At 68.8% G+C, this 113,603-nt stretch carries 103 protein-coding genes and 1 pseudogene (1 of these 104 only partly in view); 25 read left to right on the top strand and 79 right to left on the bottom strand.

Annotated elements, in window-relative coordinates; translation table 11 throughout:
- Positions 1-545 precede the first annotated feature (545 nt).
- From ABL312_RS04280 to ABL312_RS04260, 5 genes and pseudogenes are all read right to left on the bottom strand, one after another.
- Positions 546-2,105, bottom strand: a complete 1,560-nt coding sequence (locus ABL312_RS04280; protein ID WP_349360136.1) for a PAS domain-containing protein — start codon at positions 2,103-2,105, stop codon at positions 546-548.
- A 271-nt stretch (positions 2,106-2,376) separates the two neighbouring features.
- A pseudogene (locus ABL312_RS04275) lies at positions 2,377-3,131 on the bottom strand (IS5 family transposase).
- Between the two features lie 189 nt (positions 3,132-3,320).
- Complete coding sequence (gene ilvD, locus ABL312_RS04270; RefSeq protein WP_349360135.1) at positions 3,321-5,165, bottom strand: dihydroxy-acid dehydratase; 1,845 nt, start codon at positions 5,163-5,165, stop codon at positions 3,321-3,323.
- A gap of 142 nt (positions 5,166-5,307) precedes the next feature.
- Positions 5,308-6,114 (bottom strand): hypothetical protein, encoded by an 807-nt coding sequence (locus ABL312_RS04265; protein WP_349360134.1) that lies wholly within the window; start codon positions 6,112-6,114, stop codon positions 5,308-5,310.
- Between the two features lie 364 nt (positions 6,115-6,478).
- Complete coding sequence (locus tag ABL312_RS04260; protein WP_349360133.1) at positions 6,479-7,453, bottom strand: hypothetical protein; 975 nt, start codon at positions 7,451-7,453, stop codon at positions 6,479-6,481.
- On the opposite strand from ABL312_RS04260, the gene ABL312_RS04255 reads away from it, so the two are divergent.
- Positions 7,446-7,931 carry a hypothetical protein gene (locus ABL312_RS04255; RefSeq protein WP_349360132.1) on the top strand — a complete coding sequence of 162 codons (486 nt, stop codon included), beginning with the start codon at positions 7,446-7,448 and terminating at the stop codon, positions 7,929-7,931. The genes ABL312_RS04260 and ABL312_RS04255 overlap by 8 nt on opposite strands.
- Before the next feature lie 81 nt (positions 7,932-8,012).
- Here the strand turns inward: ABL312_RS04255 and ABL312_RS04250 are convergent, their stop codons facing one another.
- The 7 genes from ABL312_RS04250 to ABL312_RS04220 form a co-directional block, all read right to left on the bottom strand.
- A complete protein-coding gene (locus tag ABL312_RS04250; RefSeq protein WP_349360131.1) occupies positions 8,013-9,719 on the bottom strand; it encodes an ABC transporter substrate-binding protein in 1,707 nt (568 codons plus the stop codon).
- Positions 9,720-10,007: 288 nt separating this feature from the next.
- Positions 10,008-11,000: an SGNH/GDSL hydrolase family protein gene (locus ABL312_RS04245; RefSeq protein WP_349360130.1), complete on the bottom strand. Its 993-nt coding sequence runs from the start codon at positions 10,998-11,000 to the stop codon at positions 10,008-10,010.
- Between the two features lie 79 nt (positions 11,001-11,079).
- Positions 11,080-11,790 (bottom strand): ABC transporter ATP-binding protein, encoded by a 711-nt coding sequence (locus tag ABL312_RS04240; RefSeq protein WP_349360129.1) that lies wholly within the window; start codon positions 11,788-11,790, stop codon positions 11,080-11,082.
- Positions 11,787-12,542: an ABC transporter ATP-binding protein gene (locus tag ABL312_RS04235; protein WP_349360128.1), complete on the bottom strand. Its 756-nt coding sequence runs from the start codon at positions 12,540-12,542 to the stop codon at positions 11,787-11,789. Before ABL312_RS04235 ends, ABL312_RS04240 begins: the two co-directional genes overlap by 4 nt.
- Positions 12,539-13,519 carry a branched-chain amino acid ABC transporter permease gene (locus ABL312_RS04230; protein WP_349360127.1) on the bottom strand — a complete coding sequence of 327 codons (981 nt, stop codon included), beginning with the start codon at positions 13,517-13,519 and terminating at the stop codon, positions 12,539-12,541. Before ABL312_RS04230 ends, ABL312_RS04235 begins: the two co-directional genes overlap by 4 nt.
- Positions 13,520-13,524: 5 nt before the next feature.
- Positions 13,525-14,448: a branched-chain amino acid ABC transporter permease gene (locus tag ABL312_RS04225; protein WP_349360126.1), complete on the bottom strand. Its 924-nt coding sequence runs from the start codon at positions 14,446-14,448 to the stop codon at positions 13,525-13,527.
- 93 nt (positions 14,449-14,541) lie between these two features.
- Positions 14,542-15,708 carry an ABC transporter substrate-binding protein gene (locus tag ABL312_RS04220; RefSeq protein WP_349360125.1) on the bottom strand — a complete coding sequence of 389 codons (1,167 nt, stop codon included), beginning with the start codon at positions 15,706-15,708 and terminating at the stop codon, positions 14,542-14,544.
- Between the two features lie 460 nt (positions 15,709-16,168).
- Between ABL312_RS04220 and ABL312_RS04215 the strand changes: the two genes are divergently transcribed.
- Positions 16,169-16,642, top strand: coding sequence for a hypothetical protein (locus ABL312_RS04215; protein ID WP_349360124.1), 474 nt, complete (start codon positions 16,169-16,171; stop codon positions 16,640-16,642).
- Here the strand turns inward: ABL312_RS04215 and ABL312_RS04210 are convergent.
- From ABL312_RS04210 to ABL312_RS04180, 7 genes are all read right to left on the bottom strand, one after another.
- The gene (locus ABL312_RS04210) at positions 16,619-17,335 is read right to left on the bottom strand and encodes a DUF1194 domain-containing protein (RefSeq protein ID WP_349360123.1); all 717 of its coding nucleotides are present in this window, start codon (positions 17,333-17,335) and stop codon (positions 16,619-16,621) included. The genes ABL312_RS04215 and ABL312_RS04210 overlap by 24 nt on opposite strands.
- Before the next feature lie 144 nt (positions 17,336-17,479).
- Positions 17,480-18,772: a DUF418 domain-containing protein gene (locus tag ABL312_RS04205; protein ID WP_349360122.1), complete on the bottom strand. Its 1,293-nt coding sequence runs from the start codon at positions 18,770-18,772 to the stop codon at positions 17,480-17,482.
- 223 nt (positions 18,773-18,995) lie between these two features.
- The gene (locus tag ABL312_RS04200) at positions 18,996-19,763 is read right to left on the bottom strand and encodes a 3-hydroxyacyl-CoA dehydrogenase (RefSeq protein WP_349360121.1); all 768 of its coding nucleotides are present in this window, start codon (positions 19,761-19,763) and stop codon (positions 18,996-18,998) included.
- A gap of 96 nt (positions 19,764-19,859) precedes the next feature.
- A complete protein-coding gene (locus ABL312_RS04195; protein ID WP_349360120.1) occupies positions 19,860-21,344 on the bottom strand; it encodes an adenylate/guanylate cyclase domain-containing protein in 1,485 nt (494 codons plus the stop codon).
- 111 nt (positions 21,345-21,455) lie between these two features.
- The gene (locus ABL312_RS04190) at positions 21,456-22,286 is read right to left on the bottom strand and encodes an MBL fold metallo-hydrolase (protein WP_349360119.1); all 831 of its coding nucleotides are present in this window, start codon (positions 22,284-22,286) and stop codon (positions 21,456-21,458) included.
- Positions 22,287-22,300: 14 nt separating this feature from the next.
- Positions 22,301-22,759 carry a cyclic nucleotide-binding domain-containing protein gene (locus ABL312_RS04185; RefSeq protein ID WP_349360118.1) on the bottom strand — a complete coding sequence of 153 codons (459 nt, stop codon included), beginning with the start codon at positions 22,757-22,759 and terminating at the stop codon, positions 22,301-22,303.
- 132 nt (positions 22,760-22,891) lie between these two features.
- The gene (locus ABL312_RS04180; RefSeq protein WP_349360117.1) at positions 22,892-25,501 is read right to left on the bottom strand and encodes an ATP-binding cassette domain-containing protein; all 2,610 of its coding nucleotides are present in this window, start codon (positions 25,499-25,501) and stop codon (positions 22,892-22,894) included.
- 197 nt (positions 25,502-25,698) lie between these two features.
- Here ABL312_RS04180 and ABL312_RS04175 point away from each other — a divergent pair, with 197 nt between their 5' ends.
- Genes ABL312_RS04175 through ABL312_RS04155 form a run of 5 tightly spaced genes read left to right on the top strand, consistent with a single transcriptional unit; the run spans position 25,699 to position 31,274 of the window.
- Positions 25,699-26,922 (top strand): glycosyltransferase, encoded by a 1,224-nt coding sequence (locus tag ABL312_RS04175; protein ID WP_349360116.1) that lies wholly within the window; start codon positions 25,699-25,701, stop codon positions 26,920-26,922.
- Between the two features lie 49 nt (positions 26,923-26,971).
- Positions 26,972-28,195, top strand: a complete 1,224-nt coding sequence (locus tag ABL312_RS04170) for a glycosyltransferase family 4 protein (RefSeq protein WP_349360115.1) — start codon at positions 26,972-26,974, stop codon at positions 28,193-28,195.
- A 24-nt stretch (positions 28,196-28,219) separates the two neighbouring features.
- A complete protein-coding gene (locus ABL312_RS04165; protein ID WP_349360114.1) occupies positions 28,220-29,344 on the top strand; it encodes a glycosyltransferase family 4 protein in 1,125 nt (374 codons plus the stop codon).
- Positions 29,341-30,498, top strand: coding sequence for a glycosyltransferase (locus ABL312_RS04160; protein WP_349360113.1), 1,158 nt, complete (start codon positions 29,341-29,343; stop codon positions 30,496-30,498). Before ABL312_RS04165 ends, ABL312_RS04160 begins: the two co-directional genes overlap by 4 nt.
- The gene (locus ABL312_RS04155) at positions 30,495-31,274 is read left to right on the top strand and encodes a polysaccharide deacetylase family protein (RefSeq protein WP_349360112.1); all 780 of its coding nucleotides are present in this window, start codon (positions 30,495-30,497) and stop codon (positions 31,272-31,274) included. The genes ABL312_RS04160 and ABL312_RS04155 overlap by 4 nt, the downstream gene beginning before the upstream one ends.
- A 10-nt stretch (positions 31,275-31,284) precedes the next feature.
- On the opposite strand, the gene ABL312_RS04150 is transcribed toward ABL312_RS04155, so the two are convergent.
- The 6 genes from ABL312_RS04150 to ABL312_RS04125 form a co-directional block, all read right to left on the bottom strand.
- Positions 31,285-31,893, bottom strand: a complete 609-nt coding sequence (locus tag ABL312_RS04150) for a class I SAM-dependent methyltransferase (RefSeq protein ID WP_349360111.1) — start codon at positions 31,891-31,893, stop codon at positions 31,285-31,287.
- A 72-nt stretch (positions 31,894-31,965) separates the two neighbouring features.
- Entirely contained in the window at positions 31,966-33,141 is a 1,176-nt protein-coding gene (locus tag ABL312_RS04145) for an ABC transporter permease (protein ID WP_349360110.1), read from the bottom strand.
- Complete coding sequence (locus ABL312_RS04140; RefSeq protein WP_349360109.1) at positions 33,138-34,163, bottom strand: ABC transporter permease; 1,026 nt, start codon at positions 34,161-34,163, stop codon at positions 33,138-33,140. The genes ABL312_RS04145 and ABL312_RS04140 overlap by 4 nt, the downstream gene beginning before the upstream one ends.
- Before the next feature lie 49 nt (positions 34,164-34,212).
- Positions 34,213-36,120: an ABC transporter substrate-binding protein gene (locus ABL312_RS04135; protein WP_349360108.1), complete on the bottom strand. Its 1,908-nt coding sequence runs from the start codon at positions 36,118-36,120 to the stop codon at positions 34,213-34,215.
- Positions 36,117-38,012, bottom strand: a complete 1,896-nt coding sequence (locus tag ABL312_RS04130) for an ABC transporter ATP-binding protein (RefSeq protein WP_349360107.1) — start codon at positions 38,010-38,012, stop codon at positions 36,117-36,119. Before ABL312_RS04130 ends, ABL312_RS04135 begins: the two co-directional genes overlap by 4 nt.
- A gap of 347 nt (positions 38,013-38,359) precedes the next feature.
- Entirely contained in the window at positions 38,360-40,279 is a 1,920-nt protein-coding gene (locus ABL312_RS04125) for an adenylate/guanylate cyclase domain-containing protein (RefSeq protein WP_349360106.1), read from the bottom strand.
- A 114-nt stretch (positions 40,280-40,393) separates the two neighbouring features.
- Here ABL312_RS04125 and ABL312_RS04120 point away from each other — a divergent pair, with 114 nt between their 5' ends.
- From ABL312_RS04120 to ABL312_RS04110, 3 genes are all read left to right on the top strand, one after another.
- Positions 40,394-41,221 (top strand): alpha/beta hydrolase, encoded by an 828-nt coding sequence (locus ABL312_RS04120; RefSeq protein ID WP_349360105.1) that lies wholly within the window; start codon positions 40,394-40,396, stop codon positions 41,219-41,221.
- A gap of 48 nt (positions 41,222-41,269) precedes the next feature.
- Positions 41,270-43,915 carry an aminopeptidase N gene (gene pepN, locus ABL312_RS04115; protein WP_349360104.1) on the top strand — a complete coding sequence of 882 codons (2,646 nt, stop codon included), beginning with the start codon at positions 41,270-41,272 and terminating at the stop codon, positions 43,913-43,915.
- 240 nt (positions 43,916-44,155) lie between these two features.
- Entirely contained in the window at positions 44,156-46,510 is a 2,355-nt protein-coding gene (locus ABL312_RS04110; protein WP_349360103.1) for an ATP-binding protein, read from the top strand.
- A 73-nt stretch (positions 46,511-46,583) separates the two neighbouring features.
- Here ABL312_RS04110 and ABL312_RS04105 read toward each other — a convergent pair whose 3' ends face one another.
- The 21 genes from ABL312_RS04105 to ABL312_RS04005 all read right to left on the bottom strand — a co-directional run bounded on the left by ABL312_RS04105 (position 46,584) and on the right by ABL312_RS04005 (position 71,584).
- Positions 46,584-49,538: a bifunctional [glutamine synthetase] adenylyltransferase/[glutamine synthetase]-adenylyl-L-tyrosine phosphorylase gene (locus ABL312_RS04105; protein WP_349360102.1), complete on the bottom strand. Its 2,955-nt coding sequence runs from the start codon at positions 49,536-49,538 to the stop codon at positions 46,584-46,586.
- On the bottom strand, positions 49,519-50,967 hold the full coding sequence (locus tag ABL312_RS04100) for a HAMP domain-containing sensor histidine kinase (protein WP_349360101.1): 1,449 nt from the start codon (positions 50,965-50,967) through the stop codon (positions 49,519-49,521). The genes ABL312_RS04105 and ABL312_RS04100 overlap by 20 nt, the downstream gene beginning before the upstream one ends.
- Entirely contained in the window at positions 50,951-51,631 is a 681-nt protein-coding gene (locus ABL312_RS04095) for a response regulator transcription factor (RefSeq protein WP_349360100.1), read from the bottom strand. Before ABL312_RS04095 ends, ABL312_RS04100 begins: the two co-directional genes overlap by 17 nt.
- A 188-nt stretch (positions 51,632-51,819) precedes the next feature.
- Positions 51,820-53,334 (bottom strand): Do family serine endopeptidase, encoded by a 1,515-nt coding sequence (locus ABL312_RS04090; RefSeq protein WP_349360099.1) that lies wholly within the window; start codon positions 53,332-53,334, stop codon positions 51,820-51,822.
- 171 nt (positions 53,335-53,505) lie between these two features.
- Positions 53,506-54,744 (bottom strand): bifunctional alpha/beta hydrolase/OsmC family protein, encoded by a 1,239-nt coding sequence (locus tag ABL312_RS04085; protein WP_349360098.1) that lies wholly within the window; start codon positions 54,742-54,744, stop codon positions 53,506-53,508.
- A 106-nt stretch (positions 54,745-54,850) separates the two neighbouring features.
- A complete protein-coding gene (locus tag ABL312_RS04080) occupies positions 54,851-55,336 on the bottom strand; it encodes a cytochrome c-type biogenesis protein (protein ID WP_349360097.1) in 486 nt (161 codons plus the stop codon).
- A gap of 12 nt (positions 55,337-55,348) precedes the next feature.
- Positions 55,349-57,343 (bottom strand): heme lyase CcmF/NrfE family subunit, encoded by a 1,995-nt coding sequence (locus ABL312_RS04075; protein WP_349360096.1) that lies wholly within the window; start codon positions 57,341-57,343, stop codon positions 55,349-55,351.
- Positions 57,344-57,474: 131 nt separating this feature from the next.
- Complete coding sequence (ccmE, locus tag ABL312_RS04070; RefSeq protein WP_349360095.1) at positions 57,475-57,912, bottom strand: cytochrome c maturation protein CcmE; 438 nt, start codon at positions 57,910-57,912, stop codon at positions 57,475-57,477.
- A gap of 86 nt (positions 57,913-57,998) precedes the next feature.
- Positions 57,999-59,141, bottom strand: coding sequence for a c-type cytochrome biogenesis protein CcmI (ccmI, locus tag ABL312_RS04065; protein WP_349360094.1), 1,143 nt, complete (start codon positions 59,139-59,141; stop codon positions 57,999-58,001).
- Positions 59,142-59,277: 136 nt separating this feature from the next.
- The gene (locus ABL312_RS04060; protein ID WP_349360093.1) at positions 59,278-60,711 is read right to left on the bottom strand and encodes a hypothetical protein; all 1,434 of its coding nucleotides are present in this window, start codon (positions 60,709-60,711) and stop codon (positions 59,278-59,280) included.
- A 128-nt stretch (positions 60,712-60,839) separates the two neighbouring features.
- A complete protein-coding gene (locus ABL312_RS04055; RefSeq protein WP_349360092.1) occupies positions 60,840-61,292 on the bottom strand; it encodes an RT0821/Lpp0805 family surface protein in 453 nt (150 codons plus the stop codon).
- Positions 61,293-61,500: 208 nt separating this feature from the next.
- Complete coding sequence (locus tag ABL312_RS04050) at positions 61,501-62,955, bottom strand: ATP-binding protein (protein WP_349360091.1); 1,455 nt, start codon at positions 62,953-62,955, stop codon at positions 61,501-61,503.
- The gene (locus ABL312_RS04045) at positions 62,952-63,626 is read right to left on the bottom strand and encodes a response regulator transcription factor (RefSeq protein ID WP_349360090.1); all 675 of its coding nucleotides are present in this window, start codon (positions 63,624-63,626) and stop codon (positions 62,952-62,954) included. Before ABL312_RS04045 ends, ABL312_RS04050 begins: the two co-directional genes overlap by 4 nt.
- 54 nt (positions 63,627-63,680) lie before the next feature.
- Complete coding sequence (locus ABL312_RS04040) at positions 63,681-63,998, bottom strand: hypothetical protein (RefSeq protein WP_349360089.1); 318 nt, start codon at positions 63,996-63,998, stop codon at positions 63,681-63,683.
- 83 nt (positions 63,999-64,081) lie between these two features.
- Positions 64,082-64,480 (bottom strand): hypothetical protein, encoded by a 399-nt coding sequence (locus ABL312_RS04035; RefSeq protein WP_349360088.1) that lies wholly within the window; start codon positions 64,478-64,480, stop codon positions 64,082-64,084.
- A gap of 8 nt (positions 64,481-64,488) precedes the next feature.
- On the bottom strand, positions 64,489-64,698 hold the full coding sequence (locus ABL312_RS04030) for a hypothetical protein (protein WP_349360087.1): 210 nt from the start codon (positions 64,696-64,698) through the stop codon (positions 64,489-64,491).
- 54 nt (positions 64,699-64,752) lie between these two features.
- Entirely contained in the window at positions 64,753-65,580 is an 828-nt protein-coding gene (locus ABL312_RS04025) for a lysozyme (protein ID WP_349360086.1), read from the bottom strand.
- Between the two features lie 47 nt (positions 65,581-65,627).
- Positions 65,628-69,539 (bottom strand): glycoside hydrolase/phage tail family protein, encoded by a 3,912-nt coding sequence (locus tag ABL312_RS04020; RefSeq protein ID WP_349360085.1) that lies wholly within the window; start codon positions 69,537-69,539, stop codon positions 65,628-65,630.
- Positions 69,527-69,970, bottom strand: coding sequence for an NlpC/P60 family protein (locus ABL312_RS04015; protein WP_349360084.1), 444 nt, complete (start codon positions 69,968-69,970; stop codon positions 69,527-69,529). Before ABL312_RS04015 ends, ABL312_RS04020 begins: the two co-directional genes overlap by 13 nt.
- Positions 69,971-70,025: 55 nt before the next feature.
- On the bottom strand, positions 70,026-70,919 hold the full coding sequence (locus ABL312_RS04010; protein ID WP_349360083.1) for a DUF2163 domain-containing protein: 894 nt from the start codon (positions 70,917-70,919) through the stop codon (positions 70,026-70,028).
- A 5-nt stretch (positions 70,920-70,924) separates the two neighbouring features.
- On the bottom strand, positions 70,925-71,584 hold the full coding sequence (locus ABL312_RS04005; RefSeq protein WP_349360082.1) for a DUF2460 domain-containing protein: 660 nt from the start codon (positions 71,582-71,584) through the stop codon (positions 70,925-70,927).
- A gap of 121 nt (positions 71,585-71,705) precedes the next feature.
- Here ABL312_RS04005 and ABL312_RS04000 point away from each other — a divergent pair, with 121 nt between their 5' ends.
- Complete coding sequence (locus ABL312_RS04000) at positions 71,706-71,945, top strand: YdcH family protein (protein ID WP_349360081.1); 240 nt, start codon at positions 71,706-71,708, stop codon at positions 71,943-71,945.
- Positions 71,946-71,983: 38 nt separating this feature from the next.
- Here ABL312_RS04000 and ABL312_RS03995 read toward each other — a convergent pair whose 3' ends face one another.
- From ABL312_RS03995 to ABL312_RS03930, 14 genes are all read right to left on the bottom strand, one after another.
- Positions 71,984-72,520 (bottom strand): phage tail tape measure protein, encoded by a 537-nt coding sequence (locus tag ABL312_RS03995; RefSeq protein ID WP_349360080.1) that lies wholly within the window; start codon positions 72,518-72,520, stop codon positions 71,984-71,986.
- An 86-nt stretch (positions 72,521-72,606) separates the two neighbouring features.
- A complete protein-coding gene (locus ABL312_RS03990) occupies positions 72,607-72,777 on the bottom strand; it encodes a phage tail assembly chaperone (protein WP_349360079.1) in 171 nt (56 codons plus the stop codon).
- 47 nt (positions 72,778-72,824) lie between these two features.
- Positions 72,825-73,220 (bottom strand): gene transfer agent family protein, encoded by a 396-nt coding sequence (locus ABL312_RS03985; protein ID WP_349361341.1) that lies wholly within the window; start codon positions 73,218-73,220, stop codon positions 72,825-72,827.
- Positions 73,217-73,630, bottom strand: a complete 414-nt coding sequence (locus tag ABL312_RS03980) for a phage major tail protein, TP901-1 family (protein WP_349360078.1) — start codon at positions 73,628-73,630, stop codon at positions 73,217-73,219. The genes ABL312_RS03985 and ABL312_RS03980 overlap by 4 nt, the downstream gene beginning before the upstream one ends.
- Before the next feature lie 30 nt (positions 73,631-73,660).
- Positions 73,661-74,068 carry a DUF3168 domain-containing protein gene (locus tag ABL312_RS03975; RefSeq protein ID WP_349360077.1) on the bottom strand — a complete coding sequence of 136 codons (408 nt, stop codon included), beginning with the start codon at positions 74,066-74,068 and terminating at the stop codon, positions 73,661-73,663.
- Positions 74,065-74,388 carry a head-tail adaptor protein gene (locus tag ABL312_RS03970; RefSeq protein WP_349360076.1) on the bottom strand — a complete coding sequence of 108 codons (324 nt, stop codon included), beginning with the start codon at positions 74,386-74,388 and terminating at the stop codon, positions 74,065-74,067. Before ABL312_RS03970 ends, ABL312_RS03975 begins: the two co-directional genes overlap by 4 nt.
- Positions 74,385-74,954, bottom strand: a complete 570-nt coding sequence (locus tag ABL312_RS03965) for a head-tail connector protein (protein ID WP_349360075.1) — start codon at positions 74,952-74,954, stop codon at positions 74,385-74,387. Before ABL312_RS03965 ends, ABL312_RS03970 begins: the two co-directional genes overlap by 4 nt.
- Positions 74,955-75,063: 109 nt before the next feature.
- The gene (locus ABL312_RS03960; RefSeq protein WP_374730175.1) at positions 75,064-76,350 is read right to left on the bottom strand and encodes a phage major capsid protein; all 1,287 of its coding nucleotides are present in this window, start codon (positions 76,348-76,350) and stop codon (positions 75,064-75,066) included.
- 37 nt (positions 76,351-76,387) lie between these two features.
- Positions 76,388-76,882: an HK97 family phage prohead protease gene (locus tag ABL312_RS03955; RefSeq protein ID WP_349360074.1), complete on the bottom strand. Its 495-nt coding sequence runs from the start codon at positions 76,880-76,882 to the stop codon at positions 76,388-76,390.
- Positions 76,879-77,007, bottom strand: coding sequence for a hypothetical protein (locus ABL312_RS03950; RefSeq protein WP_349360073.1), 129 nt, complete (start codon positions 77,005-77,007; stop codon positions 76,879-76,881). The genes ABL312_RS03955 and ABL312_RS03950 overlap by 4 nt, the downstream gene beginning before the upstream one ends.
- A 41-nt stretch (positions 77,008-77,048) precedes the next feature.
- Positions 77,049-77,237 carry a hypothetical protein gene (locus ABL312_RS03945; RefSeq protein WP_349360072.1) on the bottom strand — a complete coding sequence of 63 codons (189 nt, stop codon included), beginning with the start codon at positions 77,235-77,237 and terminating at the stop codon, positions 77,049-77,051.
- A complete protein-coding gene (locus ABL312_RS03940) occupies positions 77,237-78,472 on the bottom strand; it encodes a phage portal protein (RefSeq protein WP_374730197.1) in 1,236 nt (411 codons plus the stop codon). Before ABL312_RS03940 ends, ABL312_RS03945 begins: the two co-directional genes overlap by 1 nt.
- 66 nt (positions 78,473-78,538) lie before the next feature.
- A complete protein-coding gene (locus ABL312_RS03935; protein WP_349360070.1) occupies positions 78,539-79,870 on the bottom strand; it encodes a terminase large subunit domain-containing protein in 1,332 nt (443 codons plus the stop codon).
- Positions 79,758-80,327, bottom strand: coding sequence for a hypothetical protein (locus tag ABL312_RS03930; RefSeq protein ID WP_349360069.1), 570 nt, complete (start codon positions 80,325-80,327; stop codon positions 79,758-79,760). Before ABL312_RS03930 ends, ABL312_RS03935 begins: the two co-directional genes overlap by 113 nt.
- Before the next feature lie 156 nt (positions 80,328-80,483).
- On the opposite strand from ABL312_RS03930, the gene ABL312_RS03925 reads away from it, so the two are divergent.
- The 4 genes from ABL312_RS03925 (at position 80,484) to pssA (ending at position 84,619) form a co-directional block, all read left to right on the top strand.
- Positions 80,484-80,846, top strand: a complete 363-nt coding sequence (locus tag ABL312_RS03925; RefSeq protein ID WP_349360068.1) for a metalloregulator ArsR/SmtB family transcription factor — start codon at positions 80,484-80,486, stop codon at positions 80,844-80,846.
- A 34-nt stretch (positions 80,847-80,880) separates the two neighbouring features.
- The gene (locus ABL312_RS03920) at positions 80,881-82,830 is read left to right on the top strand and encodes an ABC transporter ATP-binding protein/permease (RefSeq protein ID WP_349360067.1); all 1,950 of its coding nucleotides are present in this window, start codon (positions 80,881-80,883) and stop codon (positions 82,828-82,830) included.
- 129 nt (positions 82,831-82,959) lie between these two features.
- A complete protein-coding gene (locus ABL312_RS03915; protein ID WP_349360066.1) occupies positions 82,960-83,661 on the top strand; it encodes a phosphatidylserine decarboxylase in 702 nt (233 codons plus the stop codon).
- A 10-nt stretch (positions 83,662-83,671) separates the two neighbouring features.
- Positions 83,672-84,619, top strand: a complete 948-nt coding sequence (gene pssA / locus ABL312_RS03910; RefSeq protein ID WP_349360065.1) for a CDP-diacylglycerol--serine O-phosphatidyltransferase — start codon at positions 83,672-83,674, stop codon at positions 84,617-84,619.
- Between the two features lie 124 nt (positions 84,620-84,743).
- On the opposite strand, the gene ABL312_RS03905 is transcribed toward pssA, so the two are convergent.
- A complete protein-coding gene (locus ABL312_RS03905) occupies positions 84,744-85,289 on the bottom strand; it encodes a YcgN family cysteine cluster protein (RefSeq protein WP_349360064.1) in 546 nt (181 codons plus the stop codon).
- Between the two features lie 164 nt (positions 85,290-85,453).
- Here ABL312_RS03905 and ABL312_RS03900 point away from each other — a divergent pair, with 164 nt between their 5' ends.
- From ABL312_RS03900 to ABL312_RS03885, 4 genes are read left to right on the top strand one after another with little or no spacing between them, the layout of a single operon-like run.
- The gene (locus ABL312_RS03900; protein WP_374730174.1) at positions 85,454-87,652 is read left to right on the top strand and encodes a transglycosylase domain-containing protein; all 2,199 of its coding nucleotides are present in this window, start codon (positions 85,454-85,456) and stop codon (positions 87,650-87,652) included.
- The gene (locus ABL312_RS03895; protein ID WP_349360063.1) at positions 87,649-88,308 is read left to right on the top strand and encodes a DUF1214 domain-containing protein; all 660 of its coding nucleotides are present in this window, start codon (positions 87,649-87,651) and stop codon (positions 88,306-88,308) included. The genes ABL312_RS03900 and ABL312_RS03895 overlap by 4 nt, the downstream gene beginning before the upstream one ends.
- Entirely contained in the window at positions 88,305-88,907 is a 603-nt protein-coding gene (locus tag ABL312_RS03890; RefSeq protein WP_349360062.1) for a DUF1254 domain-containing protein, read from the top strand. The genes ABL312_RS03895 and ABL312_RS03890 overlap by 4 nt, the downstream gene beginning before the upstream one ends.
- 24 nt (positions 88,908-88,931) lie before the next feature.
- Positions 88,932-90,254: a cyclopropane-fatty-acyl-phospholipid synthase family protein gene (locus ABL312_RS03885; protein ID WP_349360061.1), complete on the top strand. Its 1,323-nt coding sequence runs from the start codon at positions 88,932-88,934 to the stop codon at positions 90,252-90,254.
- 27 nt (positions 90,255-90,281) lie between these two features.
- On the opposite strand, the gene ABL312_RS03880 is transcribed toward ABL312_RS03885, so the two are convergent.
- Together ABL312_RS03880 and ABL312_RS03875 are read right to left on the bottom strand one after the other, a co-directional pair.
- Positions 90,282-91,112, bottom strand: a complete 831-nt coding sequence (locus tag ABL312_RS03880; RefSeq protein ID WP_349360060.1) for a hypothetical protein — start codon at positions 91,110-91,112, stop codon at positions 90,282-90,284.
- An 84-nt stretch (positions 91,113-91,196) separates the two neighbouring features.
- Positions 91,197-91,409: a hypothetical protein gene (locus ABL312_RS03875; RefSeq protein ID WP_349360059.1), complete on the bottom strand. Its 213-nt coding sequence runs from the start codon at positions 91,407-91,409 to the stop codon at positions 91,197-91,199.
- A 431-nt stretch (positions 91,410-91,840) separates the two neighbouring features.
- Between ABL312_RS03875 and ABL312_RS03870 the strand changes: the two genes are divergently transcribed.
- The 3 genes from ABL312_RS03870 to ABL312_RS03860 all read left to right on the top strand — a co-directional run bounded on the left by ABL312_RS03870 (position 91,841) and on the right by ABL312_RS03860 (position 95,814).
- The gene (locus tag ABL312_RS03870) at positions 91,841-93,001 is read left to right on the top strand and encodes a DUF2336 domain-containing protein (protein ID WP_349360058.1); all 1,161 of its coding nucleotides are present in this window, start codon (positions 91,841-91,843) and stop codon (positions 92,999-93,001) included.
- A 119-nt stretch (positions 93,002-93,120) separates the two neighbouring features.
- Positions 93,121-94,098, top strand: coding sequence for an ABC transporter substrate-binding protein (locus tag ABL312_RS03865; RefSeq protein WP_349361338.1), 978 nt, complete (start codon positions 93,121-93,123; stop codon positions 94,096-94,098).
- A gap of 3 nt (positions 94,099-94,101) precedes the next feature.
- Positions 94,102-95,814 carry an iron ABC transporter permease gene (locus tag ABL312_RS03860; RefSeq protein WP_349360057.1) on the top strand — a complete coding sequence of 571 codons (1,713 nt, stop codon included), beginning with the start codon at positions 94,102-94,104 and terminating at the stop codon, positions 95,812-95,814.
- 50 nt (positions 95,815-95,864) lie between these two features.
- Here the strand turns inward: ABL312_RS03860 and ABL312_RS03855 are convergent, their stop codons facing one another.
- The 4 genes from ABL312_RS03855 to ABL312_RS03840 all read right to left on the bottom strand — a co-directional run bounded on the left by ABL312_RS03855 (position 95,865) and on the right by ABL312_RS03840 (position 100,076).
- Entirely contained in the window at positions 95,865-96,914 is a 1,050-nt protein-coding gene (locus ABL312_RS03855; RefSeq protein WP_349360056.1) for an ABC transporter ATP-binding protein, read from the bottom strand.
- 145 nt (positions 96,915-97,059) lie between these two features.
- Positions 97,060-97,401: a DUF1491 family protein gene (locus tag ABL312_RS03850; protein WP_349360055.1), complete on the bottom strand. Its 342-nt coding sequence runs from the start codon at positions 97,399-97,401 to the stop codon at positions 97,060-97,062.
- A gap of 15 nt (positions 97,402-97,416) precedes the next feature.
- Entirely contained in the window at positions 97,417-98,208 is a 792-nt protein-coding gene (locus ABL312_RS03845) for a peptidoglycan-binding domain-containing protein (RefSeq protein ID WP_349360054.1), read from the bottom strand.
- 11 nt (positions 98,209-98,219) lie between these two features.
- Positions 98,220-100,076 carry a PAS domain-containing sensor histidine kinase gene (locus ABL312_RS03840; RefSeq protein WP_349360053.1) on the bottom strand — a complete coding sequence of 619 codons (1,857 nt, stop codon included), beginning with the start codon at positions 100,074-100,076 and terminating at the stop codon, positions 98,220-98,222.
- Between the two features lie 364 nt (positions 100,077-100,440).
- Between ABL312_RS03840 and ABL312_RS03835 the strand changes: the two genes are divergently transcribed.
- Complete coding sequence (locus ABL312_RS03835) at positions 100,441-100,923, top strand: DUF5330 domain-containing protein (RefSeq protein ID WP_349360052.1); 483 nt, start codon at positions 100,441-100,443, stop codon at positions 100,921-100,923.
- Positions 100,924-101,142: 219 nt separating this feature from the next.
- Positions 101,143-101,574, top strand: coding sequence for a SufE family protein (locus ABL312_RS03830; RefSeq protein ID WP_349360051.1), 432 nt, complete (start codon positions 101,143-101,145; stop codon positions 101,572-101,574).
- A gap of 24 nt (positions 101,575-101,598) precedes the next feature.
- Here ABL312_RS03830 and ABL312_RS03825 read toward each other — a convergent pair whose 3' ends face one another.
- The 10 genes from ABL312_RS03825 to ABL312_RS03780 all read right to left on the bottom strand — a co-directional run bounded on the left by ABL312_RS03825 (position 101,599) and on the right by ABL312_RS03780 (position 110,638).
- Entirely contained in the window at positions 101,599-102,411 is an 813-nt protein-coding gene (locus ABL312_RS03825) for a DUF6456 domain-containing protein (RefSeq protein WP_349361337.1), read from the bottom strand.
- Between the two features lie 2 nt (positions 102,412-102,413).
- Entirely contained in the window at positions 102,414-102,845 is a 432-nt protein-coding gene (locus ABL312_RS03820) for a helix-turn-helix domain-containing protein (RefSeq protein WP_349360050.1), read from the bottom strand.
- 1,105 nt (positions 102,846-103,950) lie between these two features.
- A complete protein-coding gene (locus tag ABL312_RS03815) occupies positions 103,951-104,367 on the bottom strand; it encodes a MucR family transcriptional regulator (RefSeq protein WP_349360049.1) in 417 nt (138 codons plus the stop codon).
- 326 nt (positions 104,368-104,693) lie between these two features.
- Positions 104,694-105,029 carry a monovalent cation/H(+) antiporter subunit G gene (gene mnhG / locus ABL312_RS03810; RefSeq protein ID WP_349360048.1) on the bottom strand — a complete coding sequence of 112 codons (336 nt, stop codon included), beginning with the start codon at positions 105,027-105,029 and terminating at the stop codon, positions 104,694-104,696.
- Positions 105,026-105,382, bottom strand: coding sequence for a cation:proton antiporter (locus ABL312_RS03805; RefSeq protein WP_349360047.1), 357 nt, complete (start codon positions 105,380-105,382; stop codon positions 105,026-105,028). The genes mnhG and ABL312_RS03805 overlap by 4 nt, the downstream gene beginning before the upstream one ends.
- Positions 105,379-105,855: a Na+/H+ antiporter subunit E gene (locus ABL312_RS03800; RefSeq protein ID WP_349360046.1), complete on the bottom strand. Its 477-nt coding sequence runs from the start codon at positions 105,853-105,855 to the stop codon at positions 105,379-105,381. The genes ABL312_RS03805 and ABL312_RS03800 overlap by 4 nt, the downstream gene beginning before the upstream one ends.
- Positions 105,852-107,441, bottom strand: a complete 1,590-nt coding sequence (locus ABL312_RS03795; RefSeq protein ID WP_349360045.1) for a Na+/H+ antiporter subunit D — start codon at positions 107,439-107,441, stop codon at positions 105,852-105,854. The genes ABL312_RS03800 and ABL312_RS03795 overlap by 4 nt, the downstream gene beginning before the upstream one ends.
- A gap of 4 nt (positions 107,442-107,445) precedes the next feature.
- A complete protein-coding gene (locus ABL312_RS03790) occupies positions 107,446-107,823 on the bottom strand; it encodes a Na+/H+ antiporter subunit C (protein ID WP_349360044.1) in 378 nt (125 codons plus the stop codon).
- Positions 107,823-108,242, bottom strand: a complete 420-nt coding sequence (locus ABL312_RS03785; protein WP_349360043.1) for a Na+/H+ antiporter subunit B — start codon at positions 108,240-108,242, stop codon at positions 107,823-107,825. The genes ABL312_RS03790 and ABL312_RS03785 overlap by 1 nt, the downstream gene beginning before the upstream one ends.
- Complete coding sequence (locus ABL312_RS03780; protein WP_349360042.1) at positions 108,239-110,638, bottom strand: putative monovalent cation/H+ antiporter subunit A; 2,400 nt, start codon at positions 110,636-110,638, stop codon at positions 108,239-108,241. Before ABL312_RS03780 ends, ABL312_RS03785 begins: the two co-directional genes overlap by 4 nt.
- A 235-nt stretch (positions 110,639-110,873) precedes the next feature.
- Between ABL312_RS03780 and msrB the strand changes: the two genes are divergently transcribed.
- Positions 110,874-111,287, top strand: coding sequence for a peptide-methionine (R)-S-oxide reductase MsrB (gene msrB / locus ABL312_RS03775; protein ID WP_349360041.1), 414 nt, complete (start codon positions 110,874-110,876; stop codon positions 111,285-111,287).
- A gap of 601 nt (positions 111,288-111,888) precedes the next feature.
- Here msrB and ABL312_RS03770 read toward each other — a convergent pair.
- Both ABL312_RS03770 and ABL312_RS03765 read right to left on the bottom strand, forming a co-directional pair.
- Entirely contained in the window at positions 111,889-112,836 is a 948-nt protein-coding gene (locus ABL312_RS03770) for a transposase (RefSeq protein ID WP_349357457.1), read from the bottom strand.
- 277 nt (positions 112,837-113,113) lie between these two features.
- Positions 113,114-113,603 carry the 3' portion of a hypothetical protein gene (locus ABL312_RS03765; RefSeq protein WP_349360040.1) on the bottom strand. The gene runs 1,715 nt beyond the window's last position, so only the last 490 of its 2,205 coding nucleotides appear in the window; its start codon lies beyond the right edge, outside the window — the gene reads right to left on this strand; it ends in the stop codon at positions 113,114-113,116.

Raw genomic sequence — 113,603 nt, 5'->3', positions numbered from 1 at the left:
AACCTCGAATTTCTGCGCTCGGAAGTTGGCAAGCGTCGTGTCGCCGTCACCCTTCCTTTTCGCCAGCTTGACGTGACAGGCGGATGTCCGGCGCCGGAAAACAGGAATCGGACACGGCGGTCCCCAGGCAGCGCCGTCGCCCCCTACTGCGTCTCGACGGAAATGCCCTCGTCGCCGACCTGGATGAATGATGCCGGAGGTCTGTTGCCGGTGCTGATAGACCTTGCAACCGAGAACGCCGCCGCAACGGCGAGGACAATGATGATCAAATACAATCAGTCCCGTTTCACCGGACATTCCTTTCAATTGGCATCACGGGTTCGCTCACGCCATGCCCTGACCCGATACGCCATGGTCAGTCAACACTCTGATCCCGATGCAGCTGGCGGTGGGCAGACGGTAGTCTTCTTACCGGCCAAAGGCAAAACGGCGTCCCGCAAAGCGGGTTCGGCAGTGTCCGCTCGCAGATGCCCAATACTCATGCAAACGGAAACGGGCGGCCAAGAGCCGCCCGTTTGCTTTCGAGACAGGAGATGTCAACGCCCTCAGGCCGCGCCTGCCCTGGCGAGGCTTTCCAGGCTCTTCTGAATCTCACCGGTCGTGTGACTGATCGTGCCCTTGATCTGCGCGGTCTGCTCCGACAGGGTCTTGATGCTCTGCGCGATATCCCGCGTGGCACTGTCCTGCTGTGACACGGATTGAGTGATCTCGGCCGCAATGTTCTGCGCACTCGTCGTCACGGAAGTGATGCTCTGGATCGCCTCCACGGCACTGCGCGCCTGGGCTTGCACATTGTCGATCTGCTGCGCGATTTCCTTGGTCGCGTTGCTCGACTGGCTCGCAAGCTGCTTGACCTCATTCGCCACGACCGCGAACCCCTTGCCGGCTTCGCCGGCCCGGGCCGCCTCGATGGTGGCGTTCAGCGCCAGCAGATTGGTCTGCGCGGCTATGCCGTCGATGAGCTTGAGTACGTCCACAATGCCGCTGATATCCGAGACCAGCGCATCGACCTTGTTTGCCGTGACATCCGCATGTTCCGACGCCTTGGACGCGGCATCGGCCGACAAGCCCACCTGCCGGTTAATCTCGCCGATCGAGTAGGAAAGCTCTTCCGTGGCACTGGCGATGCCCTGAACGTCATCCGCGGTTCTGCCGATCGCACTTTCCATGTCCCTGCTGAGACCTTCGGTCAGTTCGGACATCCTGTCCTGAAGCTGCAGCTTACGGCCAGCCTCGAGCTCCGCCTCCTTCATGACGTGGATGTCGATCAGCGACCCGCAAGCGCGCAACGGCACACCCGACGAATCCCGGGACACCCCCCCGACGGCGCGGAACCAGCGGTATTCACCGGATTTCAGCTTGAGCCGATAGGTGACGTCATAGCCGGTGCGGCCGGATCGGTCCGACATGCAGGCGTTGAACGCATCGAAGGTCGGGCCGGCATCCTCGGGATGCAGGCGGTCTGCCCAGGATCCGACCACATCCGGGAAGCCGATCGTGTCGTCGGGATCGAAACCGCAAAGACGCCTGAATTCCGGCGACCAGCTCCACCGGCTCCGGGGGCCCACCGCGTCACCATCGACGATGATCGCATCCCAAAGCCCAACGCCCGCATACCGGTCGAGAAGGTTGGATCGTTCCGCCGACGACGTCTGTTCGTGAACGTCGATGAGCGCGCCACAGGCGCGTTCGGCGATACCATCCCGGTTGCGCTTGACACCTCCGATCGCCCGGAACCAGCGGTACTCGCCGCTCTTGAGCCTGAGCCGATACAAGACATCATACCCGGTCTTGCCGGAGCGGTCGGCAAGGCAGGCGCCAAAAGCATCGAACGTCGGCTCGACATCCTCGGGATGCAAGCGGTCTGCCCAGGATCCGACCACATCCGGGAACCCGGCCGTGTCCTCCGGATCAAACCCGCAGAGACGGCGAAATTCATGCGACCAGCTCCACCGGCTTTGACGATGCATCGGGTCGCCGTCGACCAGATGCGCATCCCACAGACCGACACCACTGTGTCGGCTGAGCAGGTTCCAGAGTTCCTCAACCCCCGCGTCCGCACCCGAACGACCACCTAAAACCTGGTCCATGAACCCAGTTTTCATCGCACCTATCCCACTCTGGAAGCACACAACACGACGCCGCAAAAACCGGCTTGTCCGGTTATGTCATTCGTATGATTGGAATGTAAAAAATCGTTTAAGCAGATAGAATTACAATTTCTCATTGATCTTTTATGCGATACAATCAACGTGTTTTCTTAATTTACTACAGCATCTTCAATAAAACCACCCAGAAATACATATACCCACCGGGAGCCGGTGCCCGGAGCGCGAATCATCGCGTATTTGGATTTGCTGACGCTCGGCAGCGGACTCACGACGTTTCAATCCAGATGCGGAGTGCGGCACGTTTGATAGCTGCGAGGTGGTTGGCAGGACGGCGGTCATGGCGGGTCGCGATACCGCGCATCTGCTTGAGTTGCTGGAAGAAGCGCTCGACCGGCTTGCTTGACGATAAACCCGGCGACTGAAGCCGAAGATGCCTTTGCGAGTGATCCGTAGCGGAATGTTTGCCCAGCCACAACGCGCGGCCACGAAGGCCCGGATGCCGTCGGTATCGCAGGCCCTTTCCGCCAGCACAGTTGCACCCCTCGACACCGTTTCCAGCACCTTGGTGGCCGCGGGCGCGGCGCCGGCCTGTCCGGCGGTGAGTTCGATCCGCGCCGGGCGGCCTGCGGCATGAACGAGCAGGTGGATCTTGATCGCCAGCCCGCCGCGGGACTGTCCCATGCACGGATCAGCAGAGCCCCTTTTTGCGCCGGCACCATGCCGGTGGACGCGGACGCAGGAGCTGTCGATCATCACGATGTCGCCGTTGCAAGCCTCAGACACCGCGTCCAGAAGCCCGTCCCGGACGCCTGGTGCCCGCCATCGGCAAAACCGATTATAGAGCGTCGCGCGCGGGCGGTAGCACTCCGGTACGTCGCGCCGGGATGAGCCGGTGGGAAATCACCAGAGGATCCCGTTGACCACCCGACGATCATCGACACGCTTCACGCCCCGGCCCCAGCGCGGCAAAAGCCGTTCGATGATCGACCATTCCTTATTGCTCAACTCGTGACGGCGCATGGCAACCTCCTCCTCAAGGAGGCCGAATCAAATCTCACGCCTCAACGGAACCCGTTTCCGGGAACACGCCCTAGAGGGCGGTCCCGGCATCGGAGCCCGCATGCCCGCTGCCGACGAGCAGGACGGAAAAAGGCGGGCTCACCGAACCCGCCAGCCGTCTCGTCTCTGGATCGAACCGCCTGCCCGGTCTCAATCGACCTTGCGCACCGCGCCTTCCGCGGCGGAGGTCGTGAGCATCGCATAGGCCTTGAGCGCGGCGGTCACCTTGCGCTTGCGCGTTTCCGCGGGCTTCCAGGCATCCGCGCCCTTCGCCTCCATCTCCGCCCGGCGGCGCGTCATCTCCTCGTCGGAAATCGCGAGATGGATGGTGCGGGCGGGAATGTCGATCTCCAGCCGGTCGCCTTCCTGCGCGAGGCCGATGGCGCCGCCTTCCGCCGCTTCCGGCGAGACATGGCCGATGGACAGGCCCGAGGTGCCGCCGGAAAACCGCCCGTCGGTGACCAGCGCACAGGCCGCGCCGAGCCCCTTCGACTTCAGGTAGCTGGTGGGATAGAGCATTTCCTGCATGCCGGGGCCGCCGCGCGGGCCCTCGTAGCGGATCAGCACCACGTCGCCGGCGACGATCTTGTTGGTCAGGATCGCGCTCACGGCGCTGTCCTGGCTCTCGAAGATGCGCACGCGGCCGGTGAACTTCAGAATGGACTCGTCGACGCCCGCCGTCTTCACGATGCAGCCGTCCTCGGCGATGTTGCCGTAGAGCACGGCGAGCCCGCCATCCTGCGAGAAGGCATGCTCGCGGGCACGGATGACACCGGCCTCGCGGTCGTCATCGACGCTGTCGTAGCGGCAATCCTGCGAAAACGCGGTCTGCGAGGGCACGCCGGCGGGGCCTGCGCGGAAGAAGTCGCGCGCCGTCTGGCTGTCGGTGCGCTTGATGTCCCAGCGCTCGAGCGCATGGGCGACGGAGGGCGCATGCACCATCGGCAGCGAGGTGTCGATCAGCCCGGCGCGGTCGAGCTCGCCGAGAATGCCCATGATGCCCCCGGCGCGGTGAACGTCCTCCATGTGCACATCCGGCACGGAGGGCGCGACCTTGCACAGGACCGGCACCTTGCGCGACAGCTTGTCGATGTCGGACATGTCGAAGTCGATGCCGCCTTCGCGCGCGGCGGCGAGCAGATGCAGCACCGTGTTGGTCGACCCGCCCATGGCGATGTCGAGCGCCATGGCGTTGTGGAACGCCTGACGGCTGGCGATCTCGCGCGGCAGCACGGACATGTCGTCCTGCTCATAGTGGCGGCGGGTGATGTCGACGATCAGGTGCCCGGCCTCGACGAAGAGGCGGCGGCGGTCGGCATGGGTCGCCAGCGTCGAGCCGTTGCCGGGCAGCGACAGGCCGAGCGCCTCGGTCAGGCAGTTCATGGAGTTGGCCGTGAACATGCCCGAGCAGGACCCGCAGGTCGGACAGGCGGAGCGCTCGATGGCGGTGACGTCCTCGTCGGACATGCGGTCGTCGGCGGCCGCGACCATGGCATCCACCAGATCGAGCGCGCGCTCGGTGCCGTCGGCGAGCTTCACCTTGCCCGCCTCCATCGGTCCGCCGGAGACGAAGACGGCCGGGATGTTCAGCCGCATGGCCGCCATCAGCATGCCCGGCGTGATCTTGTCGCAATTGGAGATGCAGACCATGGCGTCCGCGCAATGGGCGTTGACCATGTACTCCACGCTGTCGGCGATGATCTCGCGCGAGGGCAGCGAATAGAGCATGCCGTCGTGGCCCATGGCGATGCCGTCGTCCACCGCGATGGTGTTGAATTCCTTGGCGACGCCGCCGGCCGCCTCGATCTCGCGGGCGACAAGCTGGCCCAGGTCCTTCAGGTGCACATGCCCCGGCACGAACTGGGTGAAGGAATTGACCACCGCGATGATCGGCTTGCCGAAGTCGGAATCGGTCATGCCGGTGGCCCGCCACAGGCCGCGCGCGCCGGCCATGTTGCGGCCGTGAGTGGTGGTTCTGGAGCGATAAGCCGGCATGAGCGCCTCGACGGTTTGGTGAAAGTCGGTGTCAGACGGTGACTAAATCGTCGACCATCGAAAGGCAAGGCCGCGCGGCGTGCCCACCCGGCGCGGCCGCACGGTACCCGCCCCCTTCACCTGCGCAGGAACAGCGTCCGCCTCACCGGCCGTCGATCTCATCGCTCCCCGGCAGGCGATCGGACGGCGGCACGAGACGCGCTCGCACCGGACGGTAAAGCTCTTCCAGCACGACCGGCAAGAGCCGGCAGGCGTCGGACCGATAGGGCAACACCCGGACCGCCTCGGCGACGGGCATGTCGGCGAACGTCCGGTCGATGCGTGCGATCCGCGCACGGTCCCGCGCGTCCCGCACCTCCGGCAGCGGCTCGAACCCCGCCGGGTCGCCCACGCCCAGGGCTTCGGCCAGCCGGACGAGATAGATCCCCCGGTCGCCGGCGGCCTTCAGATCGCCGAGATGCGGCTCGAGACGCAGCAGATCGGCCAGCGCGCCCGGGTCGTGATGGCAGGTGGCCAGTACTTCCAGCGTCGACACGGCTGAAGACAGAACCCGAGTGTCCAGTTCCACGGGTCGGATCGCGTCGTGGCGGCCGGTCTCGATGAAGAACTGAACCTCACGGGCGGTGACCGCAAATCCCACATCGTCGCTCATGCGGCGCGCCTCGCCGACCAGCGGCCCGATCAGCGCGAGCGCCCGGCAGCGCGGGTAAGCCTGCGAGAGGAACGGGTAGATCTCACCTTGGAAGAGCTCGGCCACGTCCGCTTCCGCGAAGGCGACGCGCAGGTCCGCATGGGCGCGCGCGACGGCGGCCGTTTCCATGGCGCGGACCTCGTCGCAGCGCCCCTGGCGGATTGCCTCTTCCACTGCGCGCGCCTGCCCGTCGCGCATCAAGGCCGAGAGCGGGCGGTCCAGATACGGGGACCAGGGGCTGGCCGGCGACATCCACATTCGGGCGCGACTGCTCGCCGGCGCGTAGTAGATGCGAAGATGAACCGCATATGTTCGAACGGCCTGAAGGAAATCCCCGGACTGAAATGGGTCCGCCTTCGCCGCATGACCGAGCATAAGACAAAGACCCAATACGGCGAGAAATCTGCAGGAACTAGCCATTCGACGGGATCTCCATCCGCATCGGTTCGACACCCCATTGTCTTTTCACCCGAAGCGCGAAACCGAAGCGCCCCCGTCGCGCCTCAAGATCCGGTTTCCGATGACCCATGGCGACGCAGACTGGAACCGGGCGACATCGGCAAGGCCTGCTGGATCGACGGCGCGACCACCAAAGATCGCTGCATCTCGTCTCCGCCCCGGATCACCGTGCCGCCTTGCCGGCCGGCGGCACGAGGCGCGTGCGTTCCGGCCGGTAGAGCTCCTCCAGCACGACCGGCAGCAGCCGGCAGGCCTCGGCTTGATAGGGTAACACCCGGACCGCCTCGGCGACGGGCATGTCGGCAAACGTCCGGTCGATGCGCGCGATCCGCGCGCGGTCCTGCGCGTCCCACACCTCTGGCAGCGGCTCGAAGGCGGCCGGGTCGCCCACGCCCAGGGCTTCGGCCAGCCGGACGAGATAGATCCCCCGGTCGCCGGCGGCCTTCAGATCGCCGAGATGCGGCTCGAGACGCAGCAGGTCGGCCAGAGCGCCCGGGTCGTGATGGCAGGTGGCCAGCATTTCCAGCGTCGACACGGCTGAAGACAACACCTGATTGTCCAGTTCAACGGGCCCGGTCGCGTCGTGGCGGCCGCTCCTGATGAAGTATTGCACCGAATGGGCGTCGTATATGTCGCCCTTTTCCTCACTGAACCGGCGCGCCTCGGCAACAAGCGGTTCGATAATCGCGAGCGCCCGACAGCGGGCATAGGCATGGGAAAACGACGGATAGATCGTCTTTCGAAACAAGGGGCCAATATCCGGCTCTGCTAGGGCCGGTTCCAACTCCGGGTACCGCCGCACGAAGGCCGCCAGTTCCGTGGCGGCGACCGCGTCGCAGGCCCCCTTCGCCGCATCGCGCATCAGGCGCCGACGCGCATCCAGGCTCAGGGTTTCGGTCATCTGTTCGCTCAGAAACGGACGCCAGGGACTTCCTGGCATGAGCCAGTCGATCCCGGCTTCGTCGGCGATCACACCCGCGCTTGTCATCAGAAGACGGTACTCGCGCACATCGCGCAAGAATCCATCGCCATCGAACGGCTGGGCCCTGATGGATGGAGACAGGGACACAATGCAGGCGACCAGCACGACAATCTGCACCCACCCCCGTTGCGGCACCCGGAACCCCTTCATGATCAAATGTTCTTCCGCATCGGCAAGAGAGTTACCCGCGACCGTGAAGGCCGAGCGTATTCTTGATCGGCACATACATGTTAGCGACGAAATCAGGGGCAACTCAATGACTGATTGCAAAAGGGCGTCGACAGTCAATCACGCGACGAAGGCGCATGTCGCCGCGCCGGAGCAATGCATGTCGCTCACGCCGTATGACGTCGTTTTGCGCGAGAAGTGCCGCACGCTCGAGAGCCAAATGGGACGGCTGCGAACCGAGATCGCGCAGCTTGACGCCGAACGCGAGCGGACCGACCAAGAGTGGCACGAGGTCACGAGGCAGCGCCATGATGGCAAGAATGATGACCGGATCGACTTCCTCAAGTCGGAGCAATTTCGCCTGAAAGGGCTTGTTGATCAACTCAAGGCGCGCATCCGTCGCGCCAACGAGCATCTTGAGGAACTTGAGAACGACTGGAAAATCAGCCGCTGCGACCTTCTGTGAGCCGCGCCGCCCGGAAGGCGGCCTGGCGGCTCCGGACCGGGATCGGCGACCCCGGTCCGGCGCGTTGGAAGCGCGCCCGTGTCAGCTTTCGACCCAGGTCGCATTGAGCACGTGGAACTTGGAGGGATGCGCCGGGAAGCCGTGCACCTTGTCCGAGGTCATCGTGTAGATCGGCCGCCACAGCGGCTGCACGATGACGCCGCTGTCCTGCAGCAACCGCTCGACCGTCTCCATCTTCTCCCGCCGTTCATCGGGGTCGAAGACCGCCTCTGCCGCGTCGAGCGCGGCGTCGAACTCCGGATTGGAAAACCGGCTTTCGTTCCACGGCACGCCCGCGCGATAGGCCTGCGACAGCACCATGGTGCCGAGCGGGCGATGCGCCCAGGAGGTCGCGCCGAAGGGCGTTTCGGTCCAGATCTCCCAGTATTTGGTCGCCGGCATGAGGTTCACCGTCAGCCGGATGCCGGCATCCGCCATCTGGTCGCGCATCGCCTCGCAGACCGTCTGCTGCCAAACCCCGTCGGTGTTGCCGACGTCGATGGTCAGCTCGATGCCGTCGGGATAGCCGGCTTGCGCGAGCAGCGCCTTTGCCTGCTCCACGTCGCGCGCGATGGGCGGCAGCTCGAAATACTCCGGATGCACCGGCGAAACGTGGTGGTTCTCGCCGGCTTGCGCGTCTCCCGCGAAGGCGAAAGCCGCGACCGCCGCATTGTCCACCGACAATTGCACCGCCTTGCGCACCCGGACATCGTCGAAGGGCGCGGTGTCCATCCGCATCCGGCAGACGAGGCAATAGGCGGTCTCCACGGGCAGGATCTTGCCCGAAATGCTCTCCGCCAGCGGCTTCTGCTCCGGGCCGAACTCGAAGATGGCATCCACGTCGCCGCCGGCCAGCGCCAGCAGCTGGTTGTCGACGCTGAAGTCGTAATAGTGGATCTCGTCGAGCATCACCTCGCCGCCCCAGTAGACGAAGGACTCGCCGTCGGTGCGGGTCGTCATCCGCTCCAGGATGCAGCGCTCACCGACCACCAGCTCCTTGAGCCGGTAGGCGCCGGTGCCGATGGGGTTGTCCGACCACGGCGCAGTGAACGACGGATGCACGATGGGGCAGGAGAAATTGCTGAAATCCTCCGGCACCGACAGCACGGGCTTGGCAAGCTTCAGGCGCAGGGTCAGCGGATCGACCACCTCGATGGCGCCCTCGATCGGCCGGCGCACCGGCGTGCCGTCGGCTTCCGTCTCGCCGCTTTCCTCCACCAGCGCGCTGAAGGTCGACAGGCCGATGTTGGCGGAGCCGAGCGTGCCGTCGAGCCAGCGCCGCACGTTCCAGGCGACATGCTCGGCGGTGAAGGCGTCGCCATTGTGCCAGGTGATCCCCTCGCGGAAGGTAATGACCCACGTCTTGAGATCGTCCGACGGCGTCCACCCGGAGGCGAGCATCGGCCGGGTGATATTGTCCGCGCCCGTCAGCGCGACATAGTCGAGGATGTGGCGGGCCTGATTGGCCATCTCTCCCCAGGAAAACAGCGCCGGGTCGTCCATCTTCTGGACGCCCATGCCGATGCGCAGGGTGCCGCCGCGCGTCGCGTCGGCGTCCAGCGGGGGAAAGGGCGAATCGGTAAGGTCGCTCGCGCGCGCCGGCGCCGGCAATCCGGCCAGCGCATAGGCGCTCGTGGCACCGAGGCCGAACAGCGTGGCCAGCCGCAGGAACTGGCGGCGGTCGAGCCGACCGTCCTCCATCTGGCGCCGTGCGCGACGCACGAGCGTGTGATTTGGCCGAGAAGTCATGGCATGTCGCCCTTTGCGGCTGAATGCGGATCATCGTCGGGCGCCCCGAGGGGATGACGCCCGTGCCGTGTTCGCTTGCGATGATCGATAAGTGGTGACGCCCCCGTTTCCGCCCCAATCGAAACGAGAGGATGTGACCATTCCGTGACTTTTTCCGTCGCGGGAAGGAAAGGATGCCTCGGGTTTTCAATACCATGCCCGTCCGTCACACGCGCAGGCTGCAAAGCCGGATCGCAGGGCGCGGTCGATGCGACGTGGGAGGCCCCTCAGGTGCCGGTCAGATGCCGATCAGGCGCCGGCGCGCGCCGCGGCAATCGCCTCCAGCCTGGTCCGGAATTTCGCGGCCACGACCTCATATCCCTTTCTGGTCAGGTGAACCTCGTCCTGCCACCAGTCCGGGCCGGTGCCGATGTCCCGTCTGAGATCAAGAAAATGAAACCTGCCACCGAATTTCGGCTGGGCCGCGAGCGCCGCGATCCGCTCATTGAAGCGGTCGAGCATCTGACGGACCACGCTTTTCCAGATCGTCCGATCATGAATGTTGCGTTCGCGACTCAACGGACCGCCGATCAGGAAGCCGCCCTCGTCGGCCGGGCGCCCTTCCGCATAGCCATAGCCGTGGGTGATCACGTCGCAGCCCAGATCGACGAGGCGGGTTGCCCAGCGCTCCGTGTAATAGACGATCTTGTTGAGTTCGTACTGAAATTCTTCGTTCACATAGGCGTCGGTCGGCCGGTCCGGGGACCAGGGATGAACGAAGGTTTCGATCTGGCCGAGAACGTTGTTGCCGCCGACGCTCAGAAGAACGACGTCCGGGTTTTCCTCCGCGACCGTGGTGAACAACTCGTCCTGTCGCAGCACGCTCTCCCAGGCATCGCCGGCCTTGGCCAATGACAGGATCGCATAGTCGTCCCACAGTTCCCGCAGGATATCGGTTGCGTAGCCGATGGGCGGCAGTTCGAACCAGGAATCCCCTTCCGCGACGCATTTCAGGCCGGAATAGCCCTGCGCAAGGTGCCGCCGGTACCTGTCGCGCTTTCGCCGGCGATAGAAATCGAGGAGGGAAAACAGGCGGAGAATGTCCGCATCGTCCGCCCGGCGCCCGGTGAAGGCCGTCGGCTCGATCACGAAGCCGCCGCGGCCGTCGCGGGCGAAGCGCAATCCCTTGAAGTCGAACGTGTCGCCGGAGGGATCTCCGCCGTTCCGGCTGCGCCTTGCGCCTGCCAGTTTCGCGGCGTCGATCTCGTCGATGAGACGTTCGAAGTCCGTCGTCAGATCCATCGCGGTCCCCCCGCGTTACACACGCACGCAGGGGAGAATGGCGGAGGCGCTCCACCATTTCAACTGGCATCGCCTGAGATCAAACGCTCAGGTAGCGATCGCGGATCGTCGGGTCGCCGGCAAGCTCCGCCGATGAGCCGGTCCAGGCCACCTGCCCTTTCTCCACGATGACATGGGCATCGGCGAGTTTTTCCAGCGCGTCGACGTTCTTGTCGACGACGAGGATCGACTGCCCCTCTCCCTTCAGGCGCTCCAGACAGGCCCAGATTTCCGCGCGCACCAGAGGGGCGAGCCCCTCGGTCGCTTCGTCGAGGATCAGGAGCTTCGGGTTGGTCATCAGCGCCCGGCCGATGGCCAGCATCTGCTGCTCGCCGCCGGACAGCTCGTTGCCCATGTTGGTGCGCCGTTCGCGCAGGCGCGGAAAGAAGTCGTAGACGCGCGCCAGCGACCAGCCCGGATCGGCGGCGAAGCGGTTGGCGCTGGTGGCGATCAGGTTCTCCTCGACACTCAGGGTGGGGAACACCTGCCGTCCCTCCGGAACCAGACCGATGCCGGCCTGCGCGATGCGATAGGAGGGCGCGCCGGTCATCTCGACGCCGTCGAAGACCACGCGGCCCGCGCCCGGCGCGATCATGCCGAGCACGGTGCGAATGGTGGTCGTCTTGCCCATGCCGTTGCGGCCCATGAGCGTCACGACCCGGCCGGTCTCGACTTCAAAGCTCATGCCGAACAGCACCTGCGCCGCGCCGTAGGAGGCTTCCAGCCCCTCGACCTGGAGAAGCATGCTCATGCCACGGCCTCCTCGCCGAGATAGGCCTCGCGCACGCGCGGGTCGTCGCGGATGGCGTCCGGAGCGCCGGTGGCGACGATCTCGCCGTAGACCAGCACGGAAATCCGGTCGGCGAGCGCGAAGACCGCGCTCATGTCGTGTTCCACCAGCAGCATCGCGTAGCGGCCCTTGAGCGCCCGCAGCACCTCGACCAGCCGGTCGGTCTCCTCGCGCCCCGTGCCGGCCATCGGCTCGTCGAGCAACAGGAGCTTCGGCTCGCAGGCGAGCGCGATGGCCAGTTCCAGCGCGCGCTTTTCCCCGTGCGACAGCGTGCCTGCGGGCACGTCGGCGCGCTCGGCAAGGCCCAGTTCGGCAAGACAGGCGTCCGCGCGGGCGTTGAGATCGCCGTCGCGCGCCACCGGCCTCACGAAGCGGAAGGAATGGCCATCGCGCGCCTGCAGGGCGAGCGCCACGTTTTCCCGCGCGGTGAAGGCGGGCAGGATCTCGGTGATCTGGAAGGAGCGGGCCAGCCCGGCCCGGGCGCGCGCATGCATCGGCAGGGCCGTCACGTCGCGCCCGTCGAAGCGCACCGTGCCGCTGTCGGGGCGCAGAGATCCGGAGATCTGGCCGATCAGCGTCGTCTTGCCGGCCCCGTTCGGGCCGATCACCGCGTGGATTTCGCCCGGACGCACGTCGAGCGTCACGTGATTGGTGACCTTGAGCGCGCCATAGGCCTTGCACAGGTCGTCGAGGGCGAGGATCGGCTCGCTCATTGCTTGCGCCCTCCCGGGATCAGCGCGATCAGACCGCCGCGCCCGAACAGCACCACCAGCACCAGGAACGGCCCGAAGAGCAGCCGCCAGTGCTGGGTGATGTGCGACAGCACCTCCTCCAGGATCAGGAAGCTCGCCGCCCCGACGATGGCGCCGGCCAGCGACCCGAGCCCGCCGAGCACCACCATGACGATGAGCTCGCCCGAGCGGTGCCAGGACATATAGGCGGGGGAGACGAATTCCGCGGCGTTGGCGAGCAGCGCACCGGAAAGCCCCGCCATCATGCCGGCGATGACATAGGCGACGAGGCGGTAGGGATAGGGATCGAGGCCGACGGCGCGCAAGCGCATCTCGCTCTGCTTGGCGCCCTGCAGCACGCGGCCGAAGCGCGAGGCGACGATCATCCGCGCAAGCGCGTAGCAAAGCAGCAGGCAGCCGAGCACCACATAGTAGAAGGTCGTGCGGTCGGTGAGCGCCGTGGAGCCCAGGATCTCGGTCCGGCCCCACATGGTGAGCCCGTCGTCGCCGCCATAGGCGGAAAGCGAGGTCGCCGTGTAATAGGCCATCTGTCCGAAGGCGAGCGTGATCATGATGAAATAGACGCCGCGCGTCTTCAGGCTGATCGCCCCGGTGACGAGGGCGAACAGCCCGGTCACGGCGAGCGTCACCGGCAGGGAGACGGTCACGTCCCACACGCCGTGCTCGGCGAGGATCGCGACCGAATAGGCGCCGAGCCCGATGTAGGCGGCGTGGCCGAAGCTCACCATCGCGCCATAGCCGAGGATCAGCGACAGGCTGACGGCGGCGATGGCGAAGACCATCACGCGGATGGTGAAGAAGACGATGAAGGTGTCGTCCATCGCCGCCGCGACGACCGGCAGCGCGGCGAAGAGCGCGAAGAGCACGCTCGCGAGCAGCGCCTCGCGCGACCATCGGCGGGCACGGGGGCGGGTCCGGGGGAAGGATGCGTCGGTCATGGCCCTCACCCGCCGCGTGCCGGAAACAGCCCCGTGGGGCGGAAGAAGAGCACGGCGGCCATCAGCACGTAGATCAGCATGGAGGCGATCGCCGGGCCGACATCATTGGCCGCCGACGGCGAGAGCGCGAGCTTGGCGATGTCGGTGGCGAAGCCGCGTCCGAGCGTGTCGACCAGCCCGACGATCAGCGCCGCCAGGAAGGCACCGCGAATGGACCCAATGCCGCCGATGACGATGACCACGAAGGCGAGGATCAGCAGGTTGTCGCCCATGCCCGGCTCGACCACGAGGATCGGCGCGGCGAGGATGCCGGCGAAGCCCGCGAGCATCGCCCCGAAGCCGAAGACCAGCATGAACAGGCGGCGGATGTTGACGCCGAGGGCCGCCACCATCGGCGCGTTGGTCGCCCCGGCGCGCACCAGCATGCCGGCCCGCGTCTTGGCGACCAGAATATAGAGCAATCCGGCGACCGCGAGCCCGGCCACGATCAGGGCGATGCGGTAGACGGGATAGAGCAGCCCGTCCATCAGCACGATGGAGCCCGACAGCAGCTCCGGCATCGGCAGGGTGAGCGGGGCCGCGCCCCAGATCACCTTCACCGCCTCGTTCAGGAACAGGATGATGCCGAAGGTCGCCAGCACCTGATCGAGATGATCGCGGTCGTAGAGGTGACGGAAGATCAGCATCTCCAGCGCCAGACCGACGAGGAGCGCGCCGACGAGCGCGATCACCAGCGCGCCCCAGAAGGTGCCGGTCACCGCATAGGCCGCGACCGCGAGATAGGCGCCGAGCATGTACTGCACGCCATGCGCCAAATTGATGAAATCCATCACGCCGAAGACCAGCGTCAGGCCGGCGGCGATCAGAAACAGGAGGATGCCGAGTTGCAACCCGTTGAGGGTCTGCACGGCAAACAGGGTGACGCTCAACGGGCCGGCCTCGTCGGTTGCGTGAAGATGCGGGTTGGAAGGACGTGGGAACGCACGCCGGCCCGGACGCGAGGCCCGGGCCGGACAGGCGGATCAGTTCATCCGGCACTCGTCGACATAGGCGTCGATCTTGTCCTCGAACACCTTCGCGACCGTGTTGGTGACAAAGGTGCCGTCCTCGCGCTTCACCGCTTCCACGACATAGACGTCCTGGATGGGGAAGTTGTTGGTGTTGAAGGAGAAGTCGCCGCGCACGCTGTCGAAGGGCGCTTCCTTGAAGGCCGCGAGCAGCGCGTCCTTGTCGTCCTTGCCACCGGCTTTCTTCAGGGCCGCGTCGATCAGGCGGGCCGCGTCATACCCCTGTGCCGCATAGACCGCCGGCGCATAGCCGTATTCGGCCTCGAAGGCCTCGACGAAGGCCTTGTTGGCGGCGTTGTCGAGATCGGGCGCCCACTGCGCGCCCGACACGAGGCCAAGGGCCGCGTCCTGGGTCGCGGGCAGCGTCGTCTCATCCACGGTGAAGGCGGAGAGGAAGGGCGTGCTGTCGGCGAGGCCCGCCTGACGGTACTGCTTCACCAGGTTCACGCCCATGCCGCCCGGCATGAAGGCGAAGACCGCATCGGGCTTTTCCGCCGCGATCCGCGTCAGTTCGGAGGAAAAGTCGAGCTGGCCGAGCTTGGTGTAGACCTCGTCGACGATCTCGCCCTTGAAGTGCCGCTTGAAGCCGGCGAGCGAATCCTTACCGGCCTGATAGTTCGGGGCCATGATGAAGACGCGCTGATAGCCCTGGTCCTGGGCGTATTTGCCCATCGCCTCGTGGTTCTGGTCGTTCTGATAGGAGGTGGTGAAGAAATAGGGCGAACAGGCCCGGCCCGCGATCGGCGACGGCCCGGCGTTGCCGCCGATGAAGATCGTCTCGCTCTCGATCACCGGCTTGTAGACCGCCATCATGACGTTGGAGAAGACGACGCCGGCCATCATGTCGACCTGATCGCGCTCCAGCAGGCCGCGCACCTTGGTCAGCGCCGCATCGGGCTTGAGTTCGTCGTCGACCACGATCACCTCGGTGTCGAGGCCGCCGAGCTTGCCGCCCGCCTGCTTGACGCCGAGCAGGAAGCCGTCGCGCATGTGCTGACCCAACACGGCCGGCGGTCCGGACAGGGTCGCGAGGAAGCCGATCTTGAGGCTTTCGGCCTGCGCGGCCGCGCCCGACAAGCCAAGGGCGGCCGCGGCGACGGCCGCGGTAAGGATGCGTTTCATTGCTCTCTCCCCTCTCAAGAGCCCGCGTGCCGCCCACCGGCCCGGCGCGCCCCTTCGGATGGTCTGGTGTCATTGGTCGTCGCGACGCTGACGACGCCCCGCTCTTTGGCGGCTGGAATTATTTTAAGACTAAAATAATTCCCCTGTGAAGCCCCGCCATGCGTGGACAGCCGAGTTAAGCACGCGCAAAGGGAATTCCGAATAGTCTCTCCGGAGTTTTCAAGAGGCCGAGCGCGCGTCCGGAGAATGCGCGCGAAGCTGATCCCGCGCGGGCGATGCGCTAGACTGGATGCGCCAGACTGGCGGACACGCGACCACAGGGACATCGGCCAGCATGGCCGGAATGGCCACCGGCAACGAGGAGCGGGCGATGCAGCAGGGCATCTCAGGCGACACCCCCGGACCCGGCGAGCCCCGACCTGCGACGCGAGGGCGGGGCCGGACGGGAGGGCGCGGGCCCGTGCGGCTTGCGCTCGGCCTCGCCGTCGCACTCACGGTCGCATTCACAATCTCCAGCCTTTCAACCGACGCGCGGGCGGACTCCGGCCCCGACCCGGAGCTTTGCGCCCTTCAGGCGGCGGCCCATGCGGATCGCTCGGTCTCCGGCCATCCGACGGGCGAGGACGTGGCGGGCGCGGCGGTCGAGGGGGCCATTGTCGGCGCGCTGGCGGGACCGGGCTCGTCTCCCGGCGGCTGGAGCGTGCGCGGCGCGCGGCGCGGAGCCCGGCTCGGCGGCGGGCTCGCCGCCCTCGACCAGCTGGATCGCCCGGATCTGTCGGCCTGGCAACGCGCCTTCGACGCCGCTTATGCCGCGTGCCTCGCCGGCCAGCCGCTCCCCCTGTCCGACCAGGAACGCTGCCGCTCGAGCGGAACCGTCACCGGATCGGGGCACGGCGGTCTCTACGGCGCCTCATCGCGCCGCGATTGCCGCTGAGGCGCGCGGCGCCTCCCCGCCCTCGTCTCTTCCGGCGAAGGCGTTGCCGCGAATCTCCCGCAGCAGCTTGCGCTTCATGGCGTTCGCGTAGTCGTCGAAGCCGCTTGCCACCTCGAGAAAGGCGTCGGGACCCCGGATCACGTCCTCGCGGTAATAGGCGACCGGGTCCGGATCGGCGCCGGCGATCACCAGCCCGTTGACCGTGATGCGCGTGAAATCGAAGGCCCGATAGGCGCTGGCCGGCGGAAAGCCCTCGTTGTTCACGCCGTCGCCGGACACGTCGACCACCTGACGCGCGCAGGGGCGCGGCAGGCGGGAGAAGCGCGTGGCCGCATGGCCCAGCGCATAGCCGAGCGCGGTGGGAAATCGCGAATGGCTGCGCGGGGCCCCCGACAGGCGGTCGGCAAAGGCCAGGATCGCCGCGTCCGTCTCGAGCCAGGTCCAGCCGGCCACGGCGACCTGCTTGTCGCGCCCGCTCCACTCGAAGGCGGTGGCCATCATGCCGCCGTTGACCTGGATCGCCTCGATGACCTCGGGATCGCGAAAGGCGGTGCCGAGGCCGCGCATCTGGAAGCGGTACTCGCGCGCATCGACGCTGGAGGACACATCGAGCGCCAGGACGAGCGCAAGCTGGCAGGCCTGCGCGGGCGCAGCCCCCAACGCAACACCGGCGGCCAGAAGACCCGCCCCCATGGCGCGCGCGGCGGCGCACAGCCGATCACGTGTCCCGCCGCCTGTCCGATTGTCCCGTGGGTCGCGCCTTATCATTCCTTCCAGAGTAGAGCGCTGACGCCACGGCGCAAGCGTCCCCGTGCCGAGACCCGGCCCCGGCGGCGGTCACGCGGCCGGGCGCGTGTCGCCCGCGACACGGCGGATCAGGGCTTCCAGCGGGCCCTGACGCCCCGACCGCACCCAGGCCCAGGCGAGCAGGAGCTGCAGGGCGTTCAGCCCGAAGGCGATCTGCAACACCGTCACATGCTCGAACTCGCCGAAGAGACCGAGCCCCGGACCGTAGAACAGCAGCGCGCAGAGCACCGACTGGCTGACGTAGATCGTCAGCGCGACGCGTCCGGCCGCCTGCAGCGGCGCGAGCAGCCAGCGGGCCGCGCGTATCCGCGCCAGAAGGTGAAAGGCGCCCACCAGCCCCAGACACAGGCTCACCCGGCGCGGATTGTAGAAGTAGCCGATCGCCTCCCCCGGATCGTAGGGCGACCAGGCGACGAGCACGCTGGGGGCGTTGACGATCATCCCGAGCGTCCCGCCGACGCTCAGCCCGACGACCGCCATCGCCGCGTAAACGCGCCACGACCAGCGCCCGGACAGCCCGCCGAGGCGATAGAGCGCCATGCCGAGCACCATCATCGCGCCGACGTCGAGCAGATGATCGGCCACCAGCCGCCGCGTCTGTTCCTCGAAGGTCAGCGGCGCGATGGTCGCCAGCAGACCCGAATAGGACTGAAGCCGCTCGTCGATCTCCGCCATGGCCTGCAACTCCACGTCGGCGTAGAAGGCCTCCTCCTCGGAAACGGCGCCGTCTGCCGGTGCACCGCCGCCGCTCGCCTGTTCCGCGACCGCACCCTGCGCCGCTTCTTCTTCCCCAAGATCGAACGCCGGATCGGGGACGTCGCCCCCGGCGATCCCGACCGCGTCGAAAGGATCGCCCTCCAGCCCCCAGCCCAGTCCGTCCTTGAGCGTGGAGACCGACAAGAGAACGAGGGCCAGCACCAGAAGTCCGCGTGCCGAAACGGACCGCAGCAGAAAGAGGAACATCCCCACGACGCCATAGACGAAGAGAATGTCGTTGGGCCACAGCAGCAGATAGCCGTGTATGACGCCCAGCGCGATCAGACCGGCGAGGCGCCGGAAGTAGAGATCGGCGGCGGCGAGCCCGTCGGGTCTCAGCGCATATTTGTCGAGCAGCAGCAGGGCGCTTGCGCCGAACAGCAGGGAGAACAGGCCGCGCATGGTGCCGTCGACGAAACCGGCGACGAACAACCAGGTCGCCACATTGGCGCCGACCGCCGTGCCCCATTCCACCGGCAGCGAAAAGGCGACCGACGGCATGCCGAAGACGAAGATGTTGCGCCACAGGATCCCGAGCGCGGCGAAGCCGCGCAGCGCGTCGAGCACGGGCAAACGATCGGACGCACGCAGCGGCGCCCCCGCTCCGGCCGGGGCCGGACGACAACTTTGTTCCACGCGCGTCTTTTCCGAAATGTCCAAGAGGATGTGCTGTCGTTTCCCGTAAGCCCGCGCCGCGCGTCGCACAAGCAAAAAGAATGGCCCGGCGCACAGGACGCCGGGCCACATTTTCACAATTGCATCGAAGGCCCGGAGAGCCCCGGCTGCCGCCTCAGCGCGGCGCCATGCGGATCGCGCCGTCGAGACGGATGGTCTCGCCGTTCAGCATCGGGTTTTCGCAGATCGCGGCGACGAGATCGGCGTATTCGTCCGGCTTGCCGAGGCGGGAGGGGAACGGCACCTGCTGGCCGAGCGAGTCCTGCACCTCCTGCGGCAGGCCGAGCAGCATCGGCGTCTCGAAGAGGCCCGGCGCGATGGTCATCACGCGAATGCCGCTCTTCGACAGATCGCGGGCGATCGGCAGCGTCGCGGAGGCGACCCCGCCCTTGGACGCGGCATAGGCGACCTGGCCGACCTGCCCGTCGAAGGCGGCGATCGAGGCGGTCGAGACGATCACGCCGCGCTCGCCGTCGCCGGTGAGCGGCTCGAGCGCCGACATGGCGGTGGAGGAATGCGCGATGCAGCGGAAGGTGCCGACGAGATTGACGGCGATCACCTTCTCGAACAGGTCCATCGGATGCGGTTCGCCGCGCGACGTCGTCTTGGCGGCCGGGGCGATGCCGGCGCAATTGACCAGGATGCGCTCCACGCCGAAGCGCTCGCGCGCCGCGGCAAAGCCCTTCGCGACACTGTCGTCGCTGGTGACGTCGACGGCGACGAACGCCCCGCCGATCTCCTTCGCGACGGCCTCGCCGGCCTCCACGTTCATGTCGAACAGCGTGACCTTGACGCCCGCCTTCGCCAGCCGGCGGGCGGTCGCCGCACCGAGCCCCGACGCGCCGCCAGTCACGACCGCCGATACACCTTCCCCGAGCTTCATTGGAACTCCCCAAGTAGTTGTCCTTGCAACCGTTACCGACGCACGGTCGCGGCGCGACACACAGGTGGCAGGAAGCATGCCGGGGGTCAAGGCCGCTCAGGCGAGCACCACCAGGTCGACCGGCTGGCCCAGCCCCGAAACGGCGCAGGCATCGCGTATCTCGCGCGGCGCGCCGGCGAAGCCTTGCGCGCGGGCCGCCTCGAGGCTCGCGCGGTCGGTCAGCACCTGCGAGCCCTGCTGCTTGTTGGCCTCCTCCAGCTTGGCCGCGCGGTTGACCGCATCGCCGATCACCGTGAACTCCAGCCGGCTGGCGGCGCCGATCACCCCGACCGTCACCGGGCCGAAGGCGACCGCCGCGCCGATGCGCAACGCACGCGGCCAGCCGCAGGCCGCCACCGGCGCGGCGAGATCGGCGGCCGCCCGCGGCAACGCCTGCGCCGCGCGCAGCGCGTCGGCGGCCGCCGTGGCGCTCGCCTCCACCGCGCCGAAGGTGGCGAGAATGCCATCGCCCAGGAACTTGTCGACCCGCCCGCCGTGGCGCGCGATCACCGCCATCATGCCCTCCTGATAGCAAGCCAGCACCCGCATCACCGTTTCCGGCGGCAGGCCGGCCGCCGTGCCCGTGAAGCCGCGAATATCGATGAACAGGATCGCCGCCTCGCGGATCTCCCCGCGCCCGGCGGTGACCGCCTCGTCCGCTCCGGTGATCGAGGTCGCCACCTCGGGCGCGAAGAAGCGCTTGAGATCCTCGGCGGCCGCGTGGTCGCGCACCGCATGCACGAGCACGTCGCGGGCCCGGTAGAGCGCGGCCGACAACACCAGCGTGACGCCCAGGATGACGATGGTCTTGTCGAGTTCGGCGCCAATCAGGATCGCGTTTGACGTCAGATACTCGACGTAGTTTCGGGTGATGCGCATCTCGCCCATGTCGGCGGTCACGGCATAGCCGACCAGCGCCGCCCAGCCGAGCGCGCCGAGCAGGCCGGTGATCAGCACGAAGCGGGGATCGAAGCGCAGCGCGCGCAAGGCGATGAAGATGAACAGATACATCAGCGTCGGCGCCTTCAGATAGAAGGTCGGCGGCTGCGCGTATTGGATATGGAAGGAAAAGATCAGTCCGCACAGCAGCGCCACGTCGACGACGATCGAGACGATCAGATACCATTCGGGCAGTTCGACCCGATAGGCGAGCGCGACGCGCAGCAGCGTGAACAGCAGATAGGCAGCGAGCGCCAGCGGCACGAAGTTGAAGCCGTCGCCGCCCTCGGCCCTGGGCGCCAGCGAATAGAGACCCGCGAAAAAGCTGACCATGGCGAACTGCGCCCAGCCGATCAGCCGTTCGGCGCGCGCCTCGCGCTGGCGGATCTCGGCCCGCACGCGCGCCGGAATGCCGGTCTCGTCCGGTCCGCCGCGCAGGATATCGCGAAAGACCCGACGCAGCCCGCCGCCGCGCGCCGTATATGGACCCGCCGCCGGCGCGAGCGCCGACGCGCCCTGCACCGCTTCAGGCACGGTTTCGCGCACGGTTTCGCTTCCGTGTCCGGGGCCTGTGTCGTCCTGATTGCCGGCGTCCGGGATCATGCGGCGCTCCTTGCGCGGCGCGCGCCGCGCCGCTTCCGTCCCGGTCCGGATCTTGCCGGTTTCCGGCGTTCACCGGCAAGTCACCGTTGCGTCGGTCTCCGGTGATCGGGGCTACGGGGTCAGCACCATGCCTTCGCGCGCCACCAGAACGCCCGGATGACGCGCCGCCGCCGCCTCGCCGATGGCGTCGAGCTCGTCATCGCTGCGCCTGGGGTCGTGGTGGAACAGCACCGGCTGGCGCACCCCGGCCTCGAGCGCCAGTTCCACGCCCTTCTCCCAGGTCGAATGCCCCCAGCCGACGAAGCGCGGATACTCCGCGTCGGTGTACATCGCGTCGTAGATCATCACGTCGGCGTCCTGAACGAAGCGCCGGACCGCGCGGTCCACCTCCGGGTCGCCGTGTTCGTGGTCGGTGATGATGCAGATCGACTTTCCGCCGTGCTCCAGCCGGTAGCCGGTGGCGCCGCCGGGATGGTTCAGCGCCACGCTGCGCAGCGTAATCGGCCCGTCGCGCGCCACGGTGTCGCCGGCGCGGAAATTGCGGAACGACACGGCGCGCAGCTTGTTGGCGGCGACCGGAAAGATCGGCGGCGACATGATGCGGCAGATGATGTCGACGAGACCGGCGCGGTCGGGAAAATGGCCGGCCCAGGCCGTGATCTCGAAACGGTCGTCATAGGCGGGGGAAAAGAACGGCAGCCCGCAGATGTGATCCAGATGAGTGTGGGTGAAGAACAGGTCCAGCGCGCGCGGCGGCGCGGCATGCAGCGCGACGCCGAGATTGCGCGCGCCCGAGCCGCAATCGATCAGGATCGCGTCGTCGCCGGCGCGCACCTCGAAACAGGTGGTCTCGCCGCCATAGCGCAGCGTCGTCTGCCCCGGGGTGGGCGTCGAGCCGCGCACACCCCATAGCTTCATCGACAGGGAAGGAGAACTGCTCACACCGATACTTCGCCTCACGCCGCCGTGCCGGATGCCTTTTGCGCGGCCAGATCCTGGGTCGTGCGCTCCAGACGTTGCGCGAGCGTGCGCATGACTTCAAGCGACATATCGGGAAATTCCTTCAAGAGACGCAGGAAATCGTCCTTCGACACCGTCAGCACGTCCATTTCCGTGGCGGCGACCACCGTGGCGGTGCGCGGCACGTCGCACAGGATGGCGATCTCGCCGACGATCGCATATTGCTCGAGCCGTGCCACGGTCTTCTCGCCGTCGGACGTGCGCACGCGCACGTCGGCCTCGCCGTCCAGGATGATGAAGGCGGAATCCCCGTCCTCCCCCTGGCGGCACAATTCCTCTCCGGCGGCGAAATGCGTGCGGTCGGAGATGAAGGCCAGCAGCCTCAGTTTGGTGGCGTCGATCCCGCGAAACAGAGGTACCTTCCGCAGCGCATCGACTTCCGCTTCAAGGGTCACATGTCCTCCTTCGGCCCGCCGATGCCGCGCATGGCCGGCCTTGCTTTCCCTACATCCGCCTCGACCCCTCGTCGGGGCCCGTGCCGGGCGGTCCGCGGACCGCGCCGATGTCCATGGTTGTCCGCGTCGCGGTCACTTCGCGCCGCGTCCCTCCGTGTCGTGCCGGTCCGAGACGATCCGCCCCTGGTCCATCACGATACTATGGTCGAACTCCTCGGCCACGATCAAATTCGACGCGCCGAACAGCAGCATCCGCCCGGCCAGTTCCTCGCGGATCGCCTTGCGCAGGGCCTTCTCGTCCGCGCTGTTGCCGGCCGCGGTCTCGTCGAGGACGGTGATCGGCGCGTTCTTGACCAGGGCCCGCACCAGCGCGACGCGCCGGCGCTGCCCGGCCGACAGGCGCGATCCGGCGACGCCGACATGGAAGTCGAGGCCGGCGCGAATGACCGGTTGGCGCAGGTCGAGCTCCTCGATCAGCGAGCGGATCACCTTGTCGATCTTCTCGCGCGCGTCGCGCCGGTCGACGCGCGGGCGGCCGAACAGCAGATTGTCCTCGATCGTCAAGGGCGCCAGATAGGCGTCGCGGTCGAAGACGACGAAGCGCTCGTCGGCCTGCGCCAACCGCTCGTGGAAGGCGGCGCGCGCGGCGACGATCTCGCCGCGCATCTCGTCGTCGAGCACGCCGAGACGATGGCGGGCGGGCACGAGCTTGAAGGCAAGGCCGATGAGGCGCCGCTCGTCCGCCGTCTTGAGCTTCGACTTGCGCCCGTCCGCCCGGGCGATCCGGGTGATGCGCTCGAACTCCGGCAGTTCGTCCCGGGTGATGAAGGAATAGTCGCCGAGCAGGCCGGAATCGTCGCTGACGTTGGCGAACAGCTCGACCATGGTTTCGGCGATCTGGCGGCCGATCTCCACGAGCCTGTCGTAGAGTTTCGCGTCCTTCAGAACGTCCAGAACGTCGGCGTCGCCGGCCAGCGCCTCGACCTCGACCGAGGCATCGGCGGGGGCGGCGAACAACAGGTTTTCCGCCACGCTCGCGCTGTTGTTGAAGCGCTCGATGTCCCAAAGCTCGACCATGGCCGAGATCTTCTCGTCGTTCGACACCCGCTCGGCAAGCGCCCGGCGGGCGGCGAGAATCCGGTCGGCGATGCCCGGCAGCCGCGCCGGATCGATGGCCGCCTGAAGGCCCATGCGGAACAGGTCGGCCGACAGCCCCGTCGCCTCCACCAGCCGCAGGCCACGCGCGACGAGTTCCTCCTCGTCGGCGCAGCCGACCGCCTCCAGATCCTCCCAGGACGCCTCTATGTCGTATTGCGGGTTGCTCGTGGCGCGCGCCTCGGCGAGACGGCGCGCGTAGTCCGCCTTGGCCTCGCCGTCGCGTTCCGGCGGGCGCATCGGGCGATGGCGCAGCCCATAGAAGATGTTGTCGCGCACCGTCCCGGTCCACACGTGCACCGCCGGGCCGACATAGGCGATCTGCCGGCCGAGCACGGATTCGCTCAGCGGCTCGAGATTGCGCCCGCCAACGCACACCCGCCCGCTCGTCGGGCCGAGCAGACCGGCGGCCAACTGCAACACCTCCGAGCGCCCCGATCCGTCGGGACCGACCACGGCGACATGGGCGTCCGCCGGCACCGTGAGATCGATGTTGAACGCTTCCTGGCCCGCCGCGCCGCCGGTGACGGAGGCGTTCTGGATTTCCAGGTCGCCCGACAGCGGGACCTCGTCGTCCTCGGTCAGACGGCCGACGGGATAGATGTCGGCGGGATCGAAGTTCTCGACGACCGTCTGATACTTCACCTCGACGTCGGCCGTCATCTGGTAGTAGGCCAGCAGCTCCTTCCAGGGGCCGGCCAGATCCTTGTAGGCCGCGATCACCGCCAGCAGCGCACCGATCGACAACTCGCCCTCGATCACCAGCCAACCGCCGATCAGATAGAACAGGAACGGCGTCAACTGATTCATGAAGTTATTGAGAAACTTGATAAAATACTTCCAGTTGAAGATCTTGAAGCGGATCTTGTAATTGGCGTACAGCCGATCCGACAGGTCCGCCGAATGCCAGGCCGAGGCGTCATTGGCGTGGATTTCCGCCACGCCGGTAATGCTCTCGCCGATCTTGTCGGCGATCACCCGCACGTTGCGCACGCGCTGGCGCGACAGCATCACCACCTTCCGCTGCAGCTTGGGGATGATGTAGGCCTGCATCGGATAGGAGGAGATCGCCGCGAGCCCGAGCAGCGGATCCTGCATGAAGATGAAGCCGATCTGCACCACCAGCATGCCGCCCTGATAGGCCGGCAGCGCCACCGCCTCGCCGATGAAGCCGCCCACATCCTCCACCTCGGAGGTGATCATCGGGATGATCTCGCCGGAGCTCACCTTCTTGAAGTGCGGCAGCCGGAAGCGCAGCACGCGCTGGAACAGCTCGAATCGCAGCCGCCGCAGCATGCGCTCGCCGAGCCGGCCCTTGTAAATGTTGAGCACCAGCTTGATGCCGTTCGACAGGACGACGAGCCCCAGGAACGTGAAGCACAGCAGAACCAGATAGGAGACCTGATCGAATTCGACGCCGAAGATCTCGCGCGGGAACAGCTCGCCCTGGATCGCGTCGTTGACGATCAGCTTGGGCAGTTCGAGCAGCGCATAGGTGACCGGATAGGCGCAGATCGTGATCAGCAGGATCGCCAGCTGCTGACGCGCGCTGTAGCGCCAGATGAACTTGAAAAGGCTTTTTTCCATGGGGCTCTGTGCCGACTCGGTCGTGCGCGCGTCGTGTGTGCGGCCATCATAACGCGGGGATTTCAAAGTGCCAGTTCGCCCCGGCACGCCCCTGTGGGCCGCTCCAGCCTTGCATCGCGGAGATCACGGGGCTAGAGCAATAGGGTCCGGGGAGTAGCGATGGGCGTCGGACGGTTGCAGGCACCACATGGGGCTCCATGACGAACACATCCCCGAAAGTTCTCATCTACAGTCATGATTCCTTCGGCCTCGGGCACCTGCGGCGGTGCCGGGCGATCGCGCATGCGCTGGCGCGCCGGTTTCCCGACCTCTCCGTCCTGATCCTGTCCGGCTCGCCGATCATCGGCAGCTTCGAGTTCCGGTCGCGGGTCGACTTCGTGCGCATCCCCGGCGTCATCAAGCTGCGCAACGGCGAGTACACGCCGCTGTCGCTGTCGCTCAACATCGAGCACATTCTCGCGATCCGCTCCTCGATCATCGAGCACACGGCGCAGGTCTTCGATCCCGACATCCTGATCGTCGACAAGGAACCGCTGGGACTGCGCGGCGAGATCCTCGGCACGCTGGAAATGCTCAAGGCGCGCGGCAAGGCGCGTCTCGTGCTGGGCCTGCGCGACGTGATGGACGATCCCGCCTTCCTGCGCGAGGAATGGACACGCAAGAATGTCGATCCGGCGCTCGAGGAGCTTTACGACGAGATCTGGATCTACGGCCCGCCCGACCTGCACGACCCGCTCGCCGGCATGAACCTGCCTGCCACCGTGCACGCCAAGGCGCTCAACACCGGTTATCTGCGCCGCAACGTTCCGGCGGACGCGCGCATCACCGAGCCGCTGCCCTTCGACGACGAGCCCTTCATCCTGGTGACGCCCGGCGGCGGCGGCGACGGCGTGGAGATGGTCGACTGGGTGATGCGGGCCTATGAGGCGCGCACGCGCCCGCTCTTCCCGGCGCTCATCGTGCTCGGCCCCTTCATGCCGGCCTCGGCGACGGCGGATTTCATGGCCCGCGCGGAGCAGCTGCGCGACGTGCATATCCTGCGCTTCCTGCCGACCATCGAACCCTACATGGCGGCGGCCAAGGCGATCGTCGGCATGGGCGGCTACAACACCTTCTGCGAGATCCTGTCCTTCGACAAGCCGACCCTGCTGGTGCCCCGCGTCGTCCCGCGCCGCGAGCAGTCGATCCGCGCGACCCGCGCCGAGGTCATCGGGCTCCTGAAGGTCCTTCCGATCGACGACTATCCGGACGTCGACAAGATGATCGAGGCGCTCGCCGAACTGCCGCAGACCCCGCCGCCCTCGGCGGCCGGCATCGACAATCTGCTCGGCGGCCTCGAGGTGATCGGCGACCGGGTGGAAAGCATTCTCACGGGCGACAGCGCGTCGGTCGCACCGCGCGCGGCCGCCGGCGGCGACTGATCCGCCGGTCCCGCGCCCGCTCCCTTGCTCCTCACAGGCTTGTTGTTCCATGTCCCGCCTCGCCGTCGTCGTCAAAGGCTATCCGCGCCTGTCCGAAACCTTCATCGCGCAGGAAATTCTGGGCATGCAGAAGCGCGGGATCGCGCAGCTCATCGTGGCGCTGCGCAAGCCCTACGATCCCTTCATCCACGAGGTGCACCGCAAGATCACGGCCGACGTGCTCTATCTGCCGGAATACCTGAAGGACGATCCGGCGCGCGTGCGCGCGGCGCGCCGCTGGGCCGAACGGCAGCCGACCTACAAGGCCGCGCGCGCCCTCTTCGAGGCCGATTTCGCGCGCGAGCCCAACGCCAACCGGCAGCGGCGCTGGGGCCAGGCCTGCGTTTTCGCCCATGAACTGCCCGAAGACGTCAGCTGGATCCACACCCATTACCTGCACACCCCCTGCTCGGTCGCGCGCTACGCGGCGCATCTTTCGGGGCGCGAATGGTCGTTTTCCGCCCATGCCAAGGACATCTGGACGAGCCCGGAGTGGGATCTGCGGGTGAAACTCGGCGACGCGGCCTGGGGCGTGAGCTGTACGCGGCTCAATGTGGCGCATCTGAAGGGATTGACCGACGATCCGGACAAGATCGAGCTGGTCTACCACGGGCTCGACTTCTCGCCCTTCCCCCGCCCGGACCGCGGCGCGATGCGCGGCGACGGCGGCGCCGGCGGTCCCGTCCGCCTGCTGTCGGTCGGGCGCGCGGTGGAGAAAAAGGGCTACGACGATCTGCTCGCCGCGCTTGCCCGCCTGCCGCGCGATCTCGACTGGACCTTCGAGCACATCGGCGGCGGCGAACAGTCGGAGAAGCTTAAAGCGCTGGCCGCCGGGGCGGGCCTGTCGGAGCGTGTCGTCTGGCACGGTGCGCGCCCGCGCGAGGACGTCATCGCCGCAGCCACGCGGTCCGACCTCTTCGTGCTCGCCTCCAAGGTCGCCAAATCGGGCGACCGCGACGGCCTGCCGAACGTGCTGATGGAGGCGCAGGCGATGGGGCTTGCCTGTGTCGCGAGCGAGGTGTCGGCCATTCCCGAACTGATCCGGCACGACGAGACCGGCGTGCTGGTGCCACCGGCCGATCCGGCCGCCCTGGCGCGGGCGCTGGACCGCCTGATCCGCGATCCCGATGCCCGTTTGCGGATGGGACAGGCGGCGGCCGAGGACGTGCGCGCCCGCTTTTCCGCCGAGCCGGGCCTCGACAGGCTGGCCGCGCGTTTCCGCGACGTGCTGTAAGCCGCATGCTGTAGGCTTAATGCGATGCAGATCGCCTTCACCGCCCCCATGAAGCCGCTCGACGATCCCGTGCCCTCCGGCGACCGGACCATGGGACGGCTCATCGTGCGCGCCCTGCAAGAGCGCGGGCACAGGGTGGAGACCGCGAGCCGCTTTCGCGCGTGGCGGCGCGACGGCGGCCTCGCGCAGCAACAGGATCTGGAACGCGCGGCGCGCGCCGACGCCGAGCGCATCGCGCAGGACTGGCGCCGCCGGGGCCAAGTGCCGGACCTCTTTCTGACCTATCACCTCTATCACAAGGCCCCGGACTGGATCGGCCCGGCGCTCGCCGACGCCTTCGACCTGCCGTATGTCGTCGTGGAAGCGAGCCGCGCCCCCAAGCGACGGACGGGGCCATGGGCCCATGGCTTCGCCGCCGCCGATGCAGCGCTGGCCCGCGCCGACATGGTCGTCGCGCTCCATCGCGCCGATCTGCAGTGTCTCACGCCCGCTGTCGCGCCGGAGCGGCTGGCCGTGTGCCCGCCGTTTCTCGACGCGACACCGTTCTTCGAGGCGGCCCGGGTGCCGCGCGCTAAGGGAGAGCCCGTCCGCCTGCTGGCCGTCGGCATGATGCGCGACGGCGACAAGGCCGCCTCCTATCGCCTGCTCGCCGAGGCCCTGGACAGGCTCGGCGACCGCGACTGGACGCTGACCATCGTCGGCGACGGCCCGGCCCGCGCCGGGATCGAACCGCTCTTTCCGCCCGCGCGCACCACCTTCGCCGGCGCCCTGCCGGGCGAGGCCATGCCCGCGCTCTACGCCCGCCACGACGTGCTGGTCTGGCCGGCGATCCGCGAGGCCTTCGGCTTCGCCTTTCTGGAGGCCCAGGCAAGCGGGCTGGCGGTCGTCGGCGGCGATGCCTTCGGCGTGCCGGATGTGGTCGCGGACGGCGAGACCGGACTGCTGTCGCGCGAGGGCGATGCGGCCGGCTTTACCGCCAACCTGCGCCGTCTGATCACCGACGCCGCCCTCCTGGACCGCTTGAGCTCGGCCGCGCGGCCCTATATCGCCCGCCGGCATGCGCTCAATGCCGGGGCGGAACGGCTCGACACACTGCTCGACGCAGCCTTGCGGAACCACGGCGGGCAGGCTACCGATCCGCCGTCATGACGTTCTCCGCCTTCATCCACGTGCAGCATCTTCTCGGCACCGGCCACCTGATGCGCGCCGCCGCCATCGGCCGCGCGCTCGCCCGGCGCGGCGTTGCGGTGACGCTTGCGACCGGCAACACGCCGCCGCCGCTCGCCGATCTCGACGGACTCGACGTCGTTACTTTGCCGCCGGTGCGCGCGCGCGATGCCCGCTTCAAGTCCTTTGTGACGCCGGAGGGGACGGAGATCGACGCGACCTGGAAGGCGCATCGGCGCGATGCGACGCTGGCCGCCTTCGCCGCGCGCGACGTCGATCTGCTGCTCACCGAGACCTGGCCCTTCGGCCGGCGGCCCTTCGCCTTCGAGATGGAGCCGCTCGTCGCCGCCGCGCGGGCACGGGTCCGCCGCCCCCTGATCGCCAGTTCCGTGCGCGACATTCTCGTGCGCAAGCAGGAGCTCTGGAAGGAAGAGGAAATGGCGGCACGCGCCGAGGCCGCCTTCGACCGGGTGCTCGTCCACTCCGACCCGGCCTTCATCCGCCTGGCGGACAGTTTCCCCTTCACCGACCGGATCGCCGACCGCCTGCGTTACACCGGATTCGTCGAGACGGGTGGCGCGCGCCCGCCGGCGCCCGCCGGCGACGGGGAGGACGAGGTGGTGGTCTCCTGCGGCGGCGGCGCGGTCGGCGCGCATCTGCTGGAGGCGGTGTTCGACGCGCGCGCCCTGTCGCGCCGCGCCGGAGACTGCCGCTGGCGGCTGCTCGCCGGACACGACATCGACGCGGAGACCTTCGCCCGGCTGCAGGCGCGCGCCGGCGAGGGCCTGATCGCGGAACGCGCGCGGCCTGACTTCCCCGCGCTGCTCGCCCGCGCGCGGCTCTCCGTCAGCCAGGCCGGCTACAACACCGTGCTCGACGTGCTGCGCGCGGGCGTGCCGGCCGTTTTCGTGCCCTTCGCGCAGATCAAGGAAACCGAGCAGCAGCAGCGCGCCGAGGCACTGGCCCGCCACGGCCGCGCCGTCGTCACGGCGGAAGCGACCCTCACGCCGGAAGCCCTTGCCGCTTCGGTCGACGACGCGCTCGCCCTGCCCCGGCGCCATGTCTCGGTCGAGGTCGGCGGCGCGGACCGGGCGGCCGACATCCTGCTCGCCGATCTGGAGGCGCGCGCGCGATGAGCGGCTTCCATGAGTTCCGCGCGTTTCGCGACACGCTCGTCCGGCATCTCGACTGGTTCGCCGCCCGCGATCTCAGCGTGCCCGTGTGGTGGCGCGACGACGACGCCATCGAACCGACGCCGGCGCTCGACCGGCTGATCGCCATCGCCAACCGCCACGGGATCGAGGTGGCGCTGGCCGCGATCCCGGCGGGGGCGACGGCAGAGCTTGCCGCGCGGATCGCCGGCGAAGGCTTCGTCAGCATCCTCCAGCATGGCGTGGAGCATCGCAACCATCAGGACAAGGGACGCGGCGAGAAGGCGGCGGAGTTCGGGGCGCGGCGCGATCCCGATGCGGCGATTGCGGGGATCGCCCGGAGCCGAGCGCGGCTGGCGGAGCTCTTCGGCGACCGTTTCGTGCCCGTCTTCGTGCCGCCGTGGAACCGCATCGCGCCGCGCATCGCTGCGCGCCTGCCGGAGGCCGGCCTTGTCGCGACCTCCGCCTTCACGCAGTTTCACCCGCGCGCGCTGCCCTTCGTGCAGACGCATGTCGACATGATCAAATGGAAGAAGGGCGCGGGCTTCATCGGCTGGCACGCGGCCGAACTGCGCATCGACTATCACCTCGCCCGCCGGCGCACCAATGCCGACGACCCGCTCGGTCTCCTGTCGCATCATCTGGCGCAGGACGATGCGTCCTTCGACTTTCTGGACCGCACCTTCGAGATCCTGAAGAGCCATCCCGGCGCGCGCTTCACGCGGATCGCGGATCTTGTCCGTGGATCGGGACAAACGTAGGCGCGCCGGATCAGGCGTCCTGCGTGACGGCGCCGGCCGGCCGGATCAGCCGCAGCCGCCAGGTGACGCTCTTCTTGTCCGACGTCAGCCGATAGTCGTCGAGCACCTCCCAGTCGGGACCGTCGGTCGCCTCCCACAGCCGGGCGATCAGGCGGTTCGCGCCCGATTCCAGACGCTTGGGCGAATACATCGAGACCGCGATCACGCCGCCGGGCGCCAGGAACGGCAGGTAGCGCGTGACGGCGGCGGCCGGATCGTCGGAGAAATGCAGCACCTCGTTGAAGACGATGGCGGAGAACGTCTCGCCCTTGTCCGGCGTGAAGGTGTGCAGATCGCCGGCCCTGAGCGCGGCGATCTCGGGGTCGACATCGGCGATGCCGAGTGCGGCCGGCGCCAGATCGACGCCGACGTAATGCCCGATCCCCATCGGCTGAAGCCGCTCGTAGAGCAGCCCCTCGCCGCATCCGATGTCGAGCACCTTGTCGAGCGCGCCGTTCAAGGACAGCCACATGCCGATGATGCCGTATCGCCCGCTTTCGGAGAGGTCACGCAGGAAGGACCAGCGCCCGCGCCGGTATTCCTCGTCCCAGCCGTTGGCGGTCGATGCGTTCTTGGCCATATTCGTCTCCGGTCTCGCACCCTCTGGCGGCCAGCACCCCGTCATCAGGCACGCGAGCGTCCAGCACCCGCCTCACTTATACGGGTCGGCGGCGTCGCGCAAACCGTCGCCCAGGAAATTGAAGGCGAGCACCACGATGACGATCGGCACGACAGGGGCCATCAGCCACGGATAGACCACCACAACGGAGATGTCCTGCGCCTCGTTGAGCAACACGCCCCAGGACACGGCCGGCCGGCGCAGGCCCAGATTGAGGTAGGAGAGCGCCGTCTCGCCGAGGATCATCGCCGGGATCGACAGGGACGCGGAGGCGATGATGTGGCTGGTGAAGCCCGGCAGCAGGTGCTTGCGGATCACGCGGCCGGGCCTGGCGCCCATCAGTGTCGCCGCGCGCGCGTATTCCTCCTCGCGCAGCGCCAGCAGCTTGGAGCGCACGGCCCGCGCGAGCCCGGGCCAGTCGAGAAGCCCGAGAATCACGGTGATGCCGAGATAGATCCAGCCCGGCGACCAGGTGACGGGCAGAGCGGCGGAAAGCGCCATCCACAGGGGCAGTTCGGGCAGCGAGCGCAGGATCTCGATCATGCGCTGCACCGCGCTGTCGATATAGCCGCCGAAGAAGCCGGCGAGCCCGCCGAAGAACAGGCCGAGCACGATGGAGATGGTCACGCCGACGAGACCGACGGTCAGCGACAGGCGCGCCCCGTAGACGAGACCGGAGAAGAGATCGCGCCCCAGCCGGTCCGTTCCAAGCAGAAAGAGCGTGCCGCCCTCCGCCGCGCAGACCAGACGGAACCGGGCCTCGAACAGCCCCCAGAACATGTAGGGCGAGCCGGAACAGAAGAAGCGAAGGGGCTGCACGTCGTCGCGGTTCTCGGTGAAGACCCAGCGCACCGTCTCCAGGTCGACGCTCGCCTCCAGCCCGTAGACGAAGGGCCCGACGAACTCGCCGTCGTGAAAGAGGTGCAATGTCTGCGGCGGGGCGTAAAGATGATCGTTGGAGCGATCGTTCGCGGTATAGGGCGCGACGATCTCGGCGAAGGGCACCAGCAGATAGAACAGGATCAGGATCGCGCCGGACCAGACGGCGAGCTTGTGGCGGCGAAACTTCCACCACATGATCGTCCACTGCGACGCCTGATAGAAGCGCTCCTGCTCCGGCGTCAGCTCTTCCGCCACCGTCGGATTGAAGGGCTCGGGATTAACGTAGTGATCGGTTCCGGACACGCGGTCGTCCTCGCGCACGCTCATGACGCCGCCTTTCCGCCCAGGCGAATGCGCGGATCCAGCACCGCCAGCAACAGGTCGGAGACGAGCATGCCGATCAGCGTCAGGATCGCCACGAACAGCAGGATGAAGCCGGACAGGAACTGGTCCTGGGACTGAAGCGCGTTGAGCAGCACCGGCCCGACGGTCGGCAGGTTCAGCACCACCGACACGATGACCGAGCCGGACACCAGCGACGGGATCAGATTGCCGATGTCGGCGATGAAGGGATTGAGCGCCATGCGCAAGGGATACTTGAGCAGAAGCCGCGCCTCGCTCATGCCCTTGGCGCGTGCCGTCGTCACATATTGCTTGTGCAACTCGTCGAGCAGATTGGCGCGCAGCCGGCGGATCATCGCCGCCGTGCCGGCCGTTCCGATCACGATGGTGGGCACGATCAGATGCGCCAGGATCGACAGCGCCTTGTCGACGCTCCACGGTTCGCCGACGTATTCCGGCGCCATCAGGCCGCCGACCGACAGGCCGAACCAGCGATTGCCTAGATACAGCAGAATGAGGCCCAAGAGGAAGTTGGGCGTCGCAAGGCCGATGTAGCCGACGAAGGTGAAGCCATAGTCGCCCCAGGAGTACTGGCGCGTCGCGCTGTAGATGCCGATCGGGAAGGAGACGACATAGACGAAGAGGATCGTCGCGAAGTTCAGCACGATGGTCAGCGGCAGGGTCGGCCCGACCACCTCCGCCACCGACCGGTCATATTCGAACGACCAGCCCCAATTGCCCTGCAACAGGCCGTCGAAGCCGTGCGGGCCCGGCCACAGCCCCACCCAGATCAGATACCGCTCCCAGAACGGGCGATCGAGCGCGAACTCGGCGCGCATGAACTCCAGCTTGGCGATCGAGGCGCTTTCGCCGGCCGTCTTCAACGCCGCGATCTGGTTGGAGATGTAGTCGCCCGCCGGGAGCTCGATGATCACGAAGGTCAGCAGGCTGATCACCAGCAGCGTCGGGATCATCGTCAGCACCCGGCGCAGGATGTAAAAGGCCATCAAGCGGTCCCCCAGACCGGGAGGGGCGCGGCCCGGGGCCGCGCGCGCCTCATTTCACGAAGAATTCGTCCATGCGGTGAATACCGAAATGGGCGCCGGGATCCCAGCCGTAGATCCCTTCCTTCGGAACATTGCCGAGCCCGCGCACCACGACCGGCTGACGCACCCCGGACACGAGACCGATGTGGATCGTCTCCTCGGCGTGGATCTCGAGCATCTCGTGCCAGATCCGCGTGCGTTCTTCCCTGGAGCTCGACACCAGCCAGGCGTCATAAAGCTCGATGAGCCGCGCCGCCGGGCCCCAGTCCGGCGCCTCGCCGGTCTGCCCGTCCGTCTCGTAGTAGTCGCCCCACAACGCCCAGGAGAGAAAGTCGCCGCGCACCGGCGCGAAATCGATGGGCGGCATTTCCGAGGTAGGGATACCGTTCTCGAAGCCGGTCCAGACCGACATCTGCAGCAGGCCGGAGAGGGCCCGCTCGCGGATGATGTCGCGCTGGCTCGGCTTGGGGAAGAGCCTCACGCCGATCTGGCGCCAGGTCTCGCCGACCAGTTCCAGCGCGTCGAGCTGCTCCTGCGCCTCGCCGGTCGCCTCGACGATGATTTCCAGCGGGCGGCCGTCCGGCAGCAGGCGGGTGCCGTCGCCGCGCCGCTCGGTCAGGCCCATCTCGTCAAGCAGCGCGTTCGCCGCATCGAGATCGAACTCGGCGTGCAGGTCGCGGTAGCGCTCCTTGAACAGCGGGCTTTGCGCCAGCACCGTATCGTTGCCGGGCGTGCCGAAGCCGAGATAGAGCACCTTGTTGATCAGGTTGCGGTCGATGGCGAGCGACAGCGCGCGGCGGAAGCGGGTGTCGCGCATCACCTCGCGCCAGACCGGGTCCTTGACGGTGAGATTGGGCTTGAGCGTGATCTGCGAGCCCTTGGAGATCGGCCAGAGATAGGTCTCGTAGCCGCCGCTCTTCTCGCCCTGCTTGAGGATGGTGATGTCGGAAAAGCCGATGTTGCGGGCCTGCAGATCGGATTCGCCCGCCTGCGTCTTGGCGGCGATGATCTTGCTGTCGGCGACCGTCATGACAACCCGGTCGATATAGGGAAGCTGGTTCCCGGCCGTGTCGACGCGGTGATAATAGGGGTTGCGGTGCAGCACGAAGCGCCGCTCGCCGTCGTCGGCAAGCCGGATCCAGGGCTGCAGGCTCGGCAGATCCGGATTTCCGGCATTGTACATGTCGTCCATCTTGTTGAACAACGAGGCCCAGTTGCGCAGCTTGCGCTCCGACGCCATGCGGGCGATCTCGTCCATGTCGCCGTATTTTGCGTGAAACTGCTTCAGGTAATGCGCCGGGCGATAGATGAAGGGCGGACGCGACTTGGCGAGTTCGGGCGCGAACAGCGGATTGGGCGCCTCCCAGGTGAAGCGCACGGTCGTCTCGTCGATCACCTCGAACACCGGCGGCTTGTCGCCCGCCAGCATGAAGGACGGCAGGCCGGAGGGACGCAATTCGGGATTGCTCGCGACGTCCTCGAACCAGAAGCGGATGTCCTCGGCGGTGAACGGCGCGCCGTCCGACCACTTGTGCCCCTCGCGCAGATGCAGGGTGAAGCGCTTGTCGTCCTCCGACACGAGGTCCTTCAGCAGATCCGGCACGAGGTCCAGATCCTCGGTGTAGCCGACAAGCCGGGCATAGCCCCACACGTTGATCAGCCGCACATCCTTCGAGCGGCCGATGATCGTCTGGATCTCGCCGCCGGAGCGGCCGATTTGCCGGCCCTTTGCCGCCAGATCGACAACCAGCGGCTCCCGCGGAACCCGCTCGGCCACCGGCGGCAGATCCTTGCCGACCCGGTCGGCCAGAGCCGGCGGTTCCTTGAGATCGAGCGCGAGCGCGGCGCCCGCCCCTAGCGCCCAGATGGCGGCCATGCTCCCCAGTGCGGTGACGATATGTCTTGGGCACAGCTTCATGATACGGCCTCCCTGACCGGTGATGCGGATGCGCGGCCGGCGTCGCCCGGCGCGCACACGAAATGGCCCGGCGCGGCTTCCACCAGCACCGGCGTCGCGCCCTCGACGAGCCGATAGGGCTCGGGCCAGGCATCCGGTTCGGATGCGCGGCCGGCGTCGAGGGCCTCGAAATCGAGCGGCGCGTCGAGGTCCGGCTCGGGCACGGAGTCGAGCAGCGCGCGCGTGTAGGGGTGGATCGGCTGCTCGATGAGCTGCCGCGTCGGGGCGAGTTCGACGACCCGGCCCCGGCACATCACGGCGATCCGGTCGGCGATATAGTCGACCACCGCGAGATTGTGGCTGACGAAGAGATAGGTCAGGCCGAGTTCGGTCTTCAGATCCTTGAGAAGATTGAGGATCTGCGCCTGCACCGAAACGTCGAGCGCGGAGGTCGGCTCGTCGCACAGCAGAAACTCGGGATTGAGCGCAAGCGCCCGGGCGATGCCGATGCGCTGGCGCTGGCCGCCGGAAAAGGAATGCGGATAGCGGCGCAGGTAGCGCGGATCGAGCCCGACCAGGCGCATCAGCTCGCGCACCCGCTCCGCCCGCTCCTCCGCCGTGCCGACCTTGTGGATGATCAAGGGCTCCAGAAGGATGTCGTTCACCGTCATGCGCGGATTGAGCGAGGAAAACGGATCCTGGAAGATGAGCTGCACCCGGCGCCTGTAGTCGAGCAGATCGGCGCCGGCGAGATGCGCCACGTCGCGCGGCCCGTTGCCCGCGTCGTAGTGGATCTCTCCTTCGTCGATCTCCAGCGCGCGCAGGATCGCCTTGGCCGTCGTCGTCTTGCCCGACCCGGATTCGCCCACGAGCCCGAGGCACTCGCCGCGATTGACGGTCAGATTGACGTTGTCCAGCGCCAGCAGCGTGTTCGCCCGGGAGCCGAAGAAACTGCCCTTGCGGATCGTGAAGCGCTTGGTGACCCCGGTCAGCGTGACGAGCGGCGCGCCGGTGGCGACATGCTGCGCCCGGCCGCTTTTCAGAAAGCCCTCGGCATGCGGCTCGATCGGGCGGATCGGCACGAGACGCTCGCCCGCCTCCATGCCGAAGCGCGGCACGGCGTGAAGCAACGCCTTGAGATAGTCGTGACGCGGATTGGAGAACAGCGCCTCGGCGCTGCCCTTTTCCATGATCTGGCCGTGATAGATCACCACCACCTCGTCGGCCATGTTGGCGACGACACCGAAATCATGGGTGATCAGCAGCACCGACATATGCAGCTCGGCCTGCACATCCTTGATGAGCTTGAGGATTTCCGCCTGGATCGTCACGTCCAGCGCGGTGGTGGGCTCATCCGCGATGAGCAGCGCGGGACGGCAGATCATCGCCATGGCGATCATCGCGCGCTGGCGCAGCCCGCCCGACAGCTCGAAGGGATAGGACTGCAAGGCCCGGTCGGGATCGGGAAAGCGCACGAGGCGCAGCATGTCGCGCGTCAGCTCGCGCGCCTCGGGCAGCGAGACATTGCGATGCAGCGCCGCCGCCTCGCCGATCTGGTCGCCGATCGTGTGCAGCGGCGACAGGGAGGTCATCGGCTCCTGGAAGATGATCGCGATGCGGTTGCCGCGAATCGCGCGCATGGCCGGGCTCTTGCGCCCGAGCGCCGCGATATCGACCGGACCGCCGGACTGTTCGACGTCCTGGAACAGCACGCGCCCGCCGGTGATCTCGGCCTTTTCCGGCAGCAAACCCATGATCGTCTGGGAGATCACGGTCTTGCCGGAGCCCGACTCGCCGACCAGCGCGACCGTGCGATTGCGCGGCACGTCGAAGGAGACGTCCCGCACGGCGCGCGCGCGGCCCTCCGCCGTCACGAACTCGACGCTCAGTCGGTCGACCGACAACACGTTCACTGGCGACCGCCCTCCTCCGGCATGCGTTCCCTTTCGCCTCTCGTTCTCACTCGTTCTCTTTCACCCGGTCGCCCGGCCTCTCCGACCGTCCAGCCTGCCCATGTCCGCTCAGCCCGGCTCAGGCCGTGCCTTTCCTCGCGACACGACCGTCCGGCGGACGGGTCGCCCGCAGACGGATCACCCGCACACAGGTCGGGCAGCGGCGCGATTGTCCAGTCCGCTCCGGTCTTCCCTCCGCTCCGATCTTGCCCATGGGGCACGGAGACGGCCGGATCCAGAATGGCATCGCAACTGTAATGACAAGTGATGCAAATCACAAAAGAATGTCGTGCCCGTAACACAGCGGCTCAGTCGCCCGCCGCATCGCGCGCGTAGCGCGCCTGCGCACCCGCCATTCCGCCCTGCTGATCCTCGGCCGGCAGGCCCTCGGGCGGGAGATCGAGCCGCCAGACGCTGACCGCGCTCTGGCGGCCGCGCAGCACATGCGTTCCTTCCGCCCGGGCCGGAACGTCCGCCAGACGCGCCATGGCCGCGTCACTTGCCAGGATCACCACATCCGAGTCCGGCGCGATGTCGCGACCGAGCGCCTGCAGGCGCTCGCACAGGTTCACCGCATCGCCGACGACCGTGTAATTCCAGCGGTCGCGCGCACCCACATTGCCCACCACCACCCGGCCGGTGTGCAGGCCGATCCGAACCCGGACGGGATGGCCGCCGTCGGCCTCGGCCCGCGCGTTGGCGCGGCGCACGGCGGTCGCGATGGCAAGGCTCGCCCGCACCGCCGCCTCGGCGTGGTCGGGGCGCGTGTCGGGCGCGCCCCAGAAGGCCAGCATGCCGTCGCCGACGAATTTGTCCACCGTGCCCCCTTCCGCCTCGACCGCCTCCACGAGCAGCGCGAAGTGATCGTTGAGCATGCGGGCGGTGTCGGCCGCGCTCAGATGCTCCGACAGCGAGGTGAAGCCGACGATGTCGGTGAAGATGAGGGTGAGATCGCGCTCCTGCGCCTCGGCGGCGGTATCGACGCCGAGCCGCATCAGCTTGCGGAACAGGGAGCGCGGCACATAGGGGTTCATCGCCTTCAGCCCGTCGACCATGGCGTTGAAGGCCCGGTAGACCTGATCGAGCTCGTTGATGCGGCTGCGCGGCAGCGGCGCCACGCGGTCGAACTCGAGCGCGGCGATGTGGTCGGCGCGATCCGCGATCTCCTTCAGGGGCCGCGCGGCGCGGCGCACCAGCAGGATGGAGAGGACGACCGCGATCAGGATCGACACCAGCCCCACCGCCGCCGACCCGATCAGCCGGCGCACCTCGCGCGTCACGCTCGACGCCTCGTAGTACTGACCGACCGTCCACAGGCCGGGCCCGTAGCCGGCCAGCGTCTTGGTCATCGCCAGATAATCCGGCCCGTCGCCCTCGGTCTCCAGATCGCGAACGGTGACGCCGGCCGCGCTCGCCTGCTGGAAGTTGTCCAGCGGCGGACTGTCGCGCAGCCGCATGAGCGCGGGATCGCCGAGCTCGGCGATCGAGGCGGGAAGGCGCGGCACCCGGCCGTCGACCAGCGGCAGGCGATCCAGATCGGAATGGGCGATCACCTCGTCGCCGTTGGCGATGATGAACACGGTGGCGAAGGGGCCGTCGTCGAGCTGGCGGACCGAGCGCGCGATTTCCTCGATCGAGATCGCCGCCGTGAGATAGCCGGACAGCGCCCCGCCGGTGACCAGCGGCACCGTGACATTGGCATAGAGCGTGTCGTCGGCCGGCAGCAGCGGTCCCCAGGTCGGCGGCGAGCCGGCCGCCACGCGCGGCAGCGCGTAGCGGCGCGCCGCGTCGGGCACCTCGCGCCGGCGGAACGGCCACAGCGTGCCCGACGCCGCGCGAAAGATCCCGAACTCCTCGTCCCCGTTCGGACCGGAGACGACCAGCACGTCGATCGAGGGATTGGCATGCACGGCGGCGAGCATGATCGGCCGCAGCTCGTCGAAGGCGGACAGGTCGTGCGAACGGTCGTCGAACTGCGTCTTGAGCGCCTCGACCGCGTCCTGCGCCAGAGCGAGATGCCCGCGCACCCGCCGTTCCAGCGCGTTGGTGGCGAGGATCGCCTTGTCGTTGAGAAGAGAAAACGTGTTGCGCACATTGGCGGTCACGGCGAGCGAGAGCACGAGCAGCATCGACACCGCGAGCAACGTGCCGAAGGCCGCGCCGACGAGCAGCGTCATCGAGATGCCCCGTATCCGCTTGCGTGAGTAGTCCCTGAGGCGTGCGATCATCGTTTTGTTTCCCGGTCGGTCCGCTCCGCTCCGGTTCACGCCCGGCGCCGGCGGTCCTTGTCCTGACGCGCCGTCTGCGGGTAAGACGGCAGGTGCGAACAGGAGCGGTGCAGCGTGATAGATTACGAAGCGGAATACAACAACCGGGCGCTTGTCCCCGAGCACCCTGCCCTTATCGAAGGCTGGGCCCGCGATGCCTCCGCCTTCCGCGCGGTGGCGACGGCGGACCTGGCGGTTCCGTATGAACTGTCGGAGCGCACCACCTACGACCTCTTCCTGCCGGCGGGTGGCATGCCCGCGCAGGGTGCGCTGGGGCTCTTCATCCACGGCGGCTACTGGCAGGCGCTCGACCGCAGTTTCTTCTCGCACATGGCGCGCGGACTGGTCGAAAACGGCCTTCCCTGCGCGGTCGCGAATTATTCGCTGTGCCCGGACGTGCGCATTCCCGACATCATGGAGGAAATCCGCCGCCTTACCGGTCATCTGTGGGAGCGCTATCGCAAACCGGTCGTGGCCTTCGGGCATTCCGCCGGCGGCCATCTGACGGCCACGCTGCTGGCGACCGATTGGGGACAGCGCGGACTGCCGCCGCGCCTCGTGCCGGCGGGCCTGTCGATTTCCGGACTGTTCGACCTTCAGCCGCTCATCGACACCTCGCTCAACGCCAAGCTGCGGCTCACCCGCGCGGAGGCCATCGCCGCCTCGCCGATCGCCTTCGGCGCCCCGGCGGGCACGCGGTTGATCGCCGCCGTCGGCGGCGGGGAATCCTCGGAATTCCTGCGCCAGTCGCGGGTCGTCGTCGACGTCTGGGGACGCGGCGGCGTCGCCACGGAGCTCGACGTGCGGGGAACGGACAACCATTTCACCGTCATCGCGCCGCTCGCCGATCCCGGCAGCGATCTCACGCATACGCTGGCGGGCATGCTGCGCGGCGCCTGCTGACCCGACCCCGCGCGCAACCGACACACCACCGAACATCAGGACATGCAGATGCGCCCAGACACCCCCGCGCCCGTTCGCCTCGAGGACTATCGTCCGCCCGCCTTCGCGATCGACGCGGTGCATCTCGACATCCGCCTCGCGCCGCGCGCGACCCGCGTGACCGCCCGCCTCGTCGTGCGCCGCGCGCCGGGCGGCGATCCGGGCGAGCCGCTGGTGCTGGACGGCGACGACCTGCAGCTGACGGGTCTCACGCTCGACGGCCAGGCACTGCCGGCGGAGCGCTACAGCGTCACGCCGCGGCGGCTGGAGATCGCGCGCGTGCCCGACGGTCCCTTCACGCTGGAGATGGAAACCCGGCTCGACCCGGACGCCAACACCAGGCTGATGGGCCTCTACCGCTCCAACGGAACCTATTGCACCCAGTGCGAGGCCGAGGGCTTTCGCCGCATCACCTATTTCCTCGACCGGCCGGACTGCCTCTCCGTCTACACGACGCGGATCGAGGCGCGCAAAGGCGAGGCGCCAGTGCTGCTGGGCAACGGCAATCCGGTCGAGGCGGGCGATATCCCCGGCACCGACCGCCATTTCGCGGTGTGGCACGATCCCCACCCCAAGCCGAGCTACCTCTTCGCCGTCGTCGCCGGCGATCTCGCGTGCGTGTCGGACCGCTTCACGACGGCGGAGGGCCGCGCAGTCGCGCTCAACATCTATGTGGAGCACGGCAACGAGGCGAAATGCGACTGGGCGATGGACAGTCTCAAGCGCTCGATGCGCTGGGACGAGGAGGCCTACGGGCGCTGCTACGATCTCGATGTGTTCAACATCGTCGCCGTGTCGGACTTCAACATGGGGGCGATGGAGAACAAGGGTCTCAACATCTTCAACGACAAATACGTGCTCGCCGATCCCGACACGGCGACCGATCAGGACTACGCCGGCATCGAGGCGGTGATCGCGCACGAGTATTTCCACAACTGGACCGGCAACCGCATCACCTGCCGCGACTGGTTCCAGCTCTGCCTCAAGGAGGGGCTGACGGTCTTTCGCGACCAGGAGTTTTCCGCCGACATGCGCTCGCGCCCCGTCAAGCGCATCTCCGACGTGCGGCTTCTGAAATCGCATCAGTTCCCGGAGGACGCCGGCCCGCTGGCGCATCCGGTGCGCCCGCGCCTCTACCACGAGATCAACAACTTCTACACGGCGACCGTCTACGAGAAGGGCGCCGAAGTCGTGCGGATGCTCAAGACGCTGATCGGCGCCGACGCATTCCGCAAGGGCATGGACCTGTTCTTCGCCCGCCACGACGGCGAGGCCACGACGGTGGAGGCCTTCCTCGCCTGCTTCGCGGAGGCGAGCGGACAGGACCTGTCGCAATTCGCGCGCTGGTACGACCAGGCCGGCACGCCGGGGCTTCACGTGACCCGCGACTACGACGCCGACGAACGCCGGCTGACGCTCACCGTGCGCCAGCACACGCCGCCGACGCCGCAGCAGAGCGCGAAACAGCCGATGCACATTCCGCTCCGCGTCGCGCTGATCGGCGAGGACGGCCAGCGCCTCGAGCCGCAGGCGGTGAGCGGCGCCGAGATGACCGGCGACGTCCTTCACATCCGCACGCCGGCGCAGACCGTCGTCTTCTCCGGCGTGGACCGGCCGGCGGTGCCGTCCCTGCTGCGGGGGTTTTCCGCGCCGGTGACGCTCAGCACGGATCTCGACGATGCGGAGCTCCTGTTTCTCGCCGCGCATGACGACGACGCGTTCAACCGCTGGGCGGCGCTGCATCGGGTCGTCACCAAGACGCTGATCGCGGGAACGAAGGCCCTCTCCGGGCAGCAGACCGTCGCGGTCGATCCGGCGCTTCTGTCGGCGATCGAGCGCACCGTGACCGACGAGACGCTCGAACCGGCGTTCCGTGCGCTGTGCCTGCAACTCCCGGGCGAATCCGATATCGCGCGGGAGCTTGGCAGCAACGTCGATCCGCAGGCCGTGCATCTCGCCCGCGGGCGGCTGCGCGCGGCCCTGAGCGACGCCCTGCACGACACGCTTCGCGCCCTCTACGACGCAACGGCAAGCCGCACCGCCTATACGCCCGACGCGGCGGAGGCCGGCCGGCGCGCCCTGCGCAACGGGCTGCTCGACTATCTCGGACATGGCGAACGAGATGCCGACGGCGCGCTGGTGACCGCGCATTTCGACGCCGCGGACAACATGACCGACCGCCTTGCCGCGCTGACGACGCTGGTGCATGCCCGACTGCCCGGCGCCGACGCCGCCCTCGACGCATTCGCCGAGCGCCATGCCGGCACGCCGCTCGCCATGGACAAGTGGTTCCTGGTTCAGGCCACCGCACCGGCGCCCGACACGCTCGACACCGTCAAGGCGCTGATGGCGCATCCCGGCTTCTCGCCGGCCAACCCGAACCGGGTGCGTGCGCTGATCGGCGCCTTCGCCAGTGGCAACCAGAGCCAGTTCAATCGCGCGGATGGCGCCGGCTACGCCTTCGTGGCCGACTTCGCCCTGCAGCTCGACGCGCGCAATCCGCAGACCGCCGCGCGGCTTCTGTCCGCCTTCCGCTCGTGGCGCGCGCTCGAGCCGGGACGGCGGTCGAAGGCGGAGACCGCCCTGCAGCATCTTGCCGCAAGGACGGACCTGTCGCCGGATCTGCGCGACATCGTCGACCGCTGCCTGCAATAGGGCCGGCGAGGTTCGCCCGGGCGCCGGCGAAGGATCTCGCCGCGCCCGTCAGGTCGAATCGCCTCCGAAACAAAAAGACTCGTGGGAGTTGTGCGCGACGGCCAAAAATTAACCTTCGATTAACTATATTTTTCTTCCCGACGTCTGGACAAACCCCGCGAATGCGATTCAAATGAAGTCGATTCGAGCGCCGGTTGCGTTCAGTTTGCGGCCAAAATCGACACATCGGGAGCCAACGACATGGCGCGCGCCTTTACAGGCACTGCGTCCGCGCGTCGATTCGCGGACTTGCTCAAACGACAGCGCGACGCCCGGTCTCTGACCGGTCACATCCGGCTGCTTGCCCACCCCGCCTATCAGCGCCTCCTCACGGCCGAACCCTTCTTCCGGCGCGCCATTCCCGTTCTGTGCGTGGTGTTCATCGCCGCTATTGCCACCTACCGCGCGCTCACGCTGTCCTACGAGCACGAGGAAACGGATCAGCGCGCCCGCGACGATCTGACGATGATCGCCACCACACTGGCGACCCGCCTCGCGGCCGCCGAGGCCGATCTGCCCGAACAGGGGTTCCACACCGCGCTTCAGGCCGCGCTGGCCGACAGCCTGCCGCCGCGCGCCACGGGCGACGGCCGCCGCATCCTGATCGCCGATCCAGAGGGCCAGATCGTCGCCACCGCGCCGATGCGCACCGATCTCGAAGGGCGCGCGCTCGCCGAGGTGCTCGGCGCCGGCCAACCGCTCACGGTGTTCGGCGCGCGCGCCGGCGTGCTCACGATTGCCGCCGACACCGACGACGCGGCCTATGCCACCGTCCATCACCTCGACGGGCGGCTCGGCATGGTGGCGCTCGTGCAGGACAAGGACATGATCTTCGCGCAATGGCGGGCGAACGTATCGGCCAACGTCACGCTGTTCGTCGGCACCGCCTCGGTCATGCTGATCCTGATCTATGCCTTCTTCGCCCAGGCGACCCGGGCGGAGCAGGCCGACCAGATCTATGCGGCCACCCGCGCCCGCATCGACCTCGCGCTCAACCGCGGCCGATGCGGCCTGTTCGACTGGGATCTCGCCCGCGGCCGCCTGTTCTGGTCCGCCTCGCTCTACGAGATGCTCGGACTGCCGCCGCGCGACGACATCCTCGGCTTTTCCGAGATCTCCGCGCTGACCCATCCCGACGACATCGATCTCTATGCGCTCGCCGAGTCGCTCCTGGAAACCGGCGAAACCACCGTCGACCGCCAGTTCCGCATGCGCCACGCCAACGGCGAATGGGTGTGGCTGCGCGCCCGCGCCCAGGTGCAGAGCGAGCCGGGCGTCAGCGAACCGCATCTGATCGGCATCTGCATCGACATCACCGAGCAGAAGAAGCTCGCCGAGCAAAGCCGCACCGCCGACCTGCGTCTGCGCGACGCGATCGAGACAATCTCGGAAGCCTTCGTGCTGTGGGACACCGAAAACCGTCTGGTGATGTGCAACTCGAACTACCAGACGCTGCACAACCTGCCGAATGCGGCGATCCGCGCGGGAACGCCCTATGCCGAGGTGATGTCCGCCGCCCGCCAGACCGTGGTGTCCGCAAGCCCCACCATCGGCAGCGATGGCAGCGACCCCTCCTCAAGCTACGAGGCACACCTCGCCGACGGGCGCTGGCTGCAGATTTCCGAACGCCGCACCAAGGACGGCGGCTTCGTGTCGGTCGGCACCGACATCACCGCGCTCAAGCGGCACGAGGAAAAGCTGATGGACAGCGAGCGGCGGCTGATGGCTACCGTCGCCGACCTGCGCCAGTCGCGCCAGAAGCTCGAGGTCCAGGCCCAGCAGCTCGTCGAACTGGCCGAGAAATACTCCGAGGAAAAGAACCGCGCGGAAGAAGCCAACCAGGCGAAGTCGGAGTTCCTCGCCAATATCTCGCACGAGCTGCGCACGCCGCTGAACGCCATCATTGGCTTCTCGGAAATCATGAACCAGGGCATGTTCGGCCCGCTCGGGTCGGACAAATACTCCGAATACTGCAACGACATTCACGAAAGCGGCCGGTATCTGCTCAACGTGATCAACGACATTCTCGACATGTCGAAGATCGAGGCAGGCCGGATGGACCTGAAGCGCGAGGATGTGGATCTGGGCGCCATCGTCGGGGATGTCTCGCGCATCATCTCGGCCGCCGCCTCGGAGAAGAACATCTCCGTCTCCAGCGAAACCGCCGAGGCGCTTCGGCTCACCGGCGACCGCCGGGCGATCAAGCAGGTGCTGCTCAACCTCCTGTCCAACGCGGTCAAGTTCACGCCGGACGGCGGCGCCGTGGAGCTCAAGGCGGAGGCGGTGAAAACCGGCTCGACCCCGACCATTCGCATCGCCATCTCCGATACCGGGATCGGCATTCGCGAGAGCGACATCGCCCGCCTCGCCAAGCCCTTCGTGCAGGTGGAGAACCAGTTCACCAAGACGCACAAGGGCTCGGGGCTGGGACTGGCGATCGCCCAGTCTCTGGTGCGCCTGCACGGCGGCGAGATGCAGATCCGCTCCACCGTCGGCCGAGGCACCACCGTCACGGTGACGCTGCCGGTTGCCCCCGCGCAGACCGCGGCGGCCTGATCCACCCAGGATACTCGGAACCGGCGTGGGGGCCGCCAAACCGCCCCGCATACATGCGACGGAAAATGGCGCGTCAGTCGCGGGTCACCGGTCCGACGAGGCGCTCGAAGACCGCGCGGACCGCCGCCTGACGGTCCCGCAGCACCGCTTCGAGATGCGCGAAATCCGGCGCCTCGCCGGCATGGATCAAGAGTTCCTTGACGCCCTTCGGCGCCGTCGCGGGCTCGAACTTGCCCTCCAGTGCCAGCCTCAGGACCTGCGTCAGCGCGTGGTACAGCCGGATCGCGGGCAGCAGCACGTCGGCATCGCCGGGCGAGAGCAGACCCGCCCTTGCCGCGCGTTCCAGCGCGGTTTCGGTGGTTTGCGACAGAACCTGCGGCGTGTCGTGCGCGTGGACGAGTTGCAGGAACTGGGCGATGAACTCGATGTCGACGAGACCGCCGGCGACCTGCTTGAGATCCCAGACGTCCCGCGTGCCCTTTTCGGCCTCGATGCGCGCGCGCATGGTCGCCACCTCGCGCGCGATCGCGGCGCGGTCGCGCGGGCGCGCCAGCGTCTGCGAGATCAGGGTCGAGATCCGCTGCGCGAACGCGTCCGACGAGGAGGCGATGACCCGCCCACGCGTGAGCGCCATGTGTTCCCACGTCCAGGCTTCGCTGACCTGATAGGTCTCGAAGGAGGCAAGCCGCGTTGCGAGCGGGCCGGCATTGCCGGACGGGCGCAGCCGGAAGTCGACCTCGTAGAGCCGCCCTTCGGCGGTCGGGGCGGACAGGGCCGACACCAGGCGCTGCGTCAGACGGATGAAATACTGGCTGGGTGCGAGCGCTCGGCGCCCGTCCGTCTGCGCGGCGTCCTCGCCGTGGTCGTAAAGCAGGATCAGGTCGAGGTCGGATGCCGCCGTCATCTCGCGCCCGCCGAGCTTGCCCATGGCGAGGATCGCCCAGTCGCTGTCCGGCAGATGGCCATGGTTTTCCCCGACATGGGCGATCACACGCGGCATCAGCCCGTCGATCACCGTCTCGGCGAGGCGGGCCAGCGCCTCGCCCACCTGATGCGCCGTCAGCGTGTCGGAGATCAGCCGCAGACCGATCAGAAACTGCTGCTCCTGCGCGAAGATGCGCGCCCGGTCGAGCGCTTCCTCGTAGAAGCGCGACTGGTCGAGCGTGCGCTTCAGCCCGGCGGCGAATTCCTCAGAGGTCGGCATCGCGCCGAAGAAGGCCGGATCGAGCACGGCATCCAGCACATGCACGCGTGTCGACACCAGTTCCGACAGGCGCGGCGCCGCCCCCATCACGGTGGCCAAGAGCCGCAAGAGATGCGGATTGGAGCGCAGCAGCGAGAACAACTGCACGCCGGCCGGCAGCTTCGACAGGAAGCCGTCGAAGGCGAGCAGGGCGTGATCGGCGTTGTCGCTGCTCGCCAGCGCCGTGAGAAGCACGGGATGAAGCTCGGTGAGCCGCTCGCGCGCCTTGGCGGAACGCACCGCCGGATAGCGGCCGAAATGCCAGGCGCGGATGATCTTCGACGCCTCCTTCGGCCGCGCGTAGCCGAGCTGCGACAGGGTCTCCAGGGTTTCCGGATCGTCGTCGTCGCCGGTGAAGACGAGATTGCCGAGATCGGAGGCAAGGTCCGGCTCGTTCTCGAACAGGGCCGAATAATGCGCCTGGACCGTCATCAGACGCGCCCGCAAGGCCTCCTCGAAGGCGGTGAGATCGTCGAAGCCCATCAGACAGGCGACGCGCCGGCGGGCGCTGTCGTCGGCAGGCAGGATGTGGGTCTGCTCGTCGTTGAGCATCTGGATGCGATGCTCCACCGCGCGCAGGAAGCGATAGGCCTCGGTAAGTTCGTCGCGTGCGTCGGCCGCGATCCACTCCAGCCGCGCCAGGGTGGCGAGCGTGTCGAGCGTGCGGCGCTGGCGCAGATCCATGATCCGCCCGCCGGCGATCAGTTGCTGCGTCTGGGCGAAAAACTCGACCTCGCGGATGCCGCCGCGCCCGAGCTTGACGTTGTGGCCGGCGACCGCGATCTCGCCATGCCCCTTGTGGGCGTGGATCTGGCGCTTGATGGAGTGGACGTCGGAAATCGCCGCGAAATCGAGATACTTGCGCCAGATGAAGGGCGCGATCTCCTTCAGGAAGCTCTCGCCGCAGGCGATGTCGCCAGCGCAGGCGCGCGCCTTGATGAGCGCGGCGCGCTCCCAGTTCTGGCCCAGGCTCTCGTAATAGACGAGCGCACCGGGGATCGACATGGCGAGCGGCGTGGCGCCGGGGTCCGGCCGCAGACGCAGGTCGGTGCGGAAGACGTAGCCGTCGGCCGTGCGGTCGCCCATGATCTTCACGAGCCGCTTGGTGAGCCGCACGAATTCCACCGGCGCCTCGGCGCCGCCGGCCATCGGGGCGACGTCGGGGTCGAAGAGCACGATCAGGTCGATGTCGGAGGAATAGTTGAGCTCCAGCGCGCCGTATTTGCCCATGGCGAGCACCACGAGGCCGGAGCCCTCTTCCGGCCGCGCGGCATCGTGCGGCGAAAACCGCCCGCGCCGCTCCAGGTCGCGCAGGCAGAAACGGATCGCGGCGGTGAGCGCCGCATCCGCGAAACGGCTGAGCCCCTCGGTCACCGCATAAAGGTCGACCGCCCCAGCGATATCGGCCAGCGCAAGCGTCAGGGCGAGGTCGTTCTTCAGGCCCCGCAAGGTGGCCATCAGGCCCGCCTCGTCGTCGGCGGTCGCCGCCTCAGCCGCCTCGACCAGATGGCCGATGCGCGCCTGCGGCGACGTCGTGAGAATGTCACCGAGGCGCTCGGGCGCGAAACAGGCGAGATCGCGCAGGTACGGCGCATTACCCAAGGCACCGGCGAGAAACCTGCGCGCGGTGTCCCCCTGCCCGTCGTCGAGCCGCGCGAGCGCCGGCGCAAGATCCGTCAGGATCGCCTCGGCGGCGTCCGCGTCCTCCGTACGCGGAATGATGCGTATCGCCTCGATCAGCGTGTCGCCATCGTCCTTCGTCGACCTATCCGGCTGCCCCTGCACGCGCCTCTCCCCCGCTCGATCCCGTCTTTTCGGCCCGTGCCGCGTCTTGCGCGCACGGCATGACCAGTTCGGCCCGCAAGCCCGGCTCCGCATCGACCAGCCGGAAGCGGCCGCCGTGCAGGCGCGCCACCGCCGCGACCAGCGACAGACCGAGCCCGGAGCCCGGCGCGTTGCGGCTTTCCTCCAGCCGCACGAAGCGCTGCACGACGCGCTCCTTGTCGCTATCCGCGATGCCCGGCCCGAAGTCCCGCACGCTGAGCAGGACGTCCTTGTCCCGGCGCGCGGCCTCGAGCACCACCCTTACGCCATCGCCCTCGGGCTGCCTTGCGTATTTCACCGCATTTTCCACGAGGTTGATCAAGGCCTGCACGAGAAGTTCGCGGTTGCCGCGCACATGGAGCCCGGACGGGGCCATGACCTCCAGCGCGCCGCCGGCGTCTTCCAGGACGGGCTCGTAGAGCTCGCCCACCTCGCTGACCAGCGCGCCGGCATCGATGTCGGCAAGCTCGGCGTCCGAGGATCCGGCCTCGACACGGGCGATCCGCAACAGCGCGTCGAAGGTCCGGATCAGCGCGTCGCAGTCCTCGATGGTGCGTTCCAGCGCCGCCTGCGCGGGGCCGCCGGGGGCTTGCGCGCGCAGGGCCTCCTCGACGCGCGAGCGCATCCGCGTCAGCGGCGTCTTGAGATCGTGGGCGATGTTGTCTGACACCTGCTTGAGGCCCTGCATGAGCCCCTCGATCCGGTCGAGCATGGTGTTGAGGCTGATCGCCAGGCGGTCGAATTCGTCGCCCGTGCCCTCGACCGGCAGGCGCTCGGCGAGATCGCCTGACATGATCCGCCGGCTCGTCGCGCCCATGGCATCGATCCGCTTCAGCACCCGCCGGCTGACATAGACCCAGGTGATCAGTCCGAGACCGGCGAGCACCACCAGCCAGAAGCGCATCACCTCGGCGAGCAGGGAGCGGAAATAGCGCTGCTCCTGGAGGTCGCGCCCCACCAGCAGGCGAAAGCCGCCGGAAAGCTGAAACACCCGCACCAGCGCCTCGCGCGCCTCGCCGCCGCCCGGCGGCGTGTAGCTCACGCGCTGCAACTCGCCGCTTTCGCGGGCGAAGACGCGTCCGTCGAGCGTCTCGATGTTGCCGACGATCTGGTTGGCGGCAAAGTCGGTCACGAGATAGAGGCTGGCGCCGGGCCGGCGCGAGCGCGCCTCCACCGTGGCGACCAGCCCGCGAATGCCGCCGATGCGGTATTGATCGGCAAGGCCCGCGATCTCGGCATCCACCGTCTCGACGATCTGCTCGCGCAGCACGGTCGCGGTGTTCTGCGACAGATAGACGGCGACCGCGCCGGAGGCGAGCGACAGGGCGGCCAGATAGATCAGCGCGAGCTTGATCGCCGTGGTGCGCAGCAGCCTAGCGAGCGGGGTCACGGATCGTGTATCCGGCGCCGCGCACCGTATGCAGCAGCGGCGTGTCGAACTCCTTGTCGATCTTCCCCCGAAGCCGCGAGATGTGCACGTCGATGACGTTGGTTTGCGGGTCGAAATGGTATTCCCACACGTGCTCGAGCAGCATGGTACGCGTCACCACCTGCCCGGCGTGCTGCATGAGATATTCCAGCAGCTTGAACTCGCGCGGCTGAAGCGGAATGTCGCGCCCCGCGCGCGTCACCGTGTGGCTGAGCCGGTCGAGCGTGAGATCGCCCACCGTATAACGCGTCTCGATCTCCTGCTGGCGCGGCCGGCGGCCGAGCGCCTCGACGCGGGCGAGCAGTTCCGAAAAGGCATAGGGCTTGGCAAGATAGTCGTCGCCCCCGGCCCGAAGGCCCGTGACCCGGTCGTCAACCTGCCCAAGCGCCGAGAGAACGAGCACCGGCGTATGATTGCCGGCCGACCGCAGACCCGAAATCACCGACAGGCCGTCGCGCTTGGGCAGCATCCGGTCGACGACCAGAACGTCGTAGGGCGCGGCACCCGCCATCTCCGAGCCGGCCTCGCCATCGGCGGCGTGATCCACCACGTGCCCTGCCTCGCGCAGGGCCTTGGCGAGGTAATTCGCCGCCTCCAGGTCATCCTCGACGATCAGTATCCGCATGCGTCTCCCGCCCCTTCGCCAGCGTCTTCGTTCCAGCGTCTTCGTTCCAAGAGGCCCGGTCGAGGGCTCTCTCCAGCGGCGCAAACCCTAGCACCGCGTCCGGCCCCGGTCTAATCCCGGCGCCGCCGGGCACGCAACGGCCCACAGCGCGTGCGCGCTGCGGGCCATCGCATGGTTAGGTGATCGCGTCAGCCGCGGGCCACGGGCACGGCGACGAAGCGGGTGGCGCGTTCGCTCTTGACCCGCATCAGGATGGCGCCGCGCCCGGCCTCGCTGGCCTCCAGCACCGCGCTCGCCACGTCCTGCGGCGTGGACACGGGCTGGCCGGCGATTTCCAGGATCACGTCGCCGCGCGACAGGCCCTTTTCCGCGGCCGCGCTGTCGCGGGCGATATCCGTCACGACGACGCCCGCGTCTCCGGCGCCCACTGCCTTGGCCGAGGCAAGCTCGAGACCGAGGCTGTCGACGAAGGCGGTGCTGTCGCCGGTGGGCTCGACGGCCGCCCGCTTGCCGGGTTCGCGCAGCTCGCCGAGCGTGACCTCGACCGTCTCGGTGCGGCCCTCGCGCCAGACCTCCAGATCCACCGCGCTTTCCGGCGGATAGCTGGCGATCTTGCGGGCCAGATCGCGCGGGCCGTCGATCGCCTCGCCGTCGACCGACAGGATCGTGTCGCCGGAGCGGATGCCGGCGGCGCGCGCCGGGCTGTCGGCCTGGGCCTCGGCGACGATCGCGCCCCTCGCATCCTCGAGACCGAGGCTCTCCGCGATGTCCCTGGAGACAGGCTGGATCTGGACGCCGAGCCAGCCGCGCACCACGGCGCCGTCATCCTTCAGATCGGCGATGATATTGGAGGCGGTGGAGGCGGGAATCGCAAAGGCGATACCCACATTGCCGCCCGAGGGCGAGAAGATCGCGGCGTTGACGCCGATCACCTGCCCCTTGGTGTTGAAGGCCGGGCCGCCGGAATTGCCCCGGTTCACCGGTGCGTCGATCTGGATGAAGTCGTCATAGGGGCCGGCGCCGATATCGCGGCCGCGCGCCGAGACGATTCCGGCCGTCACCGATCCGCCGAGGCCGAAGGGATTGCCGACGGCCACGACCCATTCGCCGACAAGCGGCGTTTCGTCCGCGAATTCGACGTAGGTGAACTCGGTGTCCGCATCGACCTTCAGCAGCGCAAGGTCGGTGCGCTCGTCCATGCCGATCAGGCGGGCGTCGTATTCGGTCCCGTCGTCGGCGACGACGGTGAATTCGCTCCCGTCGGACACGACATGCTCATTGGTCACGAGGTAGCCGTCGGCGGAAATGAAGAAGCCCGAGCCTTGGCTCGTCGCGCGCTGGCGCGGGCCGGGACGGCCCTGGAAGGGCTCGCCGCCGAAACGGCGGAAGAAGCGCTGCAGCGGATGATCGGACGGCAGGTCCTCCATGCCGGGCAGCCCCGGGGCCGACATCATGCGCGGCGTGCGGTCGGAGGTGACGCGCACACTGACGACGGCCGGCTTCACCGCCTGAACGACAGGGGCGAAATTCTGCGGCGCGGCCGCCTCGACCCGCACCGGGTCGGCGAACGCGTATTGCCCCGGGACGACGGTCTGGGCGCTCAAAACGCCGGCAAGCCCGAGCGCGGTGGCTCCGGCCAGGAGACCGACCGCGCGACGCCGGGCGGGACGACGAACGGGGGTGGGGATGCGTTTGGTCGACATGCTCAACTCTCCAAAACCTGTGTCGGGGTCGCGGCGGAGGAAAAGCGGGGAAGCGATCCTCCCGACCGTCACGCACAGATATGGAGGCAGCCGCCTTACAGCCGCCTGTCGACGCGATTAAGCTTTGGTAATGTCGCCCTTGTCAGGTCGCGGGTCAGGTCGCGGGGCGGATCAGCTCTCGTCGTCCGCGCGCGTCGCGATCGCCGCGCCGGCCTCCAGCGTGCGGTGCACCGGGCACTTGTCGGCGATCTCGAGCAGTCGGCTGCGCGTCTCCGCGTCGAGGTCGCCCTCGACCCGGATCACCCGCTCGAAGCGGTCGATGCGCCCGCCCTTGCCGCGCCGGTCGTCGGAACACTCCGCGCAGTCGGCGGCATGCACCTTGGCGTGATGGACGGTCGTTGTGATCCGGTCGACCGGCAGCTTCTTGTGCTCGGCATACATGCGCAGCGTCATGACGGTGCAGGCGCCGAGCGCGGTCGCGAGATAGTCGTAGGGCGACGGGCCGCTGTCGAAGCCGCCGACCGCCTCCGGCTCGTCCGCGATCAACCGATGCGCGCCGACACGCACCATCGACTGGAACTTGCCGAGCCCCGTTTCGGACACGGTGACACCGGACGCCGCCTCCGCAGCCTCGGCGGGCCGATCCGCGTCCAGATAGCGTTCCGCCCAGGCGGCGATCACACCGGCGGCGTAGGCGGCATCGGCCGGCTCGCTCAGCAGATGGTCCGCCGTGTCGAGCGACACGAAGCTCTTGGGATGTTTGGCCGCCACGAACAGCGCGGTCGCATTGTCGATCCCCACGATCTCGTCGCGCGGGGCATGCAGCACCAGCAGCGCCTTTCGGAGATGGGCGACCTTGTCGCGGATGCGCTGGGTCTCGATGTCGTCGAGGAACTGCCGTTCGATGGTGAAGCTGCGCCCGGCCAGATCGACCTCGGCCCGCCCCTCGCGCCGGATCGTCTCCAGATCGGCGTGGAAATTGTGCACCACGTGATCGGCGTCCGCCGGCGCGCCGAGGGTTGCGACAGCCACGGCCTCCGGGATCTCGCTCGCCGCCGCGAGCACCGCCGCACCGCCGAGCGAATGCCCGATCAGCAGCCGCGGCGCCTCGTAGCGCGCGCGCAGGAAGGCGGCGGCCTCCAGAAGATCGGCGACATTGGAGGAGAAATTCGTCGAGGCGAAATCGCCGCCGGAGCCGCCGAGCCCGGTGAAATCGAAGCGCAGCACCCCGATGCCGGCCGCCGTCAACGCCTCGGCGATCCGCCGCGCGGCGATGACATCCTTGGAGCAGGTGAAGCAATGGGCAAAGAGCGCGTAGGCCCGCACGGGGCCGGTCGGCAGATCCAGTCGCGCGGCAAGCTCGGCCCCGTCGTGCCCGTCGAACGTCAGTCTGAGCGGCTGTCCGGCCATGGTTTCCCCCGGTTCTGGATGTTTCAACGCATCAGGGGCCGCGCGTGCGCGCGGCCCCCGTCAGGATCATTGTTTGACGGCATTGCTCCGGCGGACCGAAGGCCGGTCAGGACTTTTCGCTGAGGATCCGGTCGAGCGCCGCCTGTTCCTCCGGCGTCAGGTTGCTCCCCGTCCCCGCCCCCGTCGCAAGAACCTTGCGCCGCCGGCGCGCACCGACGATCAACACGCCCGCACCGACAGCCAGCGCCAGCGGCGCCACGCCCCACAGGAACAGGGTGTTCCAGGAGAACCGGGGCTTCAGGAGCACGAACTCGCCGTAGCGCGAGACCAGAAAGTCGATCACCTCGCCGTCCGAATCGCCGGCGACCAGCCGCTCGCGCACCAGAACCCGCAGGTCCTTGGCCAGCGGCGCATCGCTGTCGTCGATCGACTGGTTCTGGCACACCATGCAACGCAGATTGGCGGAGAGCGCGCGGGCGCGCTCCTCCAGCGCCGGATCGTCCAGGATCTCGTCGGGGGCCACCGCCTGCGCCGGCAAGGCCGCCGCGATCAGGGCGCCCACGAGCGCGAGTGTGGCAAGAAGCCGTGTCATGCCGGACCTTTCCTATTCCGCGGGCAGCGCCGACGGCGTCCTGGGCCTCTGGCGCGCCGGCTTGGGCGCCCCCACCCGCAAACGCCGGTCCATCAGCGACAGGATGGCGCCGAACGACATGATCAGCGTGCCGATCCAGATCAGCGTGACGAAGGGCTTGTAGTAGAGGCGAATATCCGCCCCGCCGTCGCTGTGCACCTCGCCGATGGACACATAGACCTGCGACAACCCGTAGAAGGTGACGATGCCGGCCTCCGTGGTCGGCATGCGCCGGGCCGTGTAGAGCCGCTTGGCCGGATCGGCCTCGGCCACCTTCACGCCGCCCTTGTAGATGTCGAAATGGCCGACGTCGTCGATGTAGTTCGGTCCGGTGCGCCGCACCAGCCCGCCGAAGGTCAGCGAGTAGTCGCCGACGGTCACCGTCTCGTTGGGCCGGATGGTCAGCACCTTCTCCACCTGGAACGCGGTCACCGCGACGATGCCGAGCACCGTGACGCCGACGCCGATGTGCCCGAGCGCCGTGCCCCAGGCCGAGCCGGGCAGGCCGACGAGGCGCCGGAATCCAACCGCCAGGCCAACGTCGGGGAAGCGGGCACGCGAGACGATCTCCGCGACCGCGCCCGCGATCACCCACACGCCGAGACCGACGGCGAGTGCTGCGAGGATCTTCTCGGTGCCCTGCCACCAGGCGGTGACGAGTGTGCCGGCGAGCGCGACGCCGAGCGCCACGTAGAGACGCTGCGACACCGCGTAGAGATCGCCGCGCTTCCAGGCGAGCAGCGGACCGAAGGGGATCGCGATGAGCAGCGGGATCATCAGCGGCCCGAAAGTCAGGTTGAAGAACGGCGGACCGACCGAGATCTTCTCGCCCGTCACCGCCTCCAGCGCCAGCGGATAGAGCGTGCCCACGAAGACCGCCGCCGTGGCGACCGTCAGCAGCATGTTGTTGAGAACGAGCGCGCCTTCCCGGCTGACGGGCGCGAACAGGCCACCCTGCTTGAGCATCGGCGCGCGCCACGCATAGAGCGCCAGCGAGCCGCCGATGAAGACGATCAGGATGCCCAGAATGAAGGTGCCGCGCGAGGGGTCTGTCGCGAAGGCATGCACGCTCGTCAGCACGCCGGAGCGCACCAGGAAGGTGCCGAGCAGCGACAGCGAGAAGGTCAGGATGGCCAGCAGCACGGTCCAGATCTTAAGCGCGCCGCGCTTTTCCATCACGATGGCCGAATGCAGCAGCGCGGTGCCCGCGAGCCACGGCATGAAGGAGGCGTTCTCGACCGGATCCCAGAACCAGTAGCCGCCCCAGCCGAGCTCGTAGTAGGCCCAGTAGGAGCCCATGGAGATGCCGAGCGTCAGGAACATCCAGGCGAGCAGCGTCCACGGACGCACCCAGCGCGCCCACGCGGCATCGACACGCCCGAGGATGAGCGCGGCAATGGCGAAGGAAAAGACGATCGAGAAGCCGACATAGCCGACGTAGAGCAGCGGCGGATGGATCGCGAGACCGATGTCCTGCAGCAGCGGATTGAGGTCGTTGCCCTCCATCGGCGGCTCGGCGATCCGCAGGAACGGATTGGAGGTCGCCAGCATGAACAGCAGGAAGGCCGCCGTCACCCAGCCCTGCACGCCGAGCGTGGTGGCCCGCAGTTCCGGCGGAATGTTGCGGCCGAAGGCGGCGACCAGCGCCGCGAAGAGCACCAGGATCAGCACCCAGAGAAGCAGCGACCCCTCGTGGTTGCCCCACACGCCGGTGATCTTGAACAGCATCGGCTTGGCCGAATGGGAGTTCTGATAGACGTTCAGCACGGAGAAGTCGGAGGCGATATACGCCATCGTCAGGGCCACGAAGGAAATGCCGACCAGCAAGAACATCATGCCCGCGACCGGTGGGGCCACCGCCATCATGCGCTGATCGTGACGCAGCGCGCCCCAGACCGGGACGACGGACTGAACCAGCGACAGCACGAAGGCCAGCACCAGGGCGAAATGGCCGATTTCCACTATCATGTCACGCGTCCCTCCCCGAAACGGCCCCCCGCCTCGGGTTCAAGTGTTTCAACCTGGAAGTGTCGCCGCAAGTCCGCAATGACCGCATGCACGCCTTTGTGAACCGTGCTTGCGGCCGGCCGGGCGGGCGATCACTCCTCGCCTTTCCACACGCCCTTGCCCTTGAGCGCCTCGGCGACTTCCTTGGGCATGTAGTTCTCGTCATGCTTGGCGAGAACGGTGTCGGCGTGAAAGATCCCGTCGGGCTTCATCACGCCCTCGGCGACGATCCCCTGCCCTTCCCGGAAGAGATCGGGCAGCAGGCCGACGTAGACGACGTTCACGCTTTCGACCGTGTCGGTGACGGCAAAGCTGACCTGCGCGTCCTGGCCGCGCACGACGCTGCCGTCCTGCACCAGCCCGCCCAGCCGGATCCGCTGGCCGTCCGGCAGCGCGTTCGCGGCAATGTCGCTGGGGCTCTGAAAGAACGCGATCTGGTCGTTCAGGGCGTAGAGAATGAGACCGGCGGCAACGGTCAGAACACCGCCGGCGGCTGCAATCATGGTCATGCGTCGCTGTTTTCGGGTCATCTCAGTCTCGACCAGGTCCTCTCATGTCCGCCCCCGCACATCAACGCCGCCGATGAAGGACACGATGCCTTCCCGACGCGTCATCCTCAAGAGCCGCTGCCCAGATCCCGGGCCAGACGCCGCACCTGGGCGACCGCCACCGGATCGTTCTTCAGCGCCTCGACGGCCCGCTCCGTGACGGAATCCAACCGCTCGACATCGCCCAGAACGGCGACGGCGCGCATCAGCCGCAGCCACTCCTGCAGCGACCCGCCGTCCTCCGACAGGCGCTGATCGAGCCCGTCGACCATCGAACGGATCATCGCGCTGCGCTCCTCGCCCGACATCTGAGCGGCGGCCGCCACGTCGTCCTGCGACGGACCCGGAGCCGGCCGCTCGGCCACGGCCGGCGGCTCGACACCGAGCTTGACGAGTTCCTGGCGCACCGCTTCCGCCCAGGCTTCGCCGCCGCGCGCCTCGGCCAAGAGGGCCTGCCAGGCCGCGATCGCCTCGTCCCGTCGGTTTTCCTGGCTCAGCGCCAGCGCGAGAAAGAACCTCGGCTTGATGGCATTTTCGTCAAGGGCGACCGCGCGCTCGAAGGCGGCCCGCGCCTCGGCGCCGACGATCCCGTCGTTGGCGATCACCAGCGCCTCGCCCCGGTCGGTCTCGCGCCGGACATTCGAGCCGAGCAGCCGGATCGCCGAGGCATAGGCGGCGGCCGCGTCCTCGGCGCGCCCCATGCGCATGTAGACCGGCGCAAGCACGTCCCAGCCGCGCCCGTCAGACGGGTTTTCCGCGAGCCGGCGCTCCACCAGCGCCACCATTTCCGGGAGAGATCGCTCCCCGGCCGGAGCCTCGAGGCGCGCCTCAAGGGGCTGGTCGGGCTGATCGGGGTTACCCAGCACGAGGTACAGGCCGATCGCCGCCAGCGGCACAACGACCACGCCGATCGCCTGTGCGGCGCGCAGGCTCCAGGACCGGGCCTGGGATGCACCGTTTGCAGGTTGCGCCTCGCTCCCCTGATCCGCCGCGATCAGCCGTCGCGCGATCTCGGTGCGCGCCGCCTCGGCCGCTTCCGGAGCGATCAGCCCCCGGTCGAGATCCTTGTCGATTTCCTCAAGCTGCGCCTTGTAGACCTCGACGTCATGCGCGCTGGAGGGCACCGTCTGATCCGCGCGTGCACGCCACAGCGGGACGAGCACCGCCAGGGCGGCGAGGAGAGTGAGAAGCGAAAAAACGATCCATAGCATCATACCCGGCATATAGACCGCTTACGGGCCAATTCCGCAAGTAAAACCGACGTGTGACAGGGGGTCGCGGGTTCCCCCCACGGGAAGGCTCGAGACGCTGTCCGAGGCGCCCCCGGCGACCGGTGTGCGCGCCGTCTCAGCCGCCCGCCCGACGGGCCGTCTGGTCGCCGTCGGCGTCCGGTGCCGGCGCCGACAGCGCCGCCTTGCGGCTGCGGCGCAGCTGATCCGCGTAGTCCTTGCCGTAATAGCGCTCGCACAGGGCGATCCCGGCATCGACGGCGACGAGCTGCGCCGTGCGGGCCGCGCCGGAGGTCTTCGCCAGATCGCCGAGAAGAGCCCGTGTCTTGAACTCGAGCGACTGGTCGATCACCTGCCGCGTGCGAGCGGTCACCTCGTTGACGGCAAGGCTGTCGGCGGCATCGCGCATCCGGTCGAGCAGCATCAGGCCGCGCAGCGCCTCCTCCAGCGCCAGGGCGTCGACCTTCGGCTCCCCGTCGGCCCCGATCTTCGGCACGAGAAGGGCGCGGCGCAGATTGCCGGCCGCCGCCTCGAGGTCGCGCGTCACGAGCTGCGAGATCGACCGCCGCGTGGCGGCGACCTGCTTCTGCCAGGCCGGCCATTCGTCAAGCTCGAAGCGCCGGTCGATGAATTTCACGAGACGGATGTAGTGGTTGAGATGCTCCGAGAGTTCCGCGTTCGTGCAGCTCCCGCACACCAGACCGGACAGCCGCTCGGCCTCCGAAAAGGCCATTTCCGCGAAGACCGCATAGGGCGAGGCGGCCATCTTGCGCACCGAATCGCTCCCGGCCAGACCGGCGCTCAACGCCATCAGCGCCTCCGGCGCATCCAGGCGGGCCAGCACGACCGACGCCACGAGAAACGCCTGCTCCCCCTGACGGTCGCTGACCGCCTTGATCCGCTTCAGGGTCGGACTGCCCGGCTTGAAATCCCATTCGCTCATGCGGGTGGGAAGGCTTTCGCGCAGACCGTCCAGCCATCCGCGCGCGGAAAACACCGCGATGATGTCCTCCAGATCGCGGAAGGCACGCTCGCCGCCCACCAGCATCATCAGCTTCTGGTGCCGCCGGTCGTCTCCTTGCGCGTCCGCGTAGAGATCGCGCATGTGCGGCAACAGCGCATCGCGCAAGGCATCCGCCAGGGCAAGGATCTCGGGTGACGTCGTCTCCAGACGCGCGGCGCGCTCTTCCGTCGAGGCCACCGCCTCGGGCGCAACGTCGCGGCTGAGCCATGTCCAGATGCTGTCGAGACTGGAGCGCGTGATGCGCCCGCGCACCTTTCCGGGCAGCGGCTCGTCGAGCAGAAAATCCTCAAGTGGATGGAAAAACACGCGTTTCAGGAAATGCGCGCGCGGCTCCCAGTCGGTTGGTTCGATAGCCCGCGGTTTGCGCACGGCGCCAAGACAGGCATCCAGGATCAGATCGAGATGGGGGTCGTCGGAGCCCTTGGCGCGCGCGTTCTCCAGTCCGCGAACCAGCGTCTGTACGGCGCGCGGGGACAAGGCATCCAGATAGGAGCGGATCTTCGATGTCAGATGCTGCCTGTCCGGCATCGGGGTTTCTCGCCAACCACGCGACTGCTCTACGTTGCGTCATCGTGACGCAAAAGGATTAAACAAATGTTGGCAAGGCATTGGCGAACGGGCAGGAAATCGGGCACGGCGCGGGGTCGGACAGGCTCTCAGGTGATGGGTTGCCAGCCCGCGTCGTCGGAGCGGCACGCGGCCCCGCGCAGGGAGGTCTCCCGCCCGCCGATGGTGACGAAGTGGGTGTAGTCGCGGCACAGCGTGCTGTTGACCTGATAGCTCGGCCCGGTCACGACGCGTCCGGCGACACCGCTGGAGCGGTTGCGCCATTCCACGGCCTCGCCCGCCCGGCCGGCCGCGAGCGCGCCCTGCAGGGCGGTGGCGGCCGCGCGGCGGTCCTGTTCGCTCAGGCCTTCGCCGACGTCGCTCGCCAGCAGGTCCGCCAGCACCCGGTCGGCATCGGTCTGCGTCACCGTCGGCGCGCGAAACGCGCTGGCGAACAGGCCGTCGCCGACGACCACAGGCCCGACACCGGAGGTCGTGCCGGTTCCGCAGGCCGCCAGAAATCCCGTCAGTGCGACAATCGCAGCGAGCCTTGCGCCCGTCATCCGTCCATTCCCAATCCTGAGCCGTTCAAGGCTTGAAGCTCTCGGCGCCGACCGCGACGAACGCCCGAGTATGGCGGGTCGTGCCGGGTCGTGTCCATCCAAGACGGCGCGCGCCGCGCAGACGCCACGCCGAAACGTCGCGTATCCGTTGCGTCGAGGTTACACGCCTTTGTGGCTGAACTGCGTCCGCTCGCCCCGCCATATACCCTTATCCGCCAGCGACATTCGCCTCCAGCGCCGGCAGCGTGACCAGGGCCTGAAGCCCCTGCCCGCCGCGGCCCGGCTGAAGCGCCAGGCGACCGTCGTAGACGGCGGCGAGATCCACCACGATCGACAGGCCGAGCCCCGTTCCGGGCACGGTTTCATCGAGCCGCCGGCCGCGTTTCACCGCCTCGCGGCGCTGCTCAGGGGTCAGGCCCGGGCCGTCATCCATGACCGAGAGCACAAGGCGTTCGAGCACCCCGTCGGTGCGCACCGTCTCGACGGCGACATCGACGCGCGAGGTCGTCCACTTGCAGGCGTTGTCGATCAGGTTGCCGGCGATCTCCTCAAGGTCGTGCTCCTCCCCGCGAAACCGCACGCCATCGGGAACCTCCAGGGAAAAGACGATGTCACGCTCCCGGTGGATCTTGGACATGGCGCGGATCAGGCGCGAGAGCACCGGTTCGACGGGAGAGGACACGCCGATGACCCGGCGTTGCGCGGCCATGCGGGCGCGCTCCAGATGCTGGTCGATCTGGGCCCGCATCACGGCGGCCTGTTCGTCGATCTTCGACAGGTCCGCGCCGCCGCCACCTGGACCGCGCACCTCGTTGACGATCACGCTGAGCGGCGTCTTGAGCGCATGGGCGAGATTTCCGACATGGGTGCGGGCGCGCTCCACAACTTCGCGATTGGAGCGGACCAGTGCGTTCAGTTCGCGCGCCAGCGGGCGCAGATCGGGCGGCAGCGCCTCGTCGACGGCCTGCGCATCGCCGCGCCGCACGGCCGCGAGCGAATGGCGCAGCGCGGTCACGGGACGCAGGCCGACGCGCACCTGCAGGACGATGGCCGCGATGAGCCCTAGCCCGAGGACAAGCAGCGTCAGGGCCACCTGCCAGGCGAAGGTGACTTCGCGGGCGCGCAAGTCCGCCGTCTCGCCCGCGACCGCGATGCGAAAGGCCGCCGCCTCTCCGAAGACGATCCGCCTTTGCAGCACGCGCAACTCGCCGCCGCGCGGGCTCTCCACGAAGGAGCGCAATTCCCCGCGCGCAGGCAAGTCCGGCAGATCGAGCCGGTCGCCGAAGAGCGAGGGCGATGCGAACAACAGATCGCCGCTCTGCCCGTCGAAGACAACCCAATACCAGCCCGAAGCCGGCAGATCGAAGCGCGGTTCGCCGAGGTTGCCCGGTTCCGCCGGACTGTCGGGCGTGCCGCCGGCCATTTCCCCGACGATCGCCTTCACGTAGACGTCGAGGCGCTCGTCGAAAGCGCGCGCGCTGTCCTCGCGGTAGAGCGCGACGAGCACTACACCGGCCACCGCCAGCGCAAGCGCCGACCAGACCACGGCGACGAGGATCAGGCGTTGGGCGAGCGAGCGGCGTTGCACCCAGGACGCGGACGCCGTCTCATTCAAGGGCTCGGGCATCGGCTCGGGCATCGGCTCGGGAGCGTCCGCGCTCATCGCGGTCCGTCGTCGCTCACGGCGATGCGGTATCCCAGGCCGCGCACGGTTTCGATCAGCTCGCTGTCGACCTTCTTGCGCAGGCGTCCGACGAAGACCTCGATGGTGTTGGAATCGCGGTCGAAGTCCTGATCGTAGAGATGCTCGATCAACTCGGTGCGCGAGACGACCCGGCCCTTGTGGTGCATCAGATAGGAGAGCAGGCGAAACTCATGCGAGGTCAGCTTGACCGTCATGCCGTCGCGCGTGACCTTGCCGGCGCGCACATCGAGCCGCACGTCGCCGGCGGTGATCTCGTTGCTCGCGTGGCCGGCCGCACGGCGCACCAGCGCCCGCAGGCGCGCCACCACCTCCTCCATGTGGAAGGGTTTTGCGACATAGTCGTCGGCCCCGGCGTCGATGCCCGCGACCTTGTCGGACCAGCGGTCGCGTGCGGTCAGGATCAGCACCGGCATGAGGCGTCCGTCGCGGCGCCAGCGTTCCAGAACGCTCAGCCCGTCGAGCACCGGCAGGCCGAGATCCAGAACCACCGCGTCATAGGGCTCGGTGTCGCCGAGGTGATGGCCTTCCTCGCCGTCGAACGCGGTGTCGACCACATAGCCGACCTCTTCGAGGCCGGCCTTGAGTTGGCGATTGAGATCCGGATCGTCTTCCACAACAAGCAGACGCATCGCTACGACACTTTCCTTCGTTCGCTGCTGCCATCGACAGAGCTTGAGCGCGCGTCAGCGCAGGATCTGCCCCGTGCGCGCATCGACGACCCGCTCGCTCACCCGTCCCGAAACCAGCACGGAGAGCACATAGACGAGACGCCCCCCCTGCCGGCACAGATCGGCCCGCACGATTTCCCCGCCCAGCCGGCCGGCAATGCTGCCGAGCGGCAGGGCCTCGCCGCTCGCCACGGCCGCGCGCGCCGCGCCCGCGCCCAGGCATTCCGCCAGCGCCGGCCCGGTGGCGCCGAACCCGAGAGCGAGCGCAAGCAGGAGCGCCGCCGGATTGGCGCGCAGGCTGCGAAAGAAGGAGGAAGCGCGGGACGTGATCATGCGTCTCTCTTAGCCGTTGGCGTCTGAATAGCACATGAATGTCGCCGGCAGGAACACGACAGGCCCGGCGGCGCGCGGGCCGCTCAGCCCCCGTCGCGCCTGCGGGCCCGCGCGGCGCGCAAGCTCCCCTGCACGCCATCCACGAGAAAGAGCGACAGCAGGATGCCGCCGGCCCAGTCGTCGAGCGGCGACGGCAGGGCGGCGATGTCGAAGGAAAAGGCGAAAATCGAATCGGCGATCACCGCCGCCCACCAGACGCCCAATGGCACCACGAACAGGAGGCGTCCGAGGCGGGCGGCGGACAGGAAATGCCCCTGCTCGGCGATGAGCACGGCCCGGGCTTGCGCGCGCGCAGCGAGTTCGGCGCGGATGCTCTCCTTCGCAATCTCGGCGGAAAGCCCCTCCGCGCTCGTGCGCGCCGCCATCCGCCGGTCGAGATGCCCCAGCAGGAGCGTGAGCAGCGGGCCGGTCAAGGCCGTCATGAGCCAACTCATCGGCCGGACTTCCGCCAGCCCGCCGGGCGGTCGGTCACATGACGCAGCGCGATGTTCGCCACGTTGACGAGCACCAGCATCCACAGCGCGGTGGCGGGCGGCAGATGCGCCGCCCAGTCCACGCCGACGAGAAAGCGCGAGACTTCCAGCGCGAGCGCCGCGCCCGCCGCTAGGGCATTGAGGGTCAGGGTTCTCCAACCGCGCATGACTGTCTCCTATCTTGAGGGCTCGTTGTCCGGGAAAACTGGAACCGCAGGGCGTCACCGGCGCCGCCACCGCACCGTCAGAAGGGCCACGCAGGCGCCCGCCGCCAGGCCGGCGGCACCCCACATCCAGGCGGGCGCGCCGGCGAGCCAGGCTCCGACGCCGCCGATGGCGAGCGCCCCCAGACCGCCGCCAGTGGCGCGCTTGCGCGTTCGCGCCGCAAGGGCCGCGAGCGCGGCGGCGCGGCTCGCCGGGCCGAACAGCCCGTCGACGCGCAGGGGCGGATGATCGCGCTGGAAGCGGCGCACGAGGGCGCGAAACTCCGGACCGCGATAGCCGAGCGACGCCAGCAGCTCCATATCCTGCCGGCGTTCCTCGGGCCGCGTCGCCGGTGCGCCTTGCGTCGCATAGACGCCGGTTTCGAGCAGCTGCGCCTCTTCGCGGCGGCGGCGCACGAGGCCCGCGAGCCTGCGTCCGCCGGCGGTGTTGTAGTTCCTTGCGAGAATGGCGGCGGCCCGGGCGACGTCGCCCTTCTTCAGCACCCGCGCCCAGGCCCAGCCCAGCGCGCGCGGACCCAGGTTATAGGCAACCGAACAGGCCGCATCGAAGCGGTGTTGCGGCAGCGGGCCGAACGCCCGGGTCACGGCCGGGCCGTATTCCTCGTCGACGAGGCGCCGCAGAAGGCCCTCGGCCTCGCGCCGCGACAGCCGGTCGCCCATGCGCAGATCGCGGCCGTGCAGTCTGCGCCAGTAGTCGGCGAAGACCCGGCTGCGCATCGTGAAGCCGAAGCCGATGGTGAGCACGCCGACCGGATCGCGATAGGCGCGCGCGACGAAGCCTTCGTGGCCGGCGATGAAGGCCAGCCCCCGTTCACTGAGTTTCATGGACCGGTTCTCCGGATTGGCGTGACGATGATGGGCCGCGCGTTGCGTCAAACGGTCAGATCGGCGACCGCTGGCAGGCTGTCGCCGACAACGGCGGAGATCTGGACCACGCGCAGCCGGAACGTGCTCGCGGGCCCGCCGAAGATCGAGATCTCTTCCGCCGAGCCAAGATCCACTTGCGGCGCGTCGACCTCGCGGCTCCAGACCGGCAGATCGCCCGCTCCGAGCAACTCGGCGCGGTAGCGCTCGCGTTCCTCGCCGATGGGCACATCGGTCTCGCGCCAGCCGTCGCCGCCGATCCGCGTCCGGCGCACCCAGGAAAAGCGGACATCGCCGCCGGACAACCGCCTTGCGCTCAGATGAGAAGGGGCGAAGGGCTTGAGCCCGCGTGCTTTTGCAACATGCGATAGGTTGCGGCGCGCCAGGCTGTCGAGCGGCTGGCCGGCCGGCAGCACCGCATAGTCGAAGGCAATCCCGATCTCGTCGAGCTTGAGCGGCAGCGGCGCAACCGCGTCGTCCAGCAACACGACCCGCGCGCCGGCCGGCGTCACCCGGGCCGCCGCCGCCTCCGTGCCCAATCCGCCCCGGATCAGATCGCTCAGGCGATAGCGGCGCGGACCGACAAGCTCGGCCCGCGCGAACTGCACGATCTCCAGCCCGCCGTCGGGCGCCAGGACCGCCAGCGGATTGGCGCCGCCGAGCACCTCGCTTTCTCCGGCGCTGTCCAGCGTTCCGTCGGAGATCTCGACCTCGAGGACGTTCATCCGGTCCCACACGGCCACCGGCCCGGGGACCAGGTCCTGCGTGGTCTCGCCCATCACCGCCGGCCGGTCGAGGCGTGTCAGAAAGCCGGGGGACCCGCCCTCGCGGGCGCGGTAGACGTCGAGCCCGCCGGGCCAGGGCCGCGCGAACGCCGCCATGCGCGGGGCATGCGCCTCGTCCGTACCCGGAAGCGGCGGCAGATCGAGGATCAGCACATCCGGCGCGGCGGCGGCGGCGCGCACGGTCGCGGCCCGCCCCTCGCCGCCGACCCGGCGCGCACGCAGGGAGAGCGGCGGGCGTGCCTCGCGCGCCACGATGCGCAGGGCCCCCGCCTCTTCCAGAGACTCGATGCGCGCGGTCATGGCCTGCGCCAATCCGGTTTGCGGATCGGCGGCAAGACGCACGACATCGCCGGGTTCCAGCGCGAGATGCGCCGGCCCGGCGACAAAGCGCAGTTCCTCGCGCGCGCTCCAGCGCCGGACGAGCAGGCCGTCCGCCAGCCCCGCCGCGATGCCCGGATCGAGGGTCGCGGCCAGATCGATTTCCTCCACCCGGACGCTGTGCCCCTCCCGCCGGCGCGAGGACACCACGTAGCGGCGGTGATCGCGCGCGCCATCGCGGGCCGAAATCCGCACCTCGGCCGGAAGATCGGCCGCTTGCGCGCGCAGGCTCGACAGCACGGGCTCGTCGCGCGAGGCCACGACGAGATCGTCGCCGCCAAGCTCCGCGGCGACCGGCGACCAAGCGGGCCGGAAGCCGATGCGCGGGCCGAGATCCGCCGCCACCACGCCATGCGCCTCGAGCAGCGGCGCGAGCACCGCGCGCAAGGTGCTCGGCCCCGCCACCGCCAGCCCGTCGATCGTGCCCGGCACGGTTTCGACCGTGTAGACATCCGGGGACAGCCCGTAATCGGTCGCCAGCGCGCCGATCAGGCCGGCGAGCGACACGCCCCCGAGCCGCCCGGTCAGCCAGTGGCCGGCGCGCCAGTTCTCGCCGTCGCTCCACACGTCGAGCTGCCCGGGAAACGCGGGATAGGGCCGCGCGTCCCAGCACCACAGGAAGATGCCGCCGGCGTCCAGCATCGGCCCGCCGTACACCGGCGAGACCGGATTGGCTCCGGCGGGAAGCGCAGGGTGATCGCCGGACCAATAGGCGAGCACCGCCTCCAGCGCCCGGCGCTGGATCAGGTCGTCGCGACCGCCGTTGGAAAAGCGCGGCCAGCCGGACTCGGAGGATTTTTCGTCGAAGAAGATGTTGGGCTGGTTCGCGCCCCGGTCGATGGCCGGCACGCCCAGTTCGGTGAGCCAGATCGGCTTTGTCTGCGGCGCCCAGTCGGTCGCGGTGGCGAGTTCCGCGCCGCCCACGCGTTCCACATGCGGATTGGACCACCAGCCCACCAGATCCTTGGCGCGATAGACCCAGGGCTTGCCGTAGGCGCCGTCGGCGATGGGCGTGCGCACGCCCGTCAGCCGGTCGGCCTCGCTGGCATAGAACCAGTCGTAATCCTCTCCCCCGGCGACGGCCGCGTGGAGCGCCTGCGCATCGTGCGGCGCGATATTGCCGTCGGGATCGCCCTCCTCGCGCATGTCCGCGAGCGGGAAATAGGCATTGATGCCAACCGCCGAGATGGCCGGATCGGCCCACAGCGGATCGAGGGGAAAGCGCAGCTCGCCGGCGCCGACCTGATGGGCGCCGTATTCCGTCCAGTCCGCGCCATAGGTGATCGCGGCACCGGGCAGGATCGCCTGCACCTCGCTCGCCAGCGCCTTGAGCGCGGCGACGAAGGGATAGACGCCCGACCCCGACCGCAGCCTTGTCAGGCCGCGCAACTCCGAAGCGATCAGGAAGGTGTCGACCCCGCCGGCGGCGGCCGCCAGATGCGCGTGATGCAGCACGAAGCGGCGGAAGGACCATTCCGCCGGCCCCGCATAGCCGACGCCGTTCGGCCCCTGCAGAAAATCGCCGGGCGCGGCCGTGCCGACGAAGGCGTCGAGTTCCGCCGTTACAGCGCCCGTGCCGTCGGGCGTTCCCGGCAGTCCCGGCGCCAGCGAGGCGGTGATCCGCCCGCGCCAGGGGTGCGGCGCCTGCTCCGTTCCACCGTAGGGATCGGGCAGAGCGTTGCCGGCGGGCACATCCATCAGGATGAAGGGATGCAGCGCGACCTTGAGCCCGCGCGCCTTCAGATCCTGAATGGCGCGGATGACGCTTTCGTCGGCCGGCGTCCCGCCATAGGCGGGACGGTCGCCCGCGCGGCTCACCTCGGCGGCCGTGGCCGTCGTTTCGCCGGAGACGGACCATGTCATGCCCGACGTCGCGCGCCCTTGCGTTTCCACCCTGGGCCGGACGGTGCACGTGCCACAGCGCAGGTCGTCGCCGAACCAGGAGACCACCAGCGCCACCTGCTCCAGGTTTGGACACAGCGCCTGCAACTCGTCGAGCGAGGCGGTCCAGTTGCTGTCGGCGTGGGTGACGTGCCGGTTGATGCGCTCGGCGACGCCCGGACGCTCGCTCCAGGTCACCGGCAGCGGCGCATAGACGAACTCGCCGGCGCCCGGGATCACCGTGATCGCCCGCACCAGCGCTTCCAGCGGCTCGACCGCGCGGATCACCTCGAAGGTGAGCTGCGGCAGCCGGTCGCCGTAGAGGTCGAGCGGCAGACGCTCGAAGACGACATAGGCGACATTGCGGTAGGCCGGCGTCTCGCCCTGCAGCGCGGCGATGAGCGGATCGGCGGGCTGGTTGGCGGTGCCGTGATGCACGCGCCAGGTGACGCCGTCGAGATCCATCGGCTTTCCGTCGGCCCACACGGCACCGATGCGCGCCACCGGCCCCTCGCACAGCGCGACGGCGAAACTGGCGTAATAATGATAGCTGCGTTGGGTGACGCGGGCCCCGCCGCCGCCCTTGCCGCCCTGGCTTTGCTCGCGCACCTCTTCCTCGAGGCGCGTCGCCCAGATCACCTGCCCCGCCAGACGCACGCGGCCGTAGACCTTCGGCAGCGAGGCGCCCTCCGTCGACGACTGGATCGACAGATCCGCCAACCGCCGTCCCTCGTTGACCTGGGACGTGCCGAAGAGCGCATCGTCGATCACCGAGCCGGCGAGCGCACCGGCCGCCTGACCGAGAATCGCGCCCGCGCCGCCGAAGACCGCGCCGCCGATCGCCTTGCCGGCGGCCGCGAGGATCAGGGTTGCCATGGTGCCGCTCCGGGAAAGGCGAAGACACCGGCCAGCCGCCGCCGCCAGGCGGAGCCGAGCGGGCTTTCGGTCACGGCGATGCCTTCATAGGCATGGATCAGGGTCGTCGGGGTGGCGAGAATGCCGGCGTGTTTGGCCGGCGCGCCGGCGCGCCAGCGAAACAGCAGCACGTCGCCGGGCTCGGCCGCGCCGGGGCTGCGTTCCTCAAGATGCCGCCGCGCGGCCAGAAGCAGCGTTTCCGCCGGGTCCGCCTCGGCCCAGTCGCGGGTGTAGGGCGGCGGCCGTTCGGGCTCGCGTCCGAACAGCGCCCGCCACACCCCGCGCACGAGACCGAGGCAATCGGCCCCGCTTCCCCGGCAGCTCGCCTGGTGACGATAGGGCGTGCCGATCCACGCCCGCGCCTCGCGGACGATTGTCGCGCGCTCGATCATGTCGGGTCCTTTCGACAAGGAAGGGCAAGGGGAAAAGCCGGCTCAGTCGATCAGGTCAGTCGATCAGGCGGCCACCGTCGTTGCGGGCATCGCCGCGACTGGGATAGGCGAGCACGAAATCCGCCCCCGGCATGTGCGGGAAGCCCTGAAAGTTGGGCGCATTGGCGAATTTCTCCCGGCAGGTCGCAAAGCGCTTGTCGCAGCCGGCGACGAGACGGATCTCCCACGCGGGCTCCGGCACCTGCGGCAGGGGCCCGAGCAGCGTCACGACACGTTCGCTCCCCTCGCGCCGGTCGGACACGATCTCGCGGACAACCGCCGGGCCTGCGTCCGGCGTCACCTCGACGCGCCCGCCGGTGAACCAGTCCGCTTCCGGCCCCGCGACGCCCTCCAGACGCAGCGTGTCGCGCGTCGACCCGGCGGCAAGCGTGGCCGTGGGCCGGAATCCGCCGGCGTCCAGATCCACCCGGCAGCGCGCGTCGCCGAGATCGGCGTCGCACAGATGCGAGAAGACCCGTCCCTGCGGCTGGTCGAAGAGATGCGCCAGACCGCGCAGTTCGGCGCGAAACGCCTGCCCCTCGCGGCGCACCTCGCCGATCACCGCCCGGCGCATCAGCACGCGGGCGGAAGGGTCCTGCCAGTCGACCGTGAAAACCTCGACCTCGGCGCCGTCCCACAGGCCGGCGGCAAGATCCGCCTCGGTCAGGCTTTGCGAAGCGAGGATACCGCTCACCTCGGCCGAGCCGGCGGCCAGATCCGGCTCCTGGGTGGCGGCGGTGGTCTCGAAGCCGAGATCAGGGCGGTAGGTCAGCCCGTCGAAGGCGACCGGCCGGTCGTGATCGGTGAAGCCCAGCGTCAACCCGTCGGCGCGGGTGACACGCCAGCAGGTGGCGCGCGTCGTCGTCGGCGCTGTCAGCCGGTCGCGGGTGGTTTGCGACAGGGTTTTCATGCGCGTTACGCCTCCGTCAGGGGATCGATCTCGACGAGCGGGATGGTCGGCACCCGTCCGGCGCGCACATGCGTGAGACTCATGTCGAGCCGGTCGATGTCGAAGCGCACCGGCACGTCGAAGCGAAAGCCGGCGGTCAGCACCGCACCGGGCGCGGGCGCTCCGCCGAGAAAGGTCACGAGGCCGGTCGCGGAATCGCAGGTGAAGTCGCTGCCGTCGGCGAGTTCGACGCCGTCGCGCGCGATGCGCACCGACCCCGCGACGGGCTTGGCGATGCGCCGGACATAGGCCTGCGCTCCGCTCCCGTAGGTCTTGACGAGGGCGAAGACGTCGGTGGCGCCGTCGCCGATGCCGAGCGGTCCGTCGAGCGCATTCGGGTCGCCGCCTGCGCCGGGTGCGGCGGAGGACAGGTGATCGAAGGGATCGCGAAACCGAAAGCCGGTGAGCCGCCCGCGCATGCGCTCGAAGAAAAGGGCCACCGCCTGAAGGTCGGAGAGCGAGCGAATTCCCGATCCGGCATCGTAGCGCCGCCGCGATCCGGCCCAGCGCGCGTTACGCGCTTCCGCGCCCGAAGCGAGCGTTACGACATCGGTGCGCCATTGCGGTCCGCCGCTGGCGCCAAAGGCCACCCCCAGCGGAAACCGGTCTTCCACGAAACCCGTCATCCGGCATCATCCCCATCTTAATCTCCGCGGATCCACAATGGCGGGCGCGCTTTGATCTCCCTCAAGGCGAAGCCCGACGAGGGCGCGCATTGTCGGCGCAACAACGGAGGTAAGCCCACACATGAGTCACGTTCCCCACGAGCTGCACGAAGAGTTCCCGGACAAGACCGACCAGCTGCATCAGCTCAAGGTGTCCAACGCGCACTTCGCCAAACTCGCGGACGAGTACCATTCGGTGAATCGCGAGATTCATCGCATCGAGAGCGAGGTTGAGCCGGCGTCCGACGAGGCGCTCGAAAACCTCAAGAAGCAGCGCCTCCATCTCAAGGACGAAATCGCGGCCCTTCTCGCCGCCGCCTGATACGCCGGTGCCTGAGCCCCTCCTCTTCAGGCCCGACGTCAAAGCCCGCGCCGTCCCCGTCCGGCGGCGCGGGCTACCATTGTCGCGACCTGCGCCTCGGAGCGCAGGAAACTCTCCGCGTCCCGCGTTTCCACGTTGAACACGATGGACGGCGCGCCGCCCGGGGCATCGCCGAGCGCACTCACGCCGAGCCGCCCGCGCGCATCGCGCGACAGGGGCAGGATCGCTTCCGCCCCCGCCTCCCCCATCAGCCCCGTGCCCGACGCCGAGCCCGGCAACGGGAAATAGGTGGGCGCCGCGACGACCCCGCCCTTGGCGAAGGGCATTGGGGCGTCGGAGCCGCCGTTCGACGGGGTAGCAAAGAAATTCGAGACGAAGCTGCCTGCGATCTTTTCCACCCTTGTGCCGATCAGATCTCCGAGGTCGTCCATCGATCGCTGGAGCGACCACTGCGACAGGGATGTGGCGATCGACTTGAAGACCACATCGAGGCGCTCGCCACCGCGCACTGCGGTTTGCAGGGCACCAGCGAGCGTCGATCCGATCTGCTTCGAGGTCTCATGCACCTCCGTCATAATGGCAGCAAGTCTTTGTGCTTCCTCAGATTCTGAATCCGAGTTTTCCGCATCGGTGTCTGTCTGATCGTCAGAACATGAGCCGGTCACGTCGGTTCTCCATCTGGATAGCGTTGCATCAGAAATTCGAAGGCCGCGCGCGGCAGCGGTCCGCGCTGCGTCGCCCCGACCGGACGCAGGGCGGCGGCGACCTCACGCGGGGTCGCCCGCCAGAAGGCCTCCGGCGTCCAGCGCAGGCGTCCGAGACAGGCCGCCATCACGTCGCGCCAGGGAAAGGCCGCGGGCCGGCGCCCGCCCGCGGCCGTCAGCGGTTTCCCGGGTCGGGTTCCCCCGCTGCGGTGGAGGGCGCGGCCCCGTCTCCCGGGACCTCGTCTCCCGGGACTTCGTCTCCCAGGAAGGTGACGCGCAGCAGATCGGCGACGGCGCGCGCCAGCGCCGGCAGGCCGCCGTCCGGGCGCATGGCGGCCAGCGCCGCATCGTCGATGGGCTGGCCCGCGCCGCGCAGACCCGCGCCGACGATGGTGAGCAGATCCCGGGACGACAGATGCCCGCTCGCGAAGCGGGCCCCGAGCCCGTTCAGGCTCTCGCTGTCGAAGGCGGCTTCCAGTTCGGCCAGCGCGCCCAGCGTCAGCACCATCGTGTGCCGCCGCCCGTCGAGCGTCACCGAAACCTCGCCGCGATGTCGGTTGACCATGGTCAGACGCCCGCGAAGGTGAGTTCGCCGGCCGATTCCAGCGCGAGCTCATAGGTCAGCTCGCCGTTGTGCGTGCCGGCATAGTCGAGCGCGACGATCTGGAAGGGACCGGTGATCGTGCCGAAGTCCGGCACCACGACCTGCCAGTCGCGGATCAGCCCGTCGAAGAACAGCCCGCGCACCGTTTCGTCGGCGGCGGCATCGCGAAAGATGCCGGACCCCGACACGCTGGCAGAGCGCGTGCCGGCACCGGCAAGCAGTTCCCGCCAGCGCCCGGCACTGTCCGTGTCGGTGATATCGACGCTGCCGGCATTGAGCGCGATCCGCCGTGCGCGCAGGCCCGCGACCGTGACGAAGGCGCCCGCGCCGGTGGAATCGCATTTCAGCAACAAGTCCTTGCCTGCCTGTGCGGCCATGGCCCTCTCCTTTTTTCAGGTCCGTCCGTGTCAGTTCGCCGGTTCGGTGACGACCGTCACGCGCAGCCTCCCGCGCCAGCCGCGCCCGCTGCGCAGCCGTTCGCTGCGCATCACGGGATCGCTCACATGCACGAGGCGGTGCCCGGCCAGATGCGCGCCGAGGCCGGCGAGCGCATCGCGCATGGCAGCGACCGCCGCTGTCGTTTCGCCGCGCGCAGGGGTCCGCGAGATCACGGTAAGGTCGAGCGTGTGCCGCTCGCCTTCCGCCGGATCGCCGGTCAGCAATTGCGTTTCCATCGGCCCCAGATCGACGAAGGGGGCGGGTGTCGCGCGCGGCGCGCCGTCGTGCACGCGGCCCGGGCCGATCAGCGCGGTGAGCGCCGCGTCGCCGCGCAGGGTTTCCACCAGCGCCGCCCGCAGGGCCTGCTGACCGCTCATCGTCCCTCCTCCTCGACGAGACAGGTCACGTATCCGCTGCGCCTCGGCGCGTCGTCGACGGCCAGCACGCGGAAGACGCGCGCGCCCTCCACGAGCCGCCAGCCGCCGGCGATCCCGCTGCCCGCGCGCAACGTCGCGCTGTGACTGGCAACGCCGTCGACGCGCTCCAGAACCTGTCGCTGCGCGAGACTTGCCGGCGCGAGCGCCACGAAGACGGCCCCCATGTCGGTGAAGACGATCTCCGCCTCGCCGTCCGAGGCCTCGATACGATCGGGCCGCTCGAGCCGCATCGGCCGGTCGAGGTCTCCCGCGCGGGTCACAGCCGCAGGCTCCGGTAGGGCGCGATCAGCGCTTCGAGCCCGCCCGGCACCTGGGTGGTGGCCATCTCGGCTCCGAGATCGCGATGGTCGAACCAGTGGGCGACGAGCATCAGGATCGCCTGGATGAGGGGTGCCGGAACGTCCGTCGCATTCGCGCCGTAGCCGGCGGTGAAGTCGATCTCGATGCCGTTGAGGCCCTGCCCCGGTGCCATTGCGCCGAGCGCCACCTTGAGACGCGGCGGCGTGCCGGCGCCGTCGAGCGTCATCGCGGAGGCCGTGAACGTCTCCGGCACCCCGTCGCCGTCGTAGACGGTGAGCGCGTCGACCGACTGCACGGGCGCCACCGGCAGGCGGACGATGCGCCCCGGCGGCCAGGCATCGAGATAGAGCCGCCAGCCCTGCGTCAGCAGCGCGCGTCCCGTCGCCCGTTCCACATGGGCCCGCGCGGTCGCGACGAGGCGCGCGATCAGCGTGTCCTCGTCGCTCGCGGTAACCCTCAGGTGGGCGCGGGCCTCGTCCAGCGTCACCGGTTCCTGCGCCGGCGGCGTCGTGAGGAGTGCGGTCATGGCCATCCTTTCCAGAAGACGGAGAAAAGACCCGCGCGCCGCTCACGGAAGCGGGAGACCGGCGCGCGGGCAAGTCGCGGCAGGGAGCCGGCGGGTCAGATGGAGGAGGTCAGGCGGAGAAGGTCAGCAGCTTGATGGCCTCGAAGTCCTGGATGCCGCCGCCCACGCGCTTGGTGGTGTAGAAGAGCACGTAGGGCTTGGCGGAATAGGGATCGCGCAGGATGCGCACCCCGGCGCGGTCCACGATGAGATAGCCGCGACGGAAATCGCCGAAGGCGATGGCCGGGGCGTCGGTGGCGATATCCGGCATGTCCTCCGCCTCCACCAGCGGGAAGGTCATGAGGGTGGCCGGCGCGCCCACGGTGGCCGGCGGCTGCCACAGGTAGTTGCCGTCGGCGTCCTTCATCTTGCGCACCACCGCCTGGGTGCGGCGGTTCATCACGAAGGTGCCGTTCTGGCGATGGCCGCTCTTGAGCGCATAGACGAGGTCGATCAGCACGTCGGCGGGATCGCTCGCGGGAAAGGCGCCGGCCGTGCCGGTCGCGATCTCGCCCAGGTTGCCCCAGCTCCAGGAGGCGTCGGCGACGCGCGGATAATCGAGAAACCCGCGCGGCTTGTTGACGCCGTCGCCGGTCACGAAGGCCGTGCCCTCCTGTTCGGCGAAGGCGGTCTCCACCTCCTCAGCGATCCAGGCATCGACGTCGACCACCGCGTCCTCCAGCAGCGAGGGCGTCGCCGCCGGCATGGCGTAGAGTTCCATGGTCGGGAAGGAGAGTTCCGCCAGCGTCGGCGCGGAGGTCTGCGGCCGCGCCGCCGTTTCCGCGACCCAGCCGGCCTGCGGACCGGAGATCGAGAACGGCTTCTTGAACACGCTGGAGGACACCTGCCGCACGCCGGCGATCGCGCGGATCGGCGACACGCTGGCCATGCGGCGCAGGATCTCGCTCTCCGTCTCCTCCGGCACCAGATAGCCGCCGTCGGGATCGGAGCCCACCGACATCGCCTTCATCTCGAGCGCCCGCAGGCCGTCCTCGCGGCCCTTGCGGATATAGGCGTCGAAGGCGCCCTTGTGTTCGCCCGCGTGGCCGCCGCGCGCGCCGGTTTCCAGCGGATCGATGCCGCGCGCCGGACGGGCGGACTTGAGCGCGAGGCGGTCGAGGCGCTCCTGCTGGCGGTCGATCTGGGCGGAAATCCGGGCGAGCTTGTCCTCGCTCAGCGGATCGCTCGCACCGCGCGTCTCGATGTCGCTCAGCCGCTCGTCATTCACCTCGCGGAAGGCCTCGAAGGCGGCACGCATCTCCTCCAGATCGCGGCGCAACCCGTCGGGGGAGGCGGCGTCGGTCACCGCCTTGCGTTCGGGGGCGGACGGGTTCGGTCGGAACGTGGGAACGCTCATGGATCAACTCCTGGAAAAAGGGGCGCGGGGACGCGCATCAGGACGCCACGCGGAGCGCGGCGGCGGGACCGGGCGCGGCGATGCGCGCGTCCGGATGAAGGGGAAAGGTCACAAGCGACACTTCCCAAAGGTCGATGTCGAAGACCCGCCGCACGCCGGCGCGCGGATCGCGGCGGGCGCTGCGGGTGCGAAAGCCGATGGACAGGCCGTCGAGGGCGCGGTTCCTGACGAGCTGGGCCGCGTCGCGGCCGAGCGCGGTGCTCGTGAGGATGCGCCCGCGCACCCACAGACCGCGCCGGTCCTCGCGCAGGGCGTCCCACACGCCGATGGGGCGGGCGGGATCGTGCTGCCACAGCAGGCGGATGCCTTCCGCCCCGCGCTCCTTGAGGCTGCGGCGGAAGGCACCGCGCATGACGAGATCGCGCGCATCGTCCGCGACGCCGAACAGGCTCGCATAGCCCGCGATCACATAGCCGCCGGGGCCGCCGGGGCCATCGGAGCCGCCGGGCGCGGGCGCATCGGCCCCGGTCACGCGGCCTGCCCCCGGACCTTCGCGCGGGCCCGCAGCACCATGGCGAGGCGGGCGGCGAAACCGGCGAAGACACGGCGGTGCCGGTCCCGCGCGCCGGGCGCGCGGGTCGGGAAGCTGACGGTCATGGGAACTCCTCGGTCTTTGTGGCCCTGCCTTGCGGGCGGGCTCAGTCGTCGTCGCTGAGGGCCCGGTTGAGCCGGGCAATCGCATCGACGAAATCGTCGAAGCGGCGGTTGGAGCGCACCATCTCGCGCAGGCTCCAGACCAGCAGGCTGGAGGCGGAACTCGCCCACAGCAGCAACACGAGATGGGCGAGATCGCCCTGCCGGGCGACGGCGTGCAACACAGCGTCCATCACATGTCCGCCGGGGCAGCTTCGGGCCGGTCCGCGGCGGCGTCCGGGTCAGGGGCGGCGGCGGGATCGGCATCTGGGTCGTAGCCGACGGCGACACGCTTTTCCGTGCGGGTCAGGAAACTCGCCTGTTCCAGCCGCTGCCACAGGGCGGCGCGTTCGCTCGACAGCGCCTCGACCCGGTCGAGATCGGGGGCCAGCCGCAGCCGCGCGTCGTCGTCGTCCGGCAGCCAGCGGGCGAGCGCCTCGCCGACGCGGGCGGCGAGCGGCAGCACGGTCTGGCGCCAGAAGGCACGGTTGGCCTCCTGGAAGTTTGAGTAGGTGTTGTCGCCGGGGATGGCGAGCAGCATCGGCGGCACGCCGAAGGCCAGCGCGATCTCGCGCGCCGCCTGGTTCTTGGCGGCGATGAAGTCCATGTCGCGCGGCGAGATCCCCATCGGCTTCCAGTCGAGACCGCCTTCCAGCAGCAGCGGACGCCCGGCGTTGCTTGGTCCCTGATAGCCCTCCTCCAGCTCCTTCTTCAGCCGTTCGAACTGATCCTCGGTCATGTTCGAGGCCTGCGGCCCGCCATAGACCAGCGCGCCGGACGGCCGCGCGGCATTGTCGAGCAGCGCCTTGTTCCAGGCCCCGGCGGCATTGTGCAGGTCGAGGCTGATCTGCGCCGCCTCCAGCGGCGCGAAGCCGTAGTGGTCGTTGAGCGGATGGAACACCTTGAGGTGCAGCACGCTGGCCTGCCCGCTGCGGCGGTCCGCCCCAAGCCGTACGGTGCGCCCGGCCACCGAATAGTCGAAGGCCTCCGGCCAGCCGTCGCGGCCGAGCACGATCTTCACCCGGTCGGGGCGCAGGCTGTGCAGTTCGCGCAAGGTGCCGTCGACGCTGACCCCTTCGACATAGGCGTTGCCGGCGACAAGCAGATGCCCGTAGACCTCCTCCAGAAAGGTCGTGCCGGACATCGCCGGATTGGGCGCGGCCAGCAGATCGAGCGCCGGATGGCGGTCGACCTCGCGCTCCCCCTCGTAGAGCACGAAGGGCACGCTCGCCGCCGACTCGGCGATCATGCGCACCGCCCGATGCACGACCGGGTTGCGGGCGTAGCCCTCGCGGGCGAGCGCGGCATAGTCACGCGGGGTCCAGACCGGACGCCCGGCGCCATGCAGGGCGAGCAGCGGACCGGTGCGCGAGGCCTTGCGCTCCTCGGGCCGGCGCATCAGCGTGTCAAATACCGATCGCAATCCCATCATCAAGGCTCCTTCATTCGGCGGCGAGGTCGGCGGCAGCGGCGGCGGCGAAAACGTAGGGTCGGCTCAGATGCTGCGCAGGCGCGGCGTTCCCCGGTCGGCGAGCGCCAGCTCGTGCAGCGCATAGACCAGCGCGTCGAGCCGGTCCGGCGAGCGTCCGTTCGACAGCCCTTCGCGCGTGAAATCCGTCATTTCGTCCTCCAGATCGGGAAAGGCCCCGACGTGGCGGACCCGGTCCTGCTCGTAGAGCATGGCGACCGGCTCGGCGCGCAGCCACTTGCCGCGCCGCGCCCGCACGGCGCGCACCGGCACGCCCGGGTCGACGTTCGAAATCACCGCGCTCACCATCTCGCCCCCCTGGTTGACCTCCGCGACCAGACAGTCGGCGTCGAGATCGCGCCACAGGACGACGGCCGCACGGGCCCATTGCGCCGGCGTCGCGGCGGCAAGGCTGCGGTCGGCGAGCACATGCACGCGGTCCTGCTCGTCGATGCCGGCCGCAATGATGCCGCAGGCGTCCGAGCGCTTTCCCGAAGACGCCGGCGGATCGACGGCGACGACGATGCGTTCGAGCGGCGGGATCTGGCGGACGCGGATCGCGTCGAGCCCCTCGCGGCTCCACATCGCGCCCTCGCGCGCCTCCACCAGTTCGCCGTCGAGTTCCTGACGTGCCAGCCGCGTGCCGGCGTAGCGGGCGCGGATCGCGGCGACAAAGCCGGCGGCCAGATGCGCCGCGTTGCTCTCCGTCGGCGCGCTGACCACCCGTGTCTCCGGGTCGGCCATGACCTCCTTGAGCAGCGGAACGGGACGCGGCGTGGTGGTGACGAGCTGGCGCGGCCGCCTGCCCAGCCGAAGTCCGAACTGAAGCATGTCCCAGACCTCCCGGGCGTGGCGCCATTTGGCGAGTTCGTCGCACCAGGCGAAGTGAAACTGCGGCCCGCGCAGGGCGTCGGGATCTTCCGAGGAGAAGACCTGCGCCACCGCGCCGTTCGGCCATTCCAGCCGCCGGCGCGAGGGCTGCCATTGCGGGCGCTCGTCGCGCGGATGCACGGCCAGCAAGCCGGACACGCCCTCCACCATCACCTCGCGCGCATCGAGATGGGTCTCCGCGATCAGCGCGATGCGCAGCCCATCGTCCGTCCGCCCGCCCTGGGCGGTGGCGACCAGCGCGCGGATCCACTCCGCGCCGGCGCGCGTCTTGCCCGCGCCGCGTCCGCCCATCAGCAGCCAGCAGCGCCAGTCGCCCGTTGGCGGCAGCTGATGGGGATGCGCCCACACCTCCCAGTCATGACGCAGGAACGTCAGTTCCCGGCGGCTCAGGCGGGACAGGAAGTCCGGCAGCCTTCCCCTGCCGGCACAGTCGATCAAGGCGCTGCGCAAGCTCTCGCCTGAGTGCATCTTCGTCCTCTCCGGAAGGGGCGAGCTCGGCGACGCCCGCGCGCAGTTCGATCAGCACGTCCAGCGTCTTGGCGAGGCTGCCGAGCGTGCGGGCGTTGCGTTCCAGCGTGCCCGCCTGGGTGTCGGCGCCGGCCTCGGACCCGCGCGTGGCCTGCAATTGCGTCTCGATGGCCGCGATCTGGTGTTCGAAGACCTGCGCCAGCCGCGCGACCATGCGCGCCAGACCACGCGTGTCGCCGGCATCCATCAGATCGCGCAGGCGCCCGGCCCGGACCCAGCCGTCGCGCCGCACGCGCCGGGTGATCGTCGCCGCCGTGACATCCATGCGCCGGGCGATCTCCTCGACGTCGACATCCTCGGTCTCGTACAACCCGCGCGCCACCTGCCAGAGGTCCGGCGTCAAATGCACCGGACGCTTGCGCGCGCTCGACCCGCCGGCCGCCTCATCCTGGCTCATGGCATCTTTCGCTTTCTGTCATGTGTCCTCCTGACGGCCGGCGGTCTTGCCCGATCCGTGACCAGGGCGTAGAAGGGTTCCATCGGCGAAAGCCGATGAAACCGGCCGTCCACCGCCCGCCCGAGCCCTTGCCCGAGACCCTGCCCGAGCCCCTGAATGGCATCTGACCAGACCTGCCCCTGCACGGGCGACCGGCGCGCCGAGCGCGCCGACGCCGGCTCCCTGGAAGCCGGGCTCAAGGCGCTCGCGCACCCTGTCCGGCTGGAGATCCTGCAGATCCTGTCGACCCGCGAGACGGCGTGCTGCGGCGACCTGGTGCGCCGTCTGCCCCTTGCCCAGTCGACGGTCTCGCAACATTTGAGCGTGCTGCGGCAGGCCGGTCTGATCGACATGCGCGGCGACGGCCGATGCTGCCACTATTTCCTGGCGCGGCCCGCGCTCGACCTCTTGTCGCGCGACGTCGCCCATCTGTTCGCATCGCTGTGCCCCGCCTCGGGCGCGGCGACGCCCGCCGCGTGACCCGCGCGCCTGCCGCGCGCCGAAAGGACCGTTCATGACCTCCCGCCGTTCCGGCACACCCGCTTCCGCCCCGCGCATTTCCGCCGACGAGGTGTCGACGCTCACGACGCTGCGCCAGCTGTGGCCCTACATCTGGCCCTTCGACCGGCCGGATCTGAAGATGCGCGTCGGCCTCGCCGTGCTCGCGCTGATCGTGGCCAAGATCGTCACGGTGCTCTCGCCCTATTTCTTCAAGTGGGCGACGGACGCGCTCACCGCCGCCAATGACGGCGGCACGGCCGAGGCGAGCCCGCTCGGCATCGGCGCCCTGCCCGCCTGGCTGGTCGCCCCGGTCATGCTGGTCATCGCCTATAATGTCGCCCGCATTCTCTTCGTCGGCTTCAACCAGCTGCGCGACGCGCTGTTTGCCCGCGTCGGCCAGCATGCGGTGCGCCAGCTCGCCTTTCGCACGTTTCGCCATCTGCATCTGCTGTCGCTGCGCTTTCACCTGCAGCGCAAGACCGGCGGCCTGTCGCGCGTCATCGAACGCGGCATCAAGGGCATCGAGAACATCGTCCGCTTCACGATCCTCAACGGCATTCCCACGATCTTCGAATTCGCCATCATGGCGGCGGTGATCTGGTACCAGTTCGGCGCGATGTATGTGCTCGTGGTCGCGGTGATGATCGTCGCCTACACCTGGTTCACGGTGCAGACCTCGAACTGGCGCATCGGCATCCGCCGCGCCATGAACGCCAGCGACACGGACGCCAACTCCAAGGCCATCGACAGCCTTCTGAATTTCGAGACGGTCAAGTATTTCGGCAACGAACGGCTCGAGGCCGACCGTTTCGACCGCGCCATGGAGGGCTACGAACACGCCGCCACGCGCACCTGGACGTCGCTCGCCTGGCTCAACTTCGGGCAGGCCGTCATTCTCGGGGTCGGAACGGCCGTGTGCATGGTGATGTCGGCGCGCGGCGTCATGGCCGGCACGCAGACGCTCGGCGACTTCGTCATGATCAACGCGCTGCTGCTGCAGCTGTCGATCCCGCTCAATTTCATCGGCTTCCTCTATCGCGAGATCCGCCAGGGGCTCGCCGATCTGGAGGCGATGTTCGCCCTGCTCGCCGAGCCGGCCGAGATCACCGACAAGCCCGGAGCCCCTCCGCTCGCCGTCGACGGCGGAACGATCCGCTTTCAGGACGTGGCCTTTCACTACGACGCCAACCGCCCGATCCTGAAGGGCATCTCCTTCGAGGTGCCGGCCGGGCACACGGTCGCCATCGTCGGGCCGTCGGGGGCCGGAAAGTCGACCATCTCGCGGCTGCTGTTCCGCTTCTACGACGTCACCGGCGGACGCATCACCGTCGACGGGCAGGACCTGCGCGACGTCACGCAGGCTTCCGTGCGCGCGGCGACCGGCATGGTTCCGCAGGACACGGTGCTGTTCAACGACACCATCGCCTACAACATCCGCTACGGCCGCCCGGACGCCAGCGACGACGAGGTGCGCGAGGCCGCGCGCCTGGCGCAGATCGCCGAGTTCATCGAGGCGCTGCCGCAGGGCTTCGACACCGAGGTCGGCGAGCGCGGGCTGAAGCTGTCGGGCGGCGAGAAGCAGCGCGTCGCCATCGCCCGCACGATCCTCAAGGCCCCGCCGATCCTCATTCTCGACGAGGCGACCTCGGCGCTCGACACCCATACCGAGCGCGAGATCCAGGCCGCCCTCGACCAGGTGTCGAAGAACCGCACCACCGTCGTGATCGCGCATCGGCTGTCGACCGTCGTCAACGCCGAGACGATCCTCGTCCTGGAAAAGGGCCAGATCGTCGAGCGCGGGCGTCACGACGACCTGCTCGCCGCCGGCGGTCTCTACGCCTCCATGTGGGCGCGCCAGCAGGAGGCGAGCGAGGCCGAGGAACGGCTGCGCGCGGCCACCCGCGACGACACGGGCTTCGTGGTGCGCGGGCCCCGCGCCGGCGAGGACATGCCGGCCGAATGATCGCCGCGCCGCCGTTCGCGGCGAACGCAGCAAGCCGGGTCGCGGATTGATTTTCCGCGCGCCAGCGGTGAAAAGGGGCGGTCGGGCACGCGCCGTCGCGTGCCCCCGCCCATTCGAACGGACCCGTGCATGTCGCTGAGCGATACGATCTCCAAGACTTTCGTGCCCATCCATCGCGAGGGCTGGCCCTTCATCGCGATCGCCGCCGGCGTGACGCTGGTCGTCGGCTGGTTCGCCGATCCGCTGTTCTGGATCGGCCTGATCCTCACCGGCTGGGTGTGCTATTTCTTCCGCGATCCGCCGCGCGTCACGCCGGTCGACGACAGTCTCGTCGTGTCGCCGGCCGACGGCACCGTGTGCCAGATCGGCCAGGCCGTGCCGCCGCCGGAGATGGACCTCGGCGCCGAGCCGCTGATGCGGGTCTGCATCTTCATGAATGTCTTCAACTGCCACGTGAACCGGGCGCCGGTCGGCGGGCGGATCACCCGCGTCGCCTATCGCGCCGGCAAGTTCCTCAACGCCGAATCCGACAAGGCGAGCGAGGACAACGAGCGCAACGGCCTCGTCATCGAAAGCGGCACCACGCGCGTCGGCGTCGTGCAGATCGCCGGTCTCGTGGCGCGGCGCATCGTGTGTTTCGTGCGCGAGGGCGAGAACCTGCGCGCCGGCGAGCGCTTCGGCCTCATCCGCTTCGGCTCGCGCCTCGACGTCTATCTGCCGCTGGAGACGCGGGTGAGCGTCGCCGTCGGCCAGACGATGATCGCCGGCGAGACCGTGATCGCCGATCTCGCGGCCGAGACCCGCGACGCCGTTCTCACCCGCGTGAGCTGAAGGTCCCGTCATGTCCGCGCCCTTCGCCCCTTACGATCCGGGTCCCACACGCCGCCGGCGCGGTCGGGCCCCGCGCTTCCGCCGCGTGCCGCTCCGGCTGATCCTGCCCAATCTCGTCACGCTGCTGGCGCTGTGCTCGGGCCTCACCGGCATCCGCATGGCGCTCGAAGCGCGCTGGGACTTCGCCATCGGCGCGGTGGTCATCGCCGCCGTGCTCGACGCGCTCGACGGGCGCGTCGCGCGGCTGCTGAAGGGCACCTCGCGCTTCGGCGCGGAACTCGATTCGCTGGCCGATTTCGTCAATTTCGGCGTGGCGCCGGCGATCATCCTCTATTCGTGGCTACTCGACGAGGTGCGCTCCATCGGCTGGATCGCGGCGCTGATCTTCGCCATCTCCGCCGCCCTCAGGCTCGCCCGCTTCAACGTCTCCATCGACGATCCGGACAAGCCCGCCTGGGCGGTCAATTTCTTCACCGGCGTGCCGGCGCCTGCCGGGGCACTCAGCGTGCTGCTGCCGGTCTATCTCGAACTCATCGGCCTGCTGCCGCACTGGGCGGGGCTCGCCCCGGTCGTCGCGGTCTATGTGGTGGCCATGGCGCTGCTGATGGTGTCGCGCCTGCCGACCTACTCGGGCAAGAAGCTCGGCAGCCGCATCCGCCGCGATCTGGTGCTGCCGCTCTTCGTCGCGGCGGTGCTCTTCGTGGCGCTGCTCGTCACCTTCCCCTTCGAGATGCTCGCCATCGGCGTCACGGCCTATCTGATCTCGATTCCACTCGCCTGCCGCGCACATGCGGCCTATGCGTCGGGCAACAGGGTGGAGACGTCGGAGGCCGATGCGGCGGAAGACGACGCGCAGGATGCCGAGACCGACCTCGATCATCTCGACGATCCCGAAACACCGGACGCGACGCCCGGCGAGACGTCGAAAGACGGGAGCGGATCCGACCGGGCGCGCTGACGCCCTTCGCGGCTCCCCCGCAGGTTCGCCCAATAAAAATGCGCCCAAGGCTTCCGCCCGGGCGCACCATTTCGACCATGCCTGAACCCTAGTCGATCAGCGGATCGCTGTCAAGAATTTTTTCCTATTTCTTGACACTTCCGCCTGTCGCCGCCGGGCTGTCCCCGCCGCTGACGTCCTCGGCCATCGGGTTTTCGCCGGGCCAGTCGACCACAAAGGCCTCGTAATCCTCGATGGCGATGCCGTCCTCGCTGCGACACTTGCCGCGCACGGAGATGCCGGCAGCGTGCACCGTGTGGGGATCGCCGGACACGAGCGGGTGCCACCAGTAGAGATCGTGTCCCTCGGCGAGCAGGCGATAGCCGCAGGTCGGCGGCAGCCAGGTCAGTTGCGGCACCGTCTCGGCGTCGAGCGGCAGACAGTCAGGCACCTTGGCGAGGCGGTTGTCGTAGTCGCGGCAGCGGCAGGATTGATCGTCGAACAGCGTGCAGGCGAGTTCGGTCCACACAATCTCGCCGGTGTCCCAGTCTTCCAGCTTGTTGAGACAGCAGCGCCCGCAGCCGTCGCAAACCGCCTCCCATTCCTCGCCCGTCAGTTCGCCGAGCGTCTTGCGGCGCCAGAACGGCGCCGCTTCGGCGTCCGAGGCGTTCTCGCCATGGTGTGCGCTCACCTGTGCCCTGCCTTTTCTTGAATCCGGCGCCTGAACGGGAGTACAACGGGGCGACCGGCGCGTGGCCTCCCAGATCTGGCCCGCGCGGCGCTCCGGCGGGCAGCCCCGGCCACGTCCCCGTGGCCGCGTCGCGCGTGCCCCGCATAGCAGAACGGACGGACAAGGTGAACCAGCGATCCGGCGCCCCCGATCCCGGCAACTCCTCCGAAGGTGGGCCGCCCCGGGTGCCCGCGTCCTCGAAACTGCGGGCGCGGCTGCTCTCATGGGATGCCTGGGTGGACACGACGCTCTGGCGGGTCTTCACCGCGCTGCGGCGCGGGCTTGAGGGCTACTCGGCCTGGCTGCGGAAGTTCCGGGCGCGCGGTGCGGGGCGGGTCGCGGCGGAACTTGCCTCCGACGGCGTCACCTTCGGCGTGCTCGGTCTGATCGTGATGCTGTCCTTCGCCCAGGACGCGATGGACAAGACCGCGCGCTCGGACTGGCGCACCACCAACGACTTTTCCGTCACCTTCCTCGACCGCTTCGGCAATGTGATCGGCCACCGCGGCATCCTGCTCAACGACACGGTGCCGCTGGAGGAGATCCCGGACCATCTCGTCAAGGCGGCGCTGGCGACGGAGGACCGCCGCTTCTTCTACCACTTCGGCATCGACGTCTTCGGCACCTTCCGCGCCATGGTGGAGAACGTGCGCGCCCGCACGGTCGTGCAGGGCGGGTCCTCGATCACCCAGCAGCTCGCCAAGAACCTGTTCCTGTCCAACGAGCGCACGCTGGAGCGCAAGATCAACGAGGCGTTCCTGGCGCTCTGGCTCGAGGTCAATCTGACCAAGCGCGAGATCCTGAAGCTCTATCTCGACCGCGCCTACATGGGCGGCGGCACCTTCGGCGTCGCGGCGGCCTCCGAGTTCTATTTCAACAAGAGCGTGCGCGACCTCACGCTGGCGGAATCCGCCATGCTCGCCGGCCTGTTCAAGGCGCCGAGCAAGTTCGCCCCGCACATCAACCTCCCGGCGGCGCGCGCGCGCGCCAACGAGGTGCTCACCAACATGGTGCAGGCCGGCTTCATGACCGAGGGTCAGGTGATCGGCGCGCGGCGCAACCCGGCGGTCGCGGTCGACCGCAGCCGCGAGCGCTCGCCCGATCACTTTCTCGATTATGCCTTCGCCCAGGTCCGCGAGCTGGCGCGCACCAACCCGGCGCTTGCCAACGACCGCATCCTGACCGTGCGCACGACGCTGGATCCGGGCCTGCAGCGCCAGTCGGAACGCGCGATCCTCGACACCCTGCGCCAGTACGGCCAGCGCTACCGGGTGGAGGAAGGCGCCGTCGCCGTCGTGGTGCCGGAAACCGGCGCGGTGCGGGCGATGGTCGGCGGCAAGGACTATGGCGCCAGCCAGTTCAACCGCGCCGTCGACGCGGTCCGCCAGCCGGGGTCTTCCTTCAAGCCCTTCGTCTATATCACCGCCTTCATGAACGGCTATTCGCCGCGCTCCATCGTGCCCGACGCGCCGATCAGCATCGGCGGCTGGAGCCCGCGCAACTACGGCCGCAGCTATCGCGGACCGGTATCGCTGAAGCTCGCGCTCACCAAGTCGATCAACACGATCCCCGTCCGCCTCGCCCAGGCGCTCGGCCGCGACAAGATCGTGGAGATCGCCAAGGCCATGGGCATCACCACCGAGTTGAAGATCACCCGCGCGCTGCCGCTCGGCGTGGCGGAGGTCACGGTGCTCGACATGAGCGCCGCCTATGGCGCCTTCGCCAGCGGCGGGCTGAAGGTGACGCCGACGCCGATCCTGGAGGTTAAGAACTCCGCCGGCGAGACGGTCTATGAGGCCGCGCGCCACCGCACGCCGCCGCAGCGGCTTTTCCCGGCGGAAAAGGCGGCGGAGATGAACGACGTGCTGGTCAACGTGGTGGAAGCGGGCACCGGCCGGCGCGCCCAGGTGCCCGGCGTCACCGCCGCCGGCAAGACCGGCACGACGCAGGCCTATCGCGATGCCTGGTTCGTCGGCTACACCGGCAATTATTCCGCCGCCGTGTGGTTCGGCAACGACGATTTCAGCTCGACCGGGCGCATGACCGGCGGCAGCCTTCCGGCGATGACCTGGCAGACCATCATGGACTATGCGCACAAGGGCATCGAACTGAAGCCGATGCCGGGCGTCGACCGGCCGCCGCAGGCAGACGATCCGGCGCTGGTAGCGGATGGAAACGGCGGTGCGCCGGGCAGCCCGCGCCTGCTGCGCGAGCCCTCCATGGCGGTTCTGGAAGAAATCGGCGCCCGGCTGGAGGCCCTCGGCGCGCGGGCCGCACTGCCCGCCGACACGCGCGTCGCGAACGCGGAGCCGGCCCGCCCGTGACCCTTGCCCTTGATCGCAATCCGGAAACCGACGGGTATCGCGCCGATCCGGTTCCCCCGATCCTCGCCCGTCCGCGCCGCAGCCTCGCCGCCACGCTGGCGGCGGTGCTGACGATCGCGCTGGTGTCGGGGCTCGGCAGCGCCTATCTCGCCATCGAGCGCGGCGCGACCTTCGACCGGTTGCGGCTTGGCGCGTGGGAGGCGCATCCCGTGGAGGGCACGCCCGAGGCCGATCCCTATTCCGCCGCGACGCACGCGCGCACCGGCCGCGTGCCGCTGGCCTCCGGCGAGGGGCTGATCTTCTTCGCCACGACCGACAGCGCCGGCGCGCCCCTCACCCCGGCCTGCGAATATCTGATCACGGGCAAGGCCGCCCCGGCCCGGCTGTGGACGCTGACGGCGCTGGACGCATCGCTCAGGCTGACCGAAACGGTCAATCCGCGCGCCGGCCTTCACAGCCGGCAGATCCTGCGCCGGCCGGACGGCACCTTCGAGATCCGCACCGCCGCGCGAGCGCGGCCCGGCAACTGGCTGCCCACCGCGCCGGACGCCGACGGTCTTGTGCTCGCGTTGCGGCTCTACGACACGCCGCTCACCACCGGCACCGGCGTCGCCAATGTGCCGATGCCCGAGATCCGGCGGGGACGCTGCCGATGAGCCCGCACGCCCTCCGCTTCGCCCGCTGGGGCGCGATCGCGCTGGCCGGACTGTTTCTCGGCGGCATCGTGCATGTCGCCGCGGTGATGAGCGTTCCCGCCGTCGTGCCTCAGACCGCGCATGCGCGCGTGGCGGTCTTCGGCCCCGACGGCGTGTTCAACCGCCTGCCGGAAACGCGCGCGGGCGCCGAGCCGCTGCCGCTGCTCGATCCGCAGATGCTGCATGCGGCCTGCCGCTTCGACCTTGCGCGCGGGCCGCTGCGCATCGAGGCGGCCCTGCCGCCGCCCTTCTGGTCCTTCGCCCTGTTCAATGCAAGGGGCGAGGCCGTCTACAGTCTCAACGACCGCACGTCCGGCAACGACGGCCGGCTCGACGTGCTGGTTCTCACGCCGCAACAATTGAGCCTGCTCCGGGAAAACCCGCCTCCGGGGCTTGAGGATCTGATCGTGATCGAAACCGCGGAAATCCAGGGCTATGCGCTGCTGCGCGCCTTCGACGGCGATCCGCTCAACCGCGCGCGGATCATCGCGGAACTGGAGGCCGCGCGCTGCGCGACGCTTGGCGAGGAGACGCCCGCCCCCACCCTGCGCGACTTCTAGGCCGCATCGAAAGAGGACCGACCCATGAGCGAACCGACGACCGGCCGGGACGCGAAAACGCTCGCGGCGACGCGGCATCTTCTCGGCCTCGTGCGGTCCGCGATGGACGCGCATTTCTCCGTGCGCCTGTGGGACGGTTCGATCGAACCGCTGGGGCAGACCGTCGTGCCGGATCTGATGCTCGAGATCAACGCGCCCGGCGTGTTGCCCTCGCTGCTGCGCCGGCCGTCGCTCGACCGCCTGATCCGCCACTACGCCCACGGTCACATCGACATCTCCGGCGGCACGCTCATCGACATCGGTCGTCCCTTCGCCATCGACCGGGCGGCGCGGCGGCGTCTGCGCAAGCTGGGCAAGGCCACGCTCGCCCGCGCCGCCTGGCCGCTCCTCACCGCGCCGGCCATCTCGCCGGACGCGACGCGCGGCTTTGCCGGCGCCGCCGACGGGCGGACGCGCCAGGGGGCGCGCGACAACAAGCGCTTCATCGGCTTTCACTACGATGTCGGCAACGACTTCTACCGCCTCTTCCTCGATCCGGAGATGCAATATTCCTGCGCCTGCTTCCCCTCCCCCGAGGCGACGCTGGAGGAAGCCCAGCAGACCAAGCTCGAGGTCACCTGCCGCAAGCTGCGGCTGACGCCCGGGGAGACGCTGCTCGACATCGGCTGCGGCTGGGGCGGCCTGCTGTGCCACGCCGTGCGCCACCATGGCGTCACCGGGCATGGCGTCACCCTGTCGGAAGAGCAACTCGCCTTCGCCCGCGCGAAGGCGCAAGCGCTCGGGATCGCCGACCGGGTGACCTTCGAACTCAAGGATTACCGCGATCTCACCGGTCAGTTCGACAAGATCGTGTCGGTGGGCATGTACGAGCACATCGGGCTCGACAACATCCCCGCCTATTTCGCGACCGTCCAGCGGCTGCTGGCGCCGAACGGGCTGTTCCTGAACCACGCGATCTCCCGGCGCGCGAAACGCCGACGGCGCCGGCTGATCAAGCGCCCAGAGCAACGCGCCCTGCAGAAGTACATCTTTCCCGGCGGCGAACTGGACGACATCGGCCACACGGTCGCGGAGATGGAGAAGGCCGGCTTCGAGGTGCAGGACGTGGAGAACTGGCGTCAGCACTACGAACGCACGACGCAGGTGTGGTGCGAGCGGCTGACGGCACGCCGCGCGGAGGCAGAAGCGCTGGCCGGTCCCGAGCTTTATCGCTTGTGGGTCGCCTATCTCGGCGGCTGCGCCCTTACCTTCCATCGCGGGTCGGCGCGCATCTATCAGACGCTTGCCGGAAAGACCGCGAAGGGACCGCCCGCCATTCCCCTGACACGCGCCGATCTCTACCGGTAGCGGGCGCCTCTCCGGCGCCGGTCCGCGCTACTTCTGCGGTGCGGCGCGCTCCGTGCCCCAGTTGGAATAGATGCGCGAGCGGCGCGGCGGCTCGCTCTGGCCGTAGCGGTTGTCGTCGTCGCAGCCCTTTTCCAGGCGGATGATCTCGGCCGCCAGACGCTTCCAGGCGGTGTTGGCGTCCCAGACCTTGTCGCTCGAGGGGGTCTCGATCTCCAGCGCGTCGATCGCCTGCCGATAGGAGACCAGCCGGTAGCGCAGCGCCTGGGCCGCCCAATCCGTGTAGCGGCGGTTTTCCCACACCCGCGCCTGGGCGCCGGCGAGTTCCTCCGCCGTCGACACCTTGCGCCGGCCGAGCGCGCGCAGGCGTTCCTGATCGGCCTTTTCCACCCGCATCACCACGCGGCAGAACGGATCGACGAGGGCGGCGTCCGCCGTCACATCGGCGATGACCCGGTCGTAGCGCACTTCGCTGGAGGCGTAGCGGTCGGAGCGCAGATAGGCATAGTAGCGGTTCGCATCCGCGCTTCCGCCGGTCTCGGGCAGGATGCGGGTGCGCATCAGCTCGGTGCGGCTGCCCTCGATCCAGTCCTTGGAGGACGGCGGGCGGATCAGCGTCCAGCCCCGGTCGCGCAGCTCGCGTTCGTCGTCGGTGAGATTGAAGCGCGACACCGGCTCGCCGCGCCGTGTCGCCAGTTCGGCCCCCGCTTGCGGCATCAGCCTGTCGTGAACGACGGAAGGGGCGGCGCGCCCGAAATCGCCCGTCGGCCGCTGACAGGCCGCGAGCGCAAGTCCGACGCAGGCCAGGGCGACCGCCGTGCGGCACCGATGCGCCGCGCATCGCCTCGATGTGGTCGTCACTCCCCCGCCTTTCCGCTCGCGGGCCTTGCCGCCGGGCGCATCCCGCCCGGCTTCAGCGTGCGTCCATGTCGGCACGCATCCGTGTCAGAGCGTGCGTCCGGTGTCCCGATCCGCGCCGCGTTGCGGATCGCCCGAACTGTTGCGCCCGATTCGTGCGGCGAGATCAAGCGCATGCCGCTCCATGCGCACGCCGGGAAAGAGAATAATCTCGCCGCAGTCCGCTCCGCTGCGCGGTGCCCGACGCTCGACAGAGCGCGCCGGGCGTGCTGTGGCATCGAAAGTCAGCACAGTGCCCATGGCATCCTCCATGCGCCCCGGCGCAGGATCGCGTGCCGTGTCCGGGGCCGGCGGCCGGCCGCTCATCGCCCTGCCGCAAGGTCAGTAGGCGCGAGTCAGGGTTAACAAGCTGTTAAGAGCGCCTTGCGGCAATGCAATTTGCAAGCGAGCCTGAGGGGGTGCGGAGATCCCTGCGGCGCAGGCGGCCGTGCGCGGCCAACATGTTTAACAGCTCGCTAATTCTTTTCTGAGACTTTGAACCGGTCGGGCGGTCTTCAGGCCGCGCGACGCCCGTGGTCCGACGGCGCGGCCGTCCCTGTTCAGCGTCTCCGTTTCCGACCGTGTCGACACCCGTGAAGAGCCCCACCGATCCGCGCAAGGACCCTCGCACGCCGGCCGACGGCGGGGCGTCGGCGTCCAGACCCTCCGGCGTTTTGCCGATGGAGGGGGTCGTGGATCTGCCCTATGAGGGCGGGCGCACCCGCAAGGCCCATGTGCTGCTCGCCGCGACGGAGCTCTATGTGGCGGCCTCCGCGCATACGCCGCGCGAACGCCAGCAGTTCGAGGAGCTGTTCCGCCAGTTGCTGCGCGACACGCCCGTGCCCCATCGCCGGATCATCGCACGCCTGCTCGCGCCCTATCCGCATGCGCCGAACGGCTGCCTGGCGCTGCTCGCCTTCGACCCGGACCCGGAAGTGTCGGCCGCCGCGCTGGCCACGCCGCAACCCATCGCCGAGGCCTCGCTCGTCAACCGCGTGACGCGTGGGCCCGAGACCGTGCGCGCCGTGATCGCCGACCGCCGGCCGCTGCCGGCGCGGGTTGTGACGGCCCTCTTCGCGCAAGCGGCCCCCGACACCCTGCGCGCGCTGCTCGCCCGCGACGATATCGCCCCCGACGACGACGCCCTCGCCGCGCTCATCACGCGCGCGGAGGTGCTCGAGGCGGTGGCCCCGGATCTCGCGCGGCGCAAGGCGCTGTCCGCGCCGCTGCTCTTTCGTTTGTTTCTGGCGCTCGACGCCGCTGGGCGCATGGAAGCGATCGCGGCGGCCGAGGCGCGCACCCTGTCGGAACTGGCCCGCAAGGGCGATCCGCGCATCCTTGCCGCGCATTTCAAGCCCGACGTGCTGAAGTCCCTGGTCGAGGCCGCGCTGTCGGGGGGGCGGGCCGCCTTCGCGGCCCACCTCGCCTATACGCTCGATCTGCCGGCCGATGTGGCCGCCGGCATTCTCGACGACGCGGGCGGCGAGGCCATCGTCGCCTGCCTGCGCGCGCTGGGTACGAGCGACGCCGACACGGGCCGCATCCTGGTGCGCCTGTTCGGCGAGACGCTGCCGCTGGAGCGCATGCGCGATCTCCTGCGCCTGCATGCCGCGATCACCCCGCGCGCCGCCATGCTGCTGGTGAACGGCCTGCGGGCGGATCTCGCCGATCTCGCCCCGCGCGCCGAGACCGGCGACGAGACGAACGCCGAAACGACCGCCCCCTCCCGGACCGCGACCCACCGACCTTTGCAAGACGGGATCGCTCACGCGGAGCGCCGCCGGGGCGAGGCGGAGACCGCGCCCGCGCCGGCCCGCCGTTCGCTGCCTTCGGGTCGCCGCACCGCCGGCTGATTTGCCGCGATACGTCTTTCCCCGTAGAAATCGTCGAAGCCGCACAACAAACTGTTACATGGCGTTGGTAAGGCGCGTCATCGCCCGCGCCGCGGGCCGCGACCCATGGGGAGACGATGATGAAGACCAGACTTCTGGCCACGCTGCTGGCCGCCACCCTCGCGACGCCGGCGCTTGCCGACGTTTCCGGCAAGCTCGTCCTCTACACCTCGCAGCCGAACGCCGACGCCCAGCAGACGGTGGATGCCTTCGTCGCGAAACACCCGGACGTCGAGGTCGAGTGGGTGCGCGACGGCACCACCAAGATCATGGCGAAGCTGCGCGCCGAATTCGCCGCCGGCAATCCCCAGCCCGACGTGCTGCTCATCGCCGACATGGTCACCATGGAAGGCCTGAAGCAGGAAGGCCGACTGATGGCCCATGAGGCCGCCGACGTCTCGGCCTACGATCCGGCGATCATGGACGCCGACAAGACCTATTTCTCGACCAAGCTGATCACCACCGGCATCGTCTACAACACCAGCGCCGAGATGATCCCGACCTCCTACAAGGACCTTCTGAAGCCGGAGGCGAAGGACCGCATCGCCATGCCCTCGCCGCTCACCTCGGGAGCGGCGACCATCCACATGGCCGCGATCACCGGCCATCCCGATCTCGGCTGGGACTACTACGAAGGCCTCGCCGACCAGGGGGCCAATCCGCAGGGCGGCAACGGCGGCACCTATCGCGCCGTCGCCGGCGGCGAGAAGCTCTACGGCTTCGTCGTCGACTTCCTGCCGATCCGCGGCGCGGCGGACGGGGCGCCGGTCGCCTTCGTCTTCCCCGAGGAAGGCGTGTCGGCGGTGACCGAGCCGGCCGCGATCCTCTCCACCGCGCGGAACCCGGACGCGGCCAAGGCCTTCATCGACTTCCTTCTGTCGGCCGAGGGGCAGCAGCTTGCCGCGGATCAGGGCTATCTGCCCGCCCACCCGGACATCGCGCCGCCGGCCGGCTTCCCGGATCGCGCGGACATCAAGCTGCTCGACTTCGACCCGGCCAAGGCGCTGGAGGAAGACGCCGCCAACAAGATGACCTTCGAAGAGATCTTCGGCGGATAATCCGTGTTCGCACCGCTTCGCGCGTTTCGCGGCGGCGAGGGCCTGTCCCTTGCCGCCGTTTGCGTCGTCGTCACGCTGTTTTGCGGGCTGCCGCTCGCGCTTCTGTTCGCCGTCGGGCTTGCGCCCGAAGGCACGCTTACGCTCGCGCCCCTCATGGAGACGGCCGACAGCCGCTCCGTGCAGCGCGCGCTCTGGAATTCGCTGGAAAGCAGCTTCCTGTCGGCGCTGGTGGCCACCGTGGTCGGCACGGTGCTTGCGCTCGGCATCGGATTGACGAACGTCCGCGCCAAGGGCGCGCTGGTCTTTCTGATCCTCATCCCGATGATGATCCCGCCGCATGTGACGGCGATCGCCTGGAGCCAGGCGCTCGGGCCGGCAAGCCCCGTGCTGCAATGGCTCGGCCTCGCCCCGCCGCCGGGCAGCGCCCATCCGGTCTATTCGCTGCCCGGGCTGGTGGCGCTTCTGTCGCTGCAGCACATGCCCATCGTGTTTCTCGTGGTCCGCGCCGCGCTGCGGGCCTTTCCGCGCGAGTTGAGCGACGCCGCGCGGGTGTGCGGCGCACGCGCCCCGCGCCTGCTCCTGCGCATCACCCTGCCGCTGCTCGCGCCCGCGCTTGTCGCCGGCTTCATGCTCGCCTTCGTCAGCGCGCTCGGCAATTTCGGCATCAATGCGCTGATCGGCATTCCGGCGCGCTACACCACGCTGCCCGTGCTGATCTGGCGCCGGCTCGCCGGCTTCGGTCCGGACGTGATCGGCAACGTCGCGCTGATCTCGGTGATCCTCGCGCTGGTGACGCTGGTGCTCATCGCGCTTCAGTTTCTGGTGCAATCGCGCATGCGCAATGCCCTTGTCGGCCTGCCGCAGCAGCCGCTGGCCGTCGATCTGGGCCGGATGCGCCCGCTCGCGGAGGCCGGCCTGTGGGGCTTCATTGCGCTCGCGCTTGTGCTTCCGGCCGCCTCGCTGCTCGCCACCGCGCTGGTGCGCACCTACGGCCTGCCGCTCGCCGCCGACACGTTCACGCTGGCGAATTTCGCGGAAATCCTGTTCCGCCAGTCCGTCACGCTGCGCGCCTTCGCCAACTCCACGCTGATCGCCGGCATCGCCGCCGTGCTGATCGCCGGCCTGTCGATCCTGCTCGGCTATTTCCTCGTGGTGCGGCGCGGGGCCGCGCAGCGTATCGCCGGTGCGCTCGCCGCCCAGGCCGATGTCGCCTACGCGGTGCCGGGCCTCGTCATGTCGATCGCCTTCATCCTGATGTTCCTGCGCCCGCTGCCGGGTCTCGGCGTCAGCCTCTACGGCACGCTCGTCATCATCCTGATCGCCTATGTCGGCGTGTTTCTCGCCATCGGGCTGAAGTCGGTGACGGCGGCCTATGTGCAGATCGACGGCTCGCTCGACGATGCCGCCCGCGTCAGCGGCGCGGGCTTCGCCCGCCGTCTCACCCGCATCTATGCGCCGCTGGTGGCGCCGGCGGCGGCCTCGGGCGCGATCCTGGTGTTTCTCACCGCCTACAACGAGGTCACCGTGTCGGCGCTGCTGTGGTCGGCGGGAAACGAAACCATCGGCACGACGATCTTCAATTACGAGGATGGCGGCTACACGACGCTCGCCGCCGCCATGTCGAGCGTCACGGTGGTGGCGACGGTGGTGGTGATGATCGCGGTCAATGCGCTCGCCCGCCACGTGCCGCCCGGAACCATTCCCTGGCGGGACTGACGGTCATGGCCGAGGGCTGCTGCGCATCGTGCCCGCCGGGCACCCCCGCGTCAGTCCTGCGGCAGCACCCAGCCGCCGGTGAGCGCGACGGGCACCCGCTCGCCGGGCGCGACACGGCCGCGCGCATGCGCAACCAGCGGGGCGCTCACGCCCTCCACGTCGAGGTCCACCTCCCAGAAGCCGCCGCGATAGGTCGCCCGCGCCACCGTGCCCCGCACCGCCTCCGCCTCGCCCGAAAGCCGCACATCCTCGGGCCGCAGGACGAGACGCCCCGGACCGGCGGGCGTGCCGGGCGCAAGGTCGGCGACCAGCGAAAACGGCCCGCAGGTCACATTGCCCGATGCACCGTCCGTTGACTCGATCCGCGCGTCGACCAGCGCCGAGCGGCCGATGAAGCGGGCGACGCGTTCGCTCGCGGGACGGCGATAGAGCGCTTCGGGACTGTCCGCCTGCAGCAGCCTGCCCTCCCACAGCAGCGCGATGCGGTCGGCAAGCGCCATGGCCTCGCGCTGATCGTGGGTGATGTAGAGCGTGGTGGCGCCGTTCGCCCGGTGAAAGGCGGCCAGTTCCTCTTCCATCGCCTGGCGCAGATGCGGATCGAGGTTGGCGAGCGGCTCATCCATCAGGATCGTCGTCGCGGCCTGGGCGAGACAGCGCGCCAGGGCGACGCGCTGGCGCTGGCCGCCCGAAAGCGAGGCCGGCTTGCGGGTTGCAAACCCGGCGAGACCGACCGTCTCGAGGCTCGTGTCCACGCGCCGCCGGCGCTCTTCCGCGGGCAGGCCGGCCGTTTCCACCGGAAACGCCACATTGTCGCGCACGCTCATGTGCGGCCACAGCGCATAGGACTGAAACACCACGCCGACATTGCGCGCTTCCGGCGGCACGTGATGGCGGGGGCTTGCGACCGTTTCGCCGCCGATGGCGATTTCGCCCGCGTCCAGCGTCTCGAGGCCGGCGATCAGCCGGAGCAGGGTCGACTTGCCGCAGCCCGAGGGCCCGAGCACCACGAAGAAGCTCCCCGGGTCGATCTCCACCGACACATTGTCCAGCGCGGTATGCGGGCCGAACCGCTTGGTGAGGGCGCGAATGGAAACCGACATGGCGGGCGGTCATCTCCCGGTGGCTGATGCGGCAGGCGAGCGGAGGATCGCCCGGCGCCGCGAGCATATGGAAAGGAGCGCGGACTATGAAAAGCCTATGTGACCGGCCGGTGACAAGCATGGGGTTGGGGCAGCGCCGGCGGCGTCAGTCGTCCGCGACGTCCCAGAAGATGCGCCCCTCGCGGTCCTCGATCTCGACGATCCAGATATCCGGGTCCATGCGCCGTTCGGAGGCGATCACCGCGTCGACGGCCTCGCGCGCGGCCTCGCTCAGGCGCCGCTCGAACATGCGCGCGCCGGAGGTTTCCTCGTCGAAGACCGATTGCGGCGCGGGCGTGTAGAGGTCGTTGCGCCCGTCGCGGCGGTCGACGATCAGGAAGATCGCGCCGGCCTCGCGCGCCCCCCGTGCCAGCACCGTTGCATAGGCGCCTTCCGCGAAACAGCGGCGCACCAGGGCCGAGACGAAGAAATCCGATGTGACGCGCATCCCGGTCCCCCTGGCCTATCGCGGCAAGGGGCGCCCGAGCACCCGTTCGATCTCGCGCTCCAGCTCGGCATCCGCCTCGCCGGTGATCGCCATGCCCCGGTCGAGCTCGAAGCGGCGGATCGCACTGGCGGTCTGGCTGCCCATCAGCCCGTCGATGTCGATGGGACCGTAGCCGAGGTCGGCGAGCGCCTTTTGCACGCGGGCGAGGCGTGCATCTCTTTGGACGGACGCCGTGGCCCCGCCCTGCGTGCCGGCAACCGGAGCGGGCGGCACGGGCGCGGACGCGGCGCCGGTTGCCTCCGGCGCGCGCGGCGGGATCGGCGGCCCGGAGGGTTCGGCCGTCGTCCCGCCGGTGTCCATCGCCAGTCGGGCGAGCAGCGCGGTGTCGACGAGCCCGGTCTCGGGCAGGCCGCGCGTGCGCTGATAGGCCCGCACGCCGCGCTCGGTCGCCGGGCCCTTCAGCCCGTCGAGCGTGCCTTCGTAGAGCCCGAGGCGCCGCAGTTCGACCTGCACGTCGCGCACCAGCCGCTGGCGCTCCAGCTCCGCCGGGCTCGGCTCCACAACCGGCGCCTCGCTGGCGACCGGCTGGGGTGCCTCGCGGGTCGCGACCAGCGGGGCGGGATGCCGCGCACTCTGGAACAGCGTCGCATTGGCGACGATCAGAAAGCCGGTGAGCGCCATCACCAGCCAGCCGCCGGCGGCGACGGGGTTGTCGAGCGCGGAGGAACCGGACCCGGACGGGTCCAGCGCCTCCTCGAGGCCGGGACGGGGGTCGGATGAACGCGGCTGGTGCCGGGAGCGGCGCATGGACATCTCCGTCACGCGATCCGCTGGAGCGGGGTGGTGCCGTCCTCGGCCGACACGGGCGCGGCGGCGGCCCCGGCGGTCTGGTCCAGAACGGCGACCTTCGCCGGTGCGTTTGCGGCGCGCGCGGGCAGGAACACGCTCGCGCAGGTGCCTTCGTTCGGACGGCTGTCGAGCGTCAGCCGCCCGCCGTGCAGTTCGGCGAGCCCCTTCACCACGGCAAGACCCAGACCGATCCCCTCGTGCGAGCGCGCCAGACCGGTGCTTGCCTGCACGAAGGGTTCGGTCACGCGCGCCACGTCCTCGGCCGACATGCCGATGCCCGTGTCGCGCACACCGAAGGCCAGCCCGCCGTTCTCGCGACGGGCGAACAACACGATGCGCCCGCCCTCCGGCGTGAATTTCACGGCATTCGCCACCAGATTCAGCACGATCTGCCGGCAGGCGCGGCTGTCGCCGACGAACAGGCCGAGATCCTGCGGGATGTCGGTCGACAGGCGGACGCCGGCGCGGTCGGCCTCGGGCACCATCATCCGCCGGCAACCGTCGAGGCAGGCCCGCGCATCGAACGGCTCCGCCACCAGACGAACCTGATCCGCCTCGATGCGGGCCATGTCCAGCATGTCGTTGACCACCTGCAGAAGATGCGCCCCGGAGGCATGCATCAGTTCGGCGTACTCGCGGGTTTTCGCGAGTTCCGGGGTCGCGTCCGGGGCCTGCGCGCCGGTCTGGCGCAGCAGGTCGGAGAAGCCGAGGATCGCGTTGAGCGGGGTGCGCAGTTCATGGCTGACGGTCGCCAGGAAGCGCGAGCGGGCCTCTTCCGCGGCGGCCGCGCGGGCAAGCGCGGCATCGCGTTCGGCCTCGAGCGCGCGGACCGGTTCCAGATCCCGCAGCACCGAGACGACCGCACCGGCCTTCCCGTCATGTTGTCCGCCCTCGCGCAGGATCGACAGGCCGAGCGTGCGGTAGCCGGCGATGCCGGCCTCTCCGGGGCGCGTGTCGCCCGTGCGCAGGCGCAGGGCGATGTCGCGCGCCACCCCGTCGGCGGCCGTATCGGAGAGCGCCTTCAGAAAGAGCGGACGGTCGGCCACATGCAGCCGGGCGAAGAACCCCTCGCCGATCAGGGCCTCGGGCGACAGACCGGTGACGGTGCGCGCGTTCGGCGTCAGCGTCACGATGCGCCCGCCCTCGCCGTGTTCGGCCACGGCCTGTCCGCCGTGGGCTGCAAGACGCGCCTGACGCGCCCGGGCCGTGTCCGTCTGACGCTGCGCGGCCCGCAGCTCCGTCACCAGTCGCAGGGCCAGCAGGGTCGCCAGCGCGAGACCGAGTGCCAGCGCAAGGGTTTCGACGGAGAGCCACCCGGCGACCTGCGCGGTCGGGGCGGGCGCACCGACGCCAAGAAGCGACGGCAGCCAGAGCCCGGCGCCAAGGGCAAGGCACCAGACGAGCACGCCGGCGACCGCACGCCGGCTCGACGTGAAGGCGGCCTCGAGCGGCGCCAGCAGCAGCAGCGGCAGCACCGGCGAGGCCGGCCCGCCGGAGAGCGCGGCGAGCCCGGCGAAGAAGGTCGCCGACAGCACGGCGGCGATCGTCTGCGCGCGGGCCAGTTCGCCCGAGCGCGACACCATCATGGCGAGCGGGATCTGCGATGTCGCCCAGGCGAACACCAGCGCCAGCGGCAGCGGCGCCGGGCCGTGCAGCGCAAGCACCATCGGCAGCGCGGCGAGCGCCAGGGCGCCCCCGGCGAGATGGCCGACGATGAAGGCGCGCTGACGGCGGAACTGGGCGGCGTCCTGCGCCACCGAGGAATGGACCAGCGCATCGACACTTGCGTTGAGGTGCCGCAGCAGGTCCGCGAAAACTGACATCATGATTTGGTCCCGGCCCTCAGGCCGCCTGGTTCCCGGTCTTGTCCGCAATGGTGGCGGGAACGGCTTAAGGAACCATGAAACCACCGCTTTTCGCGCCGCGCGCGTCGGCTCGGGGGACGGGCGGACCGGGCCAGACACCGCCTAACCGGGCCTGTTCCGGGCGGTAAACGCGATTGCTAAAATTCGAGACGATTTTTCCGAAAAGTCGAGTCGACCTTTATGAAAATGCCCGTTTGCCGCGCAACCGCATCTTCGCACGCCTCGTCTAGGATGCCTTTCATAACGGATCGCGGCGACCCGTTCCGGGCGACCGCGGCCGACGACAAGAACGACCTGAACGAACGTACTGACGAGGGCGGCGACCATGTTCTTTCTGCTGAGAAGCGCATTCTGGATCGGCCTGGTTCTTCTGCTTCTGCCGATCGACACCGGCTCGGACACCGAGCAGACATCCCCGGGCGTGTCCCCGGTCGCGGCCTTCGTCGCGGCGCAATCCACGCTGAGCGACCTCAGCGGCTTTTGCGAGCGCAATCCCGAGACCTGCGCGACGGGCGGCCAGGCGATCGCCCAGATCGGCGCGCGGGCCAAGGTCAGCGCTCAGGCGCTTTATGAGTTCATCGACGAGCATGACGACGGGCAGACCCCCGGCGCCGCGACTCAAGCGCCCTCAGGAGACGGCCTGACGACCGGCGCGACCGGGACGCTGACGCCCGCCGACCTGGAGCCGGAATGGGCGCTGGAGTTGCCCGAGACCATGCCCTCGGCAAGCCGGCCTGTCACCGAGCCCGCGCCGGGCGCAGCGGCGGTCCCGCACCCCAAGCCGCGCTCGGGCGCACCCAGCGTCTGAGCCATCCGCGATTTCCTTTACCGGCGCCTGCACACTCCAAGACCTCAGCGCCTTCCTTGGCGGTTCGTCCCGCCACCCGCCGGCGATCTGCTGCCCTGATCGCCGGCGGCTTTTCTCTTCTCCCGCCGCCCGCCGACCGCGGGAACGGTTTCCTCCGGCCGCGCGAGCCCCTATATAGGCGGGCACGCCCCTATCCGTCCGCGAGCAAGACCAGGTGTCATGATCCCAGCGCTTTCCGAAATCCTCGACAACTTCGAGTTCCTCGACGAGTGGGACGACCGGTATCGCTACGTGATCGAACTGGGCCGGATGCTTCCGGAGTTTCCCGAGGACGCACGCACCGAGGACAACAAGGTGCGCGGCTGCGTCTCGCAGGTGTGGCTGACCAAACACGTCGAGCCCGATGCCGACGGCGCGCCGCATCTCGTCTACCAGGGCGACAGCGACGCGCACATCGTCAAGGGTCTGGTGGCCATCGTGCTCGCCACCTACTCCGGCAAGACCGCCAGCGAGATCGTCGAGACCGACATCGACGCGGTGTTCCAGCGCATCGGCCTCAAGGAACACCTCACGCCGCAGCGCGCCAACGGGCTGAAGGCCATGGTGGAGAAGATCCGCGCCGACGCGCGCTCGGCGCTCGCCGCCGCCTGAAATCCAACTGAGCCGCCCCTGCGCCTACCGCGCCGGGCCGTCCAGACCGTAATGCCGGGCGAGCCGGGTCAGCGCGAGCGCAAGCACCACCTTGCCCGTGCGCGGCGGCCAGCCGCGCGCCTTCTCGCAGTGCTCCAGACCGCGCAACTCGCAACACACGTCGATCAGAATGCCGGCAAGCTCCGGACCGACGGCGGCCAGCGCCCGTTCCACCCGCACACGCGCCGCGATCCCCGCGTCGGTCAGATCGGCCAGTCCGCCGCCCGGCCCCGTGCCGCGCCCGGCCCCGCCGGTCATCAACCCCTGCCAGGAAGGCCGGGCCAGATCCGGTCCGATGCGACCGAAGGTGACATCGGCGCGCAGCCGCTCGCCGGCCTCGAACTGCGCCGCATCGAGAAGCGGCTTGCCATCGCGACCCTTGCGGGTGCGCAGCCAGGCGAGCGGGCTTTCGCTCGTGTTGACGGTGAGTGTCCGGTCCGTCCCGCCCGACTCCGCATGCCGGGCCTCGGCCCAGGTCTGGTGCTGCCGGCGATACCCGTCCTCGCCTCCGGCCTTGCGGGCAAGTCGCGCCCGGCCGAGATCCGAAAGCGCCAGCGCGCCGTCCCCGCTGCGCTCCAGAAGCTGGGCGCGATGCGCGCGCCGCAGCACGGCGGGCGCGACCTCGACAGGGCGCAGGGAAGAGTCGGCACTCCCCTGCGGCGCAAGGGCGAGGATGGCCCCGTCCGCGCGCGGCTTTCCGGCTTGCGGAGACCAGCGCGGGGCACGCGCCAGCCGCGCCAGCAGACGGTCGAGATCGCGCTCGCGCGCCGCCTGCGGTTTCGCCCTGTCCCCCGGCATCGTCACGCGTCCCCCTCCTCGCCGCTCAGATGGGCAAGTCCGGCGCCGATCGCGCGCTCCAGCGAGAGGATCAGCGCGTCGAAGGCCGCGTCGTCCCGCCGGTCTTCCACCGTCTGGCAGGCATGGGAGACCGTCGTGCGGTCGCGCGCGAAACAATGCGCCACCGAGCTCAGGCTTTGCCGCAACACCACATGGTGCAGATACATCGCCACCTGACGCGCCAGCGCGATCCGCGCCGGGCCCCGGGTGGGGCGGAAGATCTCCTCGTGAGACACCCGGAACACCGACATCACGCAGGCGGTCACCAGAAGATTGACCCCGCGCGGATCAATCCCGCCCGCGGCCTGATCCTGCCGACGCCCCCCCGCGCCGTGCCCGGCAGGCATCCCGCCCGCCGGTCCCTGTCCGCTCTTTTCGACCTGTGACACAAACATATCCTGCTCCATGAACTCCTGCTCCCCGAACAATCATAGGTTTTTATTCCTATATCATTACGCGGATGAGATGCGCCCGGGGATAAGTCGTGCAGGCGCTCCTTTCGATTTTTCACAAGTCGGCTGCAGTTATCCGCGAGGGGCGTCCACGGCGGTATCCTTGGCTGCGCCGCGCGGTCCGCGCCGCTGGTCCGCGCCACAGAGAGAGATGCGCCGCGACACTGATGCCGACCGCACAGGCGTCGACTGCACAGGCGCCGACCGCACGGGCGCCGCAACAAGGGCCGGGGGCCCTGCGGGTCCTTCCCCCGCCCCGATTACCGGAACCGCCGCCATGTCCCCTGTTTCACCCGAGAGGGTCCAGTCCGCCGACACCGCACGGGCAAGTCTCATGGGACCGGCTCCGGACGTCCCGCACAGAGGCTGGCACAGAGGCTGGCACAGAGGTCGGGTCAAAGGCCGGCACGGCGGCGGGACGGGGGTCTGTCCCTTTTCCGCCCCCTGCCCGCATGGAGCCGGACGGCGCGATGCCTGCGACGCGCTTTTCCAGCGCCTCCACGCAAGGCTGCGGTGGCCCGCAGGCGCTTTCGGGGGGACTGCCGCAAGTCTTGGCGATGTCGGACATGCGGCGCGCCGCGCGCCCTTCGGCGATCAGTCGGGCGGCGCAACGGCGGATAGCCCTGCGCCGGACACGGCGGACGCCGCAGCCTGGCTGCGCGGGGCGCTCGCTGTGGCGCGCCACCATGCCCGCGACGGCTCCTGGCTGCACGATCCGAACCGTCTGGCGGCGCTCGCCCAGCTAAACGCCATGGCACGCTGTCTGGCAGCCCGCGACCGGCGCCCCTGACCTCGCCGCCTGTGACCTTGCCGCCTGTGACCTCGCCGCCTGTGACCTCGCCGCCGTTGCCACGCCGCCGGTCCCGGCCGCGCCGCGACGGCCCCTGTGGCAAGACCTGCCCGAGCCGCCCGGCACACAGGTCCCGGAATCAGCCCCCCGGACGCTGGGCAAAGTCCGCGACACGGGCAAAATCCGCGCTCCGGATACGACAAAGCCGCCGTGAGGGTCACGGCGGCTTTGCTGTCGGAGCGCGAAAATCGCGTCTGATTACTTGGTGCGCTTGCGCTGCTGGCCGAGGCCCATCTTCTTGGCGAGCTCGGAGCGGGCCGCCGCATAGTTCGGAGCCACCATCGGGTAATCCGGCGCAAGACCCCACTTCTCGCGGTATTCTTCCGGAGACATGTCGTAATGCGTGCGCAGATGGCGCTTCAGCGACTTGAACTTCTTTCCGTCCTCGAGACAGATGATGTAGTCCGGCGTCACCGACTTCTTGATCGGCACGGCCGGCTTCAGCGGCTCCGGCTCCGGCTCGACGGCCGCGGTGCTGGTGCGATGCAGAGCGCTGTACACCTCGTTGATAAGTCCCGCGAGGTCGGTCGAGGCAACGGTGTTGTTGGAGACATACGCCGAGACGATGTCCGCGGTCAGATCGATAAGGTTGTCGTCGGCGACCGTTTCAGTCATTTTCCACCCACTAGTTACGACGGAACACATCGGTAATAGATCGACGATTGAGCCTGCCCAAATGCGCAAAACGTACTTGTCGGATATTGCCGCCAAATGGGTTCTGACTGTGATTCTGTCGTCAGATCAGCATGTATTCCCTATATATCGCCGTCTATGAGACGACAAGCAAAAACTTCAGTGAATTCGACCTTATCGATTATAATCCCGCACGAAATCGGGAACGTTTCGTAGTTTAGCGCCCCGCGTAACAAAGCAGACCCCTAATAACCTGCGGGCGTAAGCCGACCGGTAACGGGCGCAAACCGGACGCGGCGCACAGTGGCTCACCCGTCGCGTTTCGGCATTTCGTCGATCTTGGTGTCAGCGCAGGGGCGATATCCCGCCTCGAAGGCGGCCTTCGCCAGAAGATGCGCGGCGATCGGCGCTGTCAGCAGGAAGAACACGACCCCGGCGAAGGCGCGGGTGATCACATCGATCTGATGCGCGTGCACCGCCAGGGCGATGAGCATGAGGCCGGAGCCGAGCGTTCCCGCCTTGGAGCCGGCATGCATGCGCATGTAGACGTCCTTCAGCCGCAGCAGACCGAGCGAGGCGATCAGCGCGAAGATCGAGCCCACCACGAGCACGATCCCGACGGCGATTTCGAACAGCGGCGTCATTGGCCCGCCTCCCTTCTGGCGATGGTCTCGTTGACTTCGTCCACGATGGTCGGATCCTTGGCCACGCCGCGGTTGAGCACGAAGCGGGCGAAGGCCACCGTCGCCAGGAAGCCCACCAGGCCGAGCGCGATGGCGATGTCGACATAGAGGTAATAGTCGGTCTTCACGCCGATGGCCGCGATGAAACCGATGCCCACCGCCACCAGCATGTCGAGCGCCACCACCCGGTCGGGCAGCGTCGGACCGCGCACGATCCGCACCACGATCAGGAGGAAGGCGACCGTGAGGATCGCCAGCGAGATGTTCACGCAGGCCTCGAGGAACTGCGTCGAGAAGGCGGCCATGCCACTCATCGGAAGGCCTCCAGGATCTTGCGTTCGAACCCGTTCTTGATGTCGTCGATGGTGCCTTGCGGATCGGGCACGTCGATGCAGTGCACATAGAGGTGCTTGCGGTCCTCCGACACGTCGACGGAGAGCGTGCCCGGCGTCAGCGTGATCAGGTTCGCCAGCATGGTGATCTCGAAGTCGCGGTCGACCGTCAGCGGATAGGCGATGATGCCCGGCTGCAACTCGATCTTCGGCCTGAGCACGATCCCCGCGACGCGCAAGGCCGAAAGCACCAACTCGTAGAGGAAGGTGAAGGCAAGGTCCACGATCTGCCAGGCGCGCGTGAGGTAGCTGCGGGTGCCGACCTGTTCGCGGATGATGTAGAGCGCCCCCGCCCCCAGCACGAAGCCGAAGGCGAGATTGACCGCCGCGAAACTGCCGGTCACCGCGCCCCAGGCGAGCGCCAGCAGGATGTTGATCAGAAAGAGACTTGTCATTGCACCGTGTCTCCGAAGACCGACCGCAGATAGCCCGTCGCATCGCTCAGCCCCGCGCCGCCCCGGCCCGAGATCTGCATCATGAACTCGGGCTGCAGGCCGATCAGCACCACAAGCCCGAGCAGCAGCCCGAGCGGCAGCCAGACGTTCGCCCCGACCGTGCCCGGCGCCGGCGCGGCGAGCGCCGTCATCTGGCCGTCGGCCGTGCCTTCCGGCCCGCCGCGCCAGAAGGCGTAGATCCACACCCGCCCGACCGCGATGGTGGTGAGCAGACCCGTCAGGAGGATCGCCGCCGCGATCCAGCCGTGCCCGCCGACCAGCGCGGCATCGACGAGGATCACCTTCGGCCAGAAGCCGGAAAAGGGCGGCAGTCCGGCGACCGCGAAGCCGAGCATCAGGAAGACGCCGGCGAACGCCGGGCTCGCGCGGTAGAGCCCGCCGAGCTCGCGCAGCGAATAGGAGCCGCCGAGCGCGCGCATCATGCCGGCGGCCATGTAGAGCGCCGTCATCACCAGGATCGAATGCACGGCGTAGAAGATCGCGCCGGACAGCGCCGGCGTGGTGCCGATCGCCAGACCCGCCAGCATCGAGCCGATGCCGGAGATCACCAGATAGCCGAGCAGCCGGCGCACGTCCGTCTGCGCCAGCGCGCCGAGCACGCCGGTCAGCATGGTGGCGATGGCGACCACCGCGATCAGGTCGTCGAGCGCAAGGCGGGCATCGGGCAGAATGATGCCGAAGATGCGCAGCAGCGCATAGACGCCGACCTTGGTCAGCAGGCCCGCGAAGACCGCCGCGATCACGATGCGCGGCGTGTGATAGGAGGCCGGCAGCCAGAAGTTGACCGGAAAGGCCGCCGCCTTCATCGCGAAGGCCATGAAGTAGAGCACCGCGACCGTCATCAGCGGCCCGTCCGCCTCCACGGCGCGCACCTTGATCGCGATGTCGGCCATGTTGAGCGTGCCGACGATGCCGTAGAGCAGGCCGGTCGCGATCAGGAACAGGGTCGTCGCGATGATGTTGAGGATCGCGTATTTGACCGCGCCGTCGAGCTGCGCGCGTTCGTTGCCGAGGATCAGCAGGCCGAAGGACGAGATCAGCAGCACCTCGAACCAGACGTAGAGGTTGAAGATGTCCCCGGTCAGGAAGGCGCCGCAGACGCCGGTCAGCAGCAGCAGCAGGAAGGGATAAAAGCCGTAGCGCCGGCCGGAATGATCGACGTCGCTGATGCCGTAGACGGCGGCGGCAAGCGCGACGATGGAGGACGTGAAAGCGAGCGTCGCGCCCAGCGCATCCACCGTGAAGGCAATGCCGAAGGGCGGCAGCCAGCCGCCGGCGACCAGTGTGATCACGCCCTTGTCGAGCACCCGCGCGAGCAGCCCGCCACAGGCCAGCACCAGCAAAACCAGGAAGATGATCGCGATTTTGGGCTGCGACTGCGTGTTCTTGCGCGCCATCAGGCAGAGCGCGCCGCCCAGAAGCGTGATCAGCAGCGGCGCGACCAGGAGCCAGTCACCCGGCAGGACCGGGTCCATGCGCATGGCCTGCGCATAGTCCACGGCAACGGCGGAATCGGGAGCGGCCATGCGATCAGTACCCCTGTGGCGGCGCGGTTTCGCCGGTCGGCTCGGCAACCCGCATCTCGTTGGTGTCGTCCGTGCCCAGCTCCTGATAGGCGCGGAAGGCCAGCACCAGGAGGAAGGCGAAGAGCGAGAAGGAAATCACGATGGCCGTGAGGATCAGCGCCTGGGGCAGCGGGTTGGCGATGGTCTCCTGCGGCACCTGATAGGCCTCCGGGATCACCGGCGGCACGCCGCGCAGCAGTCGGCCCGAGGCGAAGATCAGCAGATTGACCGCGTTGGACAGGATCGCGATGCCGAGCAGGACGCGGACGATCTGCCGCGACATCAGCAGATAGATCGAGATCGCGAAGAACAGCCCGATCAGAATGGCGAGCGCGGCTTCCATCAGTCGCTCTCCCTTTCTTCCAGCGCCAGGGCGATGGAGGTGATCGAGCCGACCACCACCATGTAGACGCCGATATCGAAGAACAGCGGCGTCGACAGCGGGATCTCCACGCCGAAGGCGCTGACGTACCACCACTGGCTGGTCATATAGGGCTGCTGGGTGAACAGCGACGGCAGCCCGGCCACCCCGCCGAGAAACAGGCCGATGGCGGAGATCGTCATCGGGTGCAGGGTGATCGCGCGGCGCACCGCCGCCACGCCGCAGGCGATGCCATAGATCGCGAAGGCCGAGGCCGCGATCAGCCCGCCGATGAAGCCGCCGCCGGGCTCGTTGTGGCCGCGCAGCAGCACGAAGATGGAGAACAGCACCATCAGCGCGGCCAGATAGGGCGCGATGGTGCGGAAGATGATCGTTCTCATGCGCGCACCTCCTCGGGCGTCGTCTTGGGCGCGGCCTCATCCGGCGTTTCGGGATCCGGCTCCGTCCGCGCCGCCGACCCCTTCGGCCGCACCCGGATGAGGGCGAGCACGCACAGGCCGGCCAGCATCACCACGGCGATCTCGCCGAAGGTGTCGAACCCGCGGAAGTCCACCAGGATCACGTTCACGATGTTGCGCCCGTGGGCGATGGTGCGGCTGTAGGCCTCGAAGAAGTCGGACAGCGAGCGGTCGAAGGGAAACTGCGTGATGCGGATCAACAACGCGGCAAAGCCGATGCCGATCGCCGCCGAGATTCCGCCGTGCAGCACCCGGTAGCCCATCGGACGATGGTCGCGCGGCTGCAGGTTGAGCCGGGTCATCACCAGCGCCAGGATCACCACCGACAGGGTCTCGACCATGAACTGCGTGAAGGAAAGATCCGGCGCGCCGAACAGCATGAAGATCAGCGCGACGGCAAATCCCTGGATGCCGAGCGACACGATGGCCGTGAGCCGCGTGCGGGCGATCAGCACCGCGACCAGGCCGATCGCCGCGATCCCCAGCACGCCCCACTCGTAGAAGCGGAAGTCGGGCATGGAAATCGTCGTCGGCCAGTTGCCGGTCACCGTCAGCGGAACGATCAGCGCGGCCGCGGCGATCAGGAAGGTGAGCGTCATATAGACGTCCATCCGCCCCGTCTGGAGCACGCGGGTCACCGCCGTGGCGCCGCGCACGATGCCGGAGATCACCTGGTCGAAGCCCTTGTCCGGCCCCCAGCCGATGGCCGAGAGCACCCCGGCCATGCCGGCACGCAGCGCGTCGAGCTTGAGATAGAAGACGATGCCGAGCGCCACCGTCAGCACCGAAAGGATCAACGCCGCGCCGATGTACCCGGGGATGAGATGCACATCGACCGTGCTCGTCGTCCCCATGATGGAGGTAACGACGGGCGCGACCAGCAGCACGCCGGTGGAATGCGCGAGAAGCGCGGTCACGAGCCCCGTCACCGACAGCGCCACCGGGCCGGCGAAGAGCAGCACCGGGCCTTCATGCGCGTGGTTCGGCGTCTCGACCCTGGCGCCGAGGAACGGGCGGATCACGACGGCGGCGGCGATCACCAGCATCAGCGCGTTGCCGATCACGGCCGTGGCCGTCAGCGCGTAATGCGCGCCGCCCTCGCCCCAGATCCCGGCGTAGAGATATTCCTTGGCGATGAAACCGACGAAGGGCGGCAGGCCGGACATGGAGAGTGCCGCGAAACAGGCCGCCAGGAAGGTGATCGGCATGGCCGAGCGCAAGCCGCCGAGCCGCGTGATGTCGCGCGTGCCGGTCTCGTGGTCGATGGTGCCGGCCACCATGAAGAGCGCGCCCTTGAACAGCGAATGGGCGAGCAGATAGAGCGCCGCGCCCTCGATCGCCTTTTCCCAGCTGGTGCCGGTCAGCATGACGAGCAGACCGAGCGAGGCGACGGTCGTATAGGCGAGCATCAGCTTCAGGTCGGTCTGGCGCACGGCGAGCAGCGTGCCGACGATCAGCGTCGCCCCGCCGAACAGGGGCAGGATCGTCGTCCACAGCATGGTGTCGCCGAGCACGGGATGCATGCGCATCAGCAGATAGACGCCCGCCTTCACCATGGTCGCGGAATGCAGGAAGGCGGAGACCGGCGTCGGCGCCTCCATGGCGTTGGGCAGCCAGAAGTGGAAGGGAAACTGCGCCGACTTGGTGAAGGCGCCACCAAGGATCAGCACCAGGATCAGCGCGTAGAGGCCGTGTTCGCGCAGCGTGTCGCCGCTGGCCAGCACCGCCGACATGTTGGCCTCGCCCGTCACCGCCATGATCAGCAGGAAGCCGGCGAGCAGCGACAGGCCGCCGCCGCCGGTCACCACCAGCGCCTGGATCGCGGCGCGGCGCGAGGCGGCGCGCAGATGGTCGAAGCCGATCAGCAGGAAGGAGGTGATCGAGGTCAGCTCCCAGAAGACGAAGAGCGTGATCAGGTCGTTGCCGAGCACGAGCCCGAGCATGGCGCCCATGAACAGGAAGAGGAACGAGAAGAACCGCCCCTGATGGACGTGACCCTTGAGGTAGCCGCCGGCATAGAGAATGATGAAGGTGCCAATGCCGGAGATGAGCAGCGCGAAGAGCGTCGACAGGCCGTCGATGTAGAACGAGAAGGTGACGCCATAGGCCGGTGCCCAGTCGACCGCCGGGGTGAAGGTCTGCCCCTCGGCGACGGGCGCCACGAGGCCGGCGAAGAAGACGAAGACGGCGGCCGGAACGATGGCCAGCGGCCAGGCGGCGTTGTGCCCCATCGCGCGCGTCAGCGCCGGGGCGAGGATCGCGGCCGCAAACGGCGCCAATACGGCGATGAACGTCGCCTCGGGTCCAAAGAGCGGCATGGCTCCCCCAGAAAGATGAACCGGCCGGACGACCGGTCAAAGGAACGATTCGTGCGTGTCTATCGGGAGTTGGTTAAGATTTGCCCCACATATAACCGCCCCCCCTGCGGGAGCAAGCGAATACCGCACGCGCTCCCATAGGTTTCGACAATTGTCGCAGGCCGAGTTGTCAGGACCCGCGGGCACGCCTATTTCCCAAGTTGCAGAACGCCCTCGCAAAGTCGGACCGAGCCCCATGACGAATGCATCGAATCACCAAAAGGTCGAAAAGAGCGACGCCGAGTGGAAGGAAGAGCTCACGCCGGAGCAATTTCACGTGCTGCGCCGCGCCGGCACCGAGCGGCCCTTCACCGGCCCCTATTGGGACACGTTTCGCCCCGGCCTCTATTCCTGCGCGGGCTGCGGATCGCCGCTGTTTCGCTCCGATACCAAGTTCGACGCCGGCTGCGGCTGGCCGAGCTTCTTCGAGGCGGTGTCGCCCGAGGCGGTGACGGAGCACGAGGACCGCTCGCACTTCATGGTGCGCACGGAAATCCGCTGCGGCACCTGCGGCGGGCATCTGGGCCACGTCTTCCCCGACGGCCCCGCCCCCACCGGCCTGCGCTACTGCATGAACGGCACCGCGATGATCTTCGAGGAAGACGCGTAAGGCGCGCCGCCTCTCCCGCGTCCCCCCGGACGCAGGCGAAGCCGGAGATCCGGGGCCCAATCGATGCCGGAGCCGAAGCGGCGGTGCGGACAGCGGCCCGGCAATCCCCTCGCCCCATCCCCTCCCGCTCGGGTGCCAATGGGCCCCGGCTCTCGCGGACGCTCGGCCGGGGTGACGGCGGAGTGGGATCGAGAGGCCCGCAATCGCAGCATCCTTTCGGGGCTCCCGCACCGCGCGGGCACGCGCCTGAGAATGCCTCAAACGGCAGCGCGCGGCCGCCGCCCCGCGCTCCCCGTCGCCCCCTCTCCGCGCGCCCCCGGACGCAGGCGAAGCCGGAGATCGGGGCCCAATCGATGCCGGAGCCGAAGTGGCGGTGCGGACAGCGGCGCGGCAATCCCCTCGCCCCATCACGTGCCCTTCGGGCGCCAATGGGCCCCGGCTCTCGCGGACGCTCGGCCGGGCTGACGGCGGAGTGGACGCGAGGCCGCGTGATAGCGGCGCCCTTTCGGGGCTCTCCGATCCCGGGTCGCGGCTTTGCCTTGCCCGGGATGACGCGGCGCACGAGCCCCGATCCCGCCAGAACAGCCCCCTCTCCGCGTCATCAACTCATTGCGTTGAGTTCGTCTCTCATGCGTGCATTTAGGATGACGACGATCTTTCTCATGACGGCCGTGAGAGCGACGAGCTTCTTCTTTCCGTTTTCGACAAGTCGTTGATAGAAGGGCTTTAACGGGCCCTTGCTGCGTGCCGCGCCAAGGGCGGCCATGAACAGGAGGGAGCGGATCTGCGGGCGTCCGCCGCGGGTCTTTCTGTAGCCCCGGAGTGTCCCGCTGTCTCTGGGGTGCGGAGCAAGGCCAGCGAGAGAGGCGGCCTGCTTGCCGGTCATCGTCCCCAGTTCGGGCATGGTGGCGGCGAGTGCGATGGCGGTTCGCGGCCCCACGCCCGGAAGGCTGCGGTAAAGAGCGATGCGCCGGGCAAGCAGTCTGCAGCGGACGCACAGCGCGTCGATGGCTGTATCGAGCGCCGCCAGTTGCCGGTCCAGCGTCCGCAGGAGCGCCTTGCAGGAAGAGGCAATCAACGCGCAGCCCGGAGACTTGGCCCGATTGAGCTCGGCGACCCGGATCGCCATGAGATCCTGCCTACGGGCCACGAGCGCGGCCAGCCTGGCCTGTGTGTCTCCGCTTGGCTGATGCAGCGACAGGCGCTGCCAGCGCTCCTGCCCGTAGGCGGCGAGCAGACCGGCGTCGATCGCGTCGGTCTTGGCCAGGCGTCCGAAGGAGCGTGCGAAAGCCTTGACCTTCAAGGTGTCGGCCCGGTGGCAGGGGACCCCTGCGGCCCTGAGTTCAACCAGCAGCAGGCGTTCATATCCGCCGGTCGGCTCGCAGACGACCAGCGTGCCGGAAGGCAGGCCGGCGACGAGCTTGCGGATCGCGCGGGTCGTGTTGGCGACGCTGCGCGCCGCATTGCCGCGACAGGCGGAGACGGCCAGCGTCTGCTTCGAGACATCGATGCCGACGACATGGGGTGGGGCATGTTCCAGAAAAGCCATGGCGGTGGTATCCTGATCAGGCTTCGGATTGTTCGCGGGCGTGGTGACAGCCAGAGGCCCCATCAACTCTCCAAGCGGGAAAAGGAAGCGGCAGGGACCCTGATGACGACGGGTGGAAACCCAATCCCGGAACGGTCGCCTGCCACCGGTCTCCCGGCAATCTATGGGCCGGGAGACCGCCCCCACTCTAACACTCCTTCAAACGAACAACCCCGGACGCAGGCGAAGCCGGAGATCCGGGGTCGGGGCGCCGACAGCAGTTGGCGCGCGCGCCGCGTCAGTCGTCGCGGCGGATGAGGCCGGTGACGGCGGCGGCGAAGATCGCGGCGACGATCCAGCCGGCAAGCACGAAGACTTTTTGCGCGTAAAAGGTCACCGCGCCCCACCATCCGCGCGCCGGCGACGGCGACCACGCCGCCTCCTGCCCGAGCTCCACGAGCGGCACCACCACGTCGATGGCATAGGCGAGCGCGTTGAAGGTCTCGTAATCGCGCCCGGCCCCGGTGCCGGAGGACCAAACGGCGGCCGCGTTCACCGACGCCCCGAGCGGGCCGTTGGCGATCTCCGTCCAGCCGGGCGACAGCAGCACGACGGGGGAGTTCGGCGCAAAATCCCCGGCGGTCCAGGCGGATTGGGCAAGACCCGCCATCGCAGCGATCAGCAGGGCAAGCGCCCACAGGCTGCGCAGCGACGCATAGCCATAGCCGGTCACGGTGCGCAGGATGCGGTCGCCGATATGGCTCCCGGCGATCCGCAGGCGTGTTTTC

The organism is Stappia sp., from assembly GCF_040110915.1.
Taxonomy (GTDB): Bacteria; Pseudomonadota; Alphaproteobacteria; order Rhizobiales; family Stappiaceae; genus Stappia.
The sequence above is the reverse complement of the archived record's forward strand: the minus strand, read 5'-3'. Positions and strand labels throughout refer to the sequence as shown.

What these genes read in the sequence shown, in the direction of transcription:
- ABL312_RS04055 (WP_349360092.1), bottom strand. Translation starts at nt 61,292, where the DNA reads ATGACGGGCGCAAGGCTCGCTGCGATTGTCGCACTGACGGGATTTCTG.
- ABL312_RS04200 (WP_349360121.1), bottom strand. Translation starts at nt 19,763, where the DNA reads ATGAAGCTCGGGGAAGGTGTATCGGCGGTCGTGACTGGCGGCGCGTCG.
- ABL312_RS04280 (WP_349360136.1), bottom strand. Translation starts at nt 2,105, where the DNA reads ATGAAAACTGGGTTCATGGACCAGGTTTTAGGTGGTCGTTCGGGTGCG.
- ABL312_RS04020 (WP_349360085.1), bottom strand. Translation starts at nt 69,539, where the DNA reads ATGGCAACCCTGATCCTCGCGGCCGCCGGCAAGGCGATCGGCGGCGCG.
- ABL312_RS04090 (WP_349360099.1), bottom strand. Translation starts at nt 53,334, where the DNA reads ATGTCGACCAAACGCATCCCCACCCCCGTTCGTCGTCCCGCCCGGCGT.
- ABL312_RS04045 (WP_349360090.1), bottom strand. Translation starts at nt 63,626, where the DNA reads ATGCGTCTGCTTGTTGTGGAAGACGATCCGGATCTCAATCGCCAACTC.
- ABL312_RS03830 (WP_349360051.1), top strand. Translation starts at nt 101,143, where the DNA reads ATGATCCCAGCGCTTTCCGAAATCCTCGACAACTTCGAGTTCCTCGAC.
- ABL312_RS03885 (WP_349360061.1), top strand. Translation starts at nt 88,932, where the DNA reads ATGAGCGAACCGACGACCGGCCGGGACGCGAAAACGCTCGCGGCGACG.
- ABL312_RS04145 (WP_349360110.1), bottom strand. Translation starts at nt 33,141, where the DNA reads ATGAGCGTGCGCGAGGACGACCGCGTGTCCGGAACCGATCACTACGTT.
- ABL312_RS03915 (WP_349360066.1), top strand. Translation starts at nt 82,960, where the DNA reads ATGTCGCTGAGCGATACGATCTCCAAGACTTTCGTGCCCATCCATCGC.
- ABL312_RS04000 (WP_349360081.1), top strand. Translation starts at nt 71,706, where the DNA reads ATGAGTCACGTTCCCCACGAGCTGCACGAAGAGTTCCCGGACAAGACC.
- ABL312_RS04235 (WP_349360128.1), bottom strand. Translation starts at nt 12,542, where the DNA reads ATGAGCGAGCCGATCCTCGCCCTCGACGACCTGTGCAAGGCCTATGGC.
- msrB (WP_349360041.1), top strand. Translation starts at nt 110,874, where the DNA reads ATGACGAATGCATCGAATCACCAAAAGGTCGAAAAGAGCGACGCCGAG.
- ABL312_RS04170 (WP_349360115.1), top strand. Translation starts at nt 26,972, where the DNA reads ATGTCCCGCCTCGCCGTCGTCGTCAAAGGCTATCCGCGCCTGTCCGAA.
- ccmE (WP_349360095.1), bottom strand. Translation starts at nt 57,912, where the DNA reads ATGACCCGAAAACAGCGACGCATGACCATGATTGCAGCCGCCGGCGGT.
- ABL312_RS03845 (WP_349360054.1), bottom strand. Translation starts at nt 98,208, where the DNA reads ATGCGCCGCTCCCGGCACCAGCCGCGTTCATCCGACCCCCGTCCCGGC.
- ABL312_RS04135 (WP_349360108.1), bottom strand. Translation starts at nt 36,120, where the DNA reads ATGAAGCTGTGCCCAAGACATATCGTCACCGCACTGGGGAGCATGGCC.
- ABL312_RS04230 (WP_349360127.1), bottom strand. Translation starts at nt 13,519, where the DNA reads ATGACCGACGCATCCTTCCCCCGGACCCGCCCCCGTGCCCGCCGATGG.
- pepN (WP_349360104.1), top strand. Translation starts at nt 41,270, where the DNA reads ATGCGCCCAGACACCCCCGCGCCCGTTCGCCTCGAGGACTATCGTCCG.
- ABL312_RS04210 (WP_349360123.1), bottom strand. Translation starts at nt 17,335, where the DNA reads ATGGGGGCGGGTCTTCTGGCCGCCGGTGTTGCGTTGGGGGCTGCGCCC.
- ABL312_RS04010 (WP_349360083.1), bottom strand. Translation starts at nt 70,919, where the DNA reads ATGAAAACCCTGTCGCAAACCACCCGCGACCGGCTGACAGCGCCGACG.
- ABL312_RS03980 (WP_349360078.1), bottom strand. Translation starts at nt 73,630, where the DNA reads ATGGCCGCACAGGCAGGCAAGGACTTGTTGCTGAAATGCGATTCCACC.
- ABL312_RS04180 (WP_349360117.1), bottom strand. Translation starts at nt 25,501, where the DNA reads ATGGAAAAAAGCCTTTTCAAGTTCATCTGGCGCTACAGCGCGCGTCAG.
- ABL312_RS04140 (WP_349360109.1), bottom strand. Translation starts at nt 34,163, where the DNA reads ATGGCCTTTTACATCCTGCGCCGGGTGCTGACGATGATCCCGACGCTG.
- ABL312_RS04040 (WP_349360089.1), bottom strand. Translation starts at nt 63,998, where the DNA reads ATGATCACGTCCCGCGCTTCCTCCTTCTTTCGCAGCCTGCGCGCCAAT.
- ABL312_RS04195 (WP_349360120.1), bottom strand. Translation starts at nt 21,344, where the DNA reads ATGATCCCGGACGCCGGCAATCAGGACGACACAGGCCCCGGACACGGA.
- ABL312_RS03815 (WP_349360049.1), bottom strand. Translation starts at nt 104,367, where the DNA reads ATGACTGAAACGGTCGCCGACGACAACCTTATCGATCTGACCGCGGAC.
- ABL312_RS04155 (WP_349360112.1), top strand. Translation starts at nt 30,495, where the DNA reads ATGAGCGGCTTCCATGAGTTCCGCGCGTTTCGCGACACGCTCGTCCGG.
- ABL312_RS03990 (WP_349360079.1), bottom strand. Translation starts at nt 72,777, where the DNA reads ATGGCGGCCTGTCTCGGACGCCTGCGCTGGACGCCGGAGGCCTTCTGG.
- ABL312_RS03795 (WP_349360045.1), bottom strand. Translation starts at nt 107,441, where the DNA reads ATGGCCGCTCCCGATTCCGCCGTTGCCGTGGACTATGCGCAGGCCATG.
- ABL312_RS04005 (WP_349360082.1), bottom strand. Translation starts at nt 71,584, where the DNA reads ATGACGGGTTTCGTGGAAGACCGGTTTCCGCTGGGGGTGGCCTTTGGC.
- ABL312_RS04160 (WP_349360113.1), top strand. Translation starts at nt 29,341, where the DNA reads ATGACGTTCTCCGCCTTCATCCACGTGCAGCATCTTCTCGGCACCGGC.
- ABL312_RS03935 (WP_349360070.1), bottom strand. Translation starts at nt 79,870, where the DNA reads ATGCACTCAGGCGAGAGCTTGCGCAGCGCCTTGATCGACTGTGCCGGC.
- ABL312_RS04060 (WP_349360093.1), bottom strand. Translation starts at nt 60,711, where the DNA reads ATGCCGGACAGGCAGCATCTGACATCGAAGATCCGCTCCTATCTGGAT.
- ABL312_RS03855 (WP_349360056.1), bottom strand. Translation starts at nt 96,914, where the DNA reads ATGTCGGTTTCCATTCGCGCCCTCACCAAGCGGTTCGGCCCGCATACC.
- ABL312_RS04015 (WP_349360084.1), bottom strand. Translation starts at nt 69,970, where the DNA reads ATGATCGAGCGCGCGACAATCGTCCGCGAGGCGCGGGCGTGGATCGGC.
- ABL312_RS03780 (WP_349360042.1), bottom strand. Translation starts at nt 110,638, where the DNA reads ATGCCGCTCTTTGGACCCGAGGCGACGTTCATCGCCGTATTGGCGCCG.
- ABL312_RS04110 (WP_349360103.1), top strand. Translation starts at nt 44,156, where the DNA reads ATGGCGCGCGCCTTTACAGGCACTGCGTCCGCGCGTCGATTCGCGGAC.
- ABL312_RS04165 (WP_349360114.1), top strand. Translation starts at nt 28,220, where the DNA reads ATGCAGATCGCCTTCACCGCCCCCATGAAGCCGCTCGACGATCCCGTG.
- ABL312_RS03840 (WP_349360053.1), bottom strand. Translation starts at nt 100,076, where the DNA reads ATGATGTCAGTTTTCGCGGACCTGCTGCGGCACCTCAACGCAAGTGTC.
- ABL312_RS03800 (WP_349360046.1), bottom strand. Translation starts at nt 105,855, where the DNA reads ATGACAAGTCTCTTTCTGATCAACATCCTGCTGGCGCTCGCCTGGGGC.
- ABL312_RS04075 (WP_349360096.1), bottom strand. Translation starts at nt 57,343, where the DNA reads ATGATAGTGGAAATCGGCCATTTCGCCCTGGTGCTGGCCTTCGTGCTG.
- ABL312_RS03940 (WP_374730197.1), bottom strand. Translation starts at nt 78,472, where the DNA reads ATGGGATTGCGATCGGTATTTGACACGCTGATGCGCCGGCCCGAGGAG.
- ABL312_RS03945 (WP_349360072.1), bottom strand. Translation starts at nt 77,237, where the DNA reads ATGGACGCTGTGTTGCACGCCGTCGCCCGGCAGGGCGATCTCGCCCAT.
- ABL312_RS03850 (WP_349360055.1), bottom strand. Translation starts at nt 97,401, where the DNA reads ATGCGCGTCACATCGGATTTCTTCGTCTCGGCCCTGGTGCGCCGCTGT.
- ABL312_RS04245 (WP_349360130.1), bottom strand. Translation starts at nt 11,000, where the DNA reads ATGGATCTGACGACGGACTTCGAACGTCTCATCGACGAGATCGACGCC.
- ABL312_RS03920 (WP_349360067.1), top strand. Translation starts at nt 80,881, where the DNA reads ATGACCTCCCGCCGTTCCGGCACACCCGCTTCCGCCCCGCGCATTTCC.
- ABL312_RS03835 (WP_349360052.1), top strand. Translation starts at nt 100,441, where the DNA reads ATGTTCTTTCTGCTGAGAAGCGCATTCTGGATCGGCCTGGTTCTTCTG.
- ABL312_RS03890 (WP_349360062.1), top strand. Translation starts at nt 88,305, where the DNA reads ATGAGCCCGCACGCCCTCCGCTTCGCCCGCTGGGGCGCGATCGCGCTG.
- ABL312_RS03770 (WP_349357457.1), bottom strand. Translation starts at nt 112,836, where the DNA reads ATGGCTTTTCTGGAACATGCCCCACCCCATGTCGTCGGCATCGATGTC.
- ABL312_RS03785 (WP_349360043.1), bottom strand. Translation starts at nt 108,242, where the DNA reads ATGAGAACGATCATCTTCCGCACCATCGCGCCCTATCTGGCCGCGCTG.
- mnhG (WP_349360048.1), bottom strand. Translation starts at nt 105,029, where the DNA reads ATGACGCCGCTGTTCGAAATCGCCGTCGGGATCGTGCTCGTGGTGGGC.
- ABL312_RS04175 (WP_349360116.1), top strand. Translation starts at nt 25,699, where the DNA reads ATGACGAACACATCCCCGAAAGTTCTCATCTACAGTCATGATTCCTTC.
- ABL312_RS03960 (WP_374730175.1), bottom strand. Translation starts at nt 76,350, where the DNA reads ATGAGCGTTCCCACGTTCCGACCGAACCCGTCCGCCCCCGAACGCAAG.
- ABL312_RS03930 (WP_349360069.1), bottom strand. Translation starts at nt 80,327, where the DNA reads ATGAGCCAGGATGAGGCGGCCGGCGGGTCGAGCGCGCGCAAGCGTCCG.
- ABL312_RS04095 (WP_349360100.1), bottom strand. Translation starts at nt 51,631, where the DNA reads ATGCGGATACTGATCGTCGAGGATGACCTGGAGGCGGCGAATTACCTC.
- ABL312_RS03825 (WP_349361337.1), bottom strand. Translation starts at nt 102,411, where the DNA reads ATGCCGGGGGACAGGGCGAAACCGCAGGCGGCGCGCGAGCGCGATCTC.
- ABL312_RS04080 (WP_349360097.1), bottom strand. Translation starts at nt 55,336, where the DNA reads ATGACACGGCTTCTTGCCACACTCGCGCTCGTGGGCGCCCTGATCGCG.
- ABL312_RS04085 (WP_349360098.1), bottom strand. Translation starts at nt 54,744, where the DNA reads ATGGCCGGACAGCCGCTCAGACTGACGTTCGACGGGCACGACGGGGCC.
- ABL312_RS03965 (WP_349360075.1), bottom strand. Translation starts at nt 74,954, where the DNA reads ATGACCGCACTCCTCACGACGCCGCCGGCGCAGGAACCGGTGACGCTG.
- ABL312_RS03865 (WP_349361338.1), top strand. Translation starts at nt 93,121, where the DNA reads ATGAAGACCAGACTTCTGGCCACGCTGCTGGCCGCCACCCTCGCGACG.
- ABL312_RS04240 (WP_349360129.1), bottom strand. Translation starts at nt 11,790, where the DNA reads ATGAGCATGCTTCTCCAGGTCGAGGGGCTGGAAGCCTCCTACGGCGCG.
- pssA (WP_349360065.1), top strand. Translation starts at nt 83,672, where the DNA reads ATGTCCGCGCCCTTCGCCCCTTACGATCCGGGTCCCACACGCCGCCGG.
- ABL312_RS04250 (WP_349360131.1), bottom strand. Translation starts at nt 9,719, where the DNA reads ATGACTTCTCGGCCAAATCACACGCTCGTGCGTCGCGCACGGCGCCAG.
- ABL312_RS04150 (WP_349360111.1), bottom strand. Translation starts at nt 31,893, where the DNA reads ATGGCCAAGAACGCATCGACCGCCAACGGCTGGGACGAGGAATACCGG.
- ABL312_RS04030 (WP_349360087.1), bottom strand. Translation starts at nt 64,698, where the DNA reads ATGCGCGGTTGGAGAACCCTGACCCTCAATGCCCTAGCGGCGGGCGCG.
- ABL312_RS03975 (WP_349360077.1), bottom strand. Translation starts at nt 74,068, where the DNA reads ATGAGCGGTCAGCAGGCCCTGCGGGCGGCGCTGGTGGAAACCCTGCGC.
- ABL312_RS03950 (WP_349360073.1), bottom strand. Translation starts at nt 77,007, where the DNA reads ATGACCGTCAGCTTCCCGACCCGCGCGCCCGGCGCGCGGGACCGGCAC.
- ABL312_RS03875 (WP_349360059.1), bottom strand. Translation starts at nt 91,409, where the DNA reads ATGGGCACTGTGCTGACTTTCGATGCCACAGCACGCCCGGCGCGCTCT.
- ABL312_RS04035 (WP_349360088.1), bottom strand. Translation starts at nt 64,480, where the DNA reads ATGACGGCCTTGACCGGCCCGCTGCTCACGCTCCTGCTGGGGCATCTC.
- ABL312_RS04050 (WP_349360091.1), bottom strand. Translation starts at nt 62,955, where the DNA reads ATGAGCGCGGACGCTCCCGAGCCGATGCCCGAGCCGATGCCCGAGCCC.
- ABL312_RS04265 (WP_349360134.1), bottom strand. Translation starts at nt 6,114, where the DNA reads ATGTGGATGTCGCCGGCCAGCCCCTGGTCCCCGTATCTGGACCGCCCG.
- ABL312_RS03790 (WP_349360044.1), bottom strand. Translation starts at nt 107,823, where the DNA reads ATGGAAGCCGCGCTCGCCATTCTGATCGGGCTGTTCTTCGCGATCTCG.
- ABL312_RS03995 (WP_349360080.1), bottom strand. Translation starts at nt 72,520, where the DNA reads ATGACGGAGGTGCATGAGACCTCGAAGCAGATCGGATCGACGCTCGCT.
- ABL312_RS04125 (WP_349360106.1), bottom strand. Translation starts at nt 40,279, where the DNA reads ATGATCGCACGCCTCAGGGACTACTCACGCAAGCGGATACGGGGCATC.
- ABL312_RS04255 (WP_349360132.1), top strand. Translation starts at nt 7,446, where the DNA reads ATGATCAAATGTTCTTCCGCATCGGCAAGAGAGTTACCCGCGACCGTG.
- ABL312_RS03925 (WP_349360068.1), top strand. Translation starts at nt 80,484, where the DNA reads ATGGCATCTGACCAGACCTGCCCCTGCACGGGCGACCGGCGCGCCGAG.
- ABL312_RS03820 (WP_349360050.1), bottom strand. Translation starts at nt 102,845, where the DNA reads ATGTTTGTGTCACAGGTCGAAAAGAGCGGACAGGGACCGGCGGGCGGG.
- ABL312_RS04220 (WP_349360125.1), bottom strand. Translation starts at nt 15,708, where the DNA reads ATGAAACGCATCCTTACCGCGGCCGTCGCCGCGGCCGCCCTTGGCTTG.
- ccmI (WP_349360094.1), bottom strand. Translation starts at nt 59,141, where the DNA reads ATGCTATGGATCGTTTTTTCGCTTCTCACTCTCCTCGCCGCCCTGGCG.
- ABL312_RS04025 (WP_349360086.1), bottom strand. Translation starts at nt 65,580, where the DNA reads ATGAAACTCAGTGAACGGGGGCTGGCCTTCATCGCCGGCCACGAAGGC.
- ilvD (WP_349360135.1), bottom strand. Translation starts at nt 5,165, where the DNA reads ATGCCGGCTTATCGCTCCAGAACCACCACTCACGGCCGCAACATGGCC.
- ABL312_RS03805 (WP_349360047.1), bottom strand. Translation starts at nt 105,382, where the DNA reads ATGAGTGGCATGGCCGCCTTCTCGACGCAGTTCCTCGAGGCCTGCGTG.